The 101,928-nt window shown below is 71.3% G+C and carries 86 protein-coding genes and 1 pseudogene (1 of these 87 running past the window's edge); 34 read left to right on the top strand and 53 right to left on the bottom strand.

The window, feature by feature from the left end; translation table 11 throughout:
* The 3 genes from B5D66_RS11220 to B5D66_RS11230 form a co-directional block, all read right to left on the bottom strand.
* Positions 1-19, bottom strand: partial view of a glycosyltransferase family 4 protein gene (locus B5D66_RS11220; protein ID WP_078761626.1) — the 5' portion only. It extends 1,160 nt beyond the left edge of the window; 19 of the gene's 1,179 nt are visible here — the first part of the coding sequence; its start codon is at positions 17-19; the stop codon falls past the left edge of the window.
* Positions 19-849, bottom strand: a complete 831-nt coding sequence (locus B5D66_RS11225) for a hypothetical protein (RefSeq protein ID WP_235000925.1) — start codon at positions 847-849, stop codon at positions 19-21. Before B5D66_RS11225 ends, B5D66_RS11220 begins: the two co-directional genes overlap by 1 nt.
* Before the next feature lie 307 nt (positions 850-1,156).
* The gene (locus B5D66_RS11230) at positions 1,157-1,861 is read right to left on the bottom strand and encodes a class I SAM-dependent methyltransferase (RefSeq protein WP_144390081.1); all 705 of its coding nucleotides are present in this window, start codon (positions 1,859-1,861) and stop codon (positions 1,157-1,159) included.
* Between the two features lie 107 nt (positions 1,862-1,968).
* On the opposite strand from B5D66_RS11230, the gene B5D66_RS11235 reads away from it, so the two are divergent.
* Complete coding sequence (locus tag B5D66_RS11235) at positions 1,969-2,895, top strand: lysylphosphatidylglycerol synthase domain-containing protein (protein ID WP_200813612.1); 927 nt, start codon at positions 1,969-1,971, stop codon at positions 2,893-2,895.
* Here B5D66_RS11235 and B5D66_RS11240 read toward each other — a convergent pair.
* Genes B5D66_RS11240 through B5D66_RS11250 form a run of 3 tightly spaced genes read right to left on the bottom strand, consistent with a single transcriptional unit; the run spans position 2,837 to position 7,020 of the window.
* Complete coding sequence (locus tag B5D66_RS11240) at positions 2,837-4,009, bottom strand: glycosyltransferase family 4 protein (protein WP_078761628.1); 1,173 nt, start codon at positions 4,007-4,009, stop codon at positions 2,837-2,839. The genes B5D66_RS11235 and B5D66_RS11240 overlap by 59 nt on opposite strands.
* 7 nt (positions 4,010-4,016) lie before the next feature.
* Positions 4,017-4,949, bottom strand: coding sequence for a glycosyltransferase family 2 protein (locus tag B5D66_RS11245; protein ID WP_078761629.1), 933 nt, complete (start codon positions 4,947-4,949; stop codon positions 4,017-4,019).
* Between the two features lie 49 nt (positions 4,950-4,998).
* Complete coding sequence (locus B5D66_RS11250) at positions 4,999-7,020, bottom strand: hypothetical protein (RefSeq protein ID WP_078761630.1); 2,022 nt, start codon at positions 7,018-7,020, stop codon at positions 4,999-5,001.
* Positions 7,021-7,178: 158 nt separating this feature from the next.
* Between B5D66_RS11250 and B5D66_RS11255 the strand changes: the two genes are divergently transcribed.
* From B5D66_RS11255 to B5D66_RS11265, 3 genes are all read left to right on the top strand, one after another.
* Positions 7,179-7,982 carry a TIGR03089 family protein gene (locus tag B5D66_RS11255; protein ID WP_078761631.1) on the top strand — a complete coding sequence of 268 codons (804 nt, stop codon included), beginning with the start codon at positions 7,179-7,181 and terminating at the stop codon, positions 7,980-7,982.
* Positions 7,983-8,003: 21 nt separating this feature from the next.
* The gene (locus B5D66_RS11260) at positions 8,004-9,452 is read left to right on the top strand and encodes an LCP family protein (RefSeq protein ID WP_078761632.1); all 1,449 of its coding nucleotides are present in this window, start codon (positions 8,004-8,006) and stop codon (positions 9,450-9,452) included.
* Between the two features lie 207 nt (positions 9,453-9,659).
* A complete protein-coding gene (locus tag B5D66_RS11265) occupies positions 9,660-11,105 on the top strand; it encodes an LCP family protein (protein WP_235000926.1) in 1,446 nt (481 codons plus the stop codon).
* 49 nt (positions 11,106-11,154) lie between these two features.
* Here the strand turns inward: B5D66_RS11265 and B5D66_RS11270 are convergent, their stop codons facing one another.
* The 3 genes from B5D66_RS11270 to wecB all read right to left on the bottom strand — a co-directional run bounded on the left by B5D66_RS11270 (position 11,155) and on the right by wecB (position 16,426).
* Positions 11,155-13,290 (bottom strand): glycosyltransferase, encoded by a 2,136-nt coding sequence (locus tag B5D66_RS11270; protein ID WP_078761727.1) that lies wholly within the window; start codon positions 13,288-13,290, stop codon positions 11,155-11,157.
* A gap of 193 nt (positions 13,291-13,483) precedes the next feature.
* On the bottom strand, positions 13,484-15,211 hold the full coding sequence (locus B5D66_RS11275) for a hypothetical protein (protein ID WP_078761633.1): 1,728 nt from the start codon (positions 15,209-15,211) through the stop codon (positions 13,484-13,486).
* A gap of 96 nt (positions 15,212-15,307) precedes the next feature.
* Positions 15,308-16,426: a non-hydrolyzing UDP-N-acetylglucosamine 2-epimerase gene (gene wecB, locus B5D66_RS11280; protein ID WP_078761634.1), complete on the bottom strand. Its 1,119-nt coding sequence runs from the start codon at positions 16,424-16,426 to the stop codon at positions 15,308-15,310.
* A gap of 91 nt (positions 16,427-16,517) precedes the next feature.
* On the opposite strand from wecB, the gene B5D66_RS11285 reads away from it, so the two are divergent.
* The 4 genes from B5D66_RS11285 (at position 16,518) to B5D66_RS11300 (ending at position 21,763) form a co-directional block, all read left to right on the top strand.
* Positions 16,518-18,209: a glycosyltransferase family 4 protein gene (locus B5D66_RS11285; RefSeq protein WP_235000927.1), complete on the top strand. Its 1,692-nt coding sequence runs from the start codon at positions 16,518-16,520 to the stop codon at positions 18,207-18,209.
* An 88-nt stretch (positions 18,210-18,297) separates the two neighbouring features.
* Positions 18,298-19,620, top strand: coding sequence for a nucleotide sugar dehydrogenase (locus tag B5D66_RS11290; protein WP_078761636.1), 1,323 nt, complete (start codon positions 18,298-18,300; stop codon positions 19,618-19,620).
* Positions 19,621-19,836: 216 nt separating this feature from the next.
* Positions 19,837-21,042 (top strand): glycosyltransferase family 4 protein, encoded by a 1,206-nt coding sequence (locus B5D66_RS11295; protein WP_078761637.1) that lies wholly within the window; start codon positions 19,837-19,839, stop codon positions 21,040-21,042.
* A 112-nt stretch (positions 21,043-21,154) separates the two neighbouring features.
* Positions 21,155-21,763, top strand: a complete 609-nt coding sequence (locus tag B5D66_RS11300) for a malonic semialdehyde reductase (RefSeq protein ID WP_078761638.1) — start codon at positions 21,155-21,157, stop codon at positions 21,761-21,763.
* 81 nt (positions 21,764-21,844) lie between these two features.
* On the opposite strand, the gene B5D66_RS11305 is transcribed toward B5D66_RS11300, so the two are convergent.
* From B5D66_RS11305 to B5D66_RS11340, 8 genes are all read right to left on the bottom strand, one after another.
* On the bottom strand, positions 21,845-22,675 hold the full coding sequence (locus B5D66_RS11305; RefSeq protein WP_078761728.1) for a glycosyltransferase family 2 protein: 831 nt from the start codon (positions 22,673-22,675) through the stop codon (positions 21,845-21,847).
* Between the two features lie 320 nt (positions 22,676-22,995).
* The gene (locus B5D66_RS11310; protein WP_078761639.1) at positions 22,996-23,766 is read right to left on the bottom strand and encodes a CDP-alcohol phosphatidyltransferase family protein; all 771 of its coding nucleotides are present in this window, start codon (positions 23,764-23,766) and stop codon (positions 22,996-22,998) included.
* A complete protein-coding gene (locus B5D66_RS11315; protein WP_078761640.1) occupies positions 23,744-24,793 on the bottom strand; it encodes an iron-containing alcohol dehydrogenase family protein in 1,050 nt (349 codons plus the stop codon). The genes B5D66_RS11310 and B5D66_RS11315 overlap by 23 nt, the downstream gene beginning before the upstream one ends.
* A gap of 5 nt (positions 24,794-24,798) precedes the next feature.
* Positions 24,799-25,530, bottom strand: coding sequence for a phosphocholine cytidylyltransferase family protein (locus B5D66_RS11320; protein ID WP_078761641.1), 732 nt, complete (start codon positions 25,528-25,530; stop codon positions 24,799-24,801).
* Positions 25,531-25,573: 43 nt separating this feature from the next.
* The gene (locus B5D66_RS11325; RefSeq protein WP_078761642.1) at positions 25,574-26,194 is read right to left on the bottom strand and encodes a DUF5941 domain-containing protein; all 621 of its coding nucleotides are present in this window, start codon (positions 26,192-26,194) and stop codon (positions 25,574-25,576) included.
* A gap of 3 nt (positions 26,195-26,197) precedes the next feature.
* Positions 26,198-27,118 (bottom strand): hypothetical protein, encoded by a 921-nt coding sequence (locus B5D66_RS11330; protein ID WP_078761643.1) that lies wholly within the window; start codon positions 27,116-27,118, stop codon positions 26,198-26,200.
* Positions 27,119-27,333: 215 nt separating this feature from the next.
* A complete protein-coding gene (locus tag B5D66_RS11335) occupies positions 27,334-28,128 on the bottom strand; it encodes an ABC transporter ATP-binding protein (RefSeq protein ID WP_078761644.1) in 795 nt (264 codons plus the stop codon).
* Complete coding sequence (locus B5D66_RS11340; RefSeq protein ID WP_078761645.1) at positions 28,128-28,946, bottom strand: ABC transporter permease; 819 nt, start codon at positions 28,944-28,946, stop codon at positions 28,128-28,130. The genes B5D66_RS11335 and B5D66_RS11340 overlap by 1 nt, the downstream gene beginning before the upstream one ends.
* 450 nt (positions 28,947-29,396) lie before the next feature.
* Between B5D66_RS11340 and B5D66_RS11345 the strand changes: the two genes are divergently transcribed.
* Entirely contained in the window at positions 29,397-30,155 is a 759-nt protein-coding gene (locus B5D66_RS11345; RefSeq protein WP_078761646.1) for an IspD/TarI family cytidylyltransferase, read from the top strand.
* On the top strand, positions 30,152-30,904 hold the full coding sequence (locus tag B5D66_RS11350) for a glycerophosphodiester phosphodiesterase (RefSeq protein ID WP_078761647.1): 753 nt from the start codon (positions 30,152-30,154) through the stop codon (positions 30,902-30,904). The genes B5D66_RS11345 and B5D66_RS11350 overlap by 4 nt, the downstream gene beginning before the upstream one ends.
* Before the next feature lie 28 nt (positions 30,905-30,932).
* Here the strand turns inward: B5D66_RS11350 and B5D66_RS11355 are convergent, their stop codons facing one another.
* On the bottom strand, positions 30,933-31,934 hold the full coding sequence (locus B5D66_RS11355) for a glycosyltransferase family 2 protein (protein WP_078761729.1): 1,002 nt from the start codon (positions 31,932-31,934) through the stop codon (positions 30,933-30,935).
* A 540-nt stretch (positions 31,935-32,474) separates the two neighbouring features.
* On the opposite strand from B5D66_RS11355, the gene B5D66_RS11360 reads away from it, so the two are divergent.
* From B5D66_RS11360 to B5D66_RS11385, 6 genes are all read left to right on the top strand, one after another.
* Complete coding sequence (locus tag B5D66_RS11360; RefSeq protein ID WP_235000929.1) at positions 32,475-33,839, top strand: LCP family protein; 1,365 nt, start codon at positions 32,475-32,477, stop codon at positions 33,837-33,839.
* Positions 33,840-33,902: 63 nt separating this feature from the next.
* A complete protein-coding gene (locus B5D66_RS11365) occupies positions 33,903-34,523 on the top strand; it encodes a hypothetical protein (RefSeq protein ID WP_235000930.1) in 621 nt (206 codons plus the stop codon).
* Between the two features lie 314 nt (positions 34,524-34,837).
* Entirely contained in the window at positions 34,838-35,902 is a 1,065-nt protein-coding gene (locus tag B5D66_RS11370) for a hypothetical protein (protein ID WP_078761649.1), read from the top strand.
* Between the two features lie 414 nt (positions 35,903-36,316).
* Complete coding sequence (locus B5D66_RS11375) at positions 36,317-37,636, top strand: UDP-glucose dehydrogenase family protein (protein ID WP_394330051.1); 1,320 nt, start codon at positions 36,317-36,319, stop codon at positions 37,634-37,636.
* A gap of 60 nt (positions 37,637-37,696) precedes the next feature.
* The gene (locus B5D66_RS11380) at positions 37,697-38,110 is read left to right on the top strand and encodes a CoA-binding protein (protein ID WP_078761651.1); all 414 of its coding nucleotides are present in this window, start codon (positions 37,697-37,699) and stop codon (positions 38,108-38,110) included.
* A 54-nt stretch (positions 38,111-38,164) separates the two neighbouring features.
* On the top strand, positions 38,165-38,779 hold the full coding sequence (locus tag B5D66_RS11385; RefSeq protein ID WP_235000931.1) for a type III secretion system chaperone family protein: 615 nt from the start codon (positions 38,165-38,167) through the stop codon (positions 38,777-38,779).
* 38 nt (positions 38,780-38,817) lie between these two features.
* Here the strand turns inward: B5D66_RS11385 and purE are convergent, their stop codons facing one another.
* Together purE and B5D66_RS11395 are read right to left on the bottom strand one after the other, a co-directional pair.
* Positions 38,818-39,360, bottom strand: coding sequence for a 5-(carboxyamino)imidazole ribonucleotide mutase (purE, locus tag B5D66_RS11390; protein ID WP_078761652.1), 543 nt, complete (start codon positions 39,358-39,360; stop codon positions 38,818-38,820).
* Complete coding sequence (locus tag B5D66_RS11395) at positions 39,357-40,514, bottom strand: 5-(carboxyamino)imidazole ribonucleotide synthase (RefSeq protein ID WP_078761653.1); 1,158 nt, start codon at positions 40,512-40,514, stop codon at positions 39,357-39,359. The genes purE and B5D66_RS11395 overlap by 4 nt, the downstream gene beginning before the upstream one ends.
* A gap of 97 nt (positions 40,515-40,611) precedes the next feature.
* Between B5D66_RS11395 and B5D66_RS11400 the strand changes: the two genes are divergently transcribed.
* The 3 genes from B5D66_RS11400 to B5D66_RS11410 all read left to right on the top strand — a co-directional run bounded on the left by B5D66_RS11400 (position 40,612) and on the right by B5D66_RS11410 (position 43,291).
* Positions 40,612-41,097 (top strand): GtrA family protein, encoded by a 486-nt coding sequence (locus B5D66_RS11400; protein ID WP_235000932.1) that lies wholly within the window; start codon positions 40,612-40,614, stop codon positions 41,095-41,097.
* 178 nt (positions 41,098-41,275) lie between these two features.
* Positions 41,276-41,944 (top strand): response regulator transcription factor, encoded by a 669-nt coding sequence (locus tag B5D66_RS11405; RefSeq protein WP_078761655.1) that lies wholly within the window; start codon positions 41,276-41,278, stop codon positions 41,942-41,944.
* A gap of 63 nt (positions 41,945-42,007) precedes the next feature.
* Positions 42,008-43,291 carry a sensor histidine kinase gene (locus B5D66_RS11410; protein ID WP_078761656.1) on the top strand — a complete coding sequence of 428 codons (1,284 nt, stop codon included), beginning with the start codon at positions 42,008-42,010 and terminating at the stop codon, positions 43,289-43,291.
* Between the two features lie 228 nt (positions 43,292-43,519).
* Here the strand turns inward: B5D66_RS11410 and B5D66_RS11415 are convergent, their stop codons facing one another.
* The 8 genes from B5D66_RS11415 to B5D66_RS25475 all read right to left on the bottom strand — a co-directional run bounded on the left by B5D66_RS11415 (position 43,520) and on the right by B5D66_RS25475 (position 51,981).
* Positions 43,520-44,161, bottom strand: a complete 642-nt coding sequence (locus B5D66_RS11415) for an MBL fold metallo-hydrolase (protein ID WP_078761731.1) — start codon at positions 44,159-44,161, stop codon at positions 43,520-43,522.
* Positions 44,161-45,243, bottom strand: coding sequence for an S-(hydroxymethyl)mycothiol dehydrogenase (locus B5D66_RS11420; RefSeq protein ID WP_078761657.1), 1,083 nt, complete (start codon positions 45,241-45,243; stop codon positions 44,161-44,163). The genes B5D66_RS11415 and B5D66_RS11420 overlap by 1 nt, the downstream gene beginning before the upstream one ends.
* Positions 45,244-45,364: 121 nt before the next feature.
* On the bottom strand, positions 45,365-46,372 hold the full coding sequence (locus B5D66_RS11425; RefSeq protein WP_078761658.1) for an adenylate/guanylate cyclase domain-containing protein: 1,008 nt from the start codon (positions 46,370-46,372) through the stop codon (positions 45,365-45,367).
* Positions 46,373-46,702: 330 nt separating this feature from the next.
* Positions 46,703-47,575: a biotin--[acetyl-CoA-carboxylase] ligase gene (locus tag B5D66_RS11430; RefSeq protein ID WP_078761659.1), complete on the bottom strand. Its 873-nt coding sequence runs from the start codon at positions 47,573-47,575 to the stop codon at positions 46,703-46,705.
* A gap of 68 nt (positions 47,576-47,643) precedes the next feature.
* Positions 47,644-50,244 (bottom strand): phosphoenolpyruvate carboxylase, encoded by a 2,601-nt coding sequence (locus B5D66_RS11435; RefSeq protein ID WP_235000943.1) that lies wholly within the window; start codon positions 50,242-50,244, stop codon positions 47,644-47,646.
* Positions 50,245-50,455: 211 nt separating this feature from the next.
* Complete coding sequence (locus B5D66_RS11440) at positions 50,456-51,547, bottom strand: type II toxin-antitoxin system VapC family toxin (protein WP_078761661.1); 1,092 nt, start codon at positions 51,545-51,547, stop codon at positions 50,456-50,458.
* Entirely contained in the window at positions 51,534-51,776 is a 243-nt protein-coding gene (locus B5D66_RS11445) for a hypothetical protein (protein ID WP_144390082.1), read from the bottom strand. The genes B5D66_RS11440 and B5D66_RS11445 overlap by 14 nt, the downstream gene beginning before the upstream one ends.
* A gap of 55 nt (positions 51,777-51,831) precedes the next feature.
* The gene (locus tag B5D66_RS25475) at positions 51,832-51,981 is read right to left on the bottom strand and encodes a hypothetical protein (RefSeq protein ID WP_159457255.1); all 150 of its coding nucleotides are present in this window, start codon (positions 51,979-51,981) and stop codon (positions 51,832-51,834) included.
* Between the two features lie 1,018 nt (positions 51,982-52,999).
* Here B5D66_RS25475 and B5D66_RS11450 point away from each other — a divergent pair.
* From B5D66_RS11450 to B5D66_RS11460, 3 genes are all read left to right on the top strand, one after another.
* Entirely contained in the window at positions 53,000-54,604 is a 1,605-nt protein-coding gene (locus B5D66_RS11450) for an acyl-CoA carboxylase subunit beta (RefSeq protein WP_078761663.1), read from the top strand.
* A complete protein-coding gene (locus B5D66_RS11455; RefSeq protein WP_078761664.1) occupies positions 54,601-54,855 on the top strand; it encodes an acyl-CoA carboxylase subunit epsilon in 255 nt (84 codons plus the stop codon). Before B5D66_RS11450 ends, B5D66_RS11455 begins: the two co-directional genes overlap by 4 nt.
* Positions 54,856-54,993: 138 nt before the next feature.
* Entirely contained in the window at positions 54,994-56,763 is a 1,770-nt protein-coding gene (locus B5D66_RS11460) for an acetyl/propionyl/methylcrotonyl-CoA carboxylase subunit alpha (protein ID WP_078761665.1), read from the top strand.
* A 732-nt stretch (positions 56,764-57,495) separates the two neighbouring features.
* On the opposite strand, the gene B5D66_RS11465 is transcribed toward B5D66_RS11460, so the two are convergent.
* From B5D66_RS11465 to B5D66_RS11505, 9 genes are all read right to left on the bottom strand, one after another.
* The gene (locus B5D66_RS11465) at positions 57,496-57,879 is read right to left on the bottom strand and encodes a DUF4913 domain-containing protein (protein WP_235000933.1); all 384 of its coding nucleotides are present in this window, start codon (positions 57,877-57,879) and stop codon (positions 57,496-57,498) included.
* 357 nt (positions 57,880-58,236) lie between these two features.
* A complete protein-coding gene (locus B5D66_RS11470; protein WP_078761667.1) occupies positions 58,237-59,304 on the bottom strand; it encodes a hypothetical protein in 1,068 nt (355 codons plus the stop codon).
* Positions 59,305-59,377: 73 nt separating this feature from the next.
* Entirely contained in the window at positions 59,378-61,177 is a 1,800-nt protein-coding gene (locus B5D66_RS11475) for a TraM recognition domain-containing protein (RefSeq protein WP_078761668.1), read from the bottom strand.
* Positions 61,178-61,186: 9 nt separating this feature from the next.
* A complete protein-coding gene (locus B5D66_RS11480) occupies positions 61,187-62,776 on the bottom strand; it encodes an ATP-binding protein (RefSeq protein WP_235000934.1) in 1,590 nt (529 codons plus the stop codon).
* Positions 62,777-62,792: 16 nt separating this feature from the next.
* Positions 62,793-64,271 (bottom strand): SCO6880 family protein, encoded by a 1,479-nt coding sequence (locus B5D66_RS11485; RefSeq protein ID WP_078761670.1) that lies wholly within the window; start codon positions 64,269-64,271, stop codon positions 62,793-62,795.
* 21 nt (positions 64,272-64,292) lie between these two features.
* Entirely contained in the window at positions 64,293-65,810 is a 1,518-nt protein-coding gene (locus B5D66_RS11490) for a hypothetical protein (protein WP_078761671.1), read from the bottom strand.
* A gap of 78 nt (positions 65,811-65,888) precedes the next feature.
* Positions 65,889-66,509, bottom strand: a complete 621-nt coding sequence (locus B5D66_RS11495; RefSeq protein WP_144390083.1) for a hypothetical protein — start codon at positions 66,507-66,509, stop codon at positions 65,889-65,891.
* An 18-nt stretch (positions 66,510-66,527) separates the two neighbouring features.
* Entirely contained in the window at positions 66,528-66,830 is a 303-nt protein-coding gene (locus tag B5D66_RS11500; protein ID WP_078761673.1) for a hypothetical protein, read from the bottom strand.
* 12 nt (positions 66,831-66,842) lie between these two features.
* Positions 66,843-67,403, bottom strand: coding sequence for a hypothetical protein (locus B5D66_RS11505; RefSeq protein WP_235000935.1), 561 nt, complete (start codon positions 67,401-67,403; stop codon positions 66,843-66,845).
* A gap of 498 nt (positions 67,404-67,901) precedes the next feature.
* Between B5D66_RS11505 and B5D66_RS11510 the strand changes: the two genes are divergently transcribed.
* Both B5D66_RS11510 and B5D66_RS11515 read left to right on the top strand, forming a co-directional pair.
* Positions 67,902-68,522 (top strand): hypothetical protein, encoded by a 621-nt coding sequence (locus tag B5D66_RS11510; RefSeq protein ID WP_078761675.1) that lies wholly within the window; start codon positions 67,902-67,904, stop codon positions 68,520-68,522.
* A 74-nt stretch (positions 68,523-68,596) separates the two neighbouring features.
* Positions 68,597-69,871: a VldE C-terminal domain-containing protein gene (locus tag B5D66_RS11515; RefSeq protein ID WP_144390084.1), complete on the top strand. Its 1,275-nt coding sequence runs from the start codon at positions 68,597-68,599 to the stop codon at positions 69,869-69,871.
* Between the two features lie 1,718 nt (positions 69,872-71,589).
* Here the strand turns inward: B5D66_RS11515 and B5D66_RS11525 are convergent.
* Positions 71,590-72,633, bottom strand: coding sequence for a hypothetical protein (locus B5D66_RS11525; protein ID WP_078761678.1), 1,044 nt, complete (start codon positions 72,631-72,633; stop codon positions 71,590-71,592).
* Between the two features lie 1,035 nt (positions 72,634-73,668).
* Between B5D66_RS11525 and B5D66_RS11535 the strand changes: the two genes are divergently transcribed.
* Positions 73,669-75,114: a dicarboxylate/amino acid:cation symporter gene (locus tag B5D66_RS11535; RefSeq protein WP_078761680.1), complete on the top strand. Its 1,446-nt coding sequence runs from the start codon at positions 73,669-73,671 to the stop codon at positions 75,112-75,114.
* Between the two features lie 165 nt (positions 75,115-75,279).
* Positions 75,280-76,542: a chemotaxis protein CheA gene (locus tag B5D66_RS11540; RefSeq protein WP_078761681.1), complete on the top strand. Its 1,263-nt coding sequence runs from the start codon at positions 75,280-75,282 to the stop codon at positions 76,540-76,542.
* Positions 76,543-76,627: 85 nt separating this feature from the next.
* Here B5D66_RS11540 and B5D66_RS11545 read toward each other — a convergent pair whose 3' ends face one another.
* Positions 76,628-77,731, bottom strand: coding sequence for a C45 family autoproteolytic acyltransferase/hydrolase (locus tag B5D66_RS11545; RefSeq protein WP_078761682.1), 1,104 nt, complete (start codon positions 77,729-77,731; stop codon positions 76,628-76,630).
* Between the two features lie 57 nt (positions 77,732-77,788).
* Positions 77,789-79,171, bottom strand: a complete 1,383-nt coding sequence (locus B5D66_RS11550; RefSeq protein ID WP_078761683.1) for an NAD(P)H-quinone dehydrogenase — start codon at positions 79,169-79,171, stop codon at positions 77,789-77,791.
* Between the two features lie 172 nt (positions 79,172-79,343).
* On the opposite strand from B5D66_RS11550, the gene B5D66_RS11555 reads away from it, so the two are divergent.
* Together B5D66_RS11555 and B5D66_RS11560 are read left to right on the top strand one after the other, a co-directional pair.
* Positions 79,344-79,796, top strand: coding sequence for a gamma-glutamylcyclotransferase family protein (locus B5D66_RS11555; protein WP_432936964.1), 453 nt, complete (start codon positions 79,344-79,346; stop codon positions 79,794-79,796).
* Between the two features lie 62 nt (positions 79,797-79,858).
* The gene (locus B5D66_RS11560) at positions 79,859-80,689 is read left to right on the top strand and encodes a purine-nucleoside phosphorylase (RefSeq protein WP_078761684.1); all 831 of its coding nucleotides are present in this window, start codon (positions 79,859-79,861) and stop codon (positions 80,687-80,689) included.
* 581 nt (positions 80,690-81,270) lie between these two features.
* On the opposite strand, the gene B5D66_RS11565 is transcribed toward B5D66_RS11560, so the two are convergent.
* The 5 genes from B5D66_RS11565 to B5D66_RS11585 all read right to left on the bottom strand — a co-directional run bounded on the left by B5D66_RS11565 (position 81,271) and on the right by B5D66_RS11585 (position 87,081).
* Entirely contained in the window at positions 81,271-81,840 is a 570-nt protein-coding gene (locus B5D66_RS11565; protein WP_200813615.1) for a PH domain-containing protein, read from the bottom strand.
* On the bottom strand, positions 81,837-82,934 hold the full coding sequence (locus B5D66_RS11570) for an adenosine deaminase (RefSeq protein WP_078761686.1): 1,098 nt from the start codon (positions 82,932-82,934) through the stop codon (positions 81,837-81,839). The genes B5D66_RS11565 and B5D66_RS11570 overlap by 4 nt, the downstream gene beginning before the upstream one ends.
* Before the next feature lie 77 nt (positions 82,935-83,011).
* Positions 83,012-84,256, bottom strand: a complete 1,245-nt coding sequence (locus tag B5D66_RS11575) for a M20 family metallopeptidase (protein WP_078761687.1) — start codon at positions 84,254-84,256, stop codon at positions 83,012-83,014.
* Positions 84,243-85,511, bottom strand: a complete 1,269-nt coding sequence (locus tag B5D66_RS11580; RefSeq protein WP_078761688.1) for a glutamate--cysteine ligase — start codon at positions 85,509-85,511, stop codon at positions 84,243-84,245. Before B5D66_RS11580 ends, B5D66_RS11575 begins: the two co-directional genes overlap by 14 nt.
* A 430-nt stretch (positions 85,512-85,941) precedes the next feature.
* Positions 85,942-87,081 (bottom strand): YihY/virulence factor BrkB family protein, encoded by a 1,140-nt coding sequence (locus tag B5D66_RS11585; protein ID WP_235000936.1) that lies wholly within the window; start codon positions 87,079-87,081, stop codon positions 85,942-85,944.
* A 175-nt stretch (positions 87,082-87,256) separates the two neighbouring features.
* Here B5D66_RS11585 and galT point away from each other — a divergent pair, with 175 nt between their 5' ends.
* The 3 genes from galT to galK are packed head-to-tail and all read left to right on the top strand — an operon-like array spanning position 87,257 to position 90,667.
* Positions 87,257-88,366 (top strand): galactose-1-phosphate uridylyltransferase, encoded by a 1,110-nt coding sequence (gene galT / locus B5D66_RS11590; protein WP_200813616.1) that lies wholly within the window; start codon positions 87,257-87,259, stop codon positions 88,364-88,366.
* Positions 88,367-88,400: 34 nt separating this feature from the next.
* The gene (gene galE, locus B5D66_RS11595) at positions 88,401-89,384 is read left to right on the top strand and encodes a UDP-glucose 4-epimerase GalE (protein WP_078761691.1); all 984 of its coding nucleotides are present in this window, start codon (positions 88,401-88,403) and stop codon (positions 89,382-89,384) included.
* On the top strand, positions 89,381-90,667 hold the full coding sequence (galK, locus tag B5D66_RS11600) for a galactokinase (RefSeq protein ID WP_235000937.1): 1,287 nt from the start codon (positions 89,381-89,383) through the stop codon (positions 90,665-90,667). Before galE ends, galK begins: the two co-directional genes overlap by 4 nt.
* A 19-nt stretch (positions 90,668-90,686) precedes the next feature.
* Here galK and B5D66_RS11605 read toward each other — a convergent pair whose 3' ends face one another.
* A complete protein-coding gene (locus B5D66_RS11605) occupies positions 90,687-90,896 on the bottom strand; it encodes a hypothetical protein (protein WP_078761693.1) in 210 nt (69 codons plus the stop codon).
* A 129-nt stretch (positions 90,897-91,025) separates the two neighbouring features.
* Here B5D66_RS11605 and B5D66_RS11610 point away from each other — a divergent pair, with 129 nt between their 5' ends.
* Positions 91,026-92,276 carry an LCP family protein gene (locus B5D66_RS11610; protein WP_078761694.1) on the top strand — a complete coding sequence of 417 codons (1,251 nt, stop codon included), beginning with the start codon at positions 91,026-91,028 and terminating at the stop codon, positions 92,274-92,276.
* A gap of 329 nt (positions 92,277-92,605) precedes the next feature.
* On the opposite strand, the gene B5D66_RS11615 is transcribed toward B5D66_RS11610, so the two are convergent.
* Both B5D66_RS11615 and B5D66_RS11620 read right to left on the bottom strand, forming a co-directional pair.
* Positions 92,606-93,823, bottom strand: coding sequence for an NADP-dependent isocitrate dehydrogenase (locus tag B5D66_RS11615; protein WP_078761695.1), 1,218 nt, complete (start codon positions 93,821-93,823; stop codon positions 92,606-92,608).
* A 209-nt stretch (positions 93,824-94,032) separates the two neighbouring features.
* The gene (locus tag B5D66_RS11620) at positions 94,033-94,314 is read right to left on the bottom strand and encodes a DUF3017 domain-containing protein (protein WP_235000938.1); all 282 of its coding nucleotides are present in this window, start codon (positions 94,312-94,314) and stop codon (positions 94,033-94,035) included.
* A 555-nt stretch (positions 94,315-94,869) separates the two neighbouring features.
* Between B5D66_RS11620 and B5D66_RS11625 the strand changes: the two genes are divergently transcribed.
* Positions 94,870-95,475, top strand: a complete 606-nt coding sequence (locus B5D66_RS11625; RefSeq protein ID WP_078761697.1) for an FHA domain-containing protein — start codon at positions 94,870-94,872, stop codon at positions 95,473-95,475.
* Positions 95,476-95,565: 90 nt separating this feature from the next.
* Here B5D66_RS11625 and B5D66_RS11630 read toward each other — a convergent pair whose 3' ends face one another.
* From B5D66_RS11630 to purN, 3 genes are all read right to left on the bottom strand, one after another.
* Positions 95,566-96,417 carry a bifunctional methylenetetrahydrofolate dehydrogenase/methenyltetrahydrofolate cyclohydrolase gene (locus B5D66_RS11630; protein WP_078761733.1) on the bottom strand — a complete coding sequence of 284 codons (852 nt, stop codon included), beginning with the start codon at positions 96,415-96,417 and terminating at the stop codon, positions 95,566-95,568.
* A 153-nt stretch (positions 96,418-96,570) separates the two neighbouring features.
* Entirely contained in the window at positions 96,571-98,139 is a 1,569-nt protein-coding gene (gene purH / locus B5D66_RS11635) for a bifunctional phosphoribosylaminoimidazolecarboxamide formyltransferase/IMP cyclohydrolase (RefSeq protein ID WP_078761698.1), read from the bottom strand.
* Positions 98,136-98,792: a phosphoribosylglycinamide formyltransferase gene (gene purN / locus B5D66_RS11640; protein ID WP_268805296.1), complete on the bottom strand. Its 657-nt coding sequence runs from the start codon at positions 98,790-98,792 to the stop codon at positions 98,136-98,138. Before purN ends, purH begins: the two co-directional genes overlap by 4 nt.
* 296 nt (positions 98,793-99,088) lie before the next feature.
* Between purN and B5D66_RS11645 the strand changes: the two genes are divergently transcribed.
* Positions 99,089-99,505 carry a hypothetical protein gene (locus tag B5D66_RS11645; protein WP_078761700.1) on the top strand — a complete coding sequence of 139 codons (417 nt, stop codon included), beginning with the start codon at positions 99,089-99,091 and terminating at the stop codon, positions 99,503-99,505.
* A 9-nt stretch (positions 99,506-99,514) separates the two neighbouring features.
* On the opposite strand, the gene B5D66_RS11650 is transcribed toward B5D66_RS11645, so the two are convergent.
* Positions 99,515-101,032: a cell division protein PerM gene (locus B5D66_RS11650; protein ID WP_394330049.1), complete on the bottom strand. Its 1,518-nt coding sequence runs from the start codon at positions 101,030-101,032 to the stop codon at positions 99,515-99,517.
* Between the two features lie 361 nt (positions 101,033-101,393).
* Positions 101,394-101,928, bottom strand: a pseudogene (locus B5D66_RS11655) (succinate--CoA ligase subunit alpha); the annotation flags it as partial.

Below are 101,928 nucleotides of genomic sequence, written 5' to 3' on the forward strand. Positions count from 1 at the left end.
TGATCAGGGCGATCTTCATCAGCGGTCTCCTTCCGAGGCCGTGCCGCCGTCCTTGGCCAGCAGGGAGAGGCCGTCGTAGATCGTGTAGTAGGGGCGGATCGCCACCTTGCGCTCCCCCTTGTCGAGCAGGGTCCGGGGAAACCTCACCCGGTTCTTCTTGCCGACCACGTCGTCGGCGTGCGAGGCCAGGCGCAGCTCGGCGTCCAGGGCGGGGACGGCCAGCCACAGATCCCACTCGTTGTGCTTGCGCGCGAAGTCGTGCGCCTCGACCAGGGGCTCCAGCGCCATCCGGACGTCGAAGGCCGCACCCTCCACCTCGGTGGGGATCTCGCTCACCCCCGACAGGCCCCGTTGCCGGGCGACCAGCCGGGCCTCGTGGCGTCCCTCGCCCAGCGCGGCGTAGGCGAGCACGCCGGCCAGGCGCACCTCGGTCGCCTCGACGTCGACCCACTGGACTTCGGCGTGCGGCTTCACCGCCGCGGCGCGCACCCGAAGCCGCCCGTCGGGAGATCGAAGGACCCGCAGGTCGCGCTCGCGCGGACGGGCGATGTAGGCCTCGCGCTCGGCGAGGCTGAACCCGGGATCGGAGGTCCGCACCGGGACCTCGGCGCCGTCCGGATCGATCCACAGCACCTCCCAGGTGCCGTCGCGCAGCTCGATCCCGCCCAGGTCGGCGCGGATCCGGCCGTTGTCGACCGGCAGTTCCCCGACCTCGACGGTCTCGGGCTCCTCCCCCAGCAGACGCAGCGCCAGGCGCGCGCGGCTGATGTCCGAAGGACGCCCGTCCGCCGCGCGAAGACGCAAGTCGAGCACGTCCTCCGGGTCGATCCGGTTCACCACTGTTTGCACTGTTCCCCCATGCCATGCCCATGGGCGCGCAGCGGACCGCGGTGTCACGGCCGGGCGCACCAAGGCGTCAAGTGGACTGGGCCGTGAGCGGGACGGTCCTCGAAAGGTCAGGGGCGGGCGTCGTCCCATTCGTCGGAACGGCCACGGTTCCCCTGGTGAGCACGCACCATACGACCACCCGGTTAAAGGGTAGTTAAGAAAAGGCGTCCCGTCACTCCAGGCGACGGGTACGACACCCCACCGCGCTCCCCTCCCGGACGCGCCCGGCGCGACTCGCCCGCGGCGCGCCGCAGACCGATCTTCGAGGTCAACGTTTGCGGGCGCGCACCAGCACGATACTGCCCCGCGTGTCGGGGGCGCGGCGGTCCCCCAGCGCGACCAGGGGGATGAGCGGCGCCGCGACGTTGAACCCGAACCGGCCACCTCGGGCCGACAGGGTCAGATACCCCCGCTCGGCGAGGGCGCCGCGGAACTGGTAGGTGTGTTCGCGCACGTCCAGGCCGCACTCGTCCAGGATGCGGGCGAGGCTGTCGTGGGTGTAGGTGCGCTGCACGTGGTAGCGCCGGCGGTGCGCCTCGAACAGCCCGGGCCACCGGTCACGGCGGGACAGGCAGTCGGCCGACATCACCAGCTCGCCGCCGGGCCGCAGCACCCTCGCCATCTCGCGCAACGCGGCCGGGCCGTCGTCGAAGTGCTCGATGGCGCAGATGGACATCACCTTGTCCACCGACTCGTCGCGCATCGGCAGCCGCAGCGCGTCCCCCTCGACGAGCGCGGGGGCCGATCGCAGCCGCCGGCCCCGCAGCATCTTGTGGCGGGCGAGGTCGAGGGACACGGCCCGGGCCCCGCGCCGCCGCGCCTGGGCCGCCCAGTAGCCGTCCCCTCCGGCCACGTCGAGCACGACCTGGCCCCGCAGGTCGCGACCGAGCCAGCGCAGCAGGGTCCCGGCCTCGCGGTAACGGCAGACGTGGATCTGGTGACCGGCGAAGGCCACGACATCAGGCAGGCGCACGGGACTCACTCTAGATCCCCCGGGCGATCGCCCCGGCCACGGCGCGAACGCCGCCGTGGGACGGGCTGGCGGCGGCGTGGGGAGCCGGACGGCCCTAGTCTGGCGTGGTGTTCAGCCGTCTGCGCGCCGACCGCAGGATCCGCGCCGCGATCGTCCTGGTCGTCCTGTGCTGCGCCGGTTACACGCTGTACGACCGCTGGGACCAGGCGCGCGCGGCGCTGGCCGTGCTCTCCCCGTGGGTGGTCGCCGGGTCGCTGGCGGCCGCGCTGGCCGGACTGGGGGCGCAGATGCTGGCCTGGCGCGCGCTGCTGGCCGATCTCGGCTCTCCACTGTCCGTGGGCGTCGCGGCGCGGGTGATGTTCGTGGGTCAGCTCGGCAAGTACCTGCCGGGGTCGGTGTGGGCCTTCGCCGCGCAGGTGGAACTCGCCCGCGACCACGAGGTGGGACGCCGGCGCGGCGCCTTCGCGACCCTGCTCGCCGTGGTGGTGACGTTGACGGTGAACCTGGTGGTGGCGGCGCTGACGCTGCCGTTCGCCGCCGAGGAGGCCGCCCGCCGCTGGTGGTGGGCGCTGGCCTGCGCCCCCCTCCTCCTCGTGGCGCTGCACCCGCGCGTGGTGACCTGGCTCCTGCGGGCCGTCCCCCGGTCGCTGCGTCGCGAGCCGGCCGCGCGGCGGGAGGAGGCGGAGCGGGTGAGCGGGGCCGGCATGGCGACCGCGGTGGGCTGGTCGCTGCTGGCCTGGCTGCCCCTGGGACTGCACGTCTGGCTGCTGGTGGACGGGGTGGGCGGCGCGGGCGTCTCGGCGTTTCCCGTGGCCACCGGCGCCTACGCGCTGGCGTGGACACTGGGGGTCGTCGTGGTCATCGCCCCGGCCGGGTTCGGGGTGCGCGAGGTCGTGCTCGTGGCCGCTTTGGCACCGGTGCTCGAACCGGGGCCCGCCCTGGTCGTGGCGGCGCTGTCACGGCTGGTGATGACGCTCACCGACCTGCTGTGGGCGGGGTTGGCCATGGCGGTGGCCCGTCCCGCCCCCCGCTGACCGGCCGCGCCGAGCCCGGTCGGCCGAGCAGCGCCGCCAGGTAACGCTCCCAGTAGGGGGCGGGTTCGACCGGCCGGACCCCCGAGCGCAACCGGGCGGGCTCGCCCGGCGCGTAGAACGCCCGCAGCGCGCGCGTCAGGTCGCCGACGTCGTCCGGGTCGCACAGCACCCCGTCCACGCCGTCGCGGACGTGGTCGGGCAGTGTCCCGGCGCGCGTGGCGATGACGGGGAGCCCGTGCTCGTGGGCCAGCCACACGTTCTGCGACGCCGTGGCCGTCCGGTAGGGCAGCACGAGGGCGTCGGCCGCGGCGAACAGGGCCGGCAGTTCCCCCACCGGGACGTAGCCCTCGCGGAACTCGACCCGGTCGGCGACCCCGAGGTCGGCGGCGAGCCGGCGCAACCCCTCCGAGCCGCCCCAGAACTCCCCCGCGACGGTCAGCGCGATGCCGGGCGGCCCCGCGGCCAGCGCCCGCAGCAGGACGTCCACCCCCTTGTAGGGCCGGACGATGCCGAGGAAGAGCAGACGGCCCCGCGCCCCGGTGTCGCCCTCCCCCGCGCCGTTCCCCCCGCCACCTGTCCCGGGGAGGTGCGGCGGCAGGCCGGCCACACGCACCTCGGCCCGCCTCCCCGCGAGATGGCGCGCCAGCCGGGCCTGTTCGGCGGAGTGGACCAGCACCGCGTCCACCCGGCGCAACAGCGCGCGGACCAGGGGGGCGTCCACACGTCCACGCTCGTGCGGCAGCACGTTGTGGCACAGCGCCACCGTCGCCGCCCTGTCGCCCACCCCGGCCAGGAGGACGAGGTAGGGCACGACCTGGACCGGTGAGAACAGGGTCACGACGACGAGGTCGGCGGCGCGCCCCGACCGCCGGCCGGTGGCCCACCAACCGTCCGGCCGGTACCAGGCGAGCCGGTGACGGGTGGCCGGATAGGGAACCCCCTCGGCCTCCTCGACCCGCTGCGCGCCCGGATACAACAGCGCCGGGTACTGGGCGTGCCAGGACTCCACGACGACCTCGTGGCCCGCGGCCGCGAGCCGGTGCGCCAGCTCCGTGGTATGGCGGGCGCCGCCTCCCTTGTAGGGGTGCGCGGGGCCGACCAGCACGATCCTCATGCGTTCCTCAGGTCCCGTTGCGCGAGCGCACGATCAGGTCGGCCAGGAGGGCCATCGAGGCGATCATCAACCCGGTCAACACCAGCATGATCGTGTTGTTGCGGATGTAGATCGGGTCGCTGACGACGTCGTAGACGCCCTTGGCCATCCCGATGCCGAGCAGCCACAGCGCGGGCGGCATCAACACCTTGAGCGGGTTGAAGTACATCACCATCCGCAGCACCTGGAGGATGTAGCGGTAGGCGTCGCGGACGAAGTGGAACTTGGAGTGGCCGGCGCGCTTGGCGTAGTCGATCGGCACGTAGTGCACACCGTGCTGGTTGGACAGGAAGGCCAGCGTGATCGTGGTGACGCAGGAGAACCCCGGCGGGAGGAGCCGCAGGTAGGGCAGTGACACCTCGCGGCGGAACGCGCGCAACCCGGAGTTGAGGTCGGGGATGCGGGTGTTGGTGAGGCGTTCGGCGATCTTGCGGATGAGCCACTTGGCGGGGATCCGCAGGAACCGGTGCGTCCCCATCTCCTGACTGCGCGCGCCGACCACCTGGTCGATGCCGGGGTCGGCGTCCAAGATCGCGACGAGTTCGGGGATGCGCTCGTTCGGATAGGTCATGTCGGCGTCGGTCCACACCACGATCTCCCCGCGGGCGCGCTGGGTGCCGATGCGCCGCACGGTGCCCGACCCCCCGTTGTGCCCGAAGGCGACGATCCGCATGTGGGGGAAGCGGGGTGCCGCCTCGCGCAGCCGCGCCAGCGTCGCGTCGGTCGAGGCGTCGTCGATCGCCAGGAGCTCATAGCCGTATCCGGCGCGGTCCATGGCCGCGCAGATCCGCTCGACCTCGGCGACCACGTGGTCCTGCTCGTTGTAGCAGGGGAGGACGATCGTGACACGGGGCGCGTCCGCGCCGGGGGGCCTGTGATGTTCTTGGGACAATTCGCTCACGGTGGGCTCCAGGATAGCGACGGGGCCGCCACCGCGGCACCGAGCGTGTTCACGGGAGGACGGCCAGCCACACGTTGCCGACGAACCGCCACGCCCCGTCCGGAGGACGCATGAGCGTGCTCATGTCCTGCTCGGTGTTGACGTTGAAGGGCTGTGTGGCCGGAACCCCGGGCGGGAGGTAGGGGACGACCTGCTCGGCCTCGCCTCCGGCGAGGACGGGGACGCGCTCCCGTTCCCGCACCTCGGCCGTGACCCGTTCGACCTCGGCGGGCGTGGGCTGTTCCAGGTGGGCGGTCGGGACCCCGCACATGCCGCGGATGAGCTGACCGAAGTTGCTCATGGTGCCGCCGTCGACCACGATGACGCTGCCGTCGTCGGGGATGTCCTCGCACAGGTCCCGCGCGGCCTGGATCGACCCGACGTCGGTCCGGTACCCCATGACGCCGGCGGCGGTGATCGTGGTGGGGACCAGCAGCGCGAACACGCCCAGCGCCGCCACCGGAGCCGTGTACCACGACGTCGTGCCCCCGGCCGGGGAGGCCCCGCGCAACCGGCGCACCGCCCAGGCGGCGAACCAGACCGCGAAGAGCACGAACGCCGGGATGACCAGCACCACCAGCCGCCGCGCGGCCCACGGGTGGTCGGGGGTGATCGCGGGGCGCAGGAGCGTGGTGACGACCGACCAGGACAGGACCATCAACGGCAGCACCCAGGCGCCCGCGCGCCGGCGCAGGATCCGGTTCAGCAGCAGCGCCACACCGGCCGTCGCCATCGCCACCGCCCCCAGGCCGACGTACCAGCCGACCCAGTACAGGCTCATCTCCTCGTAGGTGCGGTCGGGATCGATGGGCAGCCCCTCGATCTGCTGGACCTGACCGATGTAGTAGCCGGTCGCGGCGTCGCCGTGGCCGTACTCCACCCGGATGAGCGGCCGTAGCGCGAATCCCGCCATGATCAGCACCGAGACCGCGGCGACCGCCGTGGGCAGCCAGGCCGGGCGGTCCGTCCGCGGTATCCCGTGGCGCCACAGGATCGCGGTCGCGGCCGCGGTGAGCGCCACGACGCCCGCGCCGAGGGCGAGCAGCGGGTGCAACGAGTCCGACAGGTAGTCCAGGTAGGGCCGTGACAGCCCGTATCCGGCGGTGAAACCGTAGCCGAGCCCGAGGAGCAGGCCCACCAGCATCGGGACGGCCTGCCCCCGTCGGGCGACCAACAGCAGCCCGAGGAAGCCGACCACCGGGAGGATGTCGCGCAGCGCGTCGATGCGCACCACCAGCCCCAGCCCGAAGGCCAGGCCCGCGGCGAAGGCGAGCGCGTGGGGAGCCCCCGGACGGCCACGCGCGGGCACCCGCCACGCCAGCGCGTCGACGGCCAGCAGAAGTGCGCCGATGAGCAGGATCTGCGCGGCCGGTTCGCTGTAGGTGGAGCGGGAGACCCACTGCTGCGGCAGGCTGATCGCGAGCACCAGCGCGGCGAGGGGCGCCCAGCGCGCGCCGATCAGCCGCGCGGCCAGCCCCGCGAAGGACAGGATGCCCAGCGCGCCGAGGATCGGCGGGACCAGGACCATCCCCTCCACTCCGGCGATCCAGTAGCCGATGGACAGCAGGAGCGGTGTCCCGGCGAGGAACTGGGGCCAGATGACGTCGCCCACCTCGTAGTAGGCGAGGCTGTCGTAGGAGAGGGCGGGGTCGTCCCCGGCGATGAGCTCCTCGTGCTGGGGGATCGGCAGGGAGCCGTGCTGGGCGATCCAGATCGTGAACTGGGCGTAGGAGGCGGGATCGCGCCGGATGACGAGCTGTTCGGAGTGGTAGGCGAGCTGCACGACCGCGAAGGCCACGCTGACCACGAGCACCGCGACGACCGGCCACCAGGGGGCGTCCTCGATGTCGGGCAGCAGGCGCGGGACGAACAGCACCGCCGCGAGGACCGCCGGAACGCCGAGGAGGACCCCCGCCAGCGGTGTGAACGTCCCGACGAGCAGGAGCGGGAACGCGACGATCAGCCATGCCGAGAGCGCGAGGACGGGGACTGCGGTGACGCGGGCGAGGACGCGTCCGGGGGTCGTGCCCATGGGGGTAACGATGCCAGCTCTACGTGTATGCGCAACGTGAAGCGGAGTGAGGCGGGTACGGCCGGTGACGTTCGCGGGGCGTTCCCCGGTCCCGCGGCGTGGACCGGCGAGTAACATGTCGAAGTCCTCGACTCCGACCGACCCGTGAGGAAACAGCCGTGTCAGCGCGAACCCCTGTGGACCTGTGGCATTCCTCCCTGGCCGTGGACCCGGCGCGGCCGTTCGTCACCGCCTACGATGACGCGACCGGTGGTCGGGTGGAGCTGTCCCACGCGACGTTCGACAACTGGGTGGCCAAGACCGCCAACCTGATCGTCGACGGGCTCGGCGCGCAGCCGGGCGAGCGGGTCGTGCTGGCCCTTCCCGCCCACTGGCAGAGCCTGGTGTGGTTGCTCGCCTGCTGGTCCGCCGGGGTGACGGCGGTGGCCGCGGACGGCGCGGTCCTGCCGGAGGGCGAGGTCGTGGTCGCCGACGCCGACCGGTTGACGGCGGCCCTGGACTCCGGCGCGCGTGAGGTCGTGGGCGCCTCGCTGCACCCGCTCGGCCTCCCCCTCGCGCAGTGCCCTGCCGCCGTGGTCGACTACGGGGTCGAGGTCCGGGGCCACGGGGATCGCTTCGTCGCGCCGGCGCCGGTGGATCCCTCGGCGGTCGCCTTCGAGGGCGACCGTGCCTACACCGGCGCGGAGCTCGTGGAGGTGGCCGAGCGGCACGCCGTGGAATGGGGGCTGTCGGCCGCCGACAGAGTGGCGCTCGTCACTCCCCCCGCCGGCTCGCTCGGCGTTCTGGGACATGACCTGTCCCGTTTCCTGGGAGTGATCGGGGGTTCCGCGGCGCTGATTCTGACCTCTGATATCGATTCGGCTACCCTGCAAGCACGGCTTGCCATGGAGCGCGCTACGGCCATCACCGGCGCTCGGCCCGCCCCCTCCTCCCCCATGGGCGCCCTCAAGTCGTTGAACTGACGCCTATCCCTTTGGTGCGCGATGCCCAGAAACCGTTCCTCCTCGCGTAGGGCCACCAGGGCCCGCGGCGCCGTGCGCCGCAGGCTGACCTCTGGCGGCTGGGTGGCCGTGGCCACCACGGCCATGGTGATCGGCAGCAGCCTGACCGCTTACGGCGCCTACTACGACATCTACGGCAACATCAGCCAGGAGAACATCGACACCGATGCCTTCGGGGATCGCCCCACCAAGGTCGATGGCGCCGTGAACATCATGGTCATCGGCTCCGATGTGCGCACGGGCGACAACGCCAACTACGGCACGGCCGAAGGCGAACGCCCCGACACCCTCGTCATCGCCCACCTGTCGCCCGAGCGCAACGGGGCGACGCTGGTCAACCTCCCCCGCGACTCGCTCGTCGCGCTGCCGGATTGCCCCGCCACCGAGACCAAGCCCGGCCAGTCGGCCCACACCGGCATGATCGGCGAGGCGATGAACAACGGCGGCGTCCAGTGTCTGTGGAAGACGGTGGAGCAGCTCACCGGGGTGCACATCGACCACTTCGTCAGCGTCGACTTCACCGGCTTCAAGGGCATGGTCGACTCCCTCGGCGGCGTCGACATGTGCATCCCCACCGACCTCAAAGACGAGAAAGCCAAACTCGACCTCAAGGCCGGCCAGCAGACCCTCAACGGCGAACAATCCCTCGCCTACGTCCGCTCCCGCTACGCCCAAGGCGACGGCAGCGACCTCGGCCGCATCGAACGCCAACAAGAATTCATGGGCGCCATGCTGCGCAAGGTCACCAGCGGCGACATCCTCTCCAGCCCCACCACCCTCTACGACTTCCTCGGCTCCGTCACCAATTCCATCACCACCGACGACGGGTTGACCGTGGACACCATGGCCGACATCGCCATCGCCATGCGTGAGGCCGACATGAGCAACATCCGCTTCATCACGGTGCCCAACGGCCCGGCGCCGCAGGACCCGAACCGGATCGCCTGGACCGAGCCGGACGCCTCCCAGCTCTTCCAGGCCATCGCCGAGGACGCCGACCTGTCCGGTGGCGAGGAGGAGTCCTCCGGCGGTTCCGCCAAGAAGGAGGAGGAGCCCGAGGAGTCCGCTCCCGCCGTCGAGCCGTCGCAGGTGGCGGTCGAGGTCGTCAACGGCACCGGGGTGTCCGGCCTGGCCAGCGAGGTCGCCACCGCGTTGGGCGCGGAGGGCTTCCAGGTGGTCGGGACCGGCAACCCGATGGACGCCGTGCCGGAGCAGACCACGGTCTACTACGGGACCGGTCAGGAGGCCCACGCCCAGACCCTCGCCGACGCCCTGCAGACCGCCACCATCACGGAGAACCCGGCGCTCGGCACGACCGTGCAGCTCGTGCTGGCCGGCGACTGGAACGGCGTGAAGGGCGCGAGCTCCGGGGAGCTGCCCGAGTCGGCGAAGGGGACGACCGCGGAGAAGCCGGCCAACGCCTGCGGTTGATCCTCCCGCCATTCCCCCTCTTAACGACAAAGACCCCGAACCGGTACGGTTCGGGGTCTTTGTCATCAAAATACGTACAAGGATCCTCCCCGTGGGCTAGGGTCACTCATGGCTGTTACGGACAACCCCACGGGACTTTTAGGGTCATCCGAACTCCCCCGGCTCGGGTCTCCACGGCCATCCCCTCCACTGACCGTTGGGTTTCCCATGTCCAGAAAACGTTCCCCCGCCCGGGCGTCCAGACGGCGTAGCGTCGGCCGTTCCCTCACCTCTGGCGGCTGGGTGGCCGTGGCCACCACGGCCATGGTGATCGGCGGCAGCCTGACCGCTTACGGCGCCTACTACGACATCTACGGCAACATCAGCCAGGAGAACATCGACCGCGACGCGCTCGGCGACAGCCCGGCCAAGGTCGAGGGCGTGGTCAACATCATGGTCATCGGCTCCGATGTGCGCACGGGCGACAACGCCGACTACGGCACGGCCGAAGGCGAACGCCCCGACACCCTCGTCATCGCCCACCTGTCCCCTTCACGGGGAAGCGCCACACTGGTCAACCTTCCCCGCGACTCACTCGTCGCGCTGCCGGATTGCCCCGCCACCGAGACCAAGCCCGGCCAGGCCGCGCATCGGGCGATGATCGGCGAGGCGATGAACAACGGCGGCGTCCAATGCCTGTGGAAGACCGTTCAGGAACTCACCGGCGTGCACATCGACCACTTCGTCAGCGTCGACTTCACCGGCTTCAAGGGCATGGTCGACTCCCTCGGCGGCGTCGACATGTGCATCCCCACCGACCTCAAAGACGAGAAAGCCAAACTCGACCTCAAGGCCGGCCAGCAGACCCTCAACGGCGAACAATCCCTCGCCTACGTCCGCTCCCGCTACGCCCAAGGCGACGGCAGCGACCTCGGCCGCATCGAACGCCAACAAGAATTCATGGGCGCCATGCTGCGCAAGGTCACCAGCGGCGACACCCTGTCCAGCCCCACCACCCTCTACGACTTCCTCGGCTCCGTCACCGAATCCATCACCACCGACGACGAGTTCACGGTGGACACCATGGCCGACATCGCCATCACCATGCGCGAGGTCGATCTGGGCAACATCAAGTTCGTCACCGTGCCCAACGGGCAGGCCCCCGACGATCCCAACCGCATCGCCTGGCGTGAGCCGGACGCCTCCCAGCTCTTCCAGGCCATCGCGAGCGACACCGGGTTGGACACCGACGCGCCCGAGAAGGACGAGGAGGAGAAGGAAGAGGAGCCGGAACCCGCCGAAGCGGACGTCGCCCCCGCCGCTCCCGCCGAGGTCTCCGTCACGGTCCACAACGGGACCGACGTCTCCGGCCTGGCCGCCGAGATCGCCGCCACGTTGCAGGCCGAGGGGTTCGTCATCGCCGGGACCGGCAACCCCGAGGGCGCGCCGCCCGAGCGGACCACGGTCTATCACGACACCGGTCTGCGATCCCACGCCCAGGCCGTCGCCGAGGCCCTGCCCGACGCCACGGTCGAAGAGCTCCCGGGGATCGGCACGACCGTGCGACTCGTCCTCGCCGGCGACCAGCACGGCCCCGGGGGCGAGGACACCGCGGCGCTGCCCTCCTCGGTCGAGGCGGTCGACGCCACCGCGAAGCAGAACGCCTGCGGATGACGGACGGGGCCGGCGACGCGCGGAACGCGTCGCCGGCCCCGGACCCGGGCTACTGCGCGGTGAGCGGCGCGAAACGGTCCAGGTCCAGTGGCCGGGGCACGGTCCCGGACACGATGAGGTCGGTCCACATCGCGCAGACCCGGCGCAGCGCGTAGTTCTCGGAGATCTCGGCCTGCGCCGCCCTGCGCGCGGCGTCGAAGCGCCCCTCCGACACGATGGCGTGGATCGCGTCGGCCATCGCCGAGGTGTCCTGGTGCACCCAGCGCTTCGAGTAGATCGTGTCGGCCCCGGGCCAGGCGAGCACCGACGGCACTCCCCCCGAGGCCGCGCACTCGGCCGGCGCCAGGTGGAAACTCTCGTCGTCACTGGTGGACAGCATGAACCCGACACGGCGCAGCCACACCGCCACGTCCGGGCCGAACGGGTCGAAGACCACGCCCTCGGAGAGCCGTTCCGAGCGCTGGATGCGCCGGTAGGTCCGCTCGTAGTAGTCCCGCTCCTCCGTGCGGTTCCAGATCCACCAGTAGTCCCAGGGCTGCTTGGTCTTGACCGCGAGGGTGTAACGCGGGTCCCTGCGGCGCAGCTCGTCGAGTACGTCCAGGCCGCGGTCCAGCCGCTTGCGTGACGGCGCGATGCCGATCATGCCCAGCGTGTACTCGGCTCCCGGCAGCTTGGGCCGGTCGAGCTGCTCGACGTCCACCCAGTTGGGCAGGACGATCACCTTGTCGGCGGGCCACCCGGCGCGTTCCCTGGTGAGGTCGGCGTAGTAGGGGCTCACGCAGATGATGGCGTCGACCTTGTCGATGTCGAGCTTGCGCGGCCACTCCGCGTACAACTCGAACCGGTGCAGGCGGACGAGCAGCCGCTGCCCGGGGCGCTTGTGCTCGGCGTAGAACAGCGCGTTGGGACCGCACCACTCGCAGATGACCACGTCGGCCCAGGCCGCCAGCTCCTTGCTGCGGTACTGGTCGTGGGCGCGCAGCGACTCCCACTCGTCCATGCGGACCTCCAGCCCGGGCAGGGAGGTCAGGTGGTCGGCCAGACGGGTGAAGAACTTCAGGTCGTGGCCCGCGACGACGACCTTCAGGGGGCGGGCCGGATCGGTTCCGGCCGGCGCCTGCGGGAAGGCCAGGTCCAGGTAGCCGCGCAGCCGCTCGGCGGCGCGCTCCAGCGTGAAGCGGGCCGACGCCTGGGCGCAGCGCCGCGCGGCGAAGCGGTAGACCTCGGGGTCGGCGGCCAGGGCGATCGCGTCGGCCGCGGAGTCGAGGTCCTCCCCCGCGTAGAGCGGGTAGTCGGCGCCGAGCAGCTCCTCGTGCATCGGCGTGCGGTTGAGCACGACCGGGAGGCCGAGCCCGCCGAGCTCCAGCACCTTCGTGGACAGCTCCAGGCTCGCGTCCATCTCCGGGTCCCGCCAGGACAGCCCGACATCGCACCCCGCGGACAGGCTCAGCGCCTCGGCCCGCGGACGCCCCCCGTGCCAGGTCACCCCGGGGGTGTCCTCCAGGGCCTTGGCCATCCGCTTGGCCCAGTCCGGGGAGTCGCGGTGGATCTTGTCGCCGATCATGTGGAGCTCGGCCGCGACGCCGCGCTGCTCCAGCGCGCTCGGCAGCTCCGTCATCTCCAGGGTGTTCCAGCGGGGCGCGAACTTGCCGGTGTAGACGAGTTTGAGGGGGGTGTGCGGCTCTCCCGCACCGGCGACCCCCTCCGGCAGGACCACGACGGGCGGGAACAGCACGCTCTTGCCGCAGGCGGCCGGGACCGCCGACTCCAGGAAGCCGCGCAGCTCCTCGGTCTGGCAGAGCAGGAAGCGCGAGGCGACGGCGATGTCGGTGAGCTCGGCGACGGCCGTGGAGGTGAGGTCGGCCACCGTCTGGGGGACGTCGGTGAGGTAGGTCCACAGCCGGCCGGCCAGCGCCTCGGTGTGCGCCGCGATGGCGGCCAGCCTGCGACCGCGCACGACGACGAGGTCGAAGCGGCGTTCGGCGTCGAGCCTGGTGATGAGGGAGACCGCCTGCTCCGGCGTGAGACCGCGCGGCCCGAGGTCGGCGAGGAGGCGCTCCTCGTAGGGGCGGCGCAGGGTCACGCCGGGCACCTCGGTGAGCGGCGCCACCAGGCGGTCCGTCTTCACCTGGGCCTTCAGCAGCAGGGTGACCTCGCACCCGGCGGCCGCCAGGGCCTGGGTCATCGACTGCGCCCAGATCGCCGAGCCGTCAATGATGTTGAGGTCGACGTCGCCGTAGACGAGTGCGCGAATGGTCACGTGTTTCCCTTCGAGAACCTGTCCGCCGGGCGCGTCCGGCGGACTGGGGTGCTTGCCTTGAGCTTGCCGTCGCGGGGCCGGCCGGCGCGCCGGCGTCCCGGGACGGCTCGCGACGTGGTCAGTCCGCGCCGCCGGAGGACCGACCGGACAGCGGCCCCAACGCGAGCAGCCGGGCGCCGTGCCGGTTCCACACCCCGGGGTGCAGGGCGCGGACGAGGAGTCCGCGGCGGGCGAGTTCCGGCTGGATCGCGCCGACGAACACGTAGTCGCGGTCGGCACCGGCCCAGTCGACCGCGTCGGCGTCGGCGGGCGTCCTCTCACCGGGCGTCCCCCAGGCCGCGGCGACGGGGCCGACCGCGTCGGCCCCCGAGCACTCGGCCGCGCACACGGCGTCGGCGAGGAACGCCGCGCCGCGCGGTTCCCGCCACAGCGCCACCCACGGGGTGTCCGCGGCCTCGGCCAGGCGCGCCCAGGCCGCGGGGGACGCGGAATCGGTGCCGACCCCGGGGACGGTGCGCACCGGAAGGCCGTGCGCCCGCAGCCGCTCCACACCGGTCAGGTGCGCGGACTCCTCGGGGACGACGACCTCGGCGGGAGGCCACTCCTGTTTGAGGGCGTCCTCCGCGAGGGCCAGCGAGGTGCCGTCGTCGGCGGGCAGCGCCAGCAGCGTGACGCGCCGTTCCCGCAGGGGCAGGTCCGACCCTCCCGAACCGGGGGCGAGTGTCACCTGACCGAAGATCTCGGCGAGCCGCACCGGCGTGGCGGCCGACAGGTACAGCCGGCGCAGCGCGAGACGCAGCTCCTCGGCCCCGAGCGGGCCGGCCTCGCGCACCTGGGCGAGGCCCATGGCGATCCCCTCGGCGCCCGGGCCGCGCGGACCGGGGTCGACCACGTGCGCCCCGTCGTCGAGCCCGCCCCGCCCGGTGGGGGAGGGGGCCAGGAGCAGGACCCGCGTCCCGCAGGCCAACGCGCGCTCGGCGAGTGACGGGTCGGTGACGACCGCCGCGTCGCTCCCGCGCAGCACGTCGGGCAGCCCGCTCCAGTGCGGCTGGGCGCTGCGCAGTCCCGCGCCGGTGAGCGCCTCCAGGGCCGCGGCGGTCCGGCCGCGCTCGGGCGTCGCCGCGGGGACGTGGACGGGAACCGGGTCGCGGTCGGGCTCGACGGCGACCGGGTTGAAGCGGTGCAGGGGGACGCCGAGATCCCCCTCGTGGACGTGGTCGAACCCCAACCAGGCCAGGGCCGGCGGAGCGGGAGCGTCGGCGACCAGGATCGAGGGGACCCCGCGGGCCGCGGCCGCCTCGACGACCCAGCGCAGCGCGCGGGTGCGGTCGGAGGCGGCCGGATCGCCGGCGTGCGCCCACGCCGTACCCGGCGCGGTGGCCGACGCGGTCACCAGGACCGCGTCGACGTCGACGGAGTCGAACACGGCCTGGGCGTCGTGCGGACGCAACGGCACGACCCGGATGTAGGGGTCGACCGCGGCGCGGGCCTCGGGGGAGAGCACCCCCGCGACGACGAGACGGCCGTCGAGCGGCCCGACCGTGCCGGCCAGCAGCCGCGACTCCTGGCGCTCGGCCTCGTAGGAGCGCACCGGCTGGGCGGGACGCCGTCGTCCCGCGGCCTGTCTGGTGCGCGTGCTGCCGCGCCACAGCCGGTACAGGTCACGCGGCAGCCGGACGAGACCACGGGCCGGCCGCTTCGCCGCGGCCGTCAGGGCCCGGCCCACCTGGAGCGAGGTGGACCCCTCCAGGGCCGCCAGGCGCGCTTGGGCCTCGTGGAGCTGGGCCTCCCGTTCGGTGAGCGCTCGGCGGAGTTGTTCGGTCTGGCTCTGTTCACGCCGCTTCATCGGCGGTCCTCCTGCGCGAGGTGGGGCGGGGGGCAGGCGAGGGCCGCCCCCACGGTCCGGCGGGGCGGGGCTGGGATCGGGTCCCGGTCACCGGCATCATCCCAGTTCCCCGGCGAGCACGGCGGCGATGCGCTCGCCCGCCCGGCCGTCCCACAGCGGGGGGACCTCGGCGAGGGTGGTGCCGCCGAGCGCGTCGCCGGCGAGGATCTTGGCGACCAGGCCGGGCAGTTCCGACTCCACGACGAGGCGGTTGGTGCCGTGGGTGATGGTGATGGGCCGTTCGGTGTTGGGACGCAGCGTGAGGCAGGGAACGCCGAGGATCGTGGTCTCCTCCTGCACTCCGCCGGAGTCGGTGACGACCGCGGTGGAGCCGCGCACCAGCGTCACGAACTCGACGTAGCCCAGCGGTTCCAGCAGGTGGACCCGCGGGTGGTCGCCGAGGCCGGCCGCCTCGAACGCGGCCCGGCCGCGCGGGTGGACCGGCATCACCACGTCCACGGAGTCGGCGACCTCGTGCAGCCGCGCGACCAGGCGGGCCACCGTGGCGGGGTCGTCGACGTTGGCGGGACGGTGCAGCGTCGCGGCGACGTAGGTGTCGGGCAGGTCCCGGGTGCCGCGCAGGGCCGCGACGTCGAAGCGGTCGAGGTTGGCGAGCAGGGTGTCGATCATCGGGTTGCCGACGAGGTGGACCGACTCGGGGGCGATCCCCTCGTTGGCGAGGTGGGCGACGGCCTCGGGGCTGGTCGCAAAGCACAGGTCGGAGAGCTGGTCGGTGACCCGGCGGTTGACCTCCTCGGGCATCGACCAGTCGAACGACCGCAGCCCTGCCTCCACGTGGGCGACGGGTATGTGCAGCTTGGCCGCGACGAGCGCGGCGGCGAGGGTCGAGTTCACGTCGCCGTACACGATGACGAACGCGGGTGAACGGTTGGTGAACTCCTGTTCGAGACCGACCAGCAGCGCCGCGGTCTGCGCGGCGTGCGATCCCGACCCCACGCCCAGGTCGACGTCGGGACGGGGCAGGCCCAGTTCACGGAAGAAGACCGCCGACATCCGGTCGTCGTAGTGCTGCCCGGTGTGCACGACAGCCTGCCGGATCCCACGGGACTCCAAGGCCGCGACCACGGGTGCCGCCTTGACGAAGTTGGGCCGCGCGCCGACGATGTGGACGACCTCGGCGCCCGGCTCGACGGTGCTGTTCGGTGCAGACGACATTGCGTTCCCTTCGCGAAACATACTGTTCGGTCCCGTGCGCGACGCCGCGACGTCACCGGGAGGTCACTCCGGCGTGGTTGCATTCCCGGCTGTGCGCAACATCGTGAAAGCGGGTACCTTCACCGCGACCCTGACCCTGCGGCACCTGCGGGAGGAGCCCGCCCGTCTGCCGCTGCTCGGCCTGCGGCTGCTGCCCGGCCCCGTCCGGCGGGGCGCCCGCGGCCTCGGCTCCCGGCTCGGCACCCTGCCCGCGGCCTACGCGCTGTGGGACGCGGGTCGCCGAGCGGAGGCCGTCGAGACGATCCGCGACGCCGGCCGCGACACCTCCCCCCGACGCCTGGCCAGACTGGCCTCGTTCGCCGTCGCCATCGAGCGCCCCGACCTGGCCGGGGAGCTGATCGCGCGGCTTCCCGAGGGCCGGAACCGTGCCGAGCTGACGCACCGCCTGGAGCTCAAGACCGGACGCGCCGTCCGCACCAGAGCCCCGGGACAGTGGGACGCCGTCAGCGTAACCCCGGGGCGGAGAACTCCGAGCTACGCCGCGATGAACGGTCGGGTACTGCACGTGGTCACCAACGCGCTCCCGCACACCAACGCGGGTTACACCCAGCGGACCCACCGCATCGCCCTGGGGCAGCGCTCCGTGGGGCTGGACCCGCACGTGCTCACCCGCGTGGGCTACCCGCTGACCAAGGGGATTCCCGACACCCGCCCCCGGGTGGAGGTGGACGGCATCCCCTACCACCGGTTGCTGCCGTGGACCGCGCCGCGCGACGCCGAGGAGGAGCTGCGGGTCGCACTGCGCATGGCCGCGCCGCTGGTGGAGCGCCTGCGCCCCGAGGTGCTGCACGCGGCGAGCAACCACCACAACGGGCGGCTGGCACTGGAACTGGGACGGCGCTACGGCCTTCCGGTGGTCTATGAGGTGCGGGGGTTCCTTGAGGAGTCATGGCTCTCCCGCGACCCCTCGCGCAGCACCGACGACGCCTTCTACCGAAGTGAGCGCGCCCAGGAGACCGCGTGCATGAAGGCGGCGGACCTGGTGGTCACGCTCGGCGCGACGATGCGGGCCGACATCATCGCGCGCGGCGTGGAGCCCGAGAAGGTCATCGTGGTGCCCAACGCCGTGGACGAGAGCTTCCTGGAGCCGCTGCCGGACGGCGCCGGGTTGCGTGCCGAGCTCGGCATCGGTCCCGAGGAGTTCGTGGTGGGGACCACGACGAGCTGCTACGGCTACGAGGGGTTGGACACGCTGGTCGACGCGGTGGCGGCGCTGCGCCGTCGCGGTGTGGCGGCGCACGCGCTGGTCGTCGGGGACGGCCCCGAACTGGGGGCGCTGCGCGAGCGCGCCGCGCGCGCCGGGCTCGAGGGGGCCGCGCACTTCCCCGGCCGGGTTCCGGCGGGCGAGGTCCGCCGCTACCACGCGGTGCTGGACGTGTTCGCGGTGCCGCGGCGCGACGAGCGGGTGGGACGGTTGGTGACCCCGTTGAAGCCGGTGGAGGCAATGGCCGGAGGCATTCCGGTTGTCGCCAGTGATTTGGAGGCGCTCGCGGAAATCGTGGAACCGGGAGTGACGGGGGAGTTAATTCCTCCAAACGACTCCGAAACTCTGGCCAATTGCCTGGAAAGTCTGTTTTACAGTCAGAGAACGCGAGATTCTTACGCTCTCGCCGCACGTCAGCGGGTGGGTCGGGACCGTACATGGAACGCCGCCGCATACCGCTATCACGAGGCATATTCTGAGCTGAGGCGAAGATTGTCCGAAGCAGGCCACTTTGTGTAATGGTGGCCAACGCGGAACTAATCTCGGACGTCTAGCGACGGAAACATTCCTCGACATCCCACACCTTTCACCGCGAGGGGGACCATCTGTGGACGTCGACACCTCCACTTCCGATCTTGCCGTCATCGGCCTGGGGTACGTGGGACTTCCCCTGGCCCATGAGGCGACCCGGATCGGGCTCAAGGTCATCGGACTCGACGTCAACACGCGCGTGGTCGACGGTCTGGCCGCCGGGAAGTCCCACGTTGACGACCTGTCCGACCGTGACGTGGCCGGCATGCTGGCCGCGGGTTTTCGGGCCACCACCGACGCGAGCCTGCTGGCCGAGGCCAGGACCATCGTGATCTGCGTCCCGACCCCGCTGTCCGACGAAGGCGGTCCCGACCTCGGTGCCGTCACCTCCGCGGCGAAGTCGATCGCGGCCCACCTGCGTCCCGGAACGCTGGTCGTCTTGGAGTCGACCACCTACCCGGGGACCACCGAGGAGGTCGTCCGCCCGATCCTGGAGGAGTCGGGGCTGGTCGCCGGCGAGGACTTCCACCTCGCCTTCTCGCCCGAGCGCATCGACCCGGGCAACCCGTCCTTCGGCGTCGCCAACACGCCCAAGGTCGTCGGCGGGCTGACCGAGCGCTGCGGCGAACTCGCCGCGTCCTTCTACGGCAAGTTCGTCCAGACCGTCGTCCAGGCCCGCGGCACTCGCGAGGCCGAGATGGCCAAGCTCCTGGAGAACACCTACCGGCACGTCAACATCGCGCTGGTCAACGAGATGGCGATCTTCTGCCAGGAGCTCGGCGTCGACCTGTGGGACTCGATCGCCTGCGCCTCGACCAAGCCGTTCGGCTTCCAGGCGTTCTACCCGGGTCCCGGTGTGGGCGGCCACTGCATTCCCATCGACCCCAACTACCTGTCCTACAAGGTGAAGACGCTGGGCTATCCCTTCCGCTTCGTGGAGCTGGCCCAGGAGATCAACGCCCGCATGCCCGCCTACGTGCTCCAGCGGGCGCAGGAGCTGCTCAACGACGCCGGACTGGCGCTGTCGCGCTCGAAGGTGCTCCTGCTCGGCGTCACCTACAAGGCCGACATCGCCGACCAGCGTGAGTCCCCGGCGCGGCCGGTGGCGCGCAAGCTGGCCGACAAGGGGGCGACGCTGACCTACCACGACCCCCACGTCGCCGAGTGGACGGTCAACGGGCGCAGCGTGCCCCGCCGCGAGGACCTGGTCGAGGCGCTGCGCGAGGCCGACCTCACCATCTTGGTGACCGACCACAGCGAGTACCAGGCCGACCTGCTCGTCGAGCACGCCCGGCTCCTGCTGGACACCCGTGGCGTCCTGCGCCGGCTGCCCCCGTCGGGGGTGGCCGCCCAGCGCACGACCGCGCAGATCGAGCGCGAGGGCGTGCAGGTCCTGTAGCCCCGCCGGTTCGTCCGGGAGCGCCCGCCGTGTCCACGGCGGGCGCTTCGCCGTGGAGGACCGAAAGGGGATTCATTCGTCCCACCCCAGCCCGTAACCCGGCTTTTCACCCGCTGTTTCCCTGACTCCCTATCGTGGCGCTCGTCAAGGTTCCGCCGTTCCGGGCGAACCGACCCAGGCACTCCCACACGGTGGGAAGAGGCAGGTGAGGCGGCAATGCACGCACTCGTGGCCACCGTGGTCCACCACCCCGAGGACGCGCGCATCCTGCACCGGCAGATCCGCGCACTGCTCGACGCCGGGCACGATGTCACCTACGTCGCGCCGTTTCGCGAGCGCGGCGTCACCCCCTGGCGGGAGCTGACGGCGGTGGACGTTCCCCGCGCCGCCGGCCGCAACCGGTTGAAGGCGCTGCGGGCGGCGCGCCGGGCGCTGGCCGAACACGCGCCAGACGCCGACCTGCTGCTGTTCCACGACCCGGAGCTGCTGCTCGCGCTCCCCCGCAAGCGCCCGGTGACGGTGTGGGACGTCCACGAGGACGCCGCCGCCGCGCTCCTGACCAAGCCGTGGGTGCCCAAGCCGCTGCGCCGTCCCCTCGCCCCGATCGTGCGCGGCTTCGAGCGCCGGGCCGAGCGGCGGATGCGCCTGCTGCTGGCCGAGGAGGGCTACCGCGACCGTTTCCGTGTCGCGCACCCGGTCGTCCCCAACACCACCTACGTCCCCGAGCGGCCGGCCCGCGAACCCGGCCGGGACCGCGTCGTCTACCTGGGCCAGGTTTCGGCCGCGCGCGGCGCGCGCGAACTGGTGGAACTGGGACGCCTCCTGCGCCCGCACGGTGTCAGCGTCGAGGTGATCGGCGCCGCCGATCCCCAGGTCCGCACCCTGCTGCGGGAGGCGCAGCAGGAGGGGGCGATCCGCTGGTACGGGTTCGTCCCCAACGACCAGGCCCTGCGGATGGTCAGCGGCGCCCTGGCCGGGATCTGCCTGCTGCACGACACCCCGAACTACCGTCACTCGGTGCCGACCAAGGTCATCGAGTACATGGCGCACGGGCTGCCGGTGGTGACCTCCCCGAATCCCTCGGCCGAGGCCCTGGTGACCGGCCAGCCTCAGGGCGAGTGCGGGATCGTCGTCCCCTTCGAGGACCCCTCCGCGGCGGCCGGGGCGGTGCTGCGGCTGCGTGAGGACGCCGCTCTGCGTGAGCGCATGGCCCGGACCGGACACCAGATCGCCCGCGCCCGGTTCCACTGGCCGGTGCAGGCGGCCTCCTTCGTCCGGCGGTTGGAGGAGTGGGCGGGCGTCGCCCCGTCCGCCTCCGGCGCCTTCCCTCCCGACGGGCTTCCCGTCCAGGGAGGGCCCGATCCGGCGGCGCTGGTGGGCTCCCCCATCGCCACGGGGACGGCCGCTCCCTCCCGAAGGTGAGGAAGTGTGGTTCCCACCACGATCGGCAACCGGAATTGTTTCCCGGGAAGATGAGTTGATGTTCCATGTCCCTCTCTGGGACATGGAACTTTTTCTTCACGAGGTGGGAAGCATGACCGACATCATCGAGCCGCTCGCGCTGTCCAAGGACGCCCAGGACCTGCTGTTCCGCAGCGCGCGCACGGCCAACGCGTTCACCGACGAGCCGGTCACCGAAGACCAGGTGCGCGCGATTCACGACCTCGTGAAGTACGCCCCGACCTCGATGAACATCCAGCCGCTGCGGGTGACGCTGCTGCGTTCGCGCGAGAGCCGCGAGCGTCTCGTCCAGCACATGGCCGAGGGCAACCAGGCCAAGACGCTGAACGCGCCGCTCACCGCGATCCTCTCCCTCGACGGCGACTTCCACGAGCGGGCCGGCGAGTTCTTCCCCGACCGCGAGGAGATGATCAAGGGGCTGTTCGGCTCGGACGAGGCCATGCGCCTGAGCACCGCCCAGCTCAACGCGGCGTTGCAGATCGGCTACTTCATCATCGGCGTGCGGGCCGCCGGTCTGGCCGCCGGCCCGATGACCGGTTTCGACGCGGCGGCGATCGACGCGGAGTTCTTCTCCGGGTCCGCCCGCAAGACGCTGGTCGTGGTGAACATCGGCCGCCCCGCGGGTGAGAACTTCCCGCGTCTGCCGCGTCTGCGCTACGAGGATGTCGTGACCGAGCTGTAGGACGCGCTCGCCTCCCGCCGTCATGGCGGAAAGGGGCCTCCCGCCGATCGGCGGGAGGCCCCTTTCCGCGGGACATCCCGATCAGATGATCGGCGGGCGCCCCACACGGGTCATCCGCCAGGCCGTGGACCACTTGATGGGCGTGCGCGGACCCGCGTCCTCGCGCCATCCCTCGCGGAAGCCCGCGAACCAGGCCCGCAGCGCCGGACGGGAACGTTCGCGCAGCAGCGTGATGGCCACCCAGGTTCCCAGGTAGCACAGCGCCAGGGGCCAGGGAAGGTTACGCCGGGCCAGCCAGACCCGGTTGCGGGCGTTGAGCCGGTAGAAGTCCTCGTGGCGGGTCGGGGCCACCGCCGGGTGGTACATGACCGCCTCGGCGTCGTAGACGATGTCGTAACCCGCGTCGAGGATCCGCCAGGCGAGGTCGGTCTCCTCGTGGGCGTAGAAGAACTCCCCGGGCAGGCCCCCGCCCTGTTCGAAGGCGGTGCGGCGGATCGCGCAGGCACCCCCGAGGAAGGTCGTGACCGCGCTGGAGCGCTGGGGGTCCCCCGCCCGCAGCCGCGGAACGTGCCTGCGCTGGTCGGGGCCGCCGTCGGGGTCGGCGATACGGAAGGAGATGGCACCGAGCCCGGGGTCGGCGGCGAAGCGGTCGTGGACGTGCCGGGCCAGGTCCCGGGAACGGTACCACCCGTCGTCGTCGAGGAACAGGATGATGTCGCCCGCGCTGGCCTTGACGCCCTCGTTGCGCCCGGCGGGGATGCCGACGTTCTCGGGCAGGCGTAGCGTGACGACGCCCTCGGGGAGTTCGGGGAGGTCGGCGCCGTTGCCGACGACGACGACCTCGACATCGGCCCCCTCCTGCTGGAGGACACTGTCGATCGCGCGCCGTAGTTCCGCGGGACGGTTGCCCATCGTCAACAGGACACAGGAGATCTTCACCCGTTGTCCACCCTCCCGACCCGCGCGCGTCCGGCTCTGTTCACCCGCACTGGAGCCTAGCCCGTCATCCGCCCCACGCGGGCGAAGGGCGGACTGCGCGGAGGGATCGGTGCCGCCGTCCTGCGGACGGGTGTGCGAGGGAGCGGGAGTGGTCATGGGAACCGTTCATCCAGGTGGACATCTGGTTGACGACAGTCAACCATTCCACGAATCGGGTAACGAAAAGATAAGGGAAGGTTTCCCGGTGGCCTCCGGGTGGGAAGGGGCCGGCCCGCCGGGGCCGCCCCCTTCCGTCAGTGCAACCGGCGCGACGCCAGCACGCTGATCAGGTGCAGCACCGACTGGAGCGCCGCCACGGCGACGCACAGCGCCATGAGCACCTGTGTGGCCAGCAGGTCACCGCGCACCACGTCGACGACGGCGACGACGACCACGATCAGCGACAGCTCCACCGCCTGGATGATGCGGTGGAAACGCAGCGCCGAGGCGAACTTGCGCGCCAGGCTCAGCCCGGACGAACGCGGCTGGAGGGCCGCCTCGGAGACCTGCTCGCTGAGCCCGGCCTTGGCCCGGGCGACCACGACGTTGTCCGTCTCGGCCTTGATCAACGCCGCGCCGAGCGCCGCGGCCATGCCCGCGATCACCCAGCCGCCCGCGTCGAACCCGCCCTGGGCCCGGATGCCCAGGCCGATGAGCAGCGCGATCTCGGCGAGGTAGTGACCGATGCGGTCCAGGTAGATCCCCGCCACGCTCGTCCGTCCGGTGAAGCGGGCCACCTCGCCGTCGGAACAGTCGAGCAGGAGGTAGACCTGCACGAGCACGGCGGCCAGGAGCGCCGTCCACAGCCCGCCGAACGCGAGCACCACACCGGCGAGCACACCGCAGGCCATCATCAGGTAGGTGATGGAGTTGGGGGACGTGCCCATCCGGACGAAGACGGTGCTCACGTACGGCGAGATGTCCCGCATGTAGAGCCGGCCGGCCCAGTGCTCCTCGTTGCGACGCTCCTTGATCCCGGGGGGCTGCCCCCCGGCGCGGACCTCAGCGACCGAAGGCTTCGACATACTCACCCACACTCGCGCGGATGTCCGCCTCGGACAGGTCCAGGTGTTCCAGGATGGTGTAGCGGCCCGGCCGCGTCTCGGGGGCGTAGGCCACCGCGCGGACGAACTGCTCCTCGTCCAGACCGATGTCCGAGGGGAGGACGGGCAGGTCGTGACGGCGCAGGCAGGCGTGGATGTCCCACATCCGCGTCTCCCCCTGCCCCTGGTGGCGGTTGCGCAGGAAGTAGGCGTAGAGCGCGCCGATCCCGGCGAGCTCGCCGTGGTTGCTCGTCCCCGGGTAGAGCTGGGTGATCGAGTGCAGGATCTCGTGGCAGGCGCCACTGGCGGGACGGCTGGAACCCGCCACCGACATCGCCATGCCCGAGAGCACCAGCGCCTCCGCCAACGCGGTCAGGAACTCCTGGGAGTCCACCGAGTCGGTGCGGTGCACGATCGCCTCGGCGGCGACCCGCGCGAAGGTGACCGCGATGCCGTCCACCGGCTCGCCCAGCTCACGGCCGGCCAGCTCCCAGTCGGCGATGGCCGAGAGGTTGCTGATGGCGTCGCCGATCCCCGAGCGGACCAGCCGCTGGGGCGCGGCGCGCACGTAGTCGATGTCGACGACCACCGCGATGGGCATGGTCACGCCGATCGAGGGTTTGCCCCCCTCGTGCTCCAGGGAGCTGACCGGTGAGGCGATGCCGTCGTGGGACAGGTTGGTCGCCACGGCGACCATGGGGATGCCCGCCATCGTCGCCGCGTACTTGGTGACGTCGATCGTCTTGCCGCCGCCGATCCCGGCGACGGCCTCGTAGGCGCCGGCCCGCAGTTTCTTGCCGAGCTCGGTCGCCGCGTCCACGCTGCCGCCGTCGACCCGGAAGACCTCGCAGTTGGGCAGGTCGAGGTCGGCCGCGATCTGGGCGCCCTGACCCGGGCCCACGGCGACGGCGATGCGGCCCTCGGTCGCGATCCGGCGGTCGGCCAGCACCGTGCCGAGGTCGGCGATGGCGCCCCGGCGCACGTCGATCGCGAGGGGGGAGGCGACCATTCGGGCTAGTAGCGGCATGCGATCTCCCGAGCCCGGGCCAGGTCGTCGTGGTTGTCCACCTCGACCCACTCGACCTTGCCGATGGGGGCCACCGCGATCTTGGCGCCGCGGTCGACCAGCTCCTGGTACCCGTCCTCGTAGTAGAGCTGCGGGTCCCGCTCCCAGGTGGCCCGCAAAGCGTCGGCGAGACGGTCGGCCAGGGTGGACTCGATGAGGGTCGCGCCGATGTACTCTCCGGCCGCGGTGGCCGGGTCCATCAGCTTGGTGATGCGCTTGAGGTGACCGCTGTCGTCCAGCGTCACCTTCATCTCCTCGTCGGCAAGGCTTTTCACATTGTCCACCGCGAGGAGGAGTTCCGGTCCCCTGGCGGCGAGTAGCGTCTCCTCGACGGACACCGGGTGGACGGTGTCCCCGTTGACCAGGAGGACCCCCTCGGAGAAGTACTCGCGAGCGGTCCACAGGGAGTAGGCGTTGTTCCACTCCTCGGCCTTGTCGTTGTGGACCAGGGTCAACTTGACACCGTGGCGACGCTCCAGCGTCTCCTTGCGCTCCTCGACCGCGCCGGCGCAGTAGCCCACGACGACCACGACGTCGGTGAGGCCGACGGCGGCGAGGTTGCGCAGCGAGATGTCCATGATGGTGGTGTCACCGTCGACCGGCACCAACGCCTTGGGCAGGGTGTCGGTGTAGGGGCGCAGCCGGCGGCCCGCTCCCGCGGCAAGAACCATACCGAGCATGTAGGCGCCTTCCTCCTTATGTTCCGGAGGCGTCCATGCCTCCTCAATCGTTTGGCGGCTCGTCCGCCGTTCGGGTGACCGGGGTGGCGAGCCAGGTCGCCGCGCTCTCTCGTACGAGCAGTACCAGCAGGTACCCCGCCAGCAGACCATAGGCGAACGGCAGCCAGCCGAGCGTCCCGCCGGCGGCGATGAGCAGCATCCGCCCGTCCCATCCGAGCATCGCGCGCGTGATCCAGGAAGGGGGGCGGACTCCGCAGCGTGTGCGGTGCGCGACGTCGCAATGGTGGAGGACGATCGCTGTCAAGAGTACGAACACCAGCGGTCCCGGTACACCGGATCCTAGGCCGAGCGCGAGCAGGTAAAGATACTCCGTTCCGCGCAGGACCGGCGGGACCATCCAATCAAACCGTCCGTCGTGCGGATGCGCCGAGGCCACTCCCGAGAGCAGCAGCGCGGCCACCGGTGCGAACAGGGTAATGCCTTGCAGTTCGCCGGGGCCGGCCAGGAGGAGCACGAGGGTGACGAGCGCGCCGGCCAGAGCCGGCAGCAGCGGCGGCAGGGAACCGGCCACCAGCCGACCGAAACCGTCGCTGAGGTGACCATCATCACGGAGAAGTCGCAGGTCGAGCCGGTTGGGAGCGGACGGCGGCGCCACCGGGGGCATGGGTCACCTCGTACGGTCGTGGCCGGACGTCCCGGCGAGGTCCCCCACCACCGCCAGGACGCATCCGGCGATCAATGCGATGAAGGTCACCCGCCCGTCCCACACTGTCACGGTGACGGCGATGACCACGAATCGGTGCGTCTGGGGGAACGCGACGATCCGGCGCAGCAGCCCTGAGGACGCGGGGGCCGCCCGGCGGGGCCTGGGCCGCCCCTCTCCGGCGTTGTCGGCGGACACGGGGGCCTGGGGGAGGGTGGCGATGGCCCTACGCGCGCGCGCCGTCCTGATCCGCTCCCGTGGCCGGGCGGACCGGGCCCGGCCGGGCCCGGTCTCGCGGTCGTTGCGTCCCGGCGGAGCCGGCCGGGGCGCCCCCAGGATCTCGTTGGCCAGCGACTGGTCGGAGGGGGAACGCCCACCGGGCCGGCCGGGGTCGAGGGCGTCGAGCGGGGTGGCCGGGCGCACGGCGTGCTCGGAGTTCCGCGAGGGGAGGACCGGCCCATCTGGCGACGCGGTGGAGGACATGACGACCGATTCGCGCAGCGCGTGCGCGATCAGCGCCCCCGCCGCCCACGTCCAGGCCCCGGGGATCCCGGCCGCCACGGCACCGGCCGCGACCCCCGCGTAGACGACGTACTCGCGCAGGACGCGCAGCACCGCGCGGAACCAGGCGGTGAAGGCGTCACGACGGGCGCGGCCCAACTCCGCCCCGACCGCGTCGGCGAACCACGCGGCGGCGAGCAGGAGGGAGCCGAACAGCGCGCCGCGCGGCCCCGGTTCGCTGAACCACACCGCGGAGAGCCCGCACAGCAGTAACCCGATCCAGGCCAGGCGGGCCGGCGCGAGCGAGCGGCGGGCCACCCAACCGGCGGCGCCGCGGGTCACGGGACGCAGCAGGGACACGTCATCCGCGGCGGTCTGCGTCACGGCGGTCCCCTCTCCCGTACTCCTCGTGCCGTAACCGTTACCCAGGGCGCGCCGGTTGGCAAGTCCGACGCGCCGACCCGTACCGGCCGGAAGGGGCCCATTCGCCGCCGCGGGCGCCGAAGGCCCTCCGCCCCCGCAGGAGGGTGCCCGAAACGACGCCGACCCGCGTGGAGAGGTCTCCACGCGGGCCGGCGCGGTAAGCGCTGGGGAGGGGGTCAGGCGGCCTTGCCGTCGCCGCCGGACTTCTTCTTGCGGGCCTCGATCTCGGCCTGGGTGTCGGCGTTGTAGGCGGCGAGGGCCGAGGTGATGTCGGTGTCGGCCACCAGCGAGCCGTCCTTGATGTAGAGGCCGCGGTTGCAGAACCGCTTGAGGTCGCCCTCGTTGTGGGAGACCAGCACCATGGTGCGGTCGTTCTCCAGCATCTTCTCGATCGTGTCGTAGCACTTGCGGCGGAACGCCTTGTCCCCGACCGCCAGCACCTCGTCGACCAGCATGATGGGGTGCTGCAACTGGGAGATGAGGGCGAAGCCCAAGCGCACCTTCATGCCGCTGGAGTAGTGCCGCACCGGCATGTCGATGTAGCCGGAACGCAGCTCGGCGAAGTCGACGATCTCCTGGAACTTCTCCTCCAGCATCTTCGGCGTCATGCCGTGCAGGGAGCCGACCAGGTTGACGTTCTCGCGCCCGGTCAGGTCGTCGGAGAAGCCCGCCCGCAGCTCCAGCAGGGGGGCGATCTTGCCCCGGACCGTGACCTCGCCCTCGTCGGGGATGAGCACACCGGCGATGAGCTTGAGCAGCGTCGACTTCCCGGTGCCGTTCTTGCCCACGATCCCGACACAGTCGCCCTTGGCGACCTCGAAGGAGACGTTGCGCAGGGGCCAGAAGTCCCCCCCCTTGTTGGGGTCGCGCTTGCTGCCGTGGATGAACATCTCCCGCAGGCTGAGCCTGCGCCGCCGGTTCATGGCGAACTTGACGCCGAGCCCTTTGGCCTCGATCACCGGCTCCGCCATTACAACTCCTTCAGGACGGCCGTCTCAAGACGCCGGAACGTCAGGTATCCGATCACGAACATGATGAGCGCCCCCGCGACCGTCGACCACAGGATGAACTGGGTCGGCTGCTCCGTGGGGAACCACACCGCGTGGTGCATCTGGAAGATGCCCACGAGGGGGTTCATCTCGTACAAGGTCTTGAACCAACCAGGGATCCGTTCGGATTCCATGACTTGGAACATCGGATAGATGATCGGCGAAGAGTAGAACAGTACGCGGTTCAGGATACGAACGATTCGCTGCACGTCGCGCAGGAGCACGTTGAGCGACGCCAGGAAGAGCGTGATCCCCAGGGTGAACACGAACTGGACCGCGATGGCCACGGGCAGCCACAGCAGGGTCCAGCCGGTCTGTCCGCCCAAGACGATGACGAAGAGCAGGAGCACCGGCCAGGTCAGCAGGTACTCGATGAACTTCGTCTGCACCACGGCGAGCGGGAAGATCTCCCGCGGCACCTTCATCGTGGTGATGAGCTTGGCGTGGGTGATCAGCGCGCGGCTGGCGTCGTTGAGCGCCGTGCTCATCCACATCCACGGCAGGATGCCCGACAGCAGGAACAACGCGTACCCGCCCGGCGCGTCCTCGCCTCCCGGCGCCACCCTGGCGTTGAACAACACGCCGAAGACGAAGAAGTAGATCGCCGCCTGGGCGAGCGGGTCCAGAAGCGACCAGGCGTAGCCGAGGATCGACTTCTGGTACTTGACCTTCAGTTCTCGCCTAACCAGGAGGTTAACTACCTGCCGGTTCTGCCAGACGGCAAGCGCCCTCGACGCCACCGCCACCTCCTCCGGGATGCAGTCGTAACTAAGCGGTCGCACGGCTGGGGGACGTCACCGCGGGATCCGGGACGGACGCGGCACCGCGGGAAGCGGGGCCACCGGCGACGGGCCTGAGACGAACCTTGGTGCGCCCGTGTCACGGGGCACCAGCGCGCCATTGGGCCACACAGGCCGCGGTACGGCGCGGTTCAGGGGTGAAAGGGTGTCATGGGGGAACGGGTGAGCCTCGGATCACCGGCCTCGGTGCGGCCGGGGCGGCCGGAACTCGACGTCCGATCTTTCCACATTCGCGGACCGAACACCCATCCAGGCGTCCTCAGCGTACCGGTCGGCGGGGCCGGGCGGACCCCCCAGGGGGGATTGTTCGAGCATCGTTGCCCTGGTGTGTCCCCTCTCCCGCGGCGAGGTGGGCTACCCTCGGCCTTCGACCGTGGAAGAGAGGATCCCATGTCGACGGAGTCGGTTCCGGCACGCCAGGCGCGTCCTCGGGTGACGGCCGCGGTGCTCGCCGGCGGGGTCGGTACGCGCATGGGCGGGGACCGCCCCAAGCAGCTCCTGTCGCTGGCCGGCAGGCCGATCATCGAGCACTCCATCGCGGCGTTCTGCTCCGCCCCCGAGGTGGACGACGTGATCGTGTTGATGGTCGACGACCATCTGGCCGAGGTGGAGAAGATCGTCGCCGAGGGCGGCTACGGCAAGGTGTCCCGGATCCTTCCCGGCGGCGCCACGCGCACCGACACCTCCTGCGCGGCACTGCGCGCGCTGGAGGGACGGCCCGGGGAGGAGCTGGTGCTCCTGCACGACGCGGTCCGGCCGCTGGTGAGCGGGCGGACCATCGCGCGCTGCGTGGCGGCGCTCGGCGAGGCCGGCGCGGTGGGCGTGGCGGTGCCCTCGACCGACACCGTGGTGGAGGCCGAGCTGGGACCGGACGGCCGTGAGGTCCTGCGCGGTGTCCCCCCGCGCGCGTCGCTGCGGCGCATGCAGACGCCCCAGGGGTTCCGCCTCGACGTGATCCGGCGCGCCTACGAGCGGGCGCTGGCCGATCCGGGCCTGGTCGCCACCGACGACTGCGGCGTGGTGCTGCGCTACCTGCCGGACGAGGAGATCCGGCTGGTGCAGGGCGAGGAGGCCAACATCAAGGTGACCCACCCGGGTGACCTGGCCGTCGCCGAGGCCCTGTTGCGCGAGCGCGGGGAGCCGGCGTGACCTTCACCGCGCCCGAGGTGATCGGGCACCGCGGCGCCGGACGCGGCACCGTGGACGGCCTGCGGGAGAACAGCGCCGAGTCGTTCGCCGCCGCGGTCGCCGCGGGGGCGACCTGGGTCGAGATCGACGTGCGGCGCAGCGCCGACGGCGTCCTGCTGATCCACCACGACGCGGCCCTGGCGGACGGACAGGCCATCGTGGACCTGCCCGCCGCCGAGGGGCGCAGGGCCGGCCTGCTCACCCTGGAGGAGGCGCTGGAGGCGATCCCCGCCGACATCGGGCTGGACGTCGACGTCAAGACCGTGATGGAGGACGCCTCCGACCCGAGGGAACGGCGCACCATGACGCTGCTCCTCCCCCACCTGCGGCGCGAGGCGCGGCGGCGCCGCCTGTTCGTATGCTCCTTCGACCCGGCCGTCCTGCTGGCCGTCCAGGCGGAGGCACCGGGGATCCCCACCGCCTGGATGCCGTTCGTGCGCAATCCGCTCGACCAGGCCGTGGCCGGAGCAGCGGGGCTGGGCTGCCAGATCGTGGCGATCGACGCGCGCTCGTTCGGGCTGGCCGGCGATCCACCCCGGCCCGGCCGCCGGACGGTGGACTACACCGTGGAGGTCGCGCATCGGGCGGGCCTGGAGGTCGTCTCGTGGTGCCCCGGTCCGGCCGACGCCGCCCGCTTCGCCGCGGCCGGCGTCGACGCGGTCGTCGTCGACGACGTCGCGGGCGTGGTCGCGGCGCTGGACGGACGCTAGCCCGCTCCCCTCAGCGGAGCGGGGCCGGTCAGGCGTCCTGGTGCTGTGCCCGGGCCGTGCGGGAGTCGGAGCCGAGCCCCCGCGGGCTGGTCAGGAAGCCGCTTCCCCAGGACATGTGCATGGTGACCAGCGCCACGGGGACGCACAGGCGCCCCTTGAGGCCCAGCCCCGACCCGAGCGGGACGGAGACCGCGGCGATGGCGACCAGGTAGGCGGCCGGGACGAGCCAGGCCGGCCAGAACAGGAAACCCCCGAGCAGGCCCGCGGCGAAGGCCACGACCGCCGTCGGCGGGGCGAGATAGCGCAGGTTGATCGTGCCCTTGTGCTGCCGGGCCACCACACGCCGCCAGCGACCGTAGTGGAAGTACTGCTTGGCCAGGGCCTTGGCGTTGGGGCGCGGCCGGTAGGACACCCGCATGCGCGGCTGGAACCACACGGTTCCGCCGGTCTGGCGGATGCGGTGGTTCATCTCCCAGTCCTGGGCGCGCAGGAACGCCTCGTCGTAGCCGCCGACCCGGTCCAGGGCGGAACGGCGGAACACCCCGAGGTAGACGGTGTCGGCGGGGCCCCCCTCGCCCCCCGTGTGGAAGCGCGCGTTGCCGACACCGACCTTGGAGGTCATGGCCTTGGCGACGGCCTGCTCCCAAGGGGTCTCCCCCTCGGCCGCCATGATCCCGCCGACGTTGTCGGCCCCGGTCTGCTCCAGGGTCTCCACGGCCACGCGCAGGTAGTCCGCGGGCATCATGGCGTGGCCGTCCACACGTGCCACGATCCCGTGCGAGGAGGCGGCGATCGCGGCATTGAGGCCGGCCGGGGTGCGCCCGGTGGGGTTGGGGACCACCTTGACCCTGGGGTCCTCCGCCGCGAGGGCGTCGGCGACCTCCTGGGTGCGGTCCTTCGACGGTCCCACCGCGAGCACGACCTCCATGTCGCCGGGATAGTCCTGGCTGAGGACGTGGCGCACGGCGGCGGCGAGGTGGCGTTCCTCGTTGAGGATGGGCATTACAACCGATACGGCCGGCCAGGTCACGGGCATGTCCAAGAAAAGGTGGTGGAGAACGAATCGGGGGACCGCGCGATGGCGCGCGTGGGCAACGCTACTGCACGGGTCGAAAGCCGCGTCACGCCAAGGGACACGGCCGTTGTGCGGCGGCGCCGCGCCCCTCCATTGTGCGCCGCCCGGCCTGGATTGACCAATCGGGAACCGGGGCGCGGGGCCACGGTCCCCCGTCGCTCGTCCGTGTCCGGCCATCGCGGCCACCACGCCGGCCCTTGAACCGTCGGAGGGGTACGGACGCCACGCCCGGGCGTGGCGTCCCGGGACCGGTGGGTGGATTCCTGACACCCTAGGGGACATTCAGGTGGAAGGGGGACGGTCGATGGGACGGGGGCTCATCCGGTGAACGGCGACACAGGGAGAAACGGGCGGGGCTCCTCTCCGGAGTTCCGCCGTGTCCGGTCGGGCCCGACCCCGCCGGGCGGAACGTCCGGCGCGTCCCCGCGGCGCCCCTTCGCCCTTCCGAGCAGGCGGGCCCGGCGTAAACGGGCCGGGCTGCTGCTGGCGGGCACCATGTCCGTCGTCGTGCTGCTCGCCTCGGGGACCGCGTGGGCCCTCACCAGTTGGGTCTCGGGGCGACTCAACCGGTTCGACGTGTTCGCGGGCCTCGGGGGCGACCGTCCGGCCGCGGGGGCCACCGGCGCGCTGGACTTCCTCGTCATCGGCTCCGACAGCCGTGGCGAGCTCGACCGCGGGGCACAGGCCGAACTCGGGGTCGGCAACGCGGCCGGACAGCGTTCCGACACGATGATGCTGGTGCACGTCAACGAGGACCGGGACCAGATCACCGTCATCGGCATTCCGCGCGACTCGTGGGTGCGCGTCCCCGGACACGGGGAGGCCAAGATCAACGCGGCCTACGCCTACGGCGGCCCCCAGCTCGCCATCCAGACCGTGGAGTCGACCACGGGCGTGCGCATCGACCACTACGTCGAGGTCGACTTCGCCGGCTTCGTCGATGTCGTGGACGCGCTCGGGGGCATCGAGGTGTGCCTGGAGGAGCCCATCTACGACGAAAAGGCCCACCTGAACATGGGCGCGGGAACCCACCACGTGGACGGCACCGAGGCCCTGGCGTTCGCCCGGACCCGCAAGACCGTGGACGGCGACCTCGACCGCATCGACCGGCAGCAGCAGGTGATGGCCGCGCTTCTCGACAAGGCGCTCGACTCCGACACCCTCGGCAACCCCGACAAGCTCACCCGCTTCCTGGACACCGCGCTCGGGTCGGTCACCGTTGACGAGGGACTGGACACCGCGGCCATCAACCAGCTGGCCGCCCAGCTGCGCTCGATCAAACTGGACGACGTCGCCTTCACCCAGGTCCCGGTCTCCTCCATGGACTTTCGGACGCCCAACGGCGAGACCGCGGTGACCTGGAACAGCGAGGCCGCCGAGGAGCTGTTCGACAAGGTCGCGGCGGATGAGCCGCTGACCGGCAAGGACGGTGAGGAGGAGCCCGCGCGCTCCGAGTCCCGGCCGGGACCGACTCCGCAGGAGGTCACTCTTGAGGTGTTCAACGGGGCCGGCGCCCCCGGTCTGGGCGCGCGGGCGGCCGCCGACCTGGCCGGGGCCGGCTTCCAGGTACCGGAGCAGGCGAGCAACTGGCCCTCGTTGGGGGTCACCCAGACCCTGGTCCGCCACGCGCCGGAGCAGGCCGACGCCGCGGCCCTCGTCGCCGCGGCGATCCCCGGGGCCGTCCTGGAGGAGGACACGTCGCTGTCCGAACGGGTCCAGGTCGTGGTCGGCTCCGGCTACGGCGGCGTCGACGCGCCGGCCGACACCGCCGTCGCGGAGCCCGCGGCCGCAAGCGGTGTCGGGGCGGGCGGACGTGACATGGTGCACACCTCGACCGCGCAGGAGAACATCTGTGCCTGAGGGAGCGTGAGGGACGGCCCACGTTAGCCCCGTGGTCCGAGTGGTAATACCACGGGCAACCGCTTGTTCCGGGAGGACGCCGTGTTGCGCCATCTGCTCGGTCTGCCGATCGGGCTCCTTGTCACCCCACTGCTGTGGGCCGGCACCGCGTGGTCGGCCGCGACGATCGAGGCACGCATGGGGGACATCGACCCCGGGGACCCCACGCTGCTCACCGCGGTCGCCGCCGTGATGGCGATCGGCCTGGTCTGCGGAGTCCTGGCCGGTTCCCGGGTCTCCCCCCTGGCGGCCTTCGTCTCGGGCGGCGCACTGCTGGCCGTGGGGCTGTGGCCGCTGCTCGATCCCGGTTCGTTGGCGTCGGTCCTGCCCTCGTGGATCGCGCCCGGTTCGCTGTTCCACCCCCTGGGTCCCGCCCTGCCGCTGAACCTCGCCCTGGGGACGCTGCTGTTCATCTCCTCGCTCACGCCGTCGCGCTGGCGTTCGCGTCCGCGCGCCGACGGGCCCCGTCCCGGGGCGGAGCCCCGGATCGCCGCCGCGCCGCCCGTGGCCGGCCCGCTTCCCGCGGACGACGACTCCAGCCGCACCACCACCCCCTTCCGGCGGGGTGAGAACGGCTTCGAGACCACGACCTGGGGTTCCCCCGATCCCGGGGACCAGACCCGGGTGTTGCGCGACGACCGCTGATCCGCGTCGGCGGCGGTGAGTTCCGTGCCGCGGCGTCCGACACGGGGATCGGCGCGCCCGTCGTGGAGCACCACGTGTCCGGGCGGCGTCCTCTCCCACCGGGTTCCCCACCCCCTCCCACCCGGACAACCCGGGCAGACGAGGGGCCCACCGCGCCCCGGGGCGCGGTGGTCGGACTCCCCGCCGTCTCCGAGCCCTCCCACCGTTGTCCGACCACTGGAACACGCCTCTGGCGCGGGTTCCGTCGCAGGTAGGCGTCCTGCGACTAGAGTCGGATCGCGTCCTCCCAACAGGGACGACGAAGGGGGTTTGGCATGTCGGACGGGCTACGGCACCTCATCGGAGCAGGGGTCGGTCTGGTCGCTGCACCGGTCTCGGTGTTCGCGCTGGGCTGGGGGGCTGACTCTCTGCGCGCGGCGATGATGGCGCTCCACGTGGATCCCGGGCTTTACCTGCCCGGACTGGCCTCGGTGTTCATCCTGGGACTGCTCCTCGGACCTCTCGCGGGGTCGAGAATGTCACCGCTGGCCTCGCTGCTTCCCGGTGTCACGCTGACGGCGCTGGGGCTGTTCGCGCTCTCACCGGTGTTCGCCGAGCTGGCGACCGGCCTCACCCCGCTGGGGCGGCTGGGCGGCGGCGCGGTGGTCTACCTGCTGCTGGGCGGACTGTTGATCGCCGCCTCGGTTCCCGCATCGCGGTGGCGGCCGGCGGCGCGCCGGACGGCCGAGGCCGTTCCCGAGACCGTCATGGAGCGTCCCGCCGAGCGTCCCGCCGACCCGTGGACGCCCCCGCCCCCCACCTGGGACCGCTGGGAGACGGACGAGGGGGTCCGGGTGATCCCGCCCTCGCCGCACACCGGGCCACGTCCACCGGCGGGGCCGGAGCCCCGCGCGGCACGTCCCCGGGAAATGCGGCAGCCACCGCACCCTCGGCACGGCGGCCACGACACGCCGCCTGCGTGGGGGCAGCGTCCGGCCACCTCGCACGAACCGACGCATCGGCGTCCGCCTGACGTCCCGCACCTGTACGGGACCGGGCCGCTGCCCGCGAACGCCGCGCCGGCTCCGCAGAGGCCACGGCACTTCGCCGGCACCGAGCCGTTCGCGCAGGCCGCGCCGACCATCCCGCAACCGGCTCCGCGGATGACGCCCGCCACGGCGCCCGCGCCCCGTGAGACGCCCCACTTCCACAACACCGGGCCCGCGCCCCGCGCGCCGCAGACCGCGCCGCCGCCCGCGGGGCCGCCTTCGGCGCCCCGCGAGTTCCAGCACCGTTACGGAGGCCCGGCTCCCCGGATGACCGAGCCCGTGCAGTGGCCGCCGCCCCGGGAACCCGATGAGGAGGACTACCCCTACAGCGGTCCGCCATCGCGTTGGTGACCGGCTCCACCGCGGCTTCCACGACGCCCATCCGCACTCGGCGCGGGTGGGCGTCGTGCTGAACTGCGAGGGAATGCGAGGGAAGAGGGAACCGTGTAACGGCCCCCCGCATACGTACCATCTCAAAAAGTCACATAAGATGCGGCCGTTCTGCTTTAGGGCAGGGTTGAGGTGGTGTTAGGGCCGAGTTCGGCAATGTCTCATTGAGGAACGCTGGTTCGGGTCCCTTCCCCTACCGCACCATGGACGGCAAGAACAGACGGGTGCGTGTCGCCACGTTCCGCCACATCGCGCCATGGTCGTCCGGCGTCGATGACCTCCCGCGCATCTCACCGCCCGTGTCGGCCGGGAAGCACACTGTGACACGTCTTGGCCGACTGTAGGAAGGACAAACCATTGGTCGGACAACAGCGCCTGAAGATCTCGGTGATCGGTACCGGTTACCTGGGCGCCACGCACGCCGCGTGTATGGCCGAACTGGGTTTCGACGTGCTCGGCATCGACGTCGACCAGGCCAAGGTCGACTCCCTGTCGTCTGGCCGGCTCCCCTTCTTCGAGCCGGGGCTGGAGGAGGTGCTGGCTCGCAACCTGGCCGCCGGGCGGCTGCGCTTCACCACCGACTACGCCGAGGTCGCCGAATTCGCCGACGTCCACTTCATCTGCGTGGGCACCCCTCAGCGCGCCGACTCCAACGCCGCCGACCTGTCCTACCTCGACGCCGCCGTCGACGCGCTCGCGCCGTTGCTGTCGCGCCCGACCGTCGTCATCGGCAAGTCCACCGTTCCCGTCGGGACCGCCGCGCGGCTGGCCGCCCGCCTGGCCGGCACCGCCCCCGCGGGTGCCGACGTCGAGCTCGCCTGGAGCCCGGAATTCCTCCGGGAGGGCTACGGCGTCGAGGACACCCTGCGTCCCAACCGCATCGTCATCGGCACCGCCCCCGGATCACGGCGGGCCGAGGCCGTGATGCGCGAGGTCTGCGCCGAGCAGATCGCCGCGGGGATCCCGTTCCTCACCACCGACCTGGAGACCGCCGAGCTGGTCAAGGTGTCGGCCAACGCCTTCCTCGCCACCAAGATCTCCTTCATCAACGCGATGGCCGAGGTCTGCGAGGTCGCGGGCGCCGACGTCATCAAGCTCGCCGAGGCGCTGTCCCACGACGACCGCATCGGCGGCAAGTTCCTCGGTCCGGGCCTCGGCTTCGGAGGCGGCTGCCTCCCCAAGGACATCCGCGCGTTCATGGCGCGCGCCGACGAGCTCGGGGTGGAGCCGGCCCTGTCCTTCCTGCGCGAGGTCGACGCCATCAACCAGCGTCGCCGGGCGCGCACGATCGACATCGCCCGCGGTCTCATCGGCGGCAGCTTCAGCGGACGGACCGTGGGGGTGCTGGGCGCCGCCTTCAAACCCAACTCCGACGACATCCGCGACTCTCCCGCGCTCGACGTCGCCGCGACCATCAGTTCGCTGGGCGCGCGCGTCACGGTCTATGACCCCGAGGCCCTGGAGAACGCCCGCCGCGCCCACCCCGGCCTCGGCTACGCCACCTCGATGCTGGAGGCCGTGCGCGACGCCGAGGTCGTCCTCCTGCTGACCGAGTGGGCGGAGTTCCGCGACGCCGACCCCGACGAGCTGGCGAAGGTCGTCGCCCAGCCCCGGATCGTGGACGGCCGCAACGCGCTGGACCCCGAACAGTGGCGGGAACGCGGCTGGACCTACCGCGCCCTGGGCCGCCCCTAGGTTCTCCGGCCTCCCCTCCCGGCGCGGCGGGACCACCACGGCGACGAGTAGGGTGCGCACATGCACGACATCGACGACGAGGTCATCCGCCGCCTGCTGGAGCAGTCCAGGGTCTGGGCGGTCGTCGGGTTGGGCGCCAACCCCGACCGCCCGGCCTACCGGGTCGCCCGCTTCCTCCAGGACCAGGGCAAGCGCATCGTCCCGGTCCACCCCACGGCGCAGACCGTGCACGGGGAGACGGTCTACCGCTCTCTCGCCGACATCCCCTTCCCCGTGGACGTGGTGGACGTGTTCCGCCGTTCCGAGGACGCCGGGGCGGTCGCCGACGAGGCGCTGCTCCGCGACGACGTGCGTGCCGTGTGGTTCCAGCTCGGTGTGGTCGACGAGGACGCCGCGCAGCAGGTCCGCGCGGCCGGCCGGGTCATGGTCATGGACCGCTGTCCCGCCATCGAATGGCCCCGCCTGCTGAGCTGAGGTAACGCCGGTCGACACCGATTCCCTCACCCCCCTCGGGGGTAGGGGAGGCGTATGCGACGTCCACGACTGGCCCTGCTGCGCGGCCGGACCCAGAAGACACGGGATGCCGGTGGGCCGGGGCCCATGCCCGACGACCTCGGGCTGGCGGCCGACCGCCGGAGGTTGGCCGACCGCAACGGCTGGCTCTACACGGAGCACGACCAGCGGATCATCCACGGCTGGCCGCGGCCGGTGCTGCCTCCCGGCCGCATCGGCGGGGTCCGCAACGTCCTGTCGGGCTCCTACCGGGGCTCGGAGTTCACCGTGTTCGACTACTTCCATGTTCCCTCGGGAACGCACCAGTGGGAGACGCTCACGGTCCACACGATGGCGCTGCCGGCGGAGGTCCCCTACGTCGAGATCAGCGATCCCGAAGGCGGCGCGCACGACCTCTACGCCCAGAGCCCCGAACCGCGCTTCCCCGTGGAACTGCTCTCCGACGAGGTGCGCGAGACGATCCGCAGGCACGCCTTCACCGCCTTCGTCCTCGACGGTGACCTGCTGATCTGCACCTCGTCGGGCGGCGGCCCCGAAGACGTCGAGGCGAAACTCGACGCGATGGCCGACCTGCTCAGCGAGGTCTCCGGTGACCTGTGGACCCGCTGGGACGGCGTGCCGGCCCGTTGAGCCCGCCGCCCGCCTCACGGAGGCGGGCGGCGGAACCGTCAGCGGGCGACGCCGAACCCGATGGCGGAAGAGGTCCCCTCGGCGACCTGGCGGCGCAGACGCTCCCCCTTCGCCTGGGCCTGCTTCTTCAGATCGGCCTGGAACTCCTCCATCCTGGCGCGCAGCGCGTCGTCGTGGGCGGCGAGCATGCGGACGGCGAGCAGCCCGGCGTTACGGGCCGCGCCGACCGCGACGGTGGCCACCGGAACCCCCGCCGGCATCTGCACGATCGACAGGAGCGAGTCCATGCCGTCCAGGTACTTCAGGGGGACCGGGACGCCGATGACCGGCAGCGGGGTCACCGAGGCCAGCATCCCGGGCAGGTGCGCGGCGCCCCCGGCCCCGGCGATGACCACCTTGAGCCCCCGCTCGGCGGCCCGGGTCCCGTAGTCGATCATCTCGTGGGGCATCCGGTGGGCGGAGACGACGTCGGCCTCGTAGGGAACGTCGAACTCCTCCAGTGCCTTCGCCGCCTCCTGCATGAACGGCCAGTCGGAATCACTGCCCATCACGATGCCGACGATCGGGGCTGTCTGGGTCACTGTTGGTCTCCCTTGAGGTAGCTGGCCGCGTCACGGGCACGGGCGAGGAGGTCCTCGTAGTCGTCGCCGAGCACCGTGACGTGCCCGATCTTGCGACCGGGTCGGACCTCCTTACCGTAGAAGTGGATCTTCACCCCGGGGTCCTTGGCCATGACATGGACGTAGCGCCGGTAGACGTCGGGGTCGGCGCCGCCCAGCAGGTTGGCCATCACGGTGTAGGGGGCGGTGGCGCCGGGGGCACCCAGCGGCAGGTCCAGCACCGCGCGCAGGTGCTGCTCGAACTGGGAGGTCCGGGCGCCCTCGATGGTCCAGTGGCCGGAGTTGTGCGGACGCATCGCCAGCTCGTTGACGACGACGCCCGACTCGGTCTCGAACAGCTCCACGGCCAGCATTCCGACCACGCCCAGCGCGTGGGCGATCTCGATGGCGAGCTCCTGGATCCGCACCGCCCGCTCCTCGTCGAGGCCCGGGGCCGGTGCGATGACCTCGTGGCAGATGCCGTCGCGCTGCACCGTCTCGACCACGGGGTAGGCGGCGACCTGTCCGTAGGGGGAGCGCGCGACCTGGACGGCGAGCTCGCGGGTGAACACGACCTTCTCCTCCACGAGCATCGGGACGCCCGCCCGCGCCGCGCCGTCGAGGACCTCGCGCGCCTCCTCGCCGCTTCCGGCGACCCATACGCCCTTGCCGTCGTAGCCGCCGCGCGCGGCCTTGAGGACGACGGGCCAGCCGGTGACGGCGGCGAACTCGTCGACGTCGGCGGCGGTCGCGACGCCACGCCAGCGCGGGCAGGGGGCACCCAGCTCCGTCATACGAGCGCGCATGAGGAGTTTGTCCTGGGCGTAGCGGAGCGCGTCGGGGCCCGGGCGCAGGACGGTTCCGGCCTTCTCCAGCTCGCGCAGGACCGGTTCGGGCACATGCTCGTGGTCGAAGGTGATGACGTCGCAGGACTTGGCGAAGGCCGACAGGTCGGATGGGGATCGGTCGTCACCGAGCTGGACGTCGCCACAGATCAGTGCGGCACTGTCGGAGGGAGAGTCGGCCAGAACCCGGAATCCCACCCCGAGGGCGATCGCGGCCTGGTGCGTCATCCGGGCCAGTTGCCCGCCTCCCACCATGCCAACGGAGGGGACGGACCGATTACGCTCACTCACACTGCCTCAACTCTTGACGGGATGTGGGTTTCGACGTCGCCAGGCGTGGCTCTCATGGAATTCTAGTGACCCACCTGCGAGAGGATCGGAACGGCTCTTGAGTATCGTCCGGGCGCTCTACCAGCGCTTCTCCCACCTGATCCACGAGGTCGCCAAGTTCGGCACCGTGGGCGCCGTGGCCTACGTGGTGCAGCTGACGGCCACGAACACGTTCTGGTGGTTCCTGGGCATGTCCGAGCTGGCCGGGCAGGCGCTGGGCACGCTCATCGCCACCGTGGTCGCCTTCCTGGGCAACCGGTTCTGGACGTTCGGCCACCGTGCGCGCAGCGGCCTGGGGCGCGAGTACGCGCTGTTCTTCCTGTTGAACGCCGTCGGTCTGGTGATCCAGCTGCTCTGCCTGGAATTCACCGTGTCGGTGCTCGGCCTGGACGGCCCGCTCGCCCGCAACATCGCGGGCAACGTCGTCGGCGTCGGCCTGGGGTCCCTGTTCCGCTTCTGGTCCTACCGCAAGTGGGTCTTCCGCGAGGCGGAGCCCGCCGGCCTCCCCGAACCGACCACCCCGCGGCGCGAGGGACGGATCTGAACGGGCCCGTGCCCTACCCCCGCCACACCAGGTCCGATCCAACCGGACACGAAACCACGGACAGGGTGTGAAGTAAGGGAAGTATGCCGGTTATGGGACTTGCGCATTTTTGGTCAACCCTCAGTCAAGCGGCGCGCATAATAGGGAAAACCCTCCGGCCCAACCTACGATCAGGGGCATGACCTGCGTTTTGCTGGCCGAAGACGACACCTCGATCTCCGAGCCACTCGCCCGCGCGCTTCGCCGGGAAGGGTACTCGGTCGACGTCACCGTCGACGGCGTGGAGACTCTCGAACGCGCCCGCGCGGGAGACGTGGACCTGATCGTGCTCGATCTGGGACTGCCGGAAATGGACGGTCTCGAAGTGGCGCGACGGCTGCGCTCCGAAGGACACGGGACGCCCATCCTGATCCTGACCGCCCGCGCCGACGAGGTGGACACCGTCGTGGGGCTCGACGCGGGCGCCGACGACTACGTCACCAAACCGTTCCGCCTGGCCGAACTCCTCGCCCGGGTCCGCGCGCTCCTGCGCAGGGGCGGCGCCGAGGTCCCGGTCGTCCACGGCGTGCGCATCGACAACGACTCCCGCCGCGCGTGGCTGGGCGACCGCGAACTCCAACTCACCACCAAGGAGTTCGACCTGCTGCGGGTTCTGGTCCGGGACGCGGGCAAGGTCGTCACCCGCGAGCAGATCATGCGCGAGGTGTGGGACACCAACTGGTGGGGATCGACCAAGACCCTGGACATGCACATCTCCTGGCTGCGCCGCAAGCTCGGCGACGACGCCAACCAGCCCTCCTACATCACCACCGTCCGAGGCGTGGGGTTCCGGTTCGAACGGGAGTGACGGGAATCCGCGGCCCGGAGCCCCGACACGCCGGTACCGGCCGCGGCGCGGACGAGGGGTGATATGCGCAGGCGGATGCTGTTCTCCACGCTGGTGGTCGCCGTCATCGCGGTGATGCTCCTGGGACTGCCGCTGGGCGCGTTGGCCTACCAGTCGGTCTACAGCGAAAGCCTCAGCCAGCTCAGGCGCGAAGCCGACGTCATCGCCGCCGAGACCGACGCGCAACTGGAGAACGAGGGGCGTGTCGACACCGAGCACTTCGCCGAGGTCTATCCCGGGCGCCGCATCGAGATCACTCCCCCCAACGGCCGGACGGTGGTCACCGGCGGCTGGGACTACACCCCCGGAGACGCCAGCGCCGGAACCGCCCTGGAGGCCACCGCGACCTCCCGCGGCAACGTCCGGGTCGACATCTGGCGCGACACCAGCGACGTGCGCGACAGCATCATCAGCGCCTGGGTGGGCATCGCCTCGCTCTCCCTCCTGGCCATCGGCGTGGCCGTGGGCCTGGCCATCCTCCAGGCCCGACGGCTGACCCTGCCGCTGGTGGACCTCGCCGCCACCGCCGAACGACTGGGATCGGGGGTGACCACCCCCTGGGGTCACCGTTACGGAATCCCCGAGGCCGACCGGGTGGCCGAGGTCCTGGACCGCAGCGCCGAACGGATCGCCAGCCTCATCTCCACCGAACGCCACTTCGCCACCGACGCCTCCCACCAGCTGCGCACCCCCCTCACGGCACTGTCGATGCGCCTGGAGGAGATCATCGCCGAAGCCGACGACCCGCAGGTCGTGCGCGAGGAGGGTCAGGCCGCGCTCGCCCAGACCGAACGGCTCGTGGGCATCGTGGAGAGCCTGCTGGGGCGCGCCCGCAAGAGCCAGAACCCCGAGGTCGAACCGGTCCGCATCGACGACGTGATCGAGCAGTTCGTCGACGAGTGGAGCCCGATGTTCACCCAGGCCGGAAGGGAGCTGCGGCTCACCGGGACCCCCGGTCTGACCGCGCTGACCGTCCCCACCGACCTGACGCAGATCCTGGCGACGCTGGTGGAGAACGCCTTCAAGCACGGCGCGGGAACGGTCACCATCCGACGGGTGGAGACGGGCCAGTCGGTACGGGTCGAGGTCACCGACGAGGGCGAGGGGATTCCCGAGGAGCTGGCGCCGCGCATCTTCGAACGTGAGGTCAGCGGCGGCGACGGCACGGGGCTGGGCCTGGCGCTGGCCCGCCACATCGCGGAGTCGGAGGGCGCGCGGGTGGAACTCGTCCAGGCCAGGCCGACGACGTTCGCGGTCTTCCTGCCCTCCAGCGCCGGCGGACTGGTCCGGACGACCGGTCCGGTCTAGGGCGTACCGGCGAGGCGGGCCGTGCGGTGCGCCGGAGCCGCGAGGCGCGGGAGCGCGACCGGCAGCGGTGGACGGCGCATCGGCGGCCAGCGGCCATGGCCCACTCGCCGGCGCCCCGCACACCCCGGGCCACCGGCGAAGCGGCCGGACCGTGAGGGACCGGCCGGCCCCTCACGCGAACGGACGGCCGGCCGCCGGAGTCCCCCGAGGGATCCGGCGGCAGCGGACTCAGTGTCCTCGTTGGATCCATTCGTGCAGGTGGGGCGCTTCGGCTCCGATGGTGGTGGAGGCGCCGTGACCGGTGAGGACGAGGGTCTCCTCGGGCAGGGTGAGGAGACGGCCGCGGATGGAGTCGATGATGGTGGGGAAGTCGGAGTAGGAGCGGCCGGTGGCCCCCGGGCCGCCGCTGAACAGGGTGTCGCCACTGAACAGCACGCCGAGCTCGGGCGCGTACAGGCACACCGCGCCGGGCGCGTGCCCCGGGGTGGCGATGACCTGGAGTTCCACACCGCCGGCCTGCAACCGCTCCCCGTCCAGCAACGGCGCGTCGGGCTCGCGTCCGGGGTGGACCATCCGCCACAGCGGAGCGTCGTCGGGGTGGAGCAGGATCGGGGCGTCGGCCAGGTCCGCGAGGTCGGCGGCGGCATTGACGTGGTCGTTGTGGGCGTGGGTGCACAGGATCGCCATCAGCTCGCGGTCGCCCAACGCCCGCGCGATCGCCTCGTGGTCGTGGGCGGCGTCGATGACGATCGCCTTCCGTTCGTCCCCGACGATCCAGACGTTGTTGTCGACCTCCCAGGAACCACCGTCCAGTTCGAAGGTGCCCGATGTGACCAGACGGTCGACAGGGTCGGGAAGGTTCTCCGTCATCACAGCATCACGACCGATCGCAGTACCTCGCCGCGCTCCATCCGCGCGAACGCCTCCTCCACATCCTCCAACCCGATCCGCTCTGACACGAACCCTTCCAAATCCAACCGCCCCTGCGCAAACAAATCCACCAACATCGGGAAATCACGCGATGGCAGGCAGTCCCCGTACCACGACGACTTCAACGCCCCGCCGCGGCCGAACACCTCCCCCAACGGCAGCTCCACCCGCATCTCCGGCGTCGGCACCCCCACCAGCACCACCGTCCCCGCCAGATCACGCGCGTAGAACGCCTGCTCATAGGTCTCCGGGCGGCCCACCGCCTCGATCACCACGTCAGCCCCGAACCCCCCTGTCAGCTCCCGCACGGCCGCCACCACGTCCACCTCGGCCGCGTTCACCGTGTCCGTCGCCCCGAACCGGCGCGCCCACTCCAGCTTGCGCGCAGACACGTCCACCGCGATGATCCGTCCCGCACCCGCCAACCGGGCCCCCACGATCGCCGCGTCGCCCACGCCTCCGCACCCGATCACCGCGACGCTGTCCCCCCGCGTCACCCCACCGGTGTTCACCGCCGCGCCGATCCCGGCCATCACCCCGCACCCCAGCAGCCCCGCCACCGCCGGGTCCACCCGCGCCACCCGCGTGCACTGGCCCGCCGCCACCAGCGTCTTCTCCACGAACGCGCCGATCCCCAGTGCCGGGCTCAACGCCGTCCCATCGGCCAACCTCATCGGCTGGGAGGCGTTGGCGGTGTCGAAGCAGTACCACGGCCGTCCCCGCCGGCACGCCCGGCACCGCCCGCACACCGCACGCCAGTTCAACACCACGAAATCGCCCGGGGCCACCTCATCGACCCCCTCCCCCACCGCCTCGACCACTCCGGCCGCCTCATGGCCCAGCAGGAACGGGAACTCGTCGTTGATGCCGCCCTCCCGGTAGTGCAGGTCGGTGTGGCACACCCCGCACGCGGCCACCGTCACCACCGCCTCACCCGGCCCCGGATCCGGCACCACCACCGTCTCCACCCCCACCGGCGCCCCCTTGCCCCGCGCCACAACGCCCTTCACCTCGTACGGCATGACGAACCTCCCGGATCGGCGAGTGTGTACGTTCCCAACATGCCGGATCAGACGCCGGCGTGGAAGCTCATCGCACGGTCGGTTCGATGGTGGCCGCGGGCGCGCCGGCCCGGCCGCGGGGCTACGGCGTGCCCAGCACCACCTCGAAGCTGCGCCGCAGGGCGTAGGGCTGGATCTGGCCGAGCCCGTGGGCGTGACGCGGGCGTACCCGCACCACCTGGTAGGAGTCGTCGTCCTCCAGCAGCCCGGCGAGCGCCTCGTCGATGAGGACGGTGCCCGGACGGGCGAAGGAGGTCAGCCGGCTGGCCCGGTTGACGGTGGTGCCGAAGACGTCGCCCAACAGGGCCAGGACGGGGCCGTAGGCCAGGCCGACACGGACGTCGGGGACCTCGACGTGGGTCTTCACCCCGTCGGCGAGTTGCAGGGCGATCTCGGCGGCCTGGGCCGCGGAGTTGGTGACGTAGAGGACCTCGTCACCGAGGGTCTTGACGACCCGGCCACCGCTGGAGGCCACGATGTCGGCCGAGGTGGCCTCGAAGCCCTCGACGACCTCGGCCAGGCCGGCCTCGTCGAGCTCGCGGCTGAGCGTCGTGAACGAGACCAGGTCGGCGAACCCGACCACCAGGGGGAAGTAGTTGGGGGCGGCGTCCTCGTTCTTCTCCAGGACGGCGAGCGTACGCGCCGCCGACGCCGCGAGCTGGCGCCGCCAGATGTGCACGAGCAGCCGCTCGACGTCGGGGAGCAGGTCCTTGGTGATGCCCACGAGAGGGGCGAGCTGGCCGCCCTCCACGGTCTCCGGCGGGGTGTAGTCGAGGGTGGTCAGGATGCTCGTCTGCCACTCGGCGAGGCGGGCCATCGTCTGCCCCATGGCGCGCGCCAGGCGGATCGCGGCCTCCTCGTCCAGCACCCCGTTGGCCAGCAGATTCGCGGTGATACGCAGGGCCTCGACGTCGCTCTCCGTGAACGCGGGGGTGTCATCGCCCCGCGCGGCGAACCCCAGCGCCCGCCAGATGCGAGTGGCGAACTCCTGTGGTGCTCCGGCTCGCCGCACCGCCTCTTCACGGGTGTAGAGCGCCTCGCCTCCCATCAAGGCGGCTTCGATCTGCTTGGGGTCGGGACGCGACGGCATACGTTCTCTCGTGTTCTGGGCCGGAGCGGCGGGCCTGGGACCCGAGGGCGGCCTGGGATGGGCGCACGGAGCGTGCGCGTGACTGCCGGTTTAGTACGTGAGGGCCGGGGCCGTCAAGAAAACGCGCGCCCGGCCGCCGGCGCCACCGCGGGCGACGTCCGGGAGGCGGCGGCGCGGTCGCGTCCGCACGGGATCGGGGACGGTGCCGCTCCTCGCTCCCCGCGGGGTGACGGTCCGTGATCGGCATGAGCACATGGTCGCACAGCCCGCCGTGACGGCGGCGTGACACCATGGTGCACATCAGGTGACCGCGCTGCCGCCCGGCGGAGGTCACGGCGTGGTCCCCGCCCGCCCCGTCGAGGGCCGGACGTGGACGACGTCGCCCGCGCTCAGCGACGTGACCGTCCCGTCGCCGGCGGCCACGGTGAGCCGGCCGTCGGCGTCGATCCCCGTGGCCGTCCCCTCCAGGATCCGCTCGCCCGGCAGGTGGACCCGCACCTGCCGGCCGATCGTGACACAGCGGGCACGGTACTCGGCCGCCAGGCCGGACGCCTCGGCGTCGCCGTCGCGTTCCAGCCACGCCCGGTAGCGGTCGGCGAACCCGCGCAGCACCGCCCGCAGCAGCGGGTCGCGGTCCACGCACGCCGCCTCCTCCACCGCCAGGGACGTCGCCGTGGGAACGGGCAGCTCGGCACGGGACTGCGCGACGTTGAGCCCCATGCCGATGACGACCGCGCTGTCTGTCGTCGAGGGCGCCACCTCGGCGAGGATGCCGGCGAGCTTGCGTTCCTCCCCGCCCGTCGCGAGCAGGTCGTTGGGCCACTTCAACCCGACGTCGACCTCGGCCACCCGGGCGACGGCGCCCGCCGCGGCCACCCCCATGAGCAGCGACAGCCAGCCGTAGCGGGCCGCCGACACCCGCGGACGCACCAGGACCGAGAACGTCAGCGCGGCACGCGGGGGCGTGGTGAAGACACGGTCCAACCGTCCCCTCCCCGCCGTCTGGTGCTCGGTGACGAGCACACTGCCCTCGGGCGCGCCGGCGTGGGCCCGGGCGACCAGGTCGGTGTTGGTGGACCCGGTCTCGGCCACCACCTCGATCTCGCGCCACAGACCCCCGGGCCGCACGAGGGCCCGGCGCAGTCCGGAGTCTCGCAGCGGTGGCCGCCCGAGGTCGGTGTAGGGAGAGGAGTCAGCGGACATGCCCCCATTCAACCGTGTCCGGGGAGGCGTCCGGTGGTCGGCCCAAGGCCGACCACCGGACCGGCACCTCACCCGGTGTTCTGCAGACCCGCCGCCACCCCGTTGACCGTGAGCAGCAGCAGGCGCTCCAGGTGGCTGCGGTCCTCCTCGGAGAGCTCGCCCGCCTCCGCCGAGCGCAGCGCCTCCAGCGCGCGCAGCTGAAGGTGGGACAGCGCGTCCACGTAGGGATTGCGCAGGTCCACCGCGCGCGACAGGACCGTGCGGTTCTCCAGCAGGCGGTGGTGCCGGGTCACCTTGAGGACCAGCTCGCGGGTGCGGTCGTACTCGGCGAGGACGCGCTCGGTGAGCTCCGGCCGGCCGCCCAACATGAGGTAGCGCTCGGCGATCGCCCGGTCGGTCTTGGCCAGACTCATCTCGGCGTTGTCCAGCAGCGAGGCGAACAGGGGCCACTCCGTGTAGGCGGCGTGGAGGGCGTCGGGGTCGCCGGCCGCGGCCAGGCCGCTGCCCAGCCCGTACCATCCCGGCAGGTTGACCCGGGTCTGGGTCCAGGCGAACACCCAGGGGATCGCGCGCAGGTCGTCCAGGCCGCGCGCCGCCGAGCGGCGGGAAGGACGCGATCCGAGCCGGAGCTCACCGAGCTCCTCAAGCGGGCTGACCCGGGAGAACCACTCGGCGAACCCCTCGGTGTCGATGAGCGAACGGTAGGCGTCGTGCGCCGCCACGGCGATCCGGTCGGCCACCCCCCGGAACCGTTCGGCCGCGGCCTCCGCCTTCTCCTGCACCGTCCGGGTCGAGGCCATCAGGACCGCGTGGCCCACCTGCTCGATGTGGCGGCGCGCGATCGCCCGCTGACCGTAACGGGCGAAGATGACCTCCCCCTGCTCGGTCACCTTGAACCGGCCCGCGACCGATCCGGGCGCCTGGGCCAGCAACGCGCGGTTGGCCGGCCCACCGCCACGCCCCAGCGAACCGCCCCGCCCGTGGAACATGGTGAGTTCGACGCGGTTGTCCCGCGCCCAGGCGGTCAACCTGGCCTGGGCGTCGTAGAGCCGCAGAGTGGCGCTGACCGGGCCGACGTCCTTCGCCGAGTCGCTGTAGCCCAGCATGATCTCCATGCGGCGACCGGTCTGCTCCAGCCTGCGCTGCACACCGGGCAGCTTGAGCATGCCGTCGAGCACCTGGGGGGAGGCGTCCAGGTCGGCCCCCGTCTCGAACAGCGGAACCACGTCCAGGACCGGCGCCCGCCCCGACGGCAGCGCGCGCTCGGCCAGTTCGTAGACCGCGGCGACGTCCTCCGCGGAACGGGTGAAGCTGACGATGTAGCGGCGGCAGGCGTCCACGCCGAACCGCTCCTGGATCCAGGCGATGACGCGCAGGGTGGCCAGGACCTCCTCGGTGGCCTCCGAGAGCGCCCCTCCCGCGCGAAGCTCCTCCAGGGCCCGCGCGTGGACGGCGCTGTGCTGGCGGACCTCGAGTTCGGCGAGGTGGAAGCCGAAGGTCTCGGCCTGCCAGATCAGGTGCTGGAGCTCGCCGTAGGCCTGGCGGACCGCGCCGGCCGCGGCGAGCGACTGCTGCACCGTGCGCAGGTCCGCCAGGAACGCCTCCGGTCCGGGGTAGGCCAGGTCGGCGTCGCGCTCGCGGGTGGCGCGCAGCCGTTCGGTCGCGAAGAGCAGGAGCTGGCGGTGGGGTTCGCCCGGCGAGCGCTTGACGATCTCGGCGATCAGCCGCGGATGGCCCGCCTGCGCGGTGGCGAGCGCGGCGCGCAGATCCTCACTCGGCGGGGTGAGCCCGGTGTAGACGGTCAGGGTCCGGCCGATCCGCCCGCAGGCGGCCTCCAGCGCGCGCAGCACGTGCTCGGACTGGATCGCGATGGCCTCACGGGTCACCTCGTGCGTGACGAACGGGTTGCCGTCGCGGTCGCCGCCGATCCAGCTGCCGTAACGGACGAACGGCCGGGCCAGGGGAGGCCGCCGGCCGGTCCCCTCCGGGTCGATCGCGGCGTCCAGCGCGCGGTACACCTCGGGGACGACGCGGAAGATCGTCCCGTCGAAGGCGGCCAGCGCGGTGCGCACCTCGTCGAGCGGGTCGAGCTTGGTGTAACGCAGCTGGGAGGTCCGCCACAGCAGGTCGACCTCCTCGGCCAGCCGGCGCCGCGCCTCGGCCTCCTCCGCGCTGCCGGGGTGGGCCGCGCGCAGCCGTTCCAGCTGGTCGCCGACCCGCAGGATCGCCGTGGACACCGCGCGCCGGCGCGCCTCGGTGGGGTGGGCCGTCAAGACCGGGTGGAACTCCATCCCCTCGACGAACTCCCGCAGCCGCTCCTCACCCGCCTCCTCCCGGATGTGACGGACCGCCGCCGCGAGCGACTCGCGCGGCGGGTTCGCGGCGTCGTCGCGCTCGCGCAGCGCCCGGATCCGGTGGTGCTCCTCGGCCAGGTTGGCGAGGTGGAAGTAGACGGTGAAGGCACGCGCCACCTGCTTGGCGCGTTCGAGGGGCCATGAGGCCACGAGTTCGGTGATCTGCTCGCCGGTGACCGAGCCGTCCCGGGCGCCGATGACGGCCCGCCTGAGCCGTTCCACGTCGGCCAGCAGATCCTCGCCGCCGCTCTCGGCGAGGATCGTACCGAGCGTCTCGCCGAGGAGGCGGACATCGCTCCGCAGCCGGTCGGGCATCTCCTGGCGGGCACTGTCGCGTTCCGCGCTAACCGCTGTCATGCGGGTCACCTTACCCAGATTGGTCTGAACCACTTGAGAGGTGGGGGTCACATGGAGGCGGCCGTCGCGCAAAGCCCCGGAAGCCGGTCAGACCATGCGGGGAAGCCGACGTTCACGGAATCGCCCGGACGGGGCCGAGCCGGGAGGAACGCCCCTCCCGGACCCGGCTTCAGGGACCGCGGCGTCGCGGACCTTCCCTGCCCGCGGCCGTGTCCGGGAGGCGCGCGGCCGGACGGAACGGGTTGGCCCGGCCGGATCCCGCCCTGGACTTCTTCCCGGCTCCCCGCGCCAGGGCCTTGCCCGGCCCCGCGGGAAAATCCTTCACTGCGGCCTTCCGGCCCGCCTGGTCCGCCTGCAACGGCAGCCGCCAGGACGCTCCCGCCCGGTCGGCGAGCCTCTGGAAGTCACGGGAGTCGACGGTCGCGATGGACGTGGCGCGGTGCCTCTCCGCCGCGACGAGGACCGAGGCGTCACAGCCCCCGACCTTGATATCCGCGTGCTCCCTGATGATCTGCGCCATGCGGCCGTAGTCCTTGGGGCGCGCGTTGACGACACGGACGTCCGGTGCCTCGGCGAGCGTGCGCAGGAAACTCGCCTCCGCCCTGTTCCCCTCGGCCCCGAGACGACGGATCTGGAAGGCCGCCTCACCGACGATCAGATCGGGGACGAGCAGCTCCTCACGGCTGCGCGCCAGCCACCGCTCACTCGCCTCGGTGTGCCGGTCGCCGGTGACCAGGCTGACGAGGACCCCCGTGTCGAGGACCGCGGAGTCGCCCCGCGTCGCGACCTCGGTGTCCTCGGGCACGGGATCGCGGGGCCGCAACGGGCCCAGGGCGTCGGACTGGTCGGGCGGCGCGAACAGGAGGTAGTCGACCCCCTCCGGGCGCACACCGCCGTAACGGCCGGGGGTCACGGTCGCGATCTGGGGGCCTCCGAGCCGTTCCGCCACGGCAACGGCGCCGGCCTCCGCGGTCCCGAACCCGCTGTTGGGGTGGCGTCCGACGAGATCGGCCATCCGCGCGTAGTCGGCTCGGGTGTGTTCGACCACGACGAACCGACTTCGGTCGTTGAGTTCGTCGAAGAAGGCCGCCTCCGCCTGTGGCGCGCCGAGCCGCTCAAGAGCGTGGGAGACACCGGCGACCACGGAGGCCGGAACCCGTACCTGCTCGGTCTGCCGTTCGAACAGCTCCACGCAGGCCCGGTGGTCGGCGTCGCCCTCGCTGAGCAGGGCGATCAGAAAACCGGTGTCAGCGACGATCACCCGAGGAGCCGTCCTCCCCCTCGCGGGCGTCCTCGCCGTACAGAATCTCCCCGGTCCTTCTGCTCAGATCGGACGGCGCCCCCTTGAGCATCCCCACGAATTTCGGAAGCCCCGGGGCACGCGGCGGCAAAGGCATGCACTGCTCATTCAAGAGATCGATCGCGTCACGCAACCGCTCCTCGGGAATCCTCTCGACGAGCCACCGCAATTCATCACGCAGATCCGACATGAACATGATCCTAGCGCGGCACCGTCTCCGATCCCGGCCCCTGATCTCACCGGCGTCAACGACGATCACCCGAGGAGCCGTCCTCCCCCTCGCGGGCGTCCTCGCCGTACAGGATGTCCCCGATCCTGATGCTCAGGTCTCCCGGCCCCTCGAGCATCCCCACGAACTCCGGAAGCCCCGGGGGCGCGGCGGCGCGGGCATGCACTGCTCATTCAAGAGATTGATCGCGTCACGCAACCGCTCCTCGGGAATCCTCTCGACGAGCCGCCGCAATTCATCACGCAGATCCGACATGAACGCGGCCCTAGCGCGGCACCTTCTCCAATTCCGATCCCTTTTTCACCGGAATTCACCGTTCCCCGAAAAGCCCGGTGAACAGGTCCTCGGAAGAGACCACCGCCCCCACCACGGTCCCATGCCAGTGGTGGACGACAGGGCGCGGAAGGTCCTCGTGCCGGCGGGAGCCCTTGACAGGGGCCAATGGGCGCGCCGGAGAGGGCCGTCCCCGCGCGCCGGTCCGGTCGCAGACAACCGGGAACACCGGCGGCCACGGGAATCCGGGAGGCCCACCACCCCGATCTGCCGTTCCCCGGCTCCACGCGGGCCGGATGACCGGTGACGTGGCTCGGGCGGTGACGACCTCCTCAACGGACAGGACGGCCGGAGACCGGGATCGGCGGCGACCACCGTCCTCGCCCCGGCACCGGCGTTCCTCCGTACCGGCCCCTCGCCCCTGGGCATCCCCACGGACTTCGCAAGACCCGGGGCGGGTGACGGCCAGGACGCGCACTACCCGTCCAGGAGAACGACCGCCGCACGCGGCCACGCCCAGGTCCCCTCTTGATGGGCCACCACGACCATCACGCGAACCCGGCGTGAACGCGCCCGGCGCGGCCGGTCGTCACCTGACAACAGAGGCACCGAGGAGGCGGTCCCCCGGGAAGGAACACCATTCGAGGAGGGGCCGGTTCCTTCCCTTCCCGGAGGTGGACGTCCCGGTCGGTCCGCGCGAGAACGGACCACGGACCCCGACGGATCCGGAACCGGGAATGCCCACTGGACCGTTCTCCTGGCCGGCATCCCTCCCCCGGATTTCTCCCCCTACCGGGCCGTTCACCGGCACGGGACCACCCCTTTGGCCTCTTGTGCCCAACCCCACTTACCTCCGGGTAACCCCGAGCACGTCTCCTCCCAGGCGTCCCACGGGACTACTCTGGTTCTCCATGGCGACCGAAGCCCCTGAACCGTTGCCCGCGGCGGAGATCGACATCCACACCACCGCGGGGAAGCTCGCCGACCTCCAGCGACGCCGCTACGAGGCCGTGCACGCCGGCTCCCAGCGAGCCATCGACAAGCAGCACGCCAAGGGCAAGATGACCGCGCGCGAGCGCATCGACGCCCTGGTGGACCCCGGCTCGTTCGTGGAGTTCGACGAGCTGGCCCGACACCGATCCACCTCCTTCGGTCTGGACGCCAACCGTCCCTACGGGGACGGCGTGGTCACCGGCCACGCCACGATCGACGGCCGCCCGGTGGCGTTGTTCAGCCAGGACGTGACCGTCTTCGGCGGATCGCTGGGCGAGGTCTACGGCGAGAAGATCGTCAAGGTCCTCGACCACGCGCTGAAGACCGGCTGCCCGGTGATCGGCATCAACGAGGGTGGCGGCGCGCGCATCCAGGAGGGTGTCGTCGCGCTCGGCCTGTACGCCGAGATCTTCAAGCGCAACGTGCACGCCTCGGGCGTCATCCCGCAGATCTCGCTGATCATGGGCGCGGCCGCCGGCGGACACGTCTACTCCCCCGCGCTGACCGACTTCATCGTGATGGTCGACCAGACCTCCCAGATGTTCATCACCGGCCCCGACGTCATCAAGACGGTCACCGGCGAGGACGTCACCATGGAGGAGCTGGGCGGTGCGCGCACGCACAACGCCCGTTCGGGCGTCGCCCACTACATGGCCTCCGACGAACAGGACGCCCTCGACTACGTCAAGGCGCTGCTGGCCCACCTTCCGGCCAACAACCTGGAGGACCCTCCGGTCTGGGAGGCGCCGGCGGAGCCGGAGATTACCAACGCCGACCGGGAGCTCGACACCTTCGTCCCCGACTCCGCCAACCAGCCCTACGACATGCACCAGGTCATCGAGCACGTCGTGGACGACGGGGACTTCCTGGAGGTCCAGGCCCAGTTCGCCCCCAACATCATCGTGGGCTTCGGCCGGGTCGAGGGACGGCCGGTCGGCGTGGTCGCCAACCAGCCGATGCAGTTCGCCGGCTGCCTGGACATCGACGCCTCGGAGAAGGCGGCCCGGTTCGTGCGGACCTGTGACGCCTTCAACGTCCCGGTGCTGACCTTCGTGGACGTTCCCGGTTTCCTACCGGGGACCGACCAGGAATTCCGCGGCATCATCCGGCACGGCGCCAAGCTGATCTACGCCTACGCCGAGGCCACCGTCCCGCTCGTCACCGTCATCACGCGCAAGGCGTTCGGCGGGGCCTACGACGTCATGGGGTCCAAGCACCTGGGCGCCGACATCAACCTGGCCTGGCCCACCGCCCAGATCGCCGTCATGGGTGCCCAGGGAGCGGTCAACATCCTGCACCGGCGCGCGCTGGCCGCGGCCGAGGACCCCGAGGCCGAGCGGACCCGGCTGGTCCAGGAGTACGAGGACACCCTCCTCAACCCCTACGTCGCCGCCGAACGCGGCTACGTCGACGGGGTGATCCTCCCCTCGGAGACCCGGACCTCGGTCATCAAGGCGCTGCGCAGCCTGGGCGGCAAGCGCGCTCAGCTGCCGCCCAAGAAGCACGGGAACATCCCGCTGTGAGCCCGCGCGAGGAACACCCCGGAACCGGCACGCGGCCCTTCCTCCAGGTGGTCAAGGGCGATCCGTCCCCCGAGGAGGTGGCGGCGCTCGTCGCCGTGCTGACCGCGCGGGCCCGTGCCGCCCAGGCGGCGCGGGCCGCCGCGGAGCGTGCCGCCACGCCGGTCTCGGCGTGGCGCGACCGCTCGCGCCTCGTGCGCCGGCCGCTGCGCCCCGGGCCGGGGGCCTGGCGTTCCGCCTTCCATCCCGGATGACCCACCCAGACGTAGATGTCCCGAGGGCGGGCATACCTGTGCCGACGGCCAGTGGTCCGCCTTGCCTAGACTTCTTTCCAGGCTTTTGCCATGCGGGCGCGAGGGCAAGCCGACGCCGTAGCAGGAGGAATTTCTAACGTGCGCAAAGTTCTGATCGCCAACCGAGGCGAGATCGCGGTGCGGATCGCCCGCGCCTGCCGGGACGCCGGTCTGGCCAGCGTCGCCGTCTACGCCGAACCCGACCTCGACGCGCTGCACGTCAAGGTCGCCGACGAGGCGTTCGCGCTGGGCGGCACCACTCCCGCCGACAGCTACCTCGACATCGCCAAGATCCTCGACGTGGCACGCGAGTCCGGGGCCGACGCCGTCCACCCCGGCTACGGATTCCTCGCCGAGAACGCCGACTTCGCCCAGGCGGTCATCGACGCCGGGCTGACCTGGATCGGCCCGCCGCCCTCGGCCATCACCGCGCTGGGCGACAAGGTCCAGGCCCGGCACATCGCGCAGAAGGTCGGCGCGCCACTGGTCGCCGGCACCCCCGACCCGGTCTCCGGGGCCGACGAGGTCGTCGCCTTCGCCCAGGAACACGGCCTGCCCATCGCGATCAAGGCGGCCTTCGGTGGCGGCGGCCGCGGGTTGAAGGTCGCCCGCTCGCTGGACGAGGTCGCCGACCAGTACGAGTCCGCGGTGCGCGAAGCCGTCACCGCCTTCGGACGCGGCGAGTGCTTCGTCGAGCGCTACCTCGACCGCCCCCGCCACGTCGAGACCCAATGCCTGGCCGACGCCCACGGCAACGTCGTGGTCGTCTCCACCCGTGACTGCTCGTTGCAGCGCCGCCACCAGAAACTGGTGGAGGAGGCGCCTGCGCCGTTCCTCACCGCCGAGCAGCTCGACCTGCTCTACTCCTCCTCCAAGGCGATCCTGCGCGAGGCCGGTTACGTGGGGGCGGGCACGTGCGAGTTCCTCGTCGGCGCCGACGGCACCGTCTCCTTCCTGGAGGTCAACACCCGCCTCCAGGTCGAGCACCCGGTCACCGAGGAGGTCACCGGCATCGACCTGGTGCGCGAGATGTTCCGCATCGCCGAGGGCGGGACCCTGGACTACGAGGACCCGGTGGTGCGCGGCCACTCCTTCGAGTTCCGCATCAACGCCGAGGACGCCGGCCGGAACTTCATGCCGGCGCCGGGCACCATCACCTCGTTCAACCTCCCCGGCGGGCCCGGGGTGCGCGTCGACACCGGGTGCGAGGCCGGGTTCACCGTCCCGCAGGCATTCGACTCGATGGTGGCCAAGCTGATCGTCACCGGGCGCACCCGGACCGAGGCCCTGGAGCGCTCACGCCGCGCCCTGGCGGAGTTCGAGGTCGGCGGCATGCCCACCGTCATCCCGTTCCACCAGGCGGTCGTGGCCGACCCCGCCTTCGCCCCGGCCGACCCCTCGCAGCCGTTCACGGTGCACACTCGCTGGATCGAGACCGAGTTCGACAACGACATCGCCCCCTACTCCGGGCCGACCGTCCAGCCCGAGGAGGCGGAGCCGCGCGAGCGGGTCACCGTCGAGGTCGGTGGGCGGCGGGTCGAGGTCGTCCTGCCCGCGGGGCTGGGCGCCGGCGCCACGGCCCCGGCCGGGCGGACCGCCCCCAAGCGAACCTCCCGACGGTCGGGCGGGGCGGCCGGCACGGCCGTGAGCGGCGACGCCCTGGTCTCCCCCATGCAGGGCACCGTCGTCAAGGTCGTCGCCGAGGACGGCCAGACCGTGGCCGAGGGCGACACCATCGTGGTCATCGAGGCCATGAAGATGGAACAGCCCCTGACCGCCCACAGGGCCGGCATCATCAAGGGCCTGGCCGTCACTGCGGGCGAGACCATCGGCAACGGCGGCGTCGTCTGCGAGATCAAGGACGCCTAAGCCGGAACCGCTCAGCGAGAACAGAACGCGCCGTCCCACGGGGGCGGCGCGTTCTGTTCTTCAGGAGTCATCCGTCTAGATCCCGGTCCCACTGCTCCACGCCCCTTCCAGCCGGGGCATGGAACAGAAAGACGGATTTCTCAGGAGGACAACCGTCGAAGACCCGGATCCACTTCTCCGCTTCCGCGCCGATTGGCCTGCCACGGGATTGGCTCCCTCATCACCGGGAGACGGAACACAGGAATCTCAATTCGTTTCTGGGAGCACCAGGGAAGGCGAGGGACGCGAGCGGAGCGGTGGAAGTCGGCTTCCTACCGCTGAAGCGGTTTTCGCTACCTCCCCCTCTCCTCAGCGAGCGAGGAGGTCCCCCTCCCCTCTCTACCGATTGAGAGGCTCCCCCTCAAGAAACCGGAGTTCCGCTTCTCCAAGACCCCTTCGCCCTTTCTCCAATGGCCCCCGAGTCCTGTGCAACGGAGGCCGACTCCTTCCCCCTCTTCTCGCCCCCGAAGCTCCGCACCTCCTTGTCGGGTTCGCGAGGAGCTGGGACCTCCGCCAACCTCCCGGAGTCAAGTAGCTTGGCGCCGCCCCCATCCGAGTTAGTGAGACGGGTACAGACAGGGGACGTTGATCGGCACTCGCCCCAAGGCGTTCACCGGCCCTGAGAACGACCATTTTCCCTTCTCCCTGGAGGCTGATGACCATGCTCAAGTGGTGGTGTCCCTGAGCCTGTTCCTAAGAGTCGAACCAGCCTTCTGGTGCCGGTACGTGCGGCAGGGGACGGGGTTCTTGGTGTCGGCGGGACGTGCACTCCCGGAAGGGGCCGGTGTCGCCCAGGATGATGGGGAGCTGGAAGTCGAGATAATCCCGGTACCACGTGGCCATACCCGTCCCCGGCTCCCAGCGCAGCACCTCCCAGGCGTGCCAGATCGCCTGGAACCTCGACACCGCCTCGGGATGTCTCCACCACTCCGCACACCAACGGAACTGGCCGCCCTCGGGCCGGCAGTACATCGGCAGGAACCGCTGGGTCACGAACTCCTCAACGCTGCCGTAGACCGGCTCCGGAGCCTCCTCACCGTTCTCCTCCACCCGCTCCTCCCGCGCCTCATCCGCCATTTCCGTCATCCTTCTCCCTTCACCTCGGACACCACAACGGCCGGAATCGAACCGCCCGACCCGGCCGCTTCCTTATCCCCATCCGGCATCGCCGGGTCCTGTTACCGCGCTCCCACTCCGTGCGTACTCCGCCCTGTTCCGGGAGCCTGCGGGGTTCCTCTGCGCTTCCGCTAGGGCGGCACCCATGTGCTTGGCTCCCTCGTCAGAGCCCCGGTGCCCGGTCAGGTGCGCGCGGGAGACCTACCGGCCCGCTCGAATCCGGCGTCCCCACACGGAAGATCCCGCGTGTTCTCCCCGCCCCCTCCCCCGCCTCCCGTGCTCGGGCCACCGGCCTCCGCACGACCGCGCGGGGACCTGTCAGATCCAGCCCACGAGCCAGGGACCGCTCTCCTCCTTGGGCACCTTCACGGAGTTCTCAGGGTCGTCCAGGGGAAGGGTGTACCACTCGCCGGAGGCCTCGACGACGAGGCTCTTTCCATCCGGGGAAAGACAGAAGAATCCGACCGGACTTTCCCGCTCGGGAACGATCGTCCGCCATTCCTCGATCTCCAGGTCGGGGGAGACGGTGACCTCGATGATCTCTCCGGCGGCCGGGCCCTCCGGCAGCATTCCCGTCCGGTTGTTGGCGACGAGGTACTGGTTCTCACCTTTGCGCAGCAGTCCGGTGTCGTAGAGCTCGATGTCGCGAACGCCCATGCCGCGGCTGATGGGATATTCCCGTGGGAACACCACGGCGTTCACCCTCCGTTCCCCGTCCACCTCCTGGTAGCGGATGACCGGATGCTCGGACGGTCCTTCGCCGGTATACCCGATTTCGGCCTCCGCGGGCCCGTTCGGGCCCGGAACCCACGAGGCGTTGGGATCGTCGAACCGGCCGACTTTCTCAGGCTCCTCCTCCCCCTCGATGTCGACCGTGTAGACCGTTCTCGTGTCCATGTTCCGCTCGGCGTACCAGAGCAGGCCGGTCTCGACGTCGTAGTGGAGATCGTCCTCGATCTCCGGATTCCCTCCGGCGAGCGTGGACTCCTGTGGGGAGATCGTCCGGACCAGACGCGCCTCGTCCTTCTCCCCCTCCAGACGGAAGATCTCGATCTCTTCGGAAAGGAAGCGGTAGTAGTGCGAGTAATCGGCGCTGAAGGTCGTGGGCGCCTCCGGGTCGGGGAACATCGCGTTGTCCTCGGGGAGGAGGATCCGATCCCGTTCGGTCCCGTCCACGGGATCGAGCACAGCGAGGAATTTCCGCTCCTCCTGGTCGAAGACGACGAGCCCCGACTCGTCTCCCCAGACCGGCTCCGTGGCGGAGGCGCTGGGAGAGGGCTCCCCTCCGCCCCCCGCCGACGGCTCGCCCGCTCCGCACGCCGTGGTCAGGAGCACCAGGACCGCACCGATCGGGGCGGCCCTGAGAACCCGTCCTTCTATCGTCATTCCCGCTCTCACCTTCGTTTTTCTCCGCTCTGGTGATGTCGGACGCCCACGCTTCCGCAAAGGGCGTCCCCGGTCATCTGGAGGCGCCGTACCGGGCCTGCGCCCCTTGGGTGATGACCTGCTCCGACTCCTTGATCGCGGCGCTGACGGCGTCGGCGTCGCGGCCCTTGTACCAGGGGCACATCTCGACCAGGGTGGGCTGGGCGGCCGTGGCGAACAGGAGGGCCTCGCCCTTGGCGATCTGGCGGATCTCCGAGCCCTGCATGATCTCCTGCCTGCGCACCTGGACGGAGTGGTTGCCCTTCCCGTCGCCGTAGCTGAAGGAGCCCGTGGACACGTCGTGCTGGCCGATGAGCTTGGACAGCGCGTCGACGATCTTGTGGTCGTCCAGGCCCGCGCCGAAGACCTTCACGGTCGCGGCCGACCACATGGCCTCCATCCCGTTCTCCGTCCACACGCGCACGCCCTGGCGGTAGCTCTGCAGGATGGTGACGGGGATGATCCCGCGCGATCCGAGGTGGGAGTACAGGTCCGGGAGGTCGGCGATCTTGCAGATGTTGGCGGCCTCGTCGAGGACGGCGACCAGCGGCGGGTCGAGCCGGCCGCCCTGGCCCTCCGATGCCTCCTCACCGGCGATGAAGATGGCGTCGGTCATGGCGGCGATGAGCGGGGCGGCGGCCGAGCGGGACTTGCTCAGCAGGTGCAACGTCTGCTTGGAGGCGACGAAGGAGCGGGGGTCGAACTCGTCCAGGTTCCCCTTCGCGGGCGGGTTGACCCACTCCATGATCTCGGGGTCGTCCAGGCAGCGGGCCGCCGTCCGCGCGGTCGTGTAGATGCCGTCACGGGTCTCGCTGACGATGTTCTGGGTCTCGCGCAGCGCCTCGGCGTAGGCGACGAACCCGTGGTCGAACAGGATGTCGACGGGGCGCGTGTGCTTGGCGTCGTGCAGCCACTCCCCGACCGTCGCCAGGGATTCGCCGTCCAGCGCCGCCGCGAGGATCAACTGGGAGATGAGGGTCTTGGCGGCCGGGCCCCACATGTCCTTCTTGGAGTCGTCGTCGATGGTCAGCACGAAGTGGCCGGCCAGGCGGTGCGCCACCTCGACCGTGTCGACTCCGCGCAGGGGGTTCCACCAGAACTCCTGCGGCTGGTGGGTGATGCGCTGCGGGTCGAACAGCCAGACCCGCTCCCCGGTGCGCTCCGCGCGGATCTTGGCGGTGGCGGCCCAGACGTCGCCCTTGTTGCTGGTGGCCAGGGCCGGGCCGGGGGCGGCGAGGACGTAGGGGATCGCCATGCCGGTGGTCTTGCCGGCCCGGGGCGCCATGTAGGCGAGGATCGTGTCCTCCCAGGAGGCGAAGAGGGTCGGCCCCGCGGGGCCGCGGGGCTGCTTGATCTTCCCGATGACCAGGCCGACCTCGTCGTCGGAGAGCGACTTGGCCTTGCGGCCGGCCAGCGTGCGCCTGCGCAGCCGCAGGGCCTTCTCGGCCGCCTGGGGACGGGCGAGCTCGGCGACGGTGTCGTCCCCCTTGTTGAGGGCGGCCACGGGGTCGCCCTCGCGCCCCCGGTACTTACCGATCGCGCGGAAGATCAGGATGAGCGCGCCCAGCAGGAGAGTGGCGATCACGGCGAAGACCGCGACGACCAGGGGAGTGGGGACCTCCGGCCAGGTGCTCGCGGTGTCCCAGGTGAACAGGCCGAGGATCCAGGACACCCCGAACCCCGGCACCTCCGCCCCGGTCATGGCTGCGGCGACGCGCGCCGACAACCAGAACAGCCACACCAGTAGTACCGCTCCCCACAGGGCGACGAGGGCGAACAGGGGGCTCGCCGCCGCCGACAGGCCGCTGCCGCGCGGCTGGATCCTTTTTCCCATGTCCGTCCCTCACAACCTCATCGCCTGGTCGGTGTCGTAGAGCCATTCCTCGTCGCGGGTGAGCGCCATCTGGACCGGGATCCCCAGACGCTCCGCGCCGGTCTTGATCAGGTACTTGCCGCGCCCCGGGTGGCGCGCGCCGGGCTGCCAGGAGTCCGGCGACGACCAGGACGCGACGAGCGCCTGCTCGGGGCCGGTGAGCGGGGTGATCTGGTGGACGCTGGCGAGCTCGCGCGGCGGCAGCCCCGCCATGACGAGGATCGCGCTGCGGTCCACGAAGCCCCGGGCCTTGGCCCGGTCCTCCTCCGTGGCCAGGGCCTCCAGGTCCGACAGGGAGTGGGTGACCATGATCGAGGCCATGCCCTTGGAGCGGTTGAGGCGGGTGAGCGAGTCGGCGTACTCGACCAGGCCGGGGGCGCCGCGCAGCGCCCGCCACAGCTCGTCCATGACGCCGAGGAAGGAACGGCGGGGCGCGAGCCCCGCGTCGGCCAGCGCCTGCGCGGCGTCGACCATGCCGAACCCGTAGCTCCAGGTGCACAGCATCGCCGCGGTGAGCAGTTTGTCGCCGGCCGCGCCGACCCTGCTGATGTCCACGCTGACCGCGGGGCTGTCCAGGTCGAGCGGGGTGGTGGTCTGGTCGTCGAACACTCCGGCCAGGGATCCGGCGACGAGGAGGCGCAGGGTGAAGATGAGGTCGTCGACGCGGCCGTCGTAGCGCAGGTCGTCGCCGGCGCGGGCCATGGACCGCAGTTCCTGCGGCCCCTCCTCGATGATCTTGAGAACGTCGACGACGGTGGGCTGGCGCTCCTCGCCGAGCCGCGCGTCCAGCAGGTCCACCGCGGTGCCGAGGATGACCTCCTCGGCGTTGCTGATGGGGCCTTCGCGGACCAGCGTGCACAACGCCATGAGCAGGGAGATCCGCCGCCCGCGGACCTCCCAGCGCAGCTTCTCGCCGTCGGGGCCGCTCATCCTGCGCACCACCGATCCCAGCGGGCCGGAGTCGAGGGGGTTGATCCGGTCCAGGCCCCGGCCGATGCGGATCACCTGGCCGCCCAGGTGCCGCACCAGGTCGGAGTAGTCGGGCTTGGTGTCGCCCAGGACGAGGGTCTTGGTTCCCGTCGCGATCGACCCGGTCACCAGGCGCTTGACAAACGTCGACTTGCCGGTTCCGGGCTGACCGAGGACGAAGACGCCCGGGTTGGTGACCAGGCCGGCCCGCAGCCAGGCCAGCGGGTCCATGCAGACGACCTCGCCGGAAAGCTGGTCGCGTCCGATGGGGGTGCCCACGGAGGGCGGTTTGCTGCTGGTCACGAACGGGAACAGGCCGCAGGCCTGGGTCGTGGTGGCCTGGTACTCGGGCACCGAGCAGATGTTGGGGGAACGTCCCCCTGATCGGTGGGCCCACCCCATCATGGGGGGAAGCTGTTCCCTCTCCTTCTGGTCGACGAAGGAGCCCGGGTCGGGCCCCGTCGGCTTCGACCGGCCGACCCCCTTGGCCGCCTTGGGGGCTTTCGCCGCTTTGATCCTTTTGGCGGGTCGAGGGGACCGCTTCTCGCGGGCCGCCTCGTCCTCGCCGCGTTCTCGTCCACGCCTGGGCACGCTAGGCCCTCCTCTCCTACCAGCCGTTGAGCCGCTGGAGCAGCCAGGGCGGGCAGATCCCCAGCGGAAGTGTGGTGGCGAAGGCGACGTCCTGGCTGCCCCAGGCGCGCCGCAGCCGGATCCGGGAGGATTCGGCCGCCGATTCGGTCTGGGCGATGGCCCCGGGCAGTTTCTCCTCGTCGGTGACGGTGACCGTCACATACATCGACATCTGGACGAGACCGGCGCCCATGCTCTCCTCGCGGGCCGCCTGGGCCGCCCGTTCCTCGTCTTGCCGGTCGCGGGCACTGACCTGGTGGCGTACCCGCCGGCTGAGCTCGGACCTGTACTGCGCGGCGGTCCGCTGGCTCTCCAGGGTCGCCGCCGCGCTCGCCGCGGGCCAGGGGCGGTAGAGGAGCGTGGTGCGCTTGGTGTAGCGGGTGGGGGCCAGCAGTTTGGCGAGCACGCTGGAGGTCACGTTGGTGCGCGGCGCCTCCTGCCACACCCAGGCGACGCTGACCCCACCGTCGTGCCGGTAGTGGTCGTGGAAGATCTCGGCTCCCATGGGGCCGGCGTCGGCCCAGTCGTCCGTGCGGATCGTCTCGGGGTCGGTCGTCAGAAGGCGGTTGGTCTCGCCGCGGGCGTCCGGCTCGTAGGCGTTGCGGACGGTGGCCACCAGGTGCTGGGGGGTGGACCGGCCCAGGACGCTGACCCCGCAGTTGCCCAGGGAGGCCTCCAGCTCGTTGAGGTAGTTGCCGAGCTCCGCCACCGCCTCCAACCGGGTCTTGGGGGCCGCGGGGAACTTACGGGGGTCGAAGGTGATCGACACCCGGGTCTCGACGTTGGCGCTGACCGCGGGGGCCGCGGCGACGAGGTCGTTCATGATCTTGTGCGCCTCGGCCGGAGCCTGGGGGTTCAGGGTCGACAGCACCTGGTCGCGCAGCGTCGAACCGGGGTCGGGCGCGGTTTCGACCGTGACGGCGACCCAGGAGACCCAGGGCATGTAGCCGAGCCGGGCGAGCCAGGCGTGCCAGTTGGCGACCCAGGTGTCGACGTCGTGCGACTCGGCCAGCCAGGTGGAGTTGGGCGCGGTGCGCAGGGTCGCCGTCATGTGCCCGGTCCGCCGGTGCCAGGCGACCCCGTACCTGCCGCCACGGCCGTCCTCGACGTCGAGCAGGGAGATCGGGGCGAGGATCCCGGGGAGCTGGAAGGCCCGGGGGTGCTCGATCATGACGCCGGCCTGGTACTTGGAGTGTCCCTTCATCCGGGTGAGCCACCAGCGGAAGCGGGCGGCGCTCCAGGCGGCCAGGGACTCCCCCTGGACGGGGATCGCCATGAAGAGGGCGGCGAGGAGGAAGGGCGGAGCCAGGTAGAGCAGCCAGGCGGGGTTGATCGACGCGGCGACGACCAGGACGATGAGCCCGCCCATCAACCCCAGCGTCGCCCCCAGACCGAGCCCCGCGATGCCGATGCTGCGCTGTTTGCGCCAGCCGCCGTACATGCGTGGTTGCGACATGGTGAAGGCATCCTTCGGTGATCAGTTCTGCTCTTGGGTCGAGCCCGCGGCCTCGTGCCCGAACTCGCTGGCGGCGTTGAACGCCTGCTGGGTGACGTTGCCCCAGTCGGGTGCGGTACCGCCTCCGCCGTTGCTCGGGGGAGCCGCGCCGGTGGTCGGCGCCGCGGGGATCGGTCCCCCGCTCCCCTCGCCTCCGGCCGGCGGGGCACCGGTCGCCGGTGGAGCCCCCGTGGAGGGAGGCGACGATCCGGTCGGCGGGGCACCGGTCGCCGGCGGGGCCCCCGTGGAGGGAGGCGACGATCCGGTCGAGGGAGAGGAGGAGCCCTCGGGCGAGGGGGAGTCGGTGGAGGGGTCGGCGGGACCTCCCCCGTTCTCTCCCGGGGGAGCCGATCCCGTCTTGGCGCCCGGAGGCTGGGGCGCGCCACCGCCCCCACCGCCTCCGCCGCCTCCGCCGGGGAACCCTCCCGACATGTCCCCGAGGTTGCCGGCGATGGTGCCCGCTTGGCCGCCCGCGGCTCCCGCCGCGGCGCTCGTTCCCCCGGTCGCCACCGCCATACCGACCCCCGCGGCCGCCCCGGCGATCGCCGGGGCCGGGTTGCCGAGTCCGCCGACGTGGCCGACGGTGAAGTCGAAGAGCTTGACCATCACCGGCATGGCGAGCAGGGCCAGGCCGATGATCATGACCCCCATCGTCATGTTGTAGGCGAGGTCGACGAGGTCGGCCCCGGTCACCCCTTCGGCCTCCTCGTTCTCGGGCAGCATCAGCGACTCGGGGGTGACGTCGTCACCGGCGGCGCTCCCCGATCCGCCGTCCAGGAGGCTGAATCCCACCCACATGACGAGGACCGCGCAGGGTTTGTAGAAGATCAGGGCGAGCATCCACCCCGTGATCTTCTCGAACCACTTCGTGCCGGGGATCATCTTGCCGACCGCCGCCAGGGGGAGGACGCCGGCCAGGACGAGCAGCGAGGCGTCCCGCAGGATCATGAAGATCATCTGGACGAAGACGAAGAGGACCCCCAGCAGGGCGACGATGATCATGAAGAAGGCGTAGGCGAGGTACTGGAGGACTCCCTCGGCGATGCTCATCTTCTCGCTGAAGACCTGGGTGTCGATGATGTCTCCGACGAACATCATCGAGAAGGAGTCGGAGAAGGAGATCATCGCCCCGGCGATCCCCAGCCCGAGAAGGGTCGTGATGACCAGGGTCAAGATGCCGGAGAGCATGTTCATCATCGGTTCCACCCGGCGCATCAGCGCGAGCCGCGCCGCGGCCGCGAGGATGCCGCCCACCGCGATGATGCCGACCAGGGGCATGAGCGAATCGTTGAGGCTCGAGACGATCGAGTCCTCACTTCCTCCGGAAGGCATCCCGGAGGGGATCAGGGACTGCGTGTCGAGGTCGATCGTGGGCTTCATCGCCCAGCCGACGAGGAACATCTTGAGCATGCTCAAGAAGGAGTTGAGTCCGATCGTGGCGAGGCTGGCGACGCCTTCGCCGACCCAGTCCTCAACAGAACCGAACAGGGCATCAAACACGGAACACCTCACCGAGGGCCGGCGGCCGGATCGACTGGGAGGCCGGTCTCCACGGGAGAGACCGGTTCTCAAGGGTCATCACAGGCCTGCCACGCCGGTGATGATGACGGAGGAGAGCAGCATGAGGGAGATCCCGAAGATCACCCAGGTGACCGTTCCCACTCCCTCGACCACCAGGTCGCTGCGCCCGATCCGGCCAAGCGCCATACGGCCGGCCGCGAACAGCAGGCCGAGCACCCCCAGGACCGCGACAACGCCTTTGCCCCAGGAGATGATCGTGGACAGGGCGCTGTCGAACGCCTCCCTGTTCTCCCCGGCGACCGAGGCGTCGGCCTGGACGCTGCCCGAGAGCATGGAACCCGGCAGGATCTGGGATACGAGCGGAAGCGCCACGAGGGTCAGGCACACGGACAGCAGCACCCAGGGGATCTCGCCGACGCTCTGCGCCGCCTGCCCCGCGTGGCCGCGCATGGCGGCCGAGACGATCTTGCCCGCGATGATCAGCAGGCCGATCACCCCGAGGATCAGCGCGAGCCACTTGAGCGCCCCAAGGACGGGAAGCAGGGCCTCGTAGGCGGCCGGCGCGCTCGGGGGGATCGGTTCCTCCCCCCGTTGCTGGGCACATGTCAGCCCCATGACCTCCGGACGGACGCACGGAATGTCCTGGGCCAGGAGCATGGCTCGCGAAGGCAGACTCATGAGCATCCCAACGGGCGTTTAGACGAAACCGAGCACGATGGGGATGGCGACCATCATCAGGGAGAGCCCGAACACGACCCACACCAGCGAACCGATACCGTCGGCGGCCAGGTCGGTGCGGCCCATCTTGCCCAGCGCCATCCGTCCCGCCGAGAAGAGAATGCCGATCACTCCGAGGACGACGATGACGCCCTTGGCCCAGCCGAAGATCGTGTTGAGGGAATTGTCGACCTCGTCTGGGAGGTCAGCACCGGGATTGGGGACGAGGGCGGCCACGAACTGGGTCGTGACCTCGATCGTGTGGAGGGGGAGGAAATCCATGGTCAGACCTTTCTATTCCAGGGCCGTGCCCAAAAGCCGATCGCGTGCCTGTTCCGCACAGAGTTGACGAATTTGCCGGAGCGCCTCCCTGGCCTTACGTGGCAGGGCGACTTTTCCCGCCTCGGCCGTGTCCACGTAACGCAGGGCGGGAACAAAGGGGAAGTGCACCAATCCGCCGACCCGCTCCTCAAGTAGCCGGAATCGGATACGGGCGGCCTGGGGCGGGCCTCCGGCCCCGTCCGCGACCACGATGAGCGCGGTGATCCGAAGTCCCTGTTCCGTCAGCGCGGTGACCGTTTCCGTCGCCCGGCCGCTGGCCGCGACGGTATCCCGGCAGACCAAGATCAGAGGTCTGCCATACGTGCCGATGTCACTCCGTTCGGGACCATACGATCCGAGGTCCCAGGAATCGCCGAGCAGGACGTTGAGCGTGCTGGTCCCCGCACCGCCATGGCAACCGAAAAGCACGGCTTCCTGCGTCCATGCCGGTAGTTCCAGGCCGCTTTCGACTTGTTCCGGCGACTCGACCTCTGATTCCCGGCCGTCCGGGCGCCTAGAGGCGAAGAAACTCATAAGGATCTCTTCTCCCGTTTTCCCGTCCTGGCGTCACTCCGAAGAAGACAGGGCCGAAAGGCGAACGCACCCACCCAAAGCCGGGGACGAAACGTCCGGAGCATCACAGGATTCCGGCGCCCTGTCAATACGTTTCCTCCCTCGCAAGAAGCGTCTACAACTGTTCCGTATCGAACCGCTCGGATTTCTTTGACGCATCCCGTCCCCCTTCCGCTCCCGGATAGGCCGGATCCGGTCAACGGACCGGTGAGCAGAAACGACGCCCGTCCTTCCGGGGAGGGCAGGTGACCTCTCTCAACAGACAGGAAACCACGGGGGTACGACAGAACTCGCTCCCCGCTTCTCCGCCCTCTTCAGAGGGGTCCTGATTCAAAAACCCGTTTGCCTGTGTCGTAGCCGATTGGTATGACAGACGAGTTCTCTTCCGTCCGAGCCCTCACGGACTCGATGTCGAAAGAATTCGCCTTCGACCGTCTTGACCGAGGTGAGCGACGACAGATGCCGGATTACTACACCCCGGACCGGACCCCTTGGGTCATCGGCGTCGCGACGGTCGGCCTCGTCGTCGCCATCGCCCTCTTCGCCACCGGCTGGCTCTCCCCGTCCTCTGAGGCACCGCCCTCCGAAGGACGGTCCGAGCCGACGATCGGTGGGACCGGTGCCCCGTCCCCGTCTTCCCCCAGCCCGCCCGCCGATCCCCTGCCGGACGACCAGGACCTGGTGGAACTCTTCGTCGACCCCGAGGAGGTCAGGGCCGCGCTGGGAACCTCGCTGGGATACGCGGAGGCGCTCGCGACCTTCTCCCCCGAGGAGACCGAGAGCGACTACCATGACCGGCTCGCCGTGCTCTCGGACGCGAACATGGCGTCGGGTCTGCCGTCCAACACCCTGATCGGACCGATCTACGAGCAGCTGGAGGCCTCAGGAGAGGCCACCAGGGGAAACGCCCGCATCATCAGTCTCCAGGCCGGCGACGGTCAGATGCATTTCACCTTCCTCGTCACCGCGATCCCTATTGACGACCCTGAAGAACGGATTGAGATCGGCAGGGTCTATCTCATGACAGACAGCTACAACGGTAACTGGTACATCTCAGGTATTGACCGCTTCCTGCATTGACCGAATAAATCGTCCTCTGCCCCGGACATGATTTCCTCACATCAATCGACTGACGACTGAGAAACCCCGGGGAGATGTTGAGACTATTCGTCCGTCCAGTCCGCAACGACCGCGGCGAGGCGGTGACCCTCACCGTTGTCGGGGTCATCGTTGTGTTTGTTCTGCTCCTCACCCTGGTCCTCATGCTCTCCCTGGTGGCGGGGGGACGCGGGTCCGGCGCGGCCGCTGGCTGCGCGCCGCGTTCCTCCCAACCGGGCCTTTCCGGCGATGCCGAGAATGGAATTCCCGAGGATTATCTGGAGGCCTACCGGCAGATCGGCCGTGAGCACAACATCCCCTGGAACGTCCTCGCCGGCGTTGGGAAACAAGAAAGCGACCACGGCCGCACCCCCTCCAGCGGGGTCTCCTCCGGCACGAACGATGCCGGCGCCGCGGGCCCTATGCAGCACGGCGTCTTGAACGACGGGGCCGCGGCCAACGCCTGGTCCAAGCCGGTGAGGGGCGACAGGAGACTCGACGTCGATGATCTGAGCGGAGCGAGTTTCTGGGACGATCCCTCACGTCGCCATGGCGATGGTTCGGGCTGGCCGGGATACTTCGCGGCCGACGGTAACGACGACGGTTTCGTCGACGTCTACGACATCTGGGACGCGGCCACCGGCACCGCCGGCTACCTCCTGTGGATGGGGTTCGAGGAGAACCCCGAAGCGGCCCTCCAGAGCTACCACGACGGTCCGGGTAATTCCCCCGGCTGGTATTCGGACAGCGTCATGCGCTGGGCCGAGAGTTACGCCGACGGGGAATTCGAGGTCGTGGACGGTTCGGGGGCGCAGAACTGCGCGCTCCCCGGCCCTCCCGGGGATGTCGACGTCGAGAAGATGAAGGACGGCGAGCTCGAAGAGTGCACTGTTCCGGGGCTCTTCGGTAAACAGGGCGGGGTCCAGATGCTGACTCCGCTCACCTGCGCGGCCCACGCGGTGATCTACGCAGAATTCGAGGACGTGGTCCACAACGTCCACGCCCAGCGCTGCCCCGACGACGGCTACGAGCATCCGCGGGGACGCGCGGTCGATTACATGATCAACGGTGGCGGTGTCGTCGCCACGGGGCAGGATGAGAGGAACGGCGACGACCTCGCGGCCTGGGTCCAGCAGCATGCCGCCGATCTGGGCGTCTACTACATCATCTGGAAACAGCGGATCTGGTACGCGGCGACACCCGGCAGCGGCTGGAGCGGGATGTCGGACCGCGGGGGCGCGACCGCGAACCACTACGACCACGTCCACGTCTCCTTCATCGGCTCCAACCAGACGACCTGCAACGACGGCATCAACGTCGGAAGAACCTGAGATCCGTCCCGCCTTCCCCCCGATCAAGAGCAGGAGTGCCGAGTGGCGAAGGACAACCTCCCCCCTGAGGGGAACCAGATCGATCCCGTGAACGAGGCCGCCCGGGAGTCGGGGAGAAGAGTGGCGGATCTGTTCAGAGCCCTGTGGGAGCTGCTCCGGGCTTTGTTCGGCCGGAACTCCTCACGAGCCGGCGGCGCAGAACCACGGCAGAGCGGCAGAGGGCCGATGGGCGACCGTGCCGCCGCACGTCCGCAAGGGGACATGGGCCCTCCCGCCCGGCCCCGGATCGGTTACTGGCGTGGTCTGACCGCGGCGGCCCGCGGAGTGGTGGTCGCCGTGCGCGGAGTCGTGTCCGCGGCCGGTGAACTGCGCCGGGCGTTCAGAGCCCGCAGGGAGGAGCGGAGACGGGCGGGAAGCTCGGAGGCGCCCGGTCGCGCCGGACGGAGCGGGCGGTCGTCGGGGCGGCCATCCCGTTCCCCCGGCTCCACTCCCGCGTGGCAGAGACCTCTCATCGCCGCGGCCGCTGTGGCGGGGCGGGTCTGGCGGGGATCGGCCCGCGCGTTCGCGGGCACCCGCAACCTCTTCCGGAGCCGGCCCACGGCTGGACCGGGGCGTGCCGCGCCCTCCTCCCAGGAAAACCGACGCGGCGCGGGCGAGGCGGACCCGCGGCCGGGACAGGCGCCCCCCTCCTCCCCCCGGGAGCGCGCCGGCGAGCCCCCGGAAAACCCCCTGGAGGGAAGGATCGTGCGGCATCAGGGGAGTGACGTCTCCCCGGCGAGGTCCGCCGTACGCGACGTTGCGCCCCTCAACGGGGAGGTCCTGCGCAGGGCTCGGGCTGGAGAGGGGATCCGGTCCGCGCGGAACCGGCCGGCCCTTCCAGCGCCGAATCGGGACCAGAGGAAGGGGCGGTCGTGATCCGGCCGGTCGACTTCCCCTTGCCTCCGGCTTCCCCCGGTCTCGCCCAGTGGTCTTCCCGAGGAGCGCGGAGCGCGCGGAGGGCCGTGAACGCCGGCGGCAGGCCGGACGGTGCCCTGCGCCCGGTCCCACCGCCACGGCGCCCCCTGCCTTCTCCCCGTCTCGCCGCGCTTCCCTCCGTCGCGGTGCTCCCAGCGCGACGGACGGCGCCCCGCACATCGGACGTGCCCCTGGACCGCCCCGTGGATCCGGGCCTGCGCCACGGCCGCCGAGGGGCCGAGCGCGGGTCCCTCGCAGCCGGGAGCGGGCGCCCCGCCGACCGGATCCTGCGGGGCCTGGACGCCCCGGCGGGTGCCCTGGGCAGCGCGCTCTCCGCCAGGGCCGCGGCACGAGGTCGTGGCACGACGGGCGGGCCGGCCGTCCCCGCCGACGCCCCGGGGGCCCGGCCGGACCTGCCCCGTGGGACCCGGGCGGTCTCCGGCACGGGCACCCGGCGGGGCATCGTCGGCGGCGGGCCGGAGCGCTTCACCTGGGGAGACTCGGCCCGCACCGTCCGGGGCGGCCTCGCCGCGGTGGCCATGGGGGCGCGGCCGCCCCGGTCCTCGCGTCCGGTTGCGGCCCCGTCCGTGAGCACGCGCACCGCCGCGCGCTGATCCGGCCGGGGCGTGGCCGGCCCCGGCCTCGAAGGTCCGCCCCCGCCCCGGGACGACGGCGGGGAGGAGACCCCTCCCCGCCGGTCCACACTCGGCGACCCAGGCCCCCGAAGACGGCTGCGCCCGCGCCGGTGACCGGCCCCGGAATTCCTAGATCCAGCCGATGAGGGTCTTCTTCCTCCCCTCCATCGTCACCTGCACGTAGGAGTCAGGGGCGCTCAAGGGGAGGACGTGCCACTCGCCCGAGTGGTCGACGGCCAGCCGCTCGTTGTCAGGCGAGAGGTGGAAGGAGTCGAACGGGCCGCCATCGGCGACGACCGTCCTCCACTTCTCGATCTCCAGTTCCGGGGAGGCCGTCACCTCGATGATCTCACCGGCGACCGGGTCGTACTGCTCGATGGAGACGTCCACGTTCGTCGCCACGAGGAACGTGTCCTCTCCCGCGAAGGTCAGCTCGTTCTGGTAGAGCACCGTGTCCGGCACGCCGGTGATCCGGGTCGCCATGTTCTCCTCGTAGGGGAACACGACGCCGTAGGCCTTCCGTTCGCCACCGAGATCCCGGTACTGGACCACGGGGTCCCCCTTCTGCTCCTGGGGGTCGCCGACGAGCCCGTACTCGGGCACCACCGGCCCGCTGTCCCCGGGTATCCACTCGGCGTCGGGATCGTCGATCTCCCCCATCTTCTTCGGCGGGGCGTCGCCTTCGAGCTCGACGGCGTAGACGGTCCTCCCTTGGGAGCCGGCCTGTTCGAACCAGAGGAGCTGTGATTCCGGGTCGTATTGGAGCTCCCTCTCGATGGCACCCGCTCCGGACAGGGATCCGCCCGGGGCGGCAACGGTGCGGGCCAGGCGCGCCTCCTCCGTCGCGCCTTCCACGCGATAAATCCGGATCTCCTCGCCCATGGGCCGGTAATAGTGGGAGAGGTCGTCGGTGAAGTATTCGTTCGGTTCGCTGTAGGGCCCCAACCAGCTCGTGTCCGGCAGCAGGATCCGGTCGATCTCAGAGCCGTTGTCGGGATCGATCAGGACGACCGAGGCATCCCCGTTGTCCCGGCCCGCCTCCAGGCCGACCAGTCCCGATTGGTCGCCCCAGCGGGGTTCCTCGGGAGAAGGCTGTTCCGAGGACGGTATTTCCTGCGCCGTCCCTCCCCCGGCACTTCCACATGAGGTCCCCAGAAGGACGATAACGGCCACACCGACCGGAAATCGGAGAACACGCCTGTTCAAATCCGCTCCACTCCTCGCCATTCAGCATGCCGACGCGGAGTGTACCAAGCACGTCCACTGTTATTTAGACCGAGGCGTCCCACTACGGGGTTTCCGAAAACTGCGGACGGTCGACGCGGAAAATGCGTATCCAGCCCGCTCCGGACGTTTTCCCGAAGCCACCGCCGGATACCTCTCCGGCGTTTCTCCTCTCGCCGCGGAGACCGGGACGGGGAGCACGGTCCCGTTCCGGGCGATGCCGTGACACGCGTTTCCGTCTCCCCGGAGATGAAAAGGAGAGACCGGGGACGGCCGCGCCGTGTGCCCGGGCCCGTCTCGTCCGGGGAGCACCGCCCGCTCCCCGGCGCGGGCGGCCGGAAGCCGCTCCGCCGGTGAAACCGCCAGGGGACCACTCCCCTTCGGAAGGCCGTCCCGCCACCGGCACGTGCGCCCGGCCCCTCCGGGGTCCGCCGGCCGGTTCCGGACGACCGCCCACAGGTGGTCCGGGAACGCCCCGGCCTCTTCGAGGAGGACGTCCCGTCCGCTCCCGGCCGCGCCGGCGTGCCTCTTGTGTCCCGCGGTGACGCGTCCGGCCTCGGAGGGGGCGGCCGCGGATCGCCGTAGTCCTGGGGGTCCGCCGGGGATAGGCCCCGCTCACCGGGTTACGGACCGGCCCGCCACCGGGTTTCCCCCTGTCCGTTATGGTCGCTTTGTGGCCACATGAGCTCTGTGACCAGATCGACGCCTCCCGTCAGGGAATAACAGGCGCAACGTCGTTATTGTGGTTGTTCGTGACGAATGTTTGGGGCCTCACCCGGCGGTGGCACGTGGACCTGTGCCGACTCGCCAGTCACGCGTGTCGTCGTTCCTGACCTTCTGACGTCCCCGGCTCCCATCGTGCCGTAGCCGGGCGTCCGCGCTCCCCGGCGCCCCGTCCCACCGGACCGCGCGCCCTCCTCCCCCCGGCGACCTCCCCATCCGTGGCGGTTCCCGGTAACGTCCCGACTTCCTTGGAGTCACCCCGTGCTATCCGCACTCCGGCGTATCCCGTTCGCCGTCCAGGTCCTCGCAGCGCTCGTCCTCGGTCTCGTGCTCGGCCTGGTCGCCCGCCAGATGGGCGGCGACGCCGACGCGCCCAACTGGCTGGCCGTCACCCTGGACACCATCGGCTCGACGTTCGTCACCCTGCTGAAGGCGATCGTCCCGCCGCTCATCCTGCTCGCCGTCGTCTCCTCCATCGCGAGCCTGCGCAACGTCACCAACGCGGCCCGCCTGGCCGGCCAGACGCTGCTGTGGTTCGCGATCACCGCGCTTGTCGCGGTGGCCATCGGCATCGGCCTGGGCCTGGTGGTCCGTCCCGGCGTGAACAGCGGTGTGGACGCCGCCACCGCCGCCGAGCCCGGCAGCACCGGTTCGTGGCTGGCGTTCCTGGAGAGCATGGTCCCGGCCAACTTCCTGGGCCTGTCGGCCTCGACCAGCGCCGCCGACGACGGTTCGCTGAGCACCTCGATCAGCTTCAACGCCCTCCAGCTCATCGTCGTCGCGATCGCGATCGGCATCGCCGCGGTGAAGGTCGGCAAGCCCGCCGAACCCTTCCTCGCCTTCACCCGCTCGGCCCTGGACATCGTGCTCAAGGTCCTGTGGTGGATCATCCGCCTCGCGCCGCTCGGCACGATCGGTCTGCTGGGCAACGCGGTCTACAGCTACGGCTGGACCACCATCGGCGCGCTCGGCAAGTACACGCTGGCCGTCTACGCCGGCCTGGTCCTGGTGCTGTTCGTCGTCTACCCGCTGCTGGCCCGGGTGCACGGGCTGTCCATGGCCAGGTTCTTCACCGGCGTGTGGCCGGCGGTGCAGCTCGGTTTCGTCTCCCGTTCCTCGATGGGCACGATGCCGGTCACCCAGCGCGTGGCCGAGACGAACTTCGGCGTCCCCCGGTCCTACGCCTCCTTCGCGGTGCCCTTCGGCGCCACCACGAAGATGGACGGTTGCGCCGCGATCTACCCGGCGATCTCGGCGATCTTCGTCGCCCAGTTCTTCGACGTGAACCTGACCCTGAGCGACTACCTGCTGATCGCGTTCGTCTCGGTCATCGGCTCCGCCGCGACGGCCGGCACCACCGGCGCGACCGTGATGCTCACGCTGACGCTGTCCACGGTCGGACTGCCCCTGGAGGGCGTGGGCCTGCTGCTGGCCGTCGACCCGATCCTGGACATGGGCCGCACCGCGACCAACGTCGCCGGTCAGGCGCTCGTCCCCGCCATCGTGGCCAAGCGCGAGCGGATCATCGACATCGAGCGTTACAACGCGCCGCGCGGCCTCGACGGTTTCGTCGACGCGGACTTCCGCACCTCGGCGGAGCGCACCGCCGAGTCCGGCGAGGAGGCCTCGCAGGGGGCCGAGCCCGCGGAACGCGAAGCGGACGCGGTGACGAAGGAGCAGGCCACCACGGCCGGCGGAGCCTCCTGACCCTTTGCCATGCCCCGGCACGGGCGGCCCGCCACACTCGGCGAGCCGCCCGTAGTCTTGATTCCAGAGAGCTTCGAAAGCAGTCTCAGTCACACCGGACGACAGCGGGAACCGACAGCCACTCTCATTCGTCTGAACAGGATGAGGGAGGCGAGAGGAACGATCATGTTGCGCCGCTTGGCACTACCGGCCCTTCTCACCACGGGGCTTACCGTTTTCTTGGCGGCTGCGCCCGCCCACGCCGACACGCCCAGCCCGGGCGAGGTGGCCGACGCCCTACAGAGCGAGCACCTGTACGTCGACCCCGACATCACGACGGAGCAGTACCCCCAGGGTGAGCGCGACGTCCTGGTCCAGGCCGGCCAGAACGCCGAGTCACCCGTCTACTACGTGATCGTGCCCGAGGGCACCTTCCAGTCCAACGCGACGTTCGACATCTTCATGGACGAGGTCCAGGCCGACGTGGGCGACGGCACCTATGCCGTCCTCAACGGCTCTGAGGGGTTGATCCTCGAATCCACGACGCTGAGCGATTCCGACCTCGCCCAGATCGAGCGTGAGGCGATCCAGCAGGGGCAGGGCAACCAGACCGACACCCTGGTCGCCGTGCCCGACGCCATCGAGGACCAGCAGTCCGCCGACGCCGCCTCCGGCGTGTTCGGCGTGGTGCTGCTGGGCCTGCTCGGCGTCCTCGCGGTCGGTGGCTTCCTGTTCGTCCGCAGCTCCCGCAAGAAGCGTGCGGAGCGCGAGGCCAAGGAGCTCGCCGAGATCAAGCAGATGACCACCGAGGACGTGGTCCGCCTCGGCGAGGACGTCGCCCGCCTGGAGATCGACCTGGGCCGGGTCGACGACCTCACCCGCGCCGACTACGAGCGCGCGATGAACTCCTACGACCAGGCCAAGGTCGCGCTCGACACGATCCGGCGCCCCGAGGACGTCAAGGCGGTCACCAACGCGCTGGAGGACGGCCGCTACTACATGACCGCGACCCGCGCGCGGATGAACGGCGACCCGGTCCCCGAGCGGCGCAAGCCCTGCTTCTTCAACCCGCAGCACGGCCCGTCGCAGCAGGACGTCATGTGGGCGCCCCCCGGCGGTTCGCCCCGCTCGGTCACGGCCTGCCCGGCCTGCGCCCAGGCGGTCCTGTCCGGCCACGACCCCGACGTGCGCATGGTCATGGTCAACGGCCAGCGCCAGCCCTACTACAACGCCGGGCCGGCCTACGCGCCCTACGCGGGCGGGTACTTCGGCATGGACATGATGATGGGCATGTTCACCGGCATGATGATCGGCAACATGATGGGCTCGATGATGGGCGCCTCGATGCTGGGCGCCGGCATGGGCGACATGGGCGCCGGTGATCTCGGTGGCGACCTGGGTGGCGGCGACTTCGGTGGCGGCGGCGACTTCGGAGGGTTCGACTTCTAGTCCGCCTCTGGTGTCCGCGCGACGGGGCCCGTTCCCTCACGGAACGGGCCCCGTCGCCGTTCCGGCGGTCCGGAGCGGCCCGTTCTCAGCCGCGCGGGCCCAGCAGCCCGCCCAGGTCCACCTCGCGGTAGGGGGTGGTGCACGGGTTGCCGTCGGCGATCCACATACGCCGCTCCTCCAGGCTCATGACGACCGACACGATGGTCGCCGAGCGTTCCTGCCCGGGCCGTCCCGGGTCGGGGTGCGCGCACACGCTCAGGGGGTGTTCGGCGTGGTCGCGCAGTGCCTCCTGGAACCGTTCGGGGGTCACCGGCGCCCCTCGAAGCCCGGCCCGTAGCCGCTGCAGGCGGAACAGGGTGCCGCTGGACAGCTCGCGGTTGACGTCGCGACCGCCGAGCCGTTCGGAGGTGAAGTGGTTGGTGTGCGCGATGACGTCACCGTCACCGAGGTCGAGGAAGATCCGCTCCCGTCCTCCCGGCGCGCCCTCGGCGTCGAAGGCGGCTCCCCCCGCCGCGGCCACGAGGTAGTTCGCCGAGGCCGAGCGGGGATGGCGTTCCAGCACGTCCAGCGCCGCGGAGGCCCGTTCGGCGTCGAGGCAGGCGCGTAACGCCACGTGGTAGGGCATTCCCGGCTCGCCCTGGTCGAATTCGCTGACCAGCGCGTTGGTGACGACGCCGACGCCGGCCTCGTTCATCCCGGTCTTGGCGAGCAGACCCGCCTCGACCGCGGTGACGAAGTTCGGTCCGTCGTCGCGACGGACCCCCAGGAGGACGACGGTCCGCTCGGCGCCGGGGCGCCAGTCCCAGTTCTGCCCGATGAGGGTGCGTCCCGCCGCAGCGGCGGGCAGCACCGCGGCGGCGCTGCACTCGGCGACCGGCACGATCCTGCGCGCCAGGCCGGAGAACATGATCTCGGTTCGCACGTTGACGGCGAGGATGTCGGCGTAGTCGACGCCGGCGCCCTCGGCGATGCCGCGCATCTCCCGCAGGTAGTCCTCCGAGACCGCGGCGATGGCGGGCTCGAACCGTAACGCGACCTCCTGGGCGCGCGGCCAGTCCAGTCCCGCGTAGTACGCGAAGATCCCGCGGTACATCGCGATGGTCTCCGCGATGCGGCCGGCGGCCAGTCGTCCGTACTGGAGGCCGCGCTCGGCCGGTCCACCACTGACCCGAATATGGGGGTAGGGCACGGTTTCCCTTTCTGTTGCGGTAAGGAAGGTCCGTCCCGTTTCCTACCCCCGCGCGGCCTACTCCGGGGAGCCCTGCATGAGCGAACGGGCCGCTTCGGTGACGCTGCCCGACAGCGACGGGTACACCGCGAACGTGTGGGCCAGGTCGTCCACCGTGAGCCGCTGTTGCACCGCGACCGACACCGCGAGGATGAGCTCGCTCGCGCGCGGCCCCACGATGACGCCCCCCAGCACGATGCCGGTCTGGCGGCGGCAGATGAGCTTGACGAAACCGTCGCGCGTACCGTGCATCTTGGCGCGCGGGTTGGTGTCCAGGGGGAGGTTCACGACGCGCGCGTCGACCCGCCCCGACTCGACGTCGGCCTCGCTGACGCCCACGGCCGCCAGCTCGGGGTGGGTGAAGACCGTCGAGGCCACGGTCGACAGCTTCAGCGGCGCGACCGCCTCGCCCAGGGCGTGCCACATGGCGATGCGGCCCTGCATCCCGGCGACCGAGGCGAGCATGTTGACCCCCGTGCAGTCGCCCGCCGCGTAGACGCCCGGGGTGGAGGTCCGCGAAACACGGTCGACCTGGACGAACCCGCCCTTGTCAAGCCGGACGCCGGCCTCCTCCAGGCCGAGGTTGTCGGTGTTGGGGATCATGCCGACCGTCATCAGACAGTGGGTCCCCTCGATGGTGCGCCCGTCGGCGAGTTTCACGACGACGCCGTCGCCCTCACGGGTGACCGACTCGGCCCGGGCGTTGCCCAGGACGGTCATACCGCGTCGCTGGAACACCCCCTCCAGCGCCTCGGCGGCGTCCCGGTCCTGGGTCGGCAGGACCCGATCACGCGAGGACACCAGCGTCACCTGGGAGCCCAGGGCGAGGTAGGCGTTGGCGAACTCGGCACCCGTGACACCGGACCCCACGACGATCAGCTTCTCGGGCAGCTCGTCCAGGTCGTAGAGCTGGCGCCAGGTGAGGATGCGCTCACCGTCGGGCTTGGCCGTGGGCAGCTCACGCGGGTGCGCCCCGGTCGCCACGAGCACCACGTCGGCCCGGATGCGCTGGTCGCCGACGGCGACGATGTGCGGATCGACCAGGCGCCCCTCGCCCTGGATGATCTCGATGCCCTCCTTGACGAGGCGCGCCGCGGTGTCGGCGGACTGCGCCTGGGCCAGGCGCTTGACCCTGGCGTTGACCGTCTTGAGGTCGATGTCGATGATGTCCTTGTCGCCCGGCTCGTTGCCGACGTTGATCCCCAGCGACGCGGCCTCGGACACATAGGTCATCCGGACCGAGGTCGCGATGAGGGTCTTGGAGGGGACGCAGTCGGTGAGGACACATGCCCCACCGATCCCGTCACGGTCCACCACGGTCACGTCCGCGCCGAGCTGCGCCGCCACGAGCGCGGCCTCATAGCCTCCGGGTCCGCCACCGATGATCACGACCTTGGTCACGTCTGTTTCACTCCTTCTGACGGCCCCGTTCCCGGTTGCGGGCATGCCATTGCGCGGCAGGCCGGGACATGGGCGGGGACCGTCCGGGTACTGTGCTCGCCTGTCGCTCCCCCCATTCTCCGTCATTCCGGGTGGCGGGATTCGCACGCCCCTGAGGGAAGGAGCACGTAGCATGTGCCGCGTGCCTCTGTACGCCGCCTATGGCAGGAACCTCGATCCCGAGCGAATGGCCGAGCGCGCCCCGCACTCGCCGGTGTGGAGCACCGGCTGGCTGGAGGGTTGGCGGCTGGCATTCGGGGGCGCCGGCCCCGACCAGGCGGGCGCCCTGGTGACGTTGGCCGAGGAGCCCGGCTCCAGCGTCTTCGTCTGCCTGTACGACGTTCCCGAGTGGGAAAGACGGCTGCTGGACTCCTGGGAGGGCACCGACCTGGGCGTCTACTCCCGGATCACGGTACGGGCCCGCACCCTGTTCGACGGTGACGTGACGGCCTGGGCCTACGTCCTCGACGACTACGAGGGAGGTCTTCCCTCCGCCGCCTACCTCGAGTCGATCGCGCTCGCCGCGGAGAAGGCCGGCGCCCCGAGCGACTACGTCGCCGACCTGCGCGCGCGTCCCTGCTGTTAGCGGTGGGACACGCGGCCCCGGGATCCGGGGTGAACCGCCGACCGGAGAGTACGCTCCGAGATGTGAGCGAACCCACGCAAGACCTCACGGTCACCGGCACGGCGGGCGCGAAGGAGGGGGCCGCGGTCGCGGCCTCCGAGCTGTTGACCCGGACCGGCGCGGACGGTTACGACGCTGTCGTGGTCCTGGGCTCCGGCTGGGCCGGAGCCGCCGACGCGCTGGGCGTCGCCGACATCGAGATCGACGTCGGCGACCTGCCCGGGTTCGTCGCCCCCTCCGCGGCCGGGCACGCCTCGCTCCTGCGCACCGTGTGGGTGGGCGCCAAGCGCGTCGCCGTCTTCATGGGGCGCGTCCACCTGTACGAGGGCTACGGGCCGCTCCAGGTGACGCACGCCGTGCGCACCGGTGTCGCCACCGGCGCGCGCACCGTGGTGTTGACCGGTTCGGCGGGGTCGATGCGCGTGGACTTCTCGCCCGGCCAGCCCGTGGTGGTGCGTGACCACATCAACCTCACCGGCGAGTCCCCGTTGGTGGGCCCCGACTTCGTGGATCTGACGACCGCCTACAGCCCGCGGCTACGCGCCGTCGCCCACGAGGCCGACCCGTCGCTGGCCGAGGGCGTCTACGCGGCCGTGCGCGGCCCGGCCTTCGCCACGCCCGCCGAGCTCGGGCTGCTCCGGCTGTCGGGCGCCGACCTGGTCGGCACGTCCATGGCCCTGGAGACCATCGCCGCGGTCGAGATGGGCGCCGAAGTGCTGGGTCTGTCCGTGGTGAGCAACGACGCGGTCGGTCCCGTCCACGGAATGCTGTCCGCCGACCGGCTTCTCGGCATGGCCAGGGAACACGCTCCCGAGCTGGGCGCGCTGCTCAACCGGATCCTGCTCCGGCTGTGAGCCCGCCTTCCGGCGCGGACGTTCGAAGGGGCACCCGACACGTGGTCGGGTGCCCCTTTTGGTCCGGCCATGGGGTCGGCCGGGTCCGCAACGGGCCGGAGGAGGGACGCACGCGCCTTCCGCGCAGGGGCGCACGCCCCTCCCCCGGGAAGGAGAGATCCGTCCGGCCGTCCGGTGGCCGACACTGCGTGGCGAGCAGCATCCCGAGGCCGGGGATGATCGATGCCCGCCACCGGTGTGCGGCCGGCGGTGTTCTCCGTGTGCCACGGCCCGGGTCCCCGCAGACCCGTGGCGGCCGAGCACACGTCCTTCCCACGCGCGCCTCGCAGCCGATTCCTCCGGTCTCCGCGACCTTGGGTTCCGTACTGCCACGGTCGGTGACCGTGGCCCGCGACACGCCTGTCGTCCTTGACCCGCTCGTGCCCTGGGGTGGGGCCGGGTGACGGTCCGCGCAGCCGCCACTTCCCGCCCCATCCCCTTAGGCATGCCTAACCTAACCATCGATGGGCGGGTGCGGTCAAGTCCGCCCCGGAAAACGTCGAGGGGCCCGCAGGACGGGCCCCTCGGCAATCGGCACCGGATCAGGCGAAGAGCAGGGCGGCGACCAGCAAGAACGCCGGAGCTCCGAGCGCGACGACGGCGTCCGGCGACCACACCACCGTCGGTTCGGTCTGCTCAGAAAGCGGGCGGGCCTTGCGTTTCTCCGCCTCGTCGCGCAGCTGCCGGGCCACGAAGTCCACCGGCCGCATCCGGCGCGGGTCCTCCTCCTCGGCGAGTTCGACGTAACCGTCGGCGCGGCGCAGATTGTCACGGACCTTCGCGCGCTTGGTCTCGCGCAGCGGCCAGGAGCGGAAGACCCGGTCGCCCGCGTGGACCCGTAGCACGTCGGTGACGTCGGCCCAGGTGAAGGCCTGCCAGGGGATGAACGCCTCGCGCAGCGGGTTGACGACGCGCACCCCCTCCTCGGTCGCCACGACCTTCGGCCGCAGCGCGAGCACGTAGGTCACCCCCACGCTGAACACCAGGAGCGCCGCCGCGACCACGGCGGCGTAGGTACGCCCGCGCAGGGCGAGATCGACCAGGTTGACGGCGACGATCGCGATCCAGACCCATCCCAGGACACGCGGGAGGGGTTGGGTGAAGGGTCTCATTCGGTGGCCCACTTGAGTCGTGCGAATCCGGGCTTGATCTGCCCGTTGATGAGCGCCAGACGCTCGTCGAACGGCAGGAACGCCGACTTCATGGCGTTCACCGTGAACCATTGCAGATCATCCCAGTCATACCCGAAGGCATCGGCCAGTTTGGCGAACTCCTCGGACAGCGTCGTCGCGCTCTGCAACCGGTTGTCGGTGTTGACCGTGACCCGGAAGCGCAACTGACGCAGCAGGCCGATCGGATGCTTCTCGATGGAGGCCGCCGCCCCCGTCTGCACGTTGGAGGTCGGGCACATCTCCAACGGGACCCGCTTGTCGCGGACGTAGTTCGCCAGCCGTCCCAACCGTGACACGCCCTCCGTGTCCGTCTCGATGTCGTCCACGATGCGCACACCGTGTCCGAGCCGGTCGGCGCCGCACCACTGCAACGCCTCCCAGATGGAGGGCAGTCCGAACGCCTCGCCCGCGTGGATGGTGAAGTGCGCGTTCTCGCGTCGCAGGTACTCGAAGGCGTCGAGATGGCGGGTCGGCGGGTGCCCCGCCTCGGCTCCGGCGATGTCGAAGCCGGCCACCCCGTGGTCCCGGTAGCGCACGGCGAGTTCGGCGATCTCCCGGGAGCGGGCCGCGTGCCGCATCGCGGTGAGGAGGGTGCCCATCCGGATCGACCGGCCCTGCGCGGCCGCGCGCTCCTCTCCGAGCCGGAACCCCTCCTGCACCGCGAGGATGACCTCGTCGAGGTCCAGGCCGCCCTCAAGGTGCTGCTCGGGGGCGTAGCGGACCTCGGCGTAGACGATCCCGTCGGCTGCGAGGTCCTCGGCGCACTCGGCGGCCACCCGGACGAGCGCGTCACGGGTCTGCATGACCGCGACCGTGTGCCCGAACGTCTCAAGGTAGCGCTCCAGCGAGCCGGAGTGCGCGGCCTCGGCGAACCAGACGGCGAGTTCGTCGGGGTCCTTCGTGGGCAGCCCCTGGTACCCCACGGCGTCGGCGAGCTCGACGATCGTGGCGGGGCGCAGACCGCCGTCGAGGTGGTCGTGCAACAGCACCTTGGGGGCTCGCCGGATCTGGTCCAACGTCAACTGGTGGCTCATGCGTCTCAGGATGCCACTCGACACCGGCGCCCGGGGTCCGGCGGACGATGATGCGCGGTCCCGCGCCGCCGGCGACGTCAGGCCAGCGCCGCGTCCTCGACCGGTTCTCCGGACCGGGAACGGCGCTCCTCCCACAGGGCGGTCAGCGCGGTGGCGGCCATGAGCTGCACACCGACCCCGATCGCCCGTTCGTCGACGTCGAAGGTGCCCCGGTGCAGGTCGAGCATTGGACCGTCGGAGGAGGGGCGATGGGTCCCGAGCCGGGCCAGCGCCCCGGGCACCTGTTCCAGGTACCAGGCGAAGTCCTCACCGCCCAGGCTCTGCGGCGTGGGCGCCGGGGCGTCGGCGCCGAGGACCTGGGTGCAGGCGTCGCGCAGGATCTGCACGCTGCCCGCCTCGTTGACCGTGGGAGGCACGCCCCTGCGGTAGTTCAGCTCCGCGGTGGCGCCGTAGGCCGTCACCACCGAGTCGATGAGTTCCTTGATGATGTCCGGGGCGGCGTGCCAGGCGTCGTCGGCCAGGCAGCGGACGGTGCCCTCGGCCACTCCGTCGTCGGGGATCGCGTTGGGCGCGGACCCCGCGCTGACGCGCCCCCACACGAGGCTGAACCCGGCCCGGGGGTCCACCCGGCGCGACAGCGCCGCGGGGAGTTCGGTGACGACCTTGCCCAGCGCGTAGACGAGGTCGGTCGTCAGGTGCGGGCGGGCGGTGTGCCCGCCCGGCCCCGACAGCCGGACCATGAGCTGGTCGCAGGCGGCGGTGATGGGACCGACGCGCAGGCCCACCCGGCCGGTGGGCAGCCGGGGGTCGCAGTGCAGCGCGAAGATCCGGTCGACGCCCTTCAGGCCATCGGCGTTGATGACCTCCATGGCGCCGCCGGGAAGCTCCTCGGCCGGCTGGAAGAGCAGCCGGACCCGGCCCGGCAGGGCGCCCGCGCGCGCCTGCTGGGCCAGGAAGACGCCCGCGGCGAGCAGCACCGTGGTGTGCACGTCGTGACCGCACGCGTGCGCCGCGCCGGGGACCGTGGAACGGTAGGGCACGTCCTTCTCGTCGGCCAGCGGGAGCGCGTCGATGTCGGCGCGCAGCGCGACGGTCGGCCCGTCGTCGGCCGATCCGATGTCGCAGATGAGACCGGTTCCCTGCGGCAGCACCACCGGCTCCAGACCGATCCCGCGCAGCCGCTCCACCAGACGCTGGGTCGTCCGGTGCTCGGCGAAGGCGAGCTCGGGGTGCATGTGGAGGTCTCGCCGGAACTCGACGAATTCCCGCTCCCGGCGAGCCAGAAAAGCGGTCAGTTGTTCCCGCAGGTCACGCCCCTGCATGCGAGGGCCCCCTCTTCCTCGACGATTGTTCTCGGCCGGCGTTGTGCGCGCCGGTGTCCCTGTCCGCCGCCCCGCTCTCGCCGGCGGCGTTTCCGTACGGCGTGGTCGACCCCCGGTCCGGGCCGAACCCTCCGGCCCGGAACTCCCCCGTCAGGGCGTCCACCACGTCGTTGATCGTGCCCCCCTGGTCGATGACGGCCCGTTGGCGCTCATAGGAGGCACCGTTGTGCAGGACCTCGGAGACGACGTCCAGGTCCTCGGCACAGCCGAGTCGGTCGGCGATCGGCTTCAGCTCGCGGACGAGCTCGTAGAGGTCGTCGCGCAGCGGGACGGTGCCGCCCCGCTCGTCGGTGATGACCCGGGCGTCCAGCCCGTAACGGGTGGCCCGCCACTTGTTGTCGTTGACCACCCAGGCCGCCGGGCTGGGCAGGCTGTAGCCGCGGTCGAGCTGCTGGTCGAAGAGCTGCACGAGGCTCTGCGACAGCGCGGCGGCCATGCCGACCTCACGCAGGGTCGGGATGCCGTCGAACATGCGGATCTCGATGGTGCCGAAATCGGGATGCGGCCGGACGTCCCACCACACCTCCTTGATGCTGGAGATCGTGCCGGCGCGCAGCAGGGTCTCCATGTAGTCCTCGAAGGAGGCCCAGTCGTCGAGGCGGGGCGGCGGGCCGGCGGTGGGCAGGGCGCCGAACACGATCGCCCTGGCCGAGGCCAGCCCGGTGTCGTGCCCGCTCCAGAACGGGCTGGAGGCGGTCAGCGCGAGGAAGTGCGGCAGGTAGCCGGCCAGCGCGTTGACGATGGGGATCGCCTTCTCGGCCGAGCGGACCCCGACGTGGACGTGGACGCCGAAGGTCAGGATGCGGCGGGCCAGCCACTGCATCTGGTCGATGAGCTCGCCGTAGCGCTGGACCGGCGAGAGGGTCTGGTCGCGCCAGTCGTCCAGGGGGTGGGTGCCCGAGCACATCAGGGCGAGCGAGCGCGGTTCGATCGCCGCGCCGAGCCGGGAGATGCTTCCGGCGAGGTCGCCGCGGACCTCCTCGACGGTCTCGCAGATGCCGGTGACGACTTCGACGGTGCACTGCATCAGCTCGTGCCGCAACGGCGGGTGGGCGGGCGCCTGGCTCAGGTCGGGAAGCTCCCCGAGGACCTGCTGCGCCTCCTGGCGCAGGTGTCGCGTGTTGACATCGACGAGCTGGAGTTCCCATTCCACACCGAGGGTGGCACGGTCGGACGCGTTGAATTCGATGGCCACGATCAACCTCCGCGCTGTCGTACAGCCGGCACGCTCACCGACTTGTGACGCACCTTAGGCGAGACATCGGTCTCGATGTCAGTGCGTCTCATGGTCGGTTCCGCTCTCCTTCGGAATCGAGTACGTGGCGGACTGGTGGCCTGGGCTGCGGCACGGCGGACGACCGCCTCGTGACCGAGGATTACAGATGCACAACCGGCTCCGCCGGGAAACGGCCGATCGTGACCTGAAACAGCCGGGGCGCTTCTTCGCGTCACGGGCCCACTGGTCCCGGATGCTCCCCGACTTCGCCGTATCCAAACGTAACCGGGCCCGTGGTCCTTTTCCGGGCTTCCGGGAAAGAACCGCCCCGTCGTCGAGATCACGGTACACAAGGACACGGAGAAAGTACTTGAAGTGACCAATACGTGATGTCGTGCGTCGCCGCAGGTCAACGTGGGACAGAACGCTTGACGTCCCGGCCGCGTCGGCGGGCCCAGAGCACGCCGGCCGCCACGGCCGCCGCCACCCCGACCGCCGTCACGAAGCGGGACGGCGCGGGCCGCCGCCCGGGAGACCGTGGGCCGGCGGCCGGACCGGCGGTGTGAGGGACGAGCTCCTCCCTGGCGGCCAGCCGGGCGGGCTCGGCCGGGATCGCGGCCACGGGGATGTCGATCGGCACCGACCCCTGGTAGGGCGGTGGCACCGGCAGCCAGGTCGCCGTCCAGGCCGCGGCGAACAGCACGAACCGCAGGACGATGTCGATCCACACCAGCAGGCCGGCCAGCACCGCGAAGGAGGCGTAGACGGGGTTGTCGAGCGTGCTTCTGATGAGCAGCGCCCCGGTCGCCTTGAGCGCCTCGAAGCCCAGCGCGGCGAAGAACGCCCCGCGCCACAGCGGCCGCCAGGACCACCCGCCGCCCGACAACCGGCCGAACACCACGAGGAAGAGCACGGTGTCGACGCCGACCGCGATGGCCAGTCCCAGGAAGCGGGTCGCCAACAGGGCCGCCGGCGTGTGCTCCAACCCCACCCAGGACAGCGACCAGCGCGTGGCCGCCTGGGCGGCGCTGGTCAGCGCGACGGAGCCGAGCAGGGCCACCCCCAGCACCACCACGACGAGCAGGTCGGTCAGCTTCCCCAAGAGGGGGTTGACGGCCTGGGCGGTGCTCCTGAGCCATATGACGCGCAGCGCCTCGCGCAGCGCGGAGACGGCGCCCAGGCCGGCGTAGAGCAGGCCGAGGAGCCCGAGGAGCCCCGCGCCGACGCGAGCCCGGGCGACCTCCTCCAGGGGGAGCCGGTCGGCGAGCCCCGGCAGCGTCTCCTCGACGGCCTGCTCCAGGTAGGCGCGCGCCTCCAGGTCGACCGCCGCGACATATCCGAGCAGGGAGAAGGCCAGCGCGAGCAGCGGGAAGAAGGACAGGAAGGCGTAGTAGGTGACCGACGCGGCGAGCAGGCTGCCCTGTTGGCCGGAGTAGCGCTCATAGGCCCGCACGAGGTGGTCGAACCCGGGCCTGGTCCGCCGAAGACCCCAGTAGGCGTCGAGCGCCGTGTTGACCCGCTTGCGTACCCGGTCTCGGAACCGTTCCATCGTCGAGGGCATCGCGCTCCCGGTTCGCGTCGGCTGGGTGGCGGACGACCGAGGGTAGTCGCGGCCGGACGCGAACAGAAGGGGACGCGCCTTGGTGACGCCCTCACCCCTACCGATCGGAATTGATCGCAATGGATCGGTACCGAACGGTGTCGTTGTGGTTTAGATTGAAACCGTGCTCTCCTCCCAGGTCTGGCGTTCCACCGGCCGCCTCTCCGACGGGCGGGCCATCATCTACTACGACGAGTCCCCCGGCACCGGACGCGCCGACATCCCCGACCCCCGCCCCCTCCCCCCGTCCGCCCCGACGTGCGAGCTGCGGCGCGACCCGCTCCTCGACGAGTGGACGTCCCTGGCCGCGCACCGCCAGGACCGCACCTTCCTCCCTCCGGCCGACGCCTGCCCCCTCGACCCGGGGGGAGCCGGCCGGGCCTCGGAGATCCCCGCCCCCGACTACGACGTCGTCGTCTTCGAGAACCGTTTCCCGTCCCTGGCCCCTTCCCCCCTCCCCACCCCGGAGCAGGCCGACCCCGCGCTCGAAGCGCGCCCGGGTGCCGGACGCTGCGAGGTCGTCTGCTTCACCTCCGAGCACGAGGGCTCCTTCTCCCGCCTCGCGCCCCGGCGCGTCCGGACCGTGATCGAGGCGTGGGCCGACCGGACGGCGGCGCTCAACGCCCTGCCCGAGGTCGCGCACGTCTACCCGTTCGAGAACCGCGGCGAGGAGATCGGGGTCTCCCTCCACCACCCCCACGGCCAGATCTACGCCTATCCCTTCGTACCTCCGCGCATCGCCCGCATGCAGGCCACGGCCCGCCGGCATCGCGAACGGGCGGGGACGAACCTGTTCGACGATGTCGTGGCGGCCGAACGCGCCGCGGGACGGCGGGTGGTGGCCGAGGACGCCGAGTGGATCGCCCTCGTCCCCGCCGCGGCCCGCTGGCCCTACGAGATCCGCCTCTTCCCGCTGCGCAGGGTCCCCGACCTGCCCTCCCTCGACGACTCCCAGCGTGACGGGCTCGCCCGCCTCCTGCCCCGCCTCCTGGGCGCCTTCGACGCGCTGTTCGACACGCCCACCCCCTACATCGCGGCGTGGCACCAGTCCCCCGTGGACGCCTCGGGCGCCCATGACCCGGAGTTCGGTCTCCACCTCCAAGTGTTCACGGTCAGACGGGCCGCGCACCGGTTGAAGTACCTCGCCGGAGCCGAGTCCGGCATGGGCACCTGGATCAACGACGTCACACCGGAGACCGCCGCCGACCGGCTGCGCGGCGCCCTGGTGGCGTGACACCGACGCTTCACGAAAGGAAACGGGGTAGGCAATGAGGGTCCTGGTCACCGGGGGCGCCGGTTACATCGGCAGTGTGGTGGCGTCCCGCCTGGTCGAATCGGGGCACGACGTCGTCGTGCTCGACAACCTGTCGACCGGACACCGCGACGCGGTACCCGAGGGGGCGGCCTTCGTCGAGGGGGACGTGCGCGAGCACGCCGCCGCGATCCTGTCCCACGGGATCGACGCGGTGCTGCACTTCGCGGCGCGCTCGATCGTGCCGGAGTCCGTCGCCCACCCCGAGCTGTACTGGGAGGGCAACGTCGGCGTCTCCCTCGCCCTGTTGGAGGCCATGCGCGCCACGGGGGTGCGCGCCATCGTCTTCTCCTCCACCGCCGCCGTCTACGGTGAACCCGAGTCCGTACCGATCCCCGAAGAGGCGCCCGTACGGCCCACCAACCCCTACGGCGCCACCAAGGCCGCCATCGACGCCGCGCTGAGCGAGCACGCCCGCATGCACGGCATCGGCGCGGTGAGCCTGCGCTACTTCAACGTCGCCGGCGCCCACGGCCGCTTCGGGGAGCGCCACGCGACCGAGACCCACCTGATCCCGATCGTGCTCCAGGTCGCCCTGGGGCTGCGCGAGTCCGTCTCGCTCTACGGCGAGGACTACGCCACCGAGGACGGCACCTGCGTGCGCGACTACATCCACGTGACCGACCTGGCCGACGCCCACCTGCTCGCCCTGGGGCGCTGCGTGCCGGGGACCCACCAGATCTACAACCTCGGCAACGGAACCGGATTCTCCGTGCGCCAGGTCGTCGAGGTGTGCAGGGAGGTGACCGGGCATCCGATCCCGGCCGTCACCGCCGCGCGGCGTCCCGGTGACCCCGCGGTCCTCGTCGCCTCCGGCTCCCGCGCCCGGGAGGTGCTGGGCTGGCGTCCCCGGTATCCACGGCTGGAGCAGATCGTGTCCGACGCCTGGGCCTTCCACACCACGGCCATGGCCGGAAACCTTCCGGAGGACAGACTGTGAGACCGATACGTCGTCTGCTGTCGATGCTGGGACGGCGCTCCGCCCCTCCGTCGGCGGCCGCGACCACACCACAGCGGTGGCGGGTGAGCCCGAGCGTGGACGCCGACGAGCTCGCCGCCGCCTTCACCGCCGCCTACGAGGGGCTGGCCCCCGACGGGGTGTGGCGCGCGCCGGGCCGGGTCAACCTCATGGGAGAGCACACCGACTACAACGAGGGTCTGGTGCTGCCCCTCGCGCTGCCCTGGGGGGTCAGCGCGGCGCTCGCCCGCACCGATGACGGCGTGGTCGAGGCGCGCAGCGTCCAGCGGCCCGGCGAGACCGTCCGCTTCCACCCCCACGAACTGGCCGTCACACCCGACGGCCGCGGGTCCGTCGGCGGCTGGGGCGCCTATGTCGCCGGCGTGTTCTGGGCCCTGCGCGAGGCCGGCCACCTGGCCGGCCCTTCAGCGGGCGCCCGGCTGCTGCTCGACTCCGACCTGCCGGTCGGCGCCGCGCTGTCGTCCTCCGCGGCGCTGGAGTGCGCCACGCTGCTCGCCGTGGTGGACGCCTTCGGACTGGCCGACCTGGCCGGCGACCCGGTCGCCATGGCCCGCCTGGCCCGGCGCGCCGAGAACGACTTCGTCGGCGCGCTGACAGGGATCATGGACCAGAGCGCGTCCCTGCGCTGCTCGGCCGGTCACGCGTTCTTCCTCGACTGCCGTAGCGAGGGCGGGCGCGAGATACCGCTCGCCCTGGAGGAACACGACCTGCGGCTGCTCGTCATCGACACGCGGGTCCAGCACGCCCTCGCCGCGAGCGGCAGCGGCTACGCGGCCCGCCGCGCCGAGTGCGAGCGCGCCGCGCGCCTGCTCGGCGTCGCGGCGCTGCGCGACGTCGAGGACCTGCCGGGCGCGCTGCGCTCCCTGAGGGATCCGGTACTGCGCGGACGGGTCCAGCACGTGGTCACCGAGATCCACCGGGTCAACGCGACCGTGGGGCTGCTCCGCAGCGGACACCTTCCCGAGGTCGGCCGGGTCCTGACCGCCTCGCACCTGTCCATGCGCGACCAGTTCGAGATCTCCTGTCCCGAACTGGACACGGCCGTCGAAGCGGCGTGCGCGGCGGGCGCGCGCGGTGCCCGCATGACCGGCGGCGGCTTCGGTGGCAGCGCGATCGCCCTGGTCCCCCGGGACCGGTTGGCGGACGTGCGCGCCCGCGTGGCCAAGGCGTTCGTCGAGAAGGGGTGGCGGGAGCCGGAGTTCCGGGTCGCCGTCGCCGCCCAGGGAGCCCACCGGGTGCGCTGAGCCCGTGCCCGTCGTCCGCTCACCCCGCGCGGCGGGACGGCCTGCGGCGGACCGCGCGGCGCGCCACCTGCGCCGGGCCCGCGCCGTCCGTCCCGGCCGTCCTGGTTCCCGTCGCCTCGGCCGTCGGCCGGGCGTCACGGCCGGGCGCGCGCCGATACGCCGTGTGCCTGATCCGCGCCCGTAGCAGGCGGGGCTTGATGGGGTGGGCGACGGTGATCGTCTCGTCCATGGCAGGACCCTAGGGCCCGGTGGTGACAGCCGGCTCTCCCCTGTCCGCTCCGGAACCGAAATACCATGTGGCGAGTCCTACCGGACGCAACGACCCCACGCTGCCAGGAACGGATGGGCGACGAGAGCTATGGGTGACAGGCCAGACCCCCGTCAGCGAGGCCGCCGGGGAGCCGACGACCACGACCGCACCGGGGTGTTCCGTCGTCCCGCGGGCGGCGGGATGCCCGAGGAGATCGAGAGACTGTACCGGCCGCGCGGCTCCGAACAGCGTTCCGGAGCCTCCGAGCCCACGCGGCGTCTACCACGGACCCCGGCGGAGGAGGCGCGCGAGCGTCACCGCGCGTCCGGGGGCGGGTCCCGACCTCCCGGCGGAGGGCGGGGTGGCCGCGTCTACGACGGCTCGGGACGGGCCCGCCGCGACCGCGAGGAGCGGCGCCGGCGCCGGCGCCGGACGTGGACCATCGTCCTCGTCCTGCTGGTGGTGCTGCCCGCGGCGTTCTACCTGTGGGCCGACTCGCGGCTCCAGCGGGTCGAGGCGCTGCCCGACTACGAGGGCCGCCCCGACGACCAGCCCGGCACGACCTACATGATCGTCGGCTCCGACAGCCGCGAGGGCCTCAGCGACGAGGACATGAACGACCTGCGCACCGGCCGCGCCGAGGGCAAGCGCACGGACACGATCATGGTGCTGTACGTGCCAGACAGCGGCCGCCCCTCGATCATCAGCGTCCCACGCGACTCCTATGTCCCCATCCCCGGCATCGGCGAGAACAAGATCAACGCGGCCTTCTCCGACGCCCTCGGGGGTGGCCCCGCCACGCTCGTGCAGTCCTTCGAACAGGCCAGCGGGGTGCGCGTGGACCACTACGTGGAGATCGGCTTCGCCGGGTTCGTCGACATCGTCGACGCGGTCGGCGGGGTCGAGATGTGTCCCGAGGAGCCGATGAGCGACCCCAAGGCAGGATTGGACATCCAGGCCGGCTGCCAGGAGATGGACGGTGCGACCGCGCTGGGGTACGTGCGCACGCGCGCCTCGGCACGCGCCGACCTCGACCGCATCCAGCGGCAGCGGGAGTTCTTCAGCGCGCTGGTCGCCAAGGCGACCTCCCCCGGGACCCTGCTCAACCCCTTCCGGGTGGTCCCGTTGGTCACCAGCGGCACCGCGACCTTCAACGTGGACGAGGGCGACCACCTGAGCGACCTCGCGGGAATGGCCCTGGCGATGCGCGAGGACCCCGCCACCACCGCGATCCCCATCGGTTCGACCCCGACCCTGGCGGTCGGTTCGGTGGTGCTGTGGGACGAGGCGCGCTCGGCGGAGATGTTCGCCGCCATGCAGGCGGGCGAGGAGATCCCCGAGTCCGCGATGCAGGAGTAGCCGGGCCCCGCCCGGCCCGCGTCGGACACGACCGCGGCGCCCGGGCCGGCACGTGGAAGGCCCGCCGTCCCGCGTAGCCGCGGGCGACGGGCCTTCGGCGGCGTGCCCGCACCGTGCACCTACCCCCCAGCGGACGCACGGCCGGCACGCCGGCTTGCGGGACGCTTTCTCGTCGTCATCTACGAGACTAGCCCGATCCGGGTCAACACCTCGGGTGACCTGGCCCAAAGCACGGCAATGCCGCGCCGGGCCCCGGCCGTCCCGAGCGTGGCGAAGGGCCGCCCCGTCCGCGATCCGGACGAGACGGCCCTGTCTCCTAGGGCGTGGGCCTAGGCCAGACGCTTCTGGAGGTTCTCGTCCAGCGCGGCGAGGAACTGCTCGGTGGTCAGCCACTCCTGGTCGCCGCCGACGAGCAGGGCGAGGTCCTTGGTCATCTGACCCCCCTCGACCGTCTTGATGACGACGTCTTCCAGCGTCGTGGCGAACTCGATCACCGCAGGGGTGTTGTCGAGCTTGCCCCGGTGCTCCAGACCGCGGGTCCAGGCGAAGATCGACGCGATCGGGTTCGTCGAGGTCGGCTTGCCCTGCTGGTGCTGACGGTAGTGGCGGGTGACCGTGCCGTGGGCGGCCTCGGCCTCGACCGTGCGGCCGTCAGCGGTGCGCAGGACCGACGTCATCAGGCCGAGCGAGCCGAAGCCCTGGGCGACCGTGTCGGACTGGACGTCACCGTCGTAGTTCTTGCAGGCCCAGACGTAGCCGCCCTCCCACTTCAGCGCGGCGGCGACCATGTCGTCGATCAGCCGGTGCTCGTAGGTGAGGCCGGCCGCCTCGAACTTGTCCTTGAACTCGTTCTCGAAGATCTCGGCGAACACGTCCTTGAACATGCCGTCGTAGGACTTGAGGATCGTGTTCTTGGTGGACATGTAGACCGGGTACTTGCGGTCGAGGCCGTAGTTGAAGCTGGCCCGCGCGAAGTCCTCGATGGACTTGCGGTAGTTGTACATGCCCATGGCGACGCCGCCGCCCTCGGGGAAGTTGGCGACCTCGAACTCGACCGGCTCGCCGCCGTCCTGCGGGGTGTAGGTCATCGTGACCGTGCCCGGGCCGGGGACCTTGAAGTCGGTCGCCTTGTACTGGTCACCGTGGGCGTGACGGCCGATGATGATCGGCTTGGTCCACCCCGGGACGAGCCGCGGGACGTTGGAGGCGATGATCGGCTCGCGGAAGACGACGCCGCCCAGGATGTTACGGATGGTCCCGTTGGGCGAACGCCACATCTTCTTGAGGCCGAACTCCTCGACCCGCGCCTCGTCGGGCGTGATGGTGGCGCACTTGACGCCGACGCCGTACTCCTTGATGGCGTTGGCCGCGTCGACGGTGATCTGGTCGTCGGTGCGGTCGCGCTCCTCGATGCCGAGGTCGTAGTACTTCAGGTCGACGTCGAGGTAGGGCAGGATGAGCCGGTCCTTGATGAAGGACCAGATGATCCGGGTCATCTCGTCGCCGTCGAGCTCTACTACAGGGTTCTCAACCTTGATCTTGGCCATGGCTGTGTGGCTGTCCCTTCGTTTCGGCCGGTCGTCATGTGGCTGGAGGCCGCGCGCGCGACCCGCCGGATTCCACCGGAGCACCGCGCACCGCCCGTCCCCTGGCGAGGGCGCCGAACAGGCCCACCGCAGGAGGGGCCAGGCCGTGCGTCGACTTCACCGGAACCGCCGGTGCGGTATCTCGATATCAAGCTTATTCGAGGGCGAACCTACAGCTTCGGGGCGACCCAGGCCAACGCGATCAGCAGCACCGCAAGCGAGACGAGGGTGACGACGTCGATCCATCGCCGCCGCACCGCGAGCATGCCGACCCGCTCCGCGGGGAGGAAGCCCCGGAAGACCGCTCCCAGCAACAGCGCGCCGGCGATGAGGGCGGGCCCCCTCTTGAAATAGGCCGCCGCGACGACCACGATGCCCGCGGCCATGGTCGCCAGGACCAGGAAGTAGGGGACCTGGGACAGCCAGCCGGGGACCTCCGCGGGCGTCGACACGTCCGACGCGGGGTCCTCCTCGGGGGCTTCTCGGGGTGCTACCGCTACCTCCACCGTTTTTTGGCTCACCGTAAACCTCACGCTAGCGCACGCCTTGATGGGCCGGTCACTGTGGCGATGAGCACTGTGGCGCGGACCGGCCATGACCGATTATGCCTGGACCGAAACCGGACCAGCCGCAAGATCAGGGAACGAACGCAACGGTACGATTACACATCGTTACTGGCCACAGCTTCGGTGTTGAGGCGAGCCTACGCTCGCTTCAACTACGGCACTACCGAAACGGCCACAATCGGGTTCCACTAAAGCCTGACCGTATCTCCGTGAAATGCCTCTTAGCTCCCGAGATGGCGGCCTTACCCGGGAGTAAGAGCGTAGAAATGCCGAGGTCCGGGTAACCAGTGATGAGATGAGTGCCACGGTGAGCGAGGACAGCCCCCTATGAACCCCACTCAGCCAGCGACCCCCACACGGACCACCCCGACCTCCATGCACCCTGTCGCGCCCCGTCGCAACCAATCTCATCGGTCGCGCCCCAGTTTGGGAGGAACAACCGTGGACGGGCCCTACATACGGGTCGAGGAGAGCGGTGACATCCAGCCCCTGGGCGCCGAGGTCACCACCATCGGACGCGGACAGGGCGTCGACATCCGGCTCAACGACCCGAGTGTGTCGCAGTTGCACGCTGAGCTGGTGCGTCGTGGCCCCTACGTCTATGTCGTCGACCTCGGCCTCTCCCGCAACGGAACCCGCGTCAACGGCCGCCCCATCGCCCGCCGGGTCCTCGAAGAGGGCGACGTCATGAGTTTCGGGGCCGCCCGATGCAAGATCGGCGGACTGCCCCGCGAGGAGCTCAACCCCGAAGTGGAGCTGCGCCGCGGCGCGGCCCCCGAGCTCACCCGCCGCGAACTCGACGTCCTCACCTCGCTGTGCCGCCCCGCCCTGTCGGACGAGGCGTTCGTCGCCCCGGCCACCGCGCGGGAGATCGCCGAGGACCTGGTCGTCACCGAGGCCGCCGTCAAACAACACCTACTCAGGCTCTACCAGAAATTCCGCGTTCCCGAAGGCCCCAACCGACGCACCCGGCTCGCCAACGAGGTCGTCGCCCTGGGCCTGGTGCGCCCCATGCCGGTGATGGAACGCCGGCGCAAGGCGAGCTGACGACTCCGGGGCCTCACCGCCAGGAGGCCCCGCGAACGCGTGGACCACGGCGCCGGCAGGACCCCGCCTACCGCCGCCCGTCCACATCGGTCAGCCGACCTGACGCTCCGCCGCCTCGACCACGTTGACCAGCAGCATCGCCCGGGTCATCGGTCCGACCCCGCCGGGGTTGGGCGCGACGTGCCCGGCCACCTCGCGCACGTCGAGGGCGACGTCACCGACCAGTCCGGCCTCGGTCCGGGTGATGCCCACGTCCAGCACCGCCGCTCCCGGCTTCACCATGTCGGCCGTGATCAGCCCCGGAACCCCGGCCCCGGCCACCACGATGTCGGCCCGGCGAGTGTGCTCGGCGAGGTCGCGGGTGCCGGTGTGGCACAGGGTCACCGTCGCGTTCTCGCTGCGCCGCGTCAACAGCAGCCCCAGCGGCCGGCCCACCGTGACGCCACGCCCCACGACCACCACCTCGGCGCCCTTGAGCGGCACGTCGTAGCGGTTGAGCAGCTCCACGATGCCGCGCGGCGTGCACGGCAGCGGCGCCTGCTGCATCAACACCAGGCGCCCCAGGTTCGACGGCTGGAGACCGTCGGCGTCCTTGGCCGGGTCGATGAGCTCCAGCACCCGGTTCTCGTCGAGCCCCTTGGGGAGCGGGAGCTGCACGATGTACCCGGTGCAGGCGGGATCGGCGTTCAGCTCCTCGACGGCCGCCTCGACCTCGGCCTGCGTCGCCGTGGCCGGCAGGTCGCGGCGGATGCTGTGGATGCCGACCTCGGCGCAGTCGCGGTGCTTGCCCGCGACATAGGAGTGGCTCCCCGGGTCATCGCCCACCAGCACCGTGCCCAGGCCGGGGACAACGCCCTTGGCCCGCAGCGCGCTGACACGTTCCTTCAACTCCGCCCGGATCGCCGCGGCGGTCGCCTTACCATCGAGAATCTGTGCGCTCACGGTCCCCATTGTTCCACCCGCCTGCGGTGCCGCGTCGGAGAGATCGCCGAACCGCCCCCGCCGTTCCCCGATCCCCTTCGTGGGATCCTCCGATCTCCCGGGCACGCGACGGGGCCGCGGGTCCTCGCCCCGCGGCCCCGCGCCCCTGTCCGATCAGTGGAAGAAGTGCCGCGTACCGGTGAAGTACAGCGTCACACCGGCCCGCTCGGCCGCCGCGATGACCTCCTCGTCACGCACGGAACCGCCCGGCTCGACCACCGCGCGCACCCCCGCCTCGGTCAGCACCTCCAGACCGTCGGCGAAGGGGAAGAACGCGTCGCTGGCCGCGACCGAGCCGCGCACGCGCTCCCCGGCCCGCGAGACCGCCAGCCGGGCCGAGTCCACCCGGTTGACCTGTCCCATCCCCACTCCCACGGTGGCCCGGCCCGCCGCCAGCAGGATCGCGTTGGACTTGACCGAGCGCACCGCGCGCCAGGCGAACGCCAGGTCGGCCAGTGTCGCCTCGTCGGCCGGGGCCCCGGCCCGCAGCTCCCAGGCGGCCGGGTCGTCGCCGGGCGCGTCGATCGCGTCGACGGCCTGCAACAGCACGCCACCGCTGATCGCCCGCAGTTCCGGCCGGGCAGCGCGGTCCGGCGCCGTCACCTTCAACAGCCGGATGTTCTTCTTACGGGTCAGCACCTCGACCGCCGACGGCTCGAAGTCCGGGGCGACGACCACCTCGGTGAAGATCTCGGCGACCTGGTCGGCCATCTCCCGCGTCACCGGGCGGTTCGTCGCGATGACACCGCCGTAGGCCGAGACCGGGTCGCAGGCGTGCGCCTTGCGGTGCGCCTCGGCGATGTCGGCGCCCACCGCGATCCCGCACGGGTTGGCGTGCTTGATGATCGCCACACACGGGTCGGCGAAGTCGTAGGCGGCGCGCAGCGCGGCGTCGGCGTCGACGTAGTTGTTGTACGACATCTCCTTGCCGTGCAGCTGCTCGGCGCCGGCCAGGCCCTCGCCCGTGGACTCGCCGCTTCGGTACAGCGCCGCCTTCTGGTGCGGGTTCTCCCCGTAGCGCAGCGTCGCGGCACGCTCGTAGGCGACGGCCGTGAAGTCCGGCCATCCCGTCTCCCGCTCCACCTCGTCGGGAGCGTAGGACTCGGCGAACCAGGAGGCGACCGCCGCGTCGTAGGCGGCCGTGTGGGCGTAGGCCCGCGCCGCCAGCCGCTTGCGCTGGGCCGGCGTGAACCCGCCGGAGCGCACGGCCTGGAGCGCGTCACCGTACCCGGCGGGATCGACGACCACCGCCACGCTCGCGTGGTTCTTCGCCGCCGCGCGCACCATCGCCGGGCCGCCGATGTCGATCTTCTCGATGCACTCCTGCGGGGAGGCGCCCGAGGCCACCGTCTCGCGGAACGGGTAGAGGTTGACCACGACCAGATCGAAGGGCGCGATCCCGAGCTCCTCCAGTGTCGCCCGGTGCGCCTCCTTCGTCCGGTCGGCGAGCAGTCCCGCGTGAATGCCCGGGTGCAGGGTCTTGACCCGGCCCTCAAGGCACTCCGGGAACCCCGTCACGTTCTCGACCGGGACCACCTCGACCCCGGCGGCGGTCAGCCGCGCCGCCGTGGAGCCGGTGGAGACGATCTCCACCCCGGCCTCCGCGAGCCCACGGGCCAGCTCCTCCAGCCCGGTCTTGTCGTAAACGCTGATCAACGCACGCCGAACGGCCTGCTGGCTCACCGGTTCTCCTCTGTCGCGTAGCCGGGATCTTCGATACTTCCCCGCGGTTCGGCCGGCCGGCCGAACCGCACGTTGCGGTCCTGGAGGGTCCACCCCTCCCGGGCGAGGCGGCCCACGACGTCCACGAGCATTCCGCGCTCGACCGTCTTGATCCGCTCGTGCAGGGAGGCGACGTCGTCGTCGGGTTCCACCCGGACCGTGACCTGCTCGATGACGGGGCCGGTGTCCACGCCCTCGTCGACGAAGTGCGCCGTCGCGCCCGTCACCCGGACCCCGTAGGCGAGAGCGTCGCGGACGGCGTGCGCGCCGGGGAAGGCCGGCAGCAACGCGGGATGGATGTTGACCACCGCATAGCGGCCCACCACCTCGGGTCCGAGGATGCGCATGAACCCCGCGGAGACCACGAGGTCCGGCTCGTACTCGGCGATGCGATCGGCCAGCGCCGCGTTCCACTCGCCCCGATCGGCGTAGTCGGCGAACGCGGTGACGAACGTGGGGACTCCGGCTCGTCGCGCGTGGAGGAGGCCCGGAGCCTCACGATCGGCCCCGACCGCGACGATCGTCGCGCCGTAGCCCGGATCGGCGGCGGCGTCGAGCAGTGCGGCCATGTTGCTGCCCGTGCCGGAGATGAGGACGACTACTCGCGCCGACAGTGTGCTTCCTCCTCGTGGGAAAACGATGCGGGGACCGTCGGCCCCCGTTCCCGGGGGCGCGGTGCGAACGCGCGGCATCCGGGATGCGGGTACGCCATCGACAAAACGTGGCGGGGCGCTCCTGCGCCCCATCCGCTTGGACACCCTATCCCTACAGGTAGCGTCTACCCCAAGAGACCCACATCGGTGCGGGCGGCACCACGCAACGGAGACCGTCGGCGCCACCGCGCTCCGGGCTCGACCGGGCCGCCCGGGTCGATGCCATCAGCCCCTTCCTTCAGCAACAAGGAGCCCCAGTGACGAACGAGCCGTCCACGTCCCCGTCCGACGGGCAGCAGCCCACCGTGGAACGAGGCGGCCTGTGGGGTCTGTTCTTCGCCACCGCGGGTCTCCTGCTCCCGCCCTTCGGCGTGGTCCTGTCGGTCTTCGGCATCGTGCAGGGCCGTCGCGCCCGCAAGTCCGCCCGGGCCAACCGGGTCCCCGCCCCCGGAGCGGTGCTGAGCATGGTGCTGGGCTGGGCCGGCGTCCTGTTCTCCGCCGGCACCATGATCGGCTACCTGGTGTTCGGCGAGGAGATCGCCGCCTGGCAGGACTGCTCGGCGCGTTCGCACACCTCCGTGACGCAGGCCGAGTGCGACACCGCCCTGCGCGACGCGCTCGCCGAACGCGGCGTTCCCGCCGAGTACCTGCCGGCGCTGAGCGGCGCCCGGTAGCCGCCGCCGTCACCGGTCGGTGCCGGCGTCGCCCTCCTTGCCGGGACGGGACGCCGGCACCGCGGTGTCACGGTCGGCGGAGGGTCCGTCCGCCTCGTAGCTGATGCCGTAGAGCCCCTCGGCGTCCTCCCCGTCCTCGTCGTGGGAACCGCGTCGGCGCGCCTTCTGCGGCCACCGGAGCGGGAAGGGGATCCGCAGGGATCGGGGGCGCCGTGCCCACGTCCCCCGGGTCCTCTCGGGCTCCGTCGCGGGTTCGGCCGGCTCCGGCCGGACGCGGATGTGCCGCCAGTTGGCGAACCAGGCCGCGACCGCGGCGGCCACCCCCACTTCGAGCGCCACGACCAGTCCCACCTGCCAGGGCGACGGCCCGACCTCGGCGAGCCGCTGGGTCCCGAGCGGCCCGCCGGCCAGGAGCGCCAGCGCCGCGCACAGCGCGCCCGTGAGCAGTCCGCAGACGAACCCCCAGAGGGGGGCCGCCTCGCTGACCGCGGTGGGCGCGCTGCGCACCGTCAGCACTCCGCCGATGCCACCGGCCAGGAAGGGCGCGATGAGGGCGAACAGCGACAGGATCGGCGCCGGACCGCTGTCGGGCAGCACGGCGAGCACCGGCAGGTGCGGCAGGGGCCCCAGGACCACTCCGGTGGGCGCGACCGCGGTCCCGGTCCCCAGGGCGAACCCGGGGCCGGCCGCGTAGGACATTCCGAAGATCACCGCGTTGGGCAGGTAGAGCAGTTGCAGTAGGGCGAGGAGCACACCGCCGACCGGACCTGGCTCCAGCCCGCGCGTCATCTCGACGACCTCGCCGAAGGACGTCGCCAGCGCGACGAGGAACAGCAGCGCGCCGACCGCGAGGAGGACGGCGGTGGCGCTGAGGGTCCCGGCCAGCAGGGAGCGGGGCCGGGCCGGCATGATGCCCGACAGCTGGCGCCAGGCGATGCCCTTGTCCTTGAGCAGCCTGCGCAGCACCCCCAGCCCTCCGGCCAGGAACGCCAGCACGAACCCGTCGATGAGCGACTGGGTCATGTCGGGGCGCACGTCCTCGGTCCGGCCCACGAGCGCGAGCGTCCCCGCGATGGCCGCGTAGGGTCCGGCGAGCGCCAGCGCGGCCCGGAAGGCGTGGCGCAGCCTCGGCAGGTGACAACTGCGCGCCAGCCACTGGCCCGCCCGGTAGAGCAGCAGCCCGGGCAGCACGACCAGGCCGATCGGGAGAAACCCGAGGTGGCCCCCTGGGATCTCGACCCCCACGTGGTGGCCGACGAGCCACGCCTGGACCGCGACGCGGAACACGTCGCCGATGTCCTCCCCGAAGCTCGCGTGCGGCGCCGCCACCCAGCCCACCAGCATGAGCGTGGTGAGCGTGGCCAGGCCGATCCCGGCGGCCCAGGCCGCGCCCAGGCCGCCGGAGGCGTAGAGCTTGCGGGCGTCCTCGCTCACCGGTGTGGCCGCGGCCGGGGTGCCTGCGGGCGGGCGGCGTCCGGTGGCGTGGGGTCCGTCACGGTGCACAGGGGGTCCAGGGGGCGCGCTCACGCCTCCATGGTCGCAGCCGCCGGGTCGGACCGCCCGTTGCCGCCCCTGGCGTGTCGGAGGCTCCGGGATCCGCGGGGGAACGGCGGGAGATGGCCGCAGACGGCTCTGAGTGTCCGTCTCGCGCCTTGTCAGCCGTCAGGCGCCGGGGTTGCCGCTGGGCCGGCCGTGCCGGCCGCGAGGAGCGGATGAGGCCTCGGCCCGGCCCTACCGTGCCGGCGGCACGGCCGTGGGGAACGCGCGTCCGCGCCGCGCGGTGGATCTCCCCGGCCGAAGGCGCGGAGCGCGCGGTCTGCCCGACACACGACGGAGCCCGCCGCGAACGTGTCGCGGCGGGCTCCGTGGGATGCGGTCCCGGCTGTCGTCAGAACAGCTCGCGAGCGAGCTTGGCCGTCTCGCTGGGAGTCTTGCCGACCTTGACGCCGGCGGCCTCCAGGGCCTCCTTCTTCGCCGCGGCCGTGCCGGAGGACCCCGACACGATCGCCCCGGCATGCCCCATCGTCTTGCCCTCCGGCGCGGTGAACCCGGCCACGTAGCCCACCACCGGCTTGGTCACATTGGCCTTGATGAACTCCGCCGCACGCTCCTCGGCGTCCCCACCGATCTCACCGATCATCACGATCGCGTCAGTGTCGGGGTCGGCCTCGAACGCCGCCAGCGCATCGATGTGCGTGGTCCCGATGATCGGGTCCCCACCGATCCCCACACACGTGGAGAAACCAATGTCACGCAGCTCATACATCATCTGATAGGTCAACGTGCCCGACTTCGACACCAACCCGATCCGCCCCGGCTTGGTGATATCAGCCGGAATGATGCCCGCGTTGGACTGCCCCGGCGTGATCAACCCCGGACAGTTGGGACCGATGATCCGCGTGACATTGCCCTTGGCCACCGCA

Source organism: Marinactinospora thermotolerans DSM 45154, from assembly GCF_900167435.1.
In the GTDB taxonomy this organism is placed as follows: domain Bacteria; phylum Actinomycetota; class Actinomycetes; order Streptosporangiales; family Streptosporangiaceae; genus Marinactinospora; species Marinactinospora thermotolerans.

Excerpts from the sequence above, each read along its gene's own strand:
- B5D66_RS11275 (WP_078761633.1), bottom strand. The coding sequence starts at position 15,211 with ATGAAGCGGCGTGAACAGAGCCAGACCGAACAACTCCGCCGAGCGCTC.
- B5D66_RS11300 (WP_078761638.1), top strand. The coding sequence starts at position 21,155 with ATGACCGACATCATCGAGCCGCTCGCGCTGTCCAAGGACGCCCAGGAC.
- B5D66_RS11420 (WP_078761657.1), bottom strand. The coding sequence starts at position 45,243 with ATGCCGTACGAGGTGAAGGGCGTTGTGGCGCGGGGCAAGGGGGCGCCG.
- B5D66_RS11385 (WP_235000931.1), top strand. The coding sequence starts at position 38,165 with ATGCGACGTCCACGACTGGCCCTGCTGCGCGGCCGGACCCAGAAGACA.
- B5D66_RS11475 (WP_078761668.1), bottom strand. The coding sequence starts at position 61,177 with ATGGGAAAAAGGATCCAGCCGCGCGGCAGCGGCCTGTCGGCGGCGGCG.
- B5D66_RS11500 (WP_078761673.1), bottom strand. The coding sequence starts at position 66,830 with ATGGATTTCCTCCCCCTCCACACGATCGAGGTCACGACCCAGTTCGTG.
- B5D66_RS11485 (WP_078761670.1), bottom strand. The coding sequence starts at position 64,271 with ATGTCGCAACCACGCATGTACGGCGGCTGGCGCAAACAGCGCAGCATC.
- B5D66_RS11425 (WP_078761658.1), bottom strand. The coding sequence starts at position 46,372 with ATGCCGTCGCGTCCCGACCCCAAGCAGATCGAAGCCGCCTTGATGGGA.
- B5D66_RS11470 (WP_078761667.1), bottom strand. The coding sequence starts at position 59,304 with ATGACGATAGAAGGACGGGTTCTCAGGGCCGCCCCGATCGGTGCGGTC.
- B5D66_RS11360 (WP_235000929.1), top strand. The coding sequence starts at position 32,475 with ATGTCCGTCGTCGTGCTGCTCGCCTCGGGGACCGCGTGGGCCCTCACC.
- B5D66_RS11370 (WP_078761649.1), top strand. The coding sequence starts at position 34,838 with ATGTCGGACGGGCTACGGCACCTCATCGGAGCAGGGGTCGGTCTGGTC.
- B5D66_RS11445 (WP_144390082.1), bottom strand. The coding sequence starts at position 51,776 with ATGTCGGATCTGCGTGATGAATTGCGGTGGCTCGTCGAGAGGATTCCC.
- B5D66_RS11565 (WP_200813615.1), bottom strand. The coding sequence starts at position 81,840 with ATGAGACCCTTCACCCAACCCCTCCCGCGTGTCCTGGGATGGGTCTGG.
- B5D66_RS11260 (WP_078761632.1), top strand. The coding sequence starts at position 8,004 with ATGCCCAGAAACCGTTCCTCCTCGCGTAGGGCCACCAGGGCCCGCGGC.
- B5D66_RS11265 (WP_235000926.1), top strand. The coding sequence starts at position 9,660 with ATGTCCAGAAAACGTTCCCCCGCCCGGGCGTCCAGACGGCGTAGCGTC.
- B5D66_RS11495 (WP_144390083.1), bottom strand. The coding sequence starts at position 66,509 with ATGAGTCTGCCTTCGCGAGCCATGCTCCTGGCCCAGGACATTCCGTGC.
- B5D66_RS11510 (WP_078761675.1), top strand. The coding sequence starts at position 67,902 with ATGCCGGATTACTACACCCCGGACCGGACCCCTTGGGTCATCGGCGTC.
- B5D66_RS11570 (WP_078761686.1), bottom strand. The coding sequence starts at position 82,934 with ATGAGCCACCAGTTGACGTTGGACCAGATCCGGCGAGCCCCCAAGGTG.
- wecB (WP_078761634.1), bottom strand. The coding sequence starts at position 16,426 with ATGTCGTCTGCACCGAACAGCACCGTCGAGCCGGGCGCCGAGGTCGTC.
- B5D66_RS11380 (WP_078761651.1), top strand. The coding sequence starts at position 37,697 with ATGCACGACATCGACGACGAGGTCATCCGCCGCCTGCTGGAGCAGTCC.
- B5D66_RS11315 (WP_078761640.1), bottom strand. The coding sequence starts at position 24,793 with ATGGTCGCCTCCCCCCTCGCGATCGACGTGCGCCGGGGCGCCATCGCC.
- B5D66_RS11320 (WP_078761641.1), bottom strand. The coding sequence starts at position 25,530 with ATGCTCGGTATGGTTCTTGCCGCGGGAGCGGGCCGCCGGCTGCGCCCC.
- B5D66_RS11430 (WP_078761659.1), bottom strand. The coding sequence starts at position 47,575 with ATGTCCGCTGACTCCTCTCCCTACACCGACCTCGGGCGGCCACCGCTG.
- B5D66_RS11605 (WP_078761693.1), bottom strand. The coding sequence starts at position 90,896 with ATGGACGAGACGATCACCGTCGCCCACCCCATCAAGCCCCGCCTGCTA.
- B5D66_RS11555 (WP_432936964.1), top strand. The coding sequence starts at position 79,344 with ATGTGCCGCGTGCCTCTGTACGCCGCCTATGGCAGGAACCTCGATCCC.
- B5D66_RS11410 (WP_078761656.1), top strand. The coding sequence starts at position 42,008 with ATGCGCAGGCGGATGCTGTTCTCCACGCTGGTGGTCGCCGTCATCGCG.
- B5D66_RS11345 (WP_078761646.1), top strand. The coding sequence starts at position 29,397 with ATGTCGACGGAGTCGGTTCCGGCACGCCAGGCGCGTCCTCGGGTGACG.
- B5D66_RS11515 (WP_144390084.1), top strand. The coding sequence starts at position 68,597 with ATGTTGAGACTATTCGTCCGTCCAGTCCGCAACGACCGCGGCGAGGCG.
- B5D66_RS11335 (WP_078761644.1), bottom strand. The coding sequence starts at position 28,128 with ATGGCGGAGCCGGTGATCGAGGCCAAAGGGCTCGGCGTCAAGTTCGCC.
- B5D66_RS11540 (WP_078761681.1), top strand. The coding sequence starts at position 75,280 with ATGTTGCGCCGCTTGGCACTACCGGCCCTTCTCACCACGGGGCTTACC.
- B5D66_RS11575 (WP_078761687.1), bottom strand. The coding sequence starts at position 84,256 with ATGCAGGGGCGTGACCTGCGGGAACAACTGACCGCTTTTCTGGCTCGC.
- galE (WP_078761691.1), top strand. The coding sequence starts at position 88,401 with ATGAGGGTCCTGGTCACCGGGGGCGCCGGTTACATCGGCAGTGTGGTG.
- B5D66_RS11295 (WP_078761637.1), top strand. The coding sequence starts at position 19,837 with ATGCACGCACTCGTGGCCACCGTGGTCCACCACCCCGAGGACGCGCGC.
- B5D66_RS11465 (WP_235000933.1), bottom strand. The coding sequence starts at position 57,879 with ATGGCGGATGAGGCGCGGGAGGAGCGGGTGGAGGAGAACGGTGAGGAG.
- B5D66_RS11415 (WP_078761731.1), bottom strand. The coding sequence starts at position 44,161 with ATGACGGAGAACCTTCCCGACCCTGTCGACCGTCTGGTCACATCGGGC.
- B5D66_RS11310 (WP_078761639.1), bottom strand. The coding sequence starts at position 23,766 with ATGTCGAAGCCTTCGGTCGCTGAGGTCCGCGCCGGGGGGCAGCCCCCC.
- B5D66_RS11615 (WP_078761695.1), bottom strand. The coding sequence starts at position 93,823 with ATGGCCAAGATCAAGGTTGAGAACCCTGTAGTAGAGCTCGACGGCGAC.
- B5D66_RS11325 (WP_078761642.1), bottom strand. The coding sequence starts at position 26,194 with ATGCCCCCGGTGGCGCCGCCGTCCGCTCCCAACCGGCTCGACCTGCGA.
- B5D66_RS11450 (WP_078761663.1), top strand. The coding sequence starts at position 53,000 with ATGGCGACCGAAGCCCCTGAACCGTTGCCCGCGGCGGAGATCGACATC.
- B5D66_RS11305 (WP_078761728.1), bottom strand. The coding sequence starts at position 22,675 with ATGGGCAACCGTCCCGCGGAACTACGGCGCGCGATCGACAGTGTCCTC.
- B5D66_RS11610 (WP_078761694.1), top strand. The coding sequence starts at position 91,026 with ATGGGTGACAGGCCAGACCCCCGTCAGCGAGGCCGCCGGGGAGCCGAC.
- B5D66_RS11505 (WP_235000935.1), bottom strand. The coding sequence starts at position 67,403 with ATGAGTTTCTTCGCCTCTAGGCGCCCGGACGGCCGGGAATCAGAGGTC.
- B5D66_RS11270 (WP_078761727.1), bottom strand. The coding sequence starts at position 13,290 with ATGACCCAGGCCCTGGCGGCCGCCGGGTGCGAGGTCACCCTGCTGCTG.
- B5D66_RS11405 (WP_078761655.1), top strand. The coding sequence starts at position 41,276 with ATGACCTGCGTTTTGCTGGCCGAAGACGACACCTCGATCTCCGAGCCA.
- B5D66_RS11435 (WP_235000943.1), bottom strand. The coding sequence starts at position 50,244 with ATGCCCGACCGGCTGCGGAGCGATGTCCGCCTCCTCGGCGAGACGCTC.
- B5D66_RS11585 (WP_235000936.1), bottom strand. The coding sequence starts at position 87,081 with ATGGAACGGTTCCGAGACCGGGTACGCAAGCGGGTCAACACGGCGCTC.
- B5D66_RS11240 (WP_078761628.1), bottom strand. The coding sequence starts at position 4,009 with ATGAGGATCGTGCTGGTCGGCCCCGCGCACCCCTACAAGGGAGGCGGC.
- B5D66_RS11250 (WP_078761630.1), bottom strand. The coding sequence starts at position 7,020 with ATGGGCACGACCCCCGGACGCGTCCTCGCCCGCGTCACCGCAGTCCCC.